We start from the raw sequence: 115343 nt of genomic DNA, 5'->3' as shown, positions 1-115343 counted from the left end.
GTTTTGCACAGGCCATGATGGCGTCGAGGTTCCCTAAGCCTTTTCCCTGAAAACCTTTGATTCTTGCCAAACCAATCAGGGTTCCCAAATATGTATCTTCACCTGATCCTTCCATCACTCTGCCCCATCGCGGATCTCTTGCAATGTCAACCATTGGTGCAAACGTCCAGTGAATTCCGTATGCAGAAGCTTCTGTAGCCGCAATTCTTTCAGATTTTTCAATTAAATTCAAATCCCAGCTTGCGGCCTGACCCAAATTCACAGGAAAAGTTGTTCTGTATCCATGAATCACATCCTGACCGAACAACATCGGAATTTTTAATCTTGATTTTAAAGCCAGTTCCTGAAATTTCCTGGTTTCTTCCGCTCCGGCTACATTGAGCATCGAGCCTACCTTTCCTTGTTTTATTTCATTTAATACGTTTGCAGAATTAGAATTCTGAGGGCCTGTTGCATATTCAAAACCGCTATATTGAACAAGCTGTCCTACTTTTTCTTCTAGGGTCATTGTAGACAATAGTTCAGAAACTTTCTGGTCATTTGTTTTTTGTCCGAAGGCATAGAATCCAAATGCTGTAAATGATAATATAAAACAGAGTTTTTTCATTTTTAATTAGTTTTAAACCGTAAGGTAATGTGATGAAAATTTGAGCATAAAGTGCACATTTTTTTTAAAATGTTTACTATTTTTAAGTTCCACAAAGCCATTTCGCTTCGTAAAATCTTCGATTTACTTATCAAAGATCACAACGTCTTTATCTCATTAGAATTGTAAAATTAATTTAAAAAATATAAGTTGCGACTGAGCTTGCCGTAATATTTGCAGAAGCTGTTTTATTTTTATATTTAATATTGAAATTTTCATCTTTTTTACTGTAATTCTGAACGATCAATACTGTTTTTCCAGAGGGAGTTTTAAAAGCCACTGTTGAAAGATTATCTGTTTGCGTTGATGAAATTCTCTGAGAATTGGCAGGAACAAATTTCGAAGCATGAGCAATGATATAATATCCTACATTTCTTGTAAAGTTTTCTTTATCTGAAACAGTGATAGCACCTTTGCATTCTGTACAACCTCCGGGAGTGTGGGGTTTAAATTCAGTGTCGTTTGCTAAATTCCATTCCAAAGCGATTTTGCTCCAGTTTCTCATCGAACCGATGACAACGTTTTTTGTATGCCAATTTAAATCTTCAATAAAGGTTCCTTTTGCACCCGTCCATTGCTCTGTGAAATATAAATTTTTATTTGGATGTGCATCGTGAACCGTATTCAATGCTGAAATATCACCTTCGTATAAATGAAAAGCTGAACCGTCGATATATTGATTTGCTTCAGTATCATTTAAAATGTTTATGGAATATTCGGGTTTGTTGCAATTGTGATCGTAAACGACAATTTTAGTTTTAATGTTGTTTGACTTAAAAATTGGACCTAAACTTTGTTTAATAAAATCTCTCTGTTGATCTGAAACCATCAGCAAACTGGGATTATTTCCCGGATGTAGGGGCTCATTTTGAGGAGTGATTGCATCAATGGTAATTCCTTCCTTTTGCATTCCCTGAATATATTTTACAAAGTATTTTGCATAAACATCATAAAATTCAGGTTTCAAGCTTCCTCCAATTGATTTCCCATTATCCTTCATCCAAACGGGAGGCGACCAAGGAGCTGCAATGATTTTAATTTTAGGATTGATGGCTAAAATTTCTTTTAACATCAAAATAAGATCTTTATCCCTCGCCAAATTAAATTTAGATAAAGTGGGATCAGTTTGTCCCTGAGGTAAATCATCATAAGAAAAAACTTCGCTATCCAAATCAGAGGCGCCAATGCTTAATCTTAAATAACTGATAGAAATAGAATTCTCATCTTTCCCGAAAAGTTCCTGTAGCAAAGCTTTTCTTTTAGACGGAGACAGACGGTTGATTACTTCAACACTTCCGCCAGTCAATGTAAATCCGAAACCGTCAACATATTGAAACTTTTGAGTATCGTCAATTTCAATATTCTGAAAGTTGTTGGATGTGTTCACAAAAACCAAGGGTAACTGCTGTTTTAATTTTATACTTTCATCACCTTTTGTAAGCCATGACTGAACCTGATCTTTCGTAGTAATTGTTGATGTACATGCGCCTAAAGATAAAAGTACCACACCGCTGAAAAGCAGTGCAGTACTCTTTGAAAAGAAACTATATGAATTGTGAAACTTCATCTTAATAATTAGGATTTTGTATCAAAGCTGTGTTTGTAAGCTCGTTAAAAGGAATTGGTAAAATTTCATTTTTACCAGCAGTAAACCCTCTTGCACCTAATTTTGCAGGAGCGTCACCCCATCTTACTAAATCAAAGAATCGATGACCTTCACCAGCTAATTCTCTTCTTCTTTCATCTTTGATTGCCTGCAGAGAAACTGGTACAGATGCTAAGCCAACTCTTGCTCTGACAGCATCTAACAATGCCTGAGCTCTTACTCCCGATCCGTTTAATGCTTCTGCTTCCATCAAATATGTGTCTGCTAATCTTATAGCCATGTAGTTCTGACGGAAATTAAGTTCTGTAGCTCCTGGTAAAGGACTGGTATCTGTAGTACGAGGTAAAAATTTATTTAGAAAATACCCAGTGTCCTTGTAACCTCCAGAATATGTTATTTTTCCCTCTTGCTTAAATTTCTTACCATTAAAAATAGTCGCGTTTAAACGTGGATCACCCTGCATAAAATTAAATAAATCTTCAGTAATTGGATTAAAACCCCATCCTGAATAAATACTTGGAGCGTCATTGTTAGGCACCGTTGAAACTTTACCGTAAGAAATAATTCCCAACATCACATTGATAGAATTTCCTTCATCTTTTCCTGAACCCCAAAATCCCCAGTCAGAATTTCCTTTATTAGTGTGCATTACTTCCAGTACAGATTCTGTGGTGAATTTATTATCTATAACCCAAAGATCTGCAAAATTATTCACCAGTTTATAACCATATATGCTCGTTCCTCCCGGAGTTCCGTTGACCTGCTCAAATTGTGCAGCGGCATTTGCATATTTTTTATTGTATAAATAAATTTTACCTAAAATAGCCCGGGCGGTTCCCTGTGTAATTCTGCCTTTCTCAGCTCCCGCAGTAGTGACTGGAAGGTCTGCCAGTGAAGATTCGAGATCACTTTCTATCAGTGCGTAGATATCTGCAGTTGAAACCTGAGGAATATTGTAGTAATCATCACTCACTTTAATTGGCTTTAAAATCAAAGGAATTCTGCCAAACATTCTTACCAATTCGAAATAATAGAGCGATCTCAAAGTTTTAGCTTCTGCAACAAATCTTTTTCTGGTTTGCTCATTCATTGTTGCATTAGGAATTCTGTCTATAAGAAGATTTGCTCTTGCGATGCCCTGATAATAATCTTTCCAATAACTTGGAGGCATGATGATTGGATTAATAGTGAAATTAGACATTCCCTGAATACCAGCGCCATCGGTAGAACTTCCTCCGCCGGAGAAAAAATCGTCTGAAGCGGCATTGAAGAAAGTCACATTGTTTTCAAAGCCTCCAGAGTATTTTCTCAACAAATCATATACTCCTACAAGAGCACTGAAAGACTGCTCTTCATTTTGAAAATAATTTTGTGTATCGAAAGTTCCTGTGTTTTCTACATCTTCAAGATTGCTGTCATTACATGATACTGATCCGAAACCTATACCTGCTAAAAATAAAACAGATAATCCTTTATATAAAAATCTTTTATTTTTCATTTCTTCTTAAATTAAAATTGAACATTAGCACCAAACATAAAAGTTCTGGCTTGTGGATAATAAGCTCTATCTATTCCAAATGAGTCACCTCCTGCAATTTCAGGATCATATCCTGTATACTTTGTAAAAGTTACAAGATTTTCACCTGTTATATAAAATCTTACTTTACTGGCTCCTATAGCTTCAGAAATATTTTTTGGAAGAGAATATCCTACCTGCACCAATTTCAGACGTAAATAATCTCCCTTTTGAAGATAATAATCTGAAGGTCTTGTATAGTTTTGGTTATCATCATTTCTGCTTAATCTTGCAATAGTGTTAGAAGTTCCTTCACCTGTCCAACGATCTAAGATTGATGTTTGATAATTAGACTCCAAAATATCCAGTCTTCGTAAACCCTGAAAAATTTTGTTCCCTGCCTGCCCTTGTGCAAACAACATGAAATCGAAGTTTTTATAATTCATGTTTAAAGTAAATCCAAAAGTATACTTTGGTACTGAATTTCCTAAGTTCACATAGTCTGCTTCAGTAATCCTTCCGTCTCCATTCACATCAATTCTCTTAAAATCTCCCGGTTTTGCAGAAGCCTGGATTAAACCACCAGATGAATTTCTGTAAGCATCAATTTCTGCTTGGTTTTGGAAAATCCCAGCATTCTGATAGCCGAAAAACGACCCATACGATGACCCTACTTGCAATCTACCAACTTGTCCCATCGACTGAAACCCAACAAAGTCAACATAATCTTTATCGTCTTCTAAACGGGTGATCTCATTTTTAAGATAACCAAAGTTTCCATTCATGGAAATTCCAAAATCTTCCCAGTTTTTCTTGTATCCTAGGCTTACTTCAATACCGTCGTTTTTCATATCTCCGATATTTCTGAATGGGTTATTGGTGACACCAACATATCCAGGAATATTAACCTGTCTTAAAATATCTGTTGTTTTTTTTCTGTAAACATCAACAGAAAGATCGAAATTTTTAAGAATCTTAAGATCCACAGCGACATTCGTTTGTGTAGTTCTTTCCCATTTTAAGTCTGGATTTTCTAAGGTGTCGGGAGCATATCCGATGTTTATACTATTATTACCAAAAGAATAATTACTTCCCGGAATCAAATAGCTGGAAAATCTGAAATTGTCGATTGCATCGTTCCCTAAAACACCATATCCACCTCTGATTTTCACACTGTTTACAATGTCATTTTCTTTCCAAAAGTTTTCGTTAGACAGATTCCAGCCTACTGACATTGCTGGGAAATTTCCCCAGTGATTATTTCTTCCAAATCTGGATGAACCATCTCTACGCATCGTACCTGTGAAAAGATATTTGTTCTTATAATCATATACAACCCTTCCAAAATAGGAAGCTTTATGAGTTTCTTTTCCGTCCCAAGCATTTCCAATTCTATTTTCCGGAGAAATATCGAAATTAAATGATGCATCTTGCCAACTGTTTACAGGAAGATTTGTATATGTGGTATTTTGACCGGATGCAATATTATACTCGTAATATCCCTGTCCTAATAATACACTGAAACTGTGATCACCCAGTTTATTTTCATAATTAACTGTATTTTCTATGTTCCACTCAAATTTCTTCTGTGTTTCTCTGAAAATACTGTTAAAAGTATCATTTTTATAAGATGGACTTAAATAAAATTTTGGTGTAAAACCTTGATTTCCCCAATAGGAAAGTTTTCCATTTACACTTGATTTGATAGTGAAATGTTTTACGGGTTTTATTTCTGCAAAGATATTGGCAACCATATCATCAGACCAATTGTATCTCCCAAGTTGAGTCTGTTGGAAAGCCATCGGATTAGACATTTCTTTATTAACATAATGCGAAATACCATACGGATTACCAAAATCATCTCTTACAATGAATGGATTGTTGTAATCACTAGGAAAGGGCTGTTGAGATACACCGTTAGTAACAGTAAGAGGAGTTATAGGATCTAAATTGATGGCAGAACTTAAAGGTCCTCCAAATTCACCATTTGAATTAATACCCTGAGATTTAGTGTGTGTAAATGCAAATGTTTGTCCTAAGGTTAACCAATCAAGAACTTTGTGGGTAGAGTTAATTCTCGCATTCAATCTTTTGTAGTTTGAGATATCTCTCAAAACAATACCTTGCTGCTCAAATAAACCGAATGACGTGTAAAATGTAGACTTATCACTACCACCGCTAATGCTGAAGTCATGAGAAGAGCGTTGTGCACTATTAAATATTACATCCTGCCAATCGGTTCCCTTTCCGTACGAGGACGGATCTGCAAATAGTGGAGCCCCACCATCATTTGTACTAGCTTCATTCATGATTGTTGCATATTGAGAAGCATCAAGCAAATCTAATTTTTTCGCTGCACTTCCAACACCGAAAGAACCATTGTACGAAAAATTCAATCTCCCTTTTCTTCCCTTCTTTGTTGTTATTAAAACGACACCTCGAGCTGCAGAAACTCCATAAATCGCCGCTGAAGCTCCATCTTTAAGAATTTCCATTCCTTCAATATCGGCTTGGTTAAGCCAGGCAATATTGTCTACCACAATACCATCAACAACCCAAAGCGGATCGTTACTTCCTGCTCCGAAACTAGTTATCCCACGCACTCTCACAGTTGCTGGAGATCCTGGTTGCCCAGAGTTAGATATTACTGATACTCCAGCTGCACGACCTTGCAAAACCTGCTCTGGTCTGCCGGCAGGAATATCTTCAATATCTGAAGCCTTTAAGCTTGATATCGCTCCTGTCACATTACTCTTCTTCTGAGTACCGTAACCAATCATTACTACTTCTTCAATTTTCTGTTCCTTTTGAATTGTGTCGGTAGGTGTGTTTTGGGCATTAAAATTTGCCGTAAAATATAGTACAGCAACAAACCCTAAACTTCTTGATATTTTTACATTCATATACAGTTAGTTTTTTTTAATTCTCAAATTGAGACAATAAAAATATATTTTTTTTTGATTAATTAACATTTATTTAATAATTATTTTAATATTTCCACTATTTTTGGGGTCTCAAAGGCATAAACAGATGGTAATAATTAGTTAATATTAATTAAAAAACATTAAAAACAATCCCCAAATGAGCGACAAGCAACCTAATATTTCTCATCCATTGAAGCTAACCTTCCTTATTTTTTCAATGGTTTTGAATTGTATGGGTATTGTAATACTGCAGCTTTCAGAGCAAAATATCACCTATGACAAACTGGGGTTTTTAGAATCTTTCAAAGATATACCTGTGGCTGTTTTCTCACTTTTCGCAGTTAATTTTATAAGCCGATTCGGGACAAAAAAGTCATTGATATTTGCGTTAATGTTGGTAGGTACTTGCTCTTTATTTTTACCTTTTGTTGAAGTATTTTGGTTTTTCAAATTGTGGTTTGCTATTATCGGGACTTGTTTTGCAATCGGAAAAATATGCGTTTATAGTATTATCCGAAATAATATGAGCGGAGAAAAATCTTTAGCGAAAACCATGAACAGCGTAGAAGCTTCGTTTATGATTGGTATTTTTGTTGTCAACACAGGTTTTGGATGGTTGATTTCCAGTCAGTTCGGCGAATATTGGAAATTCGGATTTATATCAATTTCCCTCATTTCATTTTTCACTGTTTATCTTTTTATGAAAGCGGATATCATTGAACCACAAAATAAAGACACAAAAGTTCTTCCTGACTTATCAGGATTTGGAAAACTTCCGATCATTCTATTTTTTGCCGTAAGCTTTTTCATTATCTTTATCGAACAGAGCTTTAATTCCTGGCTGCCTTCATTTTACAAAGTTCATTTGAAAGTCAATTCTTTTTTTGCACTTCAAGCCTCCTCTTTCCTGGCTCTTTTTTCATATACAGGAAGAACAATCACTTCAAAAATTATACACCGGTTTTCATTATCAAGATATTTCATGATGTGTTTGTTCATGATCATTTCTTTGCTATTAATTATCTCAGTCATTCAGTTCAGTTTTACAGAAAATTCTAAGATATTATTATTCCTTTTTCCCATCATTGGTCTGTTTCTCGCACCTCTCTATCCGGTGATTAACTCAAAGATGATTGCGAAAATAAGTAAAGATAAAATCAATACATTTACCTCTTTAATTGTAATTGTCTCTTCAGTCAGTAGTTCTATCAACTCGATCTCAATTTCATTATTATTTAAAAATCAGATACTTACCTATTATTCACTGTACATATTGGGGGCAGTAATACTCGTGTCTGTTTTAGCATATTCTTATTTTAAGATTAGCATGAATAAAATTTAAAAAATAATTTTATTTTTACTGCATGAAAACTGACCATAATAGAAACATTGAAACTCTTAAAGAACTTGTAGAGAGCAAAGACTTTATTCCCAATCTATCCGTAGACTGTACGATATTTGGTTTTCATGATAACATTCTGAAAGTTTTGCTGCTTAAGTATCATGATCTCGATTTATGGTCGCTTCCCGGCGGTTTTGTTTTTATAGATGAAGATCTCAGAGAAGCTGCAGATAGAGTTTTATATGAACGAACGCATCTTAAAGGATTATTTTTGGAGCAGTTTCATACGTTTGGAAGGTTGGATCGTACAGAAAATAATGTCCACCGAACATTGATACAAAATAAAGGACTTGACGTTCCCAAAGATCATTGGATTTTACAGCGTTTTATTACCGTGGGCTACTGCAGCCTGATAGATTTTTCTTTAACCAACACTTTTCCTGATGCATTTAACGAAACCTGCGCTTGGTTTGAAGTGAGCAAACTTCCAGCTATGGCCTTTGATCACGACAGAGTAATTGCTGAAGGCTTGGAATATTTGCGTAAAAACATTGATACTCAAGTAGCTGCAAGCAATCTTTTGCCGGAGAAATTCACAATGAAAGATCTGCAATCACTGTACGAAACGATTTTGGGTGAAAAATTCAGACGAAATAATTTCCAACGCAAAATACTGAGTATGAATTCATTAGAAAGAATGGAGAAACTATTCGATGGTTCAGCTAATAAGGCACCTTTCCTTTACAAATTTATCAAAAAGTAGTTTTTATATTTTTCTTAAAAAATTTTCGCAGACCAAGTGAAAAGTATTATTTTTAGGAAAATTAAATTACATGTCATATTATCCTCTTACAAGCATTCCCGATTATTTTGGAATTGATGCTTTACTTACCGAAGAACATAAGCTTATCCGTCAGTCTGTAAGAGATTGGGTTGAAAGCTTTGTCATGCCGAATATCGATCAGGCTGCCCAAGATCACACAGATTTACCTGGTTTAATGAAAGAATTGGGAAAGATAGGTGCTTTGGGACCTTACATTCCGGAGGAATATGGCGGTTCCGGCCTTGATCAGATTTCTTATGGTTTGATTATGCAGGAATTGGAAAGAGGAGATTCAGCGGTTCGCTCTGCCGCATCTGTTCAAAGTTCATTAGTGATGTTTCCTATAAACGAATTTGGTTCTGAGGAGCAGAAAAGAAAATACTTGCCCAAATTAGCTACCGGCGAAATGATCGGCTCATTCGGGTTAACTGAGCCTAATCATGGATCAGACCCCAGCTCTATGGAGTCTCAATTCAAAGATATGGGAGATCATTATCTTTTAAATGGTGCTAAAATGTGGATTACCAACTCGCCTCTATGCGATATTGCTGTGATTTGGGCTAAAAATGAAGACGGAAAAGTACAGGGATTGATTGTGGAAAGAGGTATGGAAGGTTTTACAACTCCTGAAACTCATAACAAATGGAGTTTAAGAGCTTCGAAAACCGGGGAATTAGTTTTTAATAATGTGAAAGTTCCTAAAGAAAATCTACTGCCGGGTGTTACAGGATTAAAAGGTCCTTTATCTTGTTTAAATTCTGCAAGATATGGTATTTCATGGGGAGTTATCGGAGCTGCAATTGACTGTTATTGTACCGCAGTTCAGTATTCTAAAGAAAGAAAACAGTTCGGGAAACCAATCGGAGCGTTTCAGCTGCAGCAGAAGAAATTAGCTGAGTTTCTAACTGAAATTACTAAAGCTCAGTTACTTTGCTTACAATTAGGAATGTTGAAAAATGACCATAAAGCAACGCCTGCTCAAATTTCTATGGCTAAAAGAAATAATGTAAAAATGGCCATTGACATAGCCAGAGAATCTCGTCAGATTCTTGGCGGAATGGGAATCATGGGTGAATTCCCAATGATGAGACATGCTGCGAATCTAGAATCAGTGATTACGTATGAAGGCACTCATGATGTTCATTTACTCATTACAGGCTTAGATATCACAGGCTTTAATGCTTTTTAAATAAAAAAAGTCCGGTAAAAACCGGACTTTTTTTTAATGATTAGTATCTGTTGTTCGGACGGTAATCCTTTTTAGTAATTATAAACTTTTGTTCTCTCAACAAAACTAATATCACGATTCAGAATTTCCATAATAAGGCTCTTTACAGACTGCATCGCATCATCAAGATTTCCTTCAGCAAATTCAAGAGAAGTGACTCCTTTCTTCGCATCTGCAAAACTCCAGATTCCCGTCTCAATCGGGAAACCCCAAAATTCTGGTAAATTCTGTACAACATACTGATAAATACATAGCTGTAACGCCTGTTTACGGTCATCTCGATGAAAATAATGATCCCTATTTTCAGAATCTATTTTTACACTTAAATTTTTGATTTTTGCCGTCTTGTAATCAATAATACGTACAGTTCCATTTAGTCGGTCAATCCTGTCAATAAACCCAAAGAAAGAAACTTTGTCCTTTTTAGTTTCATCAAGATAAAAATCAATATTCTCAAAACGTCTTTCAATATCGATAATTTCCAAAGCATGTCCCTGCTTTATCAACTCCAAATCATGATTCAGAATATTCTCAATTACTTTTCTAGCAATTGCTTTGTGAATAAAATTCATTCCTTTATTATAAAATTCAGGCTGATGTTTGAGCTTCTCAATGGCAATATTGATATATTCATCTATCTGATGAATTGAACTTTCTAAATCTTTTATTTTTAATACTCTACCCTTGATAACTTCATAGATTTCTTGAAGCGTATAATGTACAAGATTTCCATAATTCCTTATGGATAGTTCCTCCTCAATTTCATCAGTTTCTGAAGTATTTAAAATTTTCGACAGGTAAAAATCAATAGGACTATAAAGATAACTTGTGAGATGCGAAGCAGAAACTTTTGCTTTCCATTTTTCAAGTTGCTCCATTACAATGTCAGTTTTCTGTATTTCGATAGGCTGACTTGAAATGGGGTCAGAAGTATTTTCAACAATTAAATGCTCAATGACATGATTACTTTCCATCTCAATTTGTGTAATGAAACGGCTTTTTTCCCCTGTGTTGACACCAGAACTTAAAGCGTTGAACATTAAGTGAACATTTTTTGCATCTTGAATCAATCTGTAAAAGTGATAGGCGTAAATACTGTCGTTTTCAAGAAAAGTATGGAGGTCAAAATGTCTCCTTATATCAAAAGGAATATAGGTGTTCTGGGAATTCCCAAGTGGCAGCTTACCCTCATTCACTGAAAGTAAAATTACATTTTCAAAATTGAGTAATCTGGTTTCTAAGAGTCCCATAACCTGCAGTCCCTTCAATGGCTCTCCTTGAAAATCAATACTTTCTGAATTGATATGATGATTAAGCAAAACCTCTAGAGTATCCATTGTTATTTCAAAGTTATATGGAGTAATTTGATTTTTTATAATCCTAAATGAATTCTCGAAGTGCGATACGTTTTCATACTGTATATCATCAAGTTCTGTCCATTTTATTTTCTGGCAGAATTCAATGAGCAAGTCTAAAAACTGATATCCCGAATCGGCTTTTTGAAGAAGATTGAAATAAGACAGCGCGCTGAGTAATTCAGATAGCAGACCCGAGGGAATGTAGACTATATTTCTTTCTTCGATTTTAGATTTAAAATTATTTACCAACTTCTCATCATCACCCGTTTTGGGCAGTTCTTCCAGAATGGGAAAAACATCTCTGTAATAATATGACGATTTATTTTTCTCCAATTGTTTCTGTAGATAAAAAAGCTGCTTAACCGCATTGGAGAACGATAAATTTTTCAACGGAAACCCCATCGTTATATTGAGATTTTCAACGTCATGCATTACATCTAGACTCGCAGGCAGAAGATTTTCATCCAATAAAACCACAGCTGTATTGGTGAAGGTTTTATTGTCGATATCTTTAAATAAATCGGGAAGAACTTTAGTTTGCGTTACATTTCCTGAAACTTCATAGATTTTTATGTTCTTAGGCTGATTGAAGTCATTTTCGATCCAGCTGAATGCTCTGCTGTCATTAAATTCTTTCCATAATCTATGCCTTCTAAGAAATTTTCCTGCCTCCTGTCTTTCATCATCAAAATAATAATGATCTGCCTGAAAAAAGCATTGTGCTTTATTCCACTGCAAAAGATTTCTTACCAATTTTTCCTCAACCGGAGTAAAGGCATTGAATCCGCAGAACACATATTTTTCATCTGTATTTTTTGCAAAATCTGTGATTTTTTCTTTAGCCAACTCATGAATCATTCCCGGAGTTGCCCAGTTCTTTTCCTTTAATGACTGCTTCAAAACCGGCAGAAAAACATTCATATTTCTCCAGAAATTCAGGAACTTCTTTCTCGGGATTTCTTCATCGTCACCCAAATCCTGCGCCCATTCTTTAATACGCTCTTCATCAAACATATACTGCAGAACTGCAGCATCACTTTCTGTGAATTTTAAAATATCATCCCAGTCTTTCTGTAGCGTTGGAAACCACTTTAGAAAGTCTGCAAAATTATCTTTGGGAGTAAGGTTTAAACTTTTATATACGTCGAATGCAAAAAGCCATAGTGAAATCCCCTGAATAGACTGTTGATCGACAACGGCGCCAATCAATTCTTCAATGGTATAAAAGTTAGGGAGAAATCCTGAATAATGATGTTCTTCTAAAATCTGCCTGATAAAAACAATCGGTCGTTTACCAGGTAAAACGATATTGAACTGTGACAAATCTGTATTTTGCGCCAGCAATTCGTCTATGATTTTGTTAAGAAATTTCAAGGTTTTCTGAAGTTTTTTAGTTGTTCAAGCTCTTTGCTGATCAGTGTATCGTATTCGGCTTGCTTTTCTTTGTTCATGCCGTGTTCTGTTACGCCATCGTATAAAGCCTGAAAATTTTTATAATCTTTAATAATCCTATTATAAATGGTCTGAAAATATTTATCGTAATCGCCTGTCGTTTTTATTTTGTCAACGGTTTCTTTTCTGATTTTTCTTGCAAATATTTCTGCAATATCAAAATGCTTCTGTTCATGGTTCAAGACATAATCATTGATTCGTTTTTCGTCTTTCCAGGATTTATCTTCGTTGAAAATTGTTTCTATACTGACCTTTGCGATGCCTTTCGGATTAGATGATTTAGTGACAGAGTACACCCAACCACAATGCGTGTATGCTACAATATCTTTGCCGCGCTGATTATTAATTTTACTTTTGAAATTACTCCAAACCAACTTACTGCCTTCCTTCCACTCTATCCGCTGACTCCTTAAGAAACTGGAAATCAAAATAAAAACTAACAATATTCCTTTCATTATTCTACTACAATTGTTTTGGTGATCCAATTATTATCACCTTTCCAAAATTTAAAAGTATAAGTACCTACCTTCTGCGGGCTGAAATTAAATTGATTTGCTGATTTATGAATAGTCTGAGAGCACAATCCGTTCGTTTTAAACTGATAGGCAGTAACATCTCTGCCAAAATCCCCGTTATGAATATAATCATACCCATAAAATCCCTGACATCCTGATGCGTAACTGGAGTACGTTCTAATGCTCTGCACAGAAAAAACATCCATCGTATCATTCACCACTGCAACGCTGTCAATTTTGACTTTTTCAACGGACTGTATCGTTTCGTAATCATCATCTTTACAGGATACAAGTGAAATTCCTGTAACAATTACAGCAAAACTTATATTTAGAAATGATTTCATAGTATTGTAATGATTTATTATTATTAAACGTAATTTATCGCAATTTATTCCTTCCGGATACTAAATTACGAATTAAAATTACCTTTTGATAAATAAACCACTTTCTTGGTATCAAAAAATTCTTCTTCAAAATAATTTTTAAGGTTAAAAAGCTCGCATCTTAATCCAGCAAGCTCTTCAGCAAGATCACCTCCTTTCAAGTAAAGAACTCCGTTATGCTTATTATTGAACTGTTCTTTTTCAAATTTCCCCTTCAGCCACCTTAAAAATTCAGGCATCTGCGTAACGGCACGACTCACTACAAAATGAAATTTTTCTTTCACCTTTTCAGCTCTACCGTGAATTGCAGTTACATTTGTTAACCCAACGCCTTCTGCTACTGCATTTACGACTGTAATTTTCTTTCCAATAGAATCAATCAAAGTAAATTTAGTTTCAGGAAAAAGAATCGCCAGGGGAATTCCAGGAAAACCACCGCCGGTTCCAATATCTAATACTTTAGTTCCTGGAGCAAATTCCATAATTTTGGCAACACCTAAAGAATGAAGAATATGCTTCTCATAAAGTGATTCCATATCTTTTCTGGAAATCACGTTGATTTTCTCATTCCATTCACCATAAAGGCTTTCTAATTTTGCAAATTGCTCGATCTGTTTTTCGGAAAGCTCCGGGAAATATTTTTGGATTAACGCTACTGACATACGATTGAATATAAAAAGCAAAAATAAGTTTTATTTCATATTTTGTTCTGTTTTTTGAAGCGAATATGTCAAATTAATCAATTTTTCAAGCTGATTTTTTTTAAAAATATGAACTGACATTTCATTAACATTTAGTTTTTATATATATTTGTTATAAACGACAACAAGAATACATGAATAAACTTTCAGACAGAGTAAACAGACTAGGATACTCTCAGACTTTCGTAATGTCAAATAAAGCCAGAGAAATGAAGGCTAATGGGATTGACGTCATTTCTTTAACTTTGGGCGAACCGGATTTTGATGTTCCGGACAATATCAAGCAGGCCGCGTTTGATGCAATCAACGAAAACTACAGCCACTACTCGCCTGTCCCGGGATTTTTGGAACTTCGCCAGGCAATTTCAGATAAATTAAAAAGAGACAATCAGTTAGATTATAAACCGACACAAATTTGTGTCTCAAACGGTGCAAAACAGGCAATCATTAATGTTTTGGCAGCGATCATCAATGATGGTGATGAAGTCATTCTTCCGACTCCTTATTGGGTAAGCTATGATGAGATGGTAAAGATGATGGGAGGAGAATCTGTAATGCTTCCCACTTCATATGTTACTGATTTTAAAATAACTGCAGAACAGCTGGAAGAAGCCATTAATGAAAAAACAAAAGCTATTCTTTTCAGTTCGCCATGTAATCCCTCAGGTGGATATTACACATTTGATGAATTAAAATCTCTGGCAAAAGTTATTGCTAAATACCCTCATGTAACGGTAATTTCTGATGAGATTTACGAATACATCAATTACGAAACAAAAACCACCTCTATTGCTCAATTTCCTGAAGTGTACGAGCAAACCGCAGTAATCAACGGAATGTCTAAAGCTTTCGCAATGACAGGTTGGAGAATCGGCTACTCTGCTTGCCCGGATTGGTTGGCAAAAGCGTGCGAAAAAGTTCAGGGACAAATGACAAGTGGTGCAAACACAGTTGCTCAAAGAGCTTCGATTGTCGCTTTAAAAACAGATCCATCGGAATACAAATATATGATTGACGCTTTTGAGCAGAGAAGAAACGTAATGTTTGACTTAATGAAAGAGATTCCAGGATTTAAAGTTCTTTTACCAAAAGCAGCATTCTATTTCTTCCCGGATATTTCTTACTACATTGGAAAGACTTTGAACGGAACCGAAATAAAAGATGCAGATGACTTTGCCATGTTCCTGTTAGAGCACGCACACGTAGGTTGTGTTGGCGGAGTTTCTTTCGGAAGTCCAGAATGTATTAGATTCTCTTATGCGGCTTCTGAAGAAGAATTAAGAGAAGCCATGAGAAGAATAAAAGACGTTTTAGAAAAAGCGGTTTAAAATTCAAATATTTTTAAAATATAATTTCAGATTTAGGTTAAACTTAAATCTGATTTTTTTTAATAGATAAAAACTTTTTCTAAATATAAAATAAAATTATAACATACTGTAATCTATGTATTTCATAATTTTATTTAGAAATACCCCTAGAAAACAATTATAGATTTTATTTATCAGATATGTGTTTTTCAATAGATAAAACAATGTATATTTGCATCGTTAAATTAATCAAAAAAAATTAGAAAATTATGTCTTTAGTAGGTAAAAAATTTCCAAACGTAACGATTGACGCAATGTCTGAAATGGGTGATGATCTTAGAATCAACATCTTTGAAGAAACTACAAAAAACCAACAAAAAGTGATTTTATTCTGGTACCCAAAAGATTTTACTTTTGTTTGCCCGACTGAGCTTCACGCTTTCCAAGAGGCTTTAGGTGAATTCGAAAAGAGAAACACTAAAGTAATCGGTGCTTCTTGCGATACAAACGAAGTACACTTTGCTTGGTTAAATGTTTCTAAAGACAATGGTGGTATTGAAGGAGTTACTTATCCGCTTTTAGCTGACACTCACAGACAATTGGCAAATTTATTAGATATTGTTGATCAGGATCTTGAATTTGACGAAGAAGGAAATGAGTATTTCACAGGTTCAAATGTAACTTACAGAGCAACATATTTAATTGACGAAACTGGAAAAGTATTCCACGAGTCTGTAAATGATATGCCGTTGGGAAGAAATGTGAAAGAATATTTAAGATTAATTGATGCTTACACGCACGTTCAGAAGCACGGTGAAGTTTGTCCTGCAAACTGGGAAGAAGGAAAAGATGCGATGAAAGCTGACAGAACTTCTACTGCTGAATACTTAGCAAAGAACTAAGATAATGTGTTAATTTGAAAATGGGATAATTTTAAAATTAGTCACATGATTAGTTGAAAATTATCTCATTTTCTATTAAATAGCATTTCATATTAATATATTTCCAAACTTTCAAATTAAAATTATGTATACAGAATTGACAGAAGATACACTTCAAAATATTGTAAGTGACAATGAAAAAGTGGTTGTACAGTACGGAGCAACATGGTGTGGGAACTGCAGAATCATGAAACCAAAATTCAAAAAATTAGCTTCAGAAAATGACACAATTCCATTTTTATATGTAGATGCAGAAAAACTTCCTGAAAGCAGAAAATTAGCTAAAGTTGATAACTTACCTACGTTTGCTATTTTCAAAAATGGTGAATTGGTGAATCAGGTTCAGTCTAATCAGGCAGAAAGTTTAATTAATTTATTCAACGAATTATCGTAATACATTGGCGTTAAAGCGAATTTTTATACATTAAAAAATCACACATGAAATTACCAGTAATCAGACAGTTTTACCAAAACCAAACTCCTGAGAATCTTGAAAAAACTTTAGAAGTTTTGGAAAGTTTCAGCGAATTCAGAGGAACTAGCGAAGAAGATTTAAATGTTGCCGGAGAGTTGATTACCAATATCTGCGGAGCTTTAGAAGTTCACGCCAATGTACAAAACGGCATGAGCGAGAAAGATGCTTTGAATTCATTTGCTCAAAAGGTGTTAGGATCAATTGACAAATAACATTCAAAGTCAGCTAAGATTCAAAACTAAATATTTAAGAATTTTTATTCTTAAAACTAAAAATCCCGATGAAATAACATCAGGATTTTTTTTATAACTGTTAAAAAAACTCACGTTCTGAATTAACTTCTTCTGCTCATCAAAATTCTTAGGATATACCAGAACAGTAGCATTATTGAAGCAAATAGCTGCAAAGAAGCTCCCACATATTGGTTGGTTGCGTATGAATCTTTCAGCTTACTGGTCTGATACAAGATTGTTGCCGAAGCTAAAATAACCATCCCAACAGAGAACCAAAGTCCTAAATTAAAACCGAAAATCATTCCCGCAACAATTAATCCAATAGCAATAAAACCACCGATGGTGATGATGTTTCTAAGAAATGAAAAATCTCTTTTAGAAGTGAAGGCTACTGCAGAAATTCCTGCAAACATAGCAATTGTTAGCGTCGCTGCCTGAAAAATCACATTGTAATCAGAATTAGCTATTGCTATATAGATTAGTGGAAGAAAAATAACAGCTTCCAGCAAAATATAAAACCCTAACCCGAAATACTGTGTCGATTTACTCTGAGACATCGACCATTTTGATGCTAAAAAAGAAGCCAGCCAAAAAACACCCAAAACCAACAACCAAGTGTATTTCTGAGCGAACATTAAACCGATTACTTCAGCAGGCACAACATTAAGTAAAACGGTTTCAACACCAATGAACGCAAGAATTGCAAAAGCAACGTGTAAATAGGTTTTCTTGTAAAAACTTGCCTTTTCAACATCGGTTGAATGCGCAACTAAAACATCTGTCATCATATTATATTTTAATATTTAATAAAATTTATTTTGTTTGTTTATAAGGTTTGATACCCATAATTTTTCCGTTCTCTTCAAAAATAGCGGTAATAATTTCTTTCGGATCAGGTTTTGTCTGATCGTCCGCATATTTATATTGAATCATAGGAAAGTTCTCACCGGTCATGAATGACTGATAACCTGTTTTATAGATTACTATTTTTCTCTTAAAATCAATATCTCTGGAAAGATTCTGATAAACCTTATCAGTCACTTTTGATTTTGTTTTATCAGATATCAGACCTTCCATTGTTTCTTTATCAGATACTTTCAATGCAGTGATAAACTGTTCAAATTTACCGTTGAAAAGCTCTTTCTGTTTTTTATCAAGCTCTAATTTCTGCTCAGTCGTTCGGTTATCTTTTACTATTTCTGCTTTTTTCACCTTTTGAGCAAAGCTTATTTGGAATACGGCAAAAGACAGAATAATTGCTATTTTTTTCATTAAATATTTTTTGGTTGATAAGTAAATTTAGGAATAAAAATTAAGAGACTGCTAATTTTTAACTTCATTTGTTTCAGACCTGTATCAAGTTTTTGTTGAAATTAAGATCTGCGAGATGAAAATTTAGATAACCTCCAAAAACTTCATCGTATCTACATTATCCGCATATGTATCTAAACCTGGATTTTGTGCTTCTCCGAAATAAATTGTATCAAATCCTAACTCATCCTTACCAACTACACATTGAATATTTTCTTCATTCTCATTAATGAAATCCTTTACATCATCCAAAGAAGAATACCTGCTGAAATGAATCACAGACAGCGGGCTAAAAAGCTTCTCATCTTCCTTCAGCATCACAAAATTATTATCCCAGAATTGATCCTGATTCAAGAGATAGACCGCACGGTTATAATCATAATTATTGGCATATTTGTTATGATTGATAATTTCTTTAAAATCAATAAAACTTTCAAAAACTCTGTCAATAACAAAATCATCAGGAATGAAAATCCTTGTCACATTCCTGCAACCCAAACCAAAATACTGGAAAATATCCTGAGCCAGTAGCTTCAGTTCTTCTTCCGTTTCCTCGCCTTTTATCACAGCAACCGACGTTCTATTTTTTCTGATAATACTTAAATGATTTTTAAAATAATACTCTAAGTATCTCGCAGTATTATTACTTCCTGTAGCGATTACAGCATCAAAATCCGTAAGTCTGTCAACAAACTCATATTCAATCTCATTCTCAGAAAATTCTTTCCATTTTTTCAATAAAAAAGGAATCATCTGTTTGTCTTTTGAAGATAATTTTATCAAAGGAATATGATTGCTTAAAACTACTGAAATCACATCGTGCCAACCCACCAGAGGAATATTTCCAGCAAGAATCAACCCCACTTTTTTGATGGTTTTTGATGGTGTATAATTGCTGAGCCAAGGCTTCAAATTATCCTCTGTCAACAAATCCAACCATTGCTTCAAAGCAAATTTTTGATTCTCTATGGTAAACCAAGGATTTTCTATTTCAGACTTTTTAATGACCGATTCAAATTCAAAATCAGTTTCATTAAAATCTTCATTTTTTTTCGCTAAATAGCTCTTTATGTATTCACTTAATTTAATAAGTCCTAAAACTTGTTTTTCGATATTCATAATTACTGTAAAAGTGGGGAATATTTTGTAATTTTGTGCAAATTTAAAAAAAATTAGCGATGGCTATTAAAATAACTGACGAATGCATTAATTGCGGCGCCTGCGAACCAGAATGTCCAAACAATGCAATATATGAAGGAGCAGTTGACTGGAAAGCTTCAGAAGGTACAGAATTGAGCGGTACCGTAACCTTACCTTCGGGTTTAACGGTGGATGCAGATTCTCCGCAGGAACCCGTAAGTGATGATGTATACTTCATTGTTACAGACAAATGTACAGAGTGTAAAGGTTTCCATGAGGAGCCACAATGTGCAGCGGTTTGCCCTGTTGACTGCTGCGTGCCAGATGAAGACCATGTAGAATCTGAAGAAGCACTGCTAAATAAAAAAGCATTTTTACACGGTGAATAAAAATACACCGTCTCATACATCATGAGACGGTTTTTTTTACTTTAAATTTTAATAAATCAATTTAGAAATAGCAGATTAATCAATCAGCAAATCTCAAAAAACAAAAATAAAATTATGAGCAAAAAGCACAATTTCAGCGCAGGACCATGTATTTTACCTCAGGAAGTATTCGAAAAATCGGCGGAAGCTATTTTAGATTTTAACGGAATCGGTTTGTCACTTCTTGAAATTTCGCACAGAAGCAAAGATTTTGTTGCGGTAATGGATGAAGCTCGTGCCATCGTAAAAAGACTGATGAATCTGGGTGATGATTATGAAGTTTTGTATTTGGGAGGTGGCGCAAGCCTGCAGTTTGCAATGGTACCTTACAATCTGATGAAGGTTGGCGGTAAAGCTGCTTATTTAGATACTGGCACTTGGGCTGCAGGAGCTGTGAAGGAAGCTAAAAAAGTAGGAACAGTAGATGTGGTAGGTTCTTCAAAAGAAGAAAACTATTCATTCATTCCTAAAGATTATACAGTAGGTTCAGAATATGATTATTTCCACTGTACTTCAAACAATACAATCTACGGAACTCAGATGAAGTCATTCCCTGAAGTGGATACTTTGATGGTTTGCGATATGAGTTCTGATATTTTCTCAAGACAGTTAGATTTCTCTAAATTTGATTTAATCTACGCCGGAGCTCAGAAAAACATGGGTCCTGCCGGAGTTACTTTAGTGGTGATTAAAAAAGAAATTTTAGGTAAAACAGGTAGAGAAAACATGTTCTCAATCTTAGATTACTCTCAGCACATTTCTAAAGAATCAATGTACAATACGCCACCGGTTTTTCCTGTGTATGCATCGTTATTGACTTTGCAACATTTAGAAAATAACGGTGGAATAGCAGCTGCTGAAGCAAGAAACGAAGCAAAAGCAAAACTTTTATATACGGAAATCGACAGTAATCCATTATTTGAAACATTCTGTGTTGAAGAAGACCGTTCTTTGATGAATGTTTCTTTTAAATTAGTTGACGAAAGCAAAAAAGAAGAATTTGATGCTGCATGGAAAGCCGCAGGAATCAGTGGACTTAACGGCCACAGAAGTTTAGGGGGATACAGAGCAAGTCTCTATAACGCCTTACCTATTGAAAGCGTGCAGGTTTTAGTAGATGTGATGAAGTCAATAAAATAACTTAAATTAGGCAACGAAAAAAAATTAAAAAGATTATAAGATTTCAGGCATGAGATAACAGGCTAAAAAAGTCTGAAATCTGAAGTCTAAGATCAAAATATCTAAAACAATTATATGAAAGTCTTAGCTAACGACGGTATTTCAAAAGCAGGAGAGCTTGCTCTAAAAAAAGCAGGAATCGAAGTACTCGATAACAGAGTTGCGCAGGATCACGTTATTAATTTCATTAATGAAAATAATGTGGATGTTCTTTTGGTGAGAAGTGCCACCAAGGTAAGACAAGATTTGATTGACGCTTGTCCAAACCTGAAAATTGTAGGAAGAGGTGGAATTGGCATGGATAATATTGATGTAGAATATGCCATTGAGAAAGGTTTGTATGTTATAAACACACCCAATGCATCTTCGAGATCAGTAGCTGAGCTGGTTATTGCCCATTTCTTTTCTTTAGCAAGATTCTTGCATGAATCCAACAGATTAATGCCGTTGGAAGGAGATACACATTTCAATGCTTTAAAAAAATCTTTCAACAATGCATATGAACTTTCAGGTAAAACTTTGGGCGTTATTGGATTTGGAAGTATTGGTCAGGAAGTGGTTAAGATGGGAATTTCTTTAGGAATGAAAGTGAAAGTTCTGACAAGAAAACCAAAAACTAAAACCATCAGTTTAAGTTTTTTTGACGGACAGACGGTTGATTTTGAAATTACATCAAGCAACGATACTGATGCTTTCTATAAGGATACAGATTTTATCAGCATCAACACTCCTAAAACCAATGAATATGTGATAGACACTCCAGAATTTGAAAAAATGGAAGATGGTGTATTTATTGTAAATACGGCAAGAGGAGGTGTCCTTAATGAAGTAACTCTTGTAAATTATATCGAATCCGGGAAAGTGGCCGGAGCAGCATTAGATGTTTTTGAAACCGAGCCAACGCCCGAACTGATTTTATTAATGAATCCTAACCTGTCTCTCACACCCCATCTTGGTGGAAACACCATTGACGCACAGGAAAAAATAGGTGTAGAGCTTGCCGAACAGATTATTGAGATTAAAAAGAAACTATAAAAAATATATGCCAGTTTTTAAACCTTTCCGCGGAATTAGACCTCATAAAGATCATGAGGCTACATTTCCTACTCATCCTTTAGATAATTTCACTCAGGCTGAAATTGCAGAAAAAGCGCAAAAAGAAAAAACTTACATCAATATGATCAAACCATACGTTGTAAGTAAATCTAAAGATGTAGACCGGAATTTAAGGAAAATACGTTCAACTTTTGAGGAACTTTTGGATGATAAAACACTCGTTCAAGACAGTTCGTCTTATTATTTGTATGAACAAATTTACCCTAATAAACAGGTTTTCAGAGGCCTTTTAGGCCTTGCGAGTATTGAAGATTTCTGGAACGGAAAAATAAAAAGACACGAAAGTACCATTCCACAGAGGAAAGAGAAATTGGCTCATTATTTAGATAAAGTGAACCTTCAGGCAGAACCTGTCTTATTGACTTATCCATCCAATTCAAAGATTGAATTATTGATGAATCATGAGGAGAAAAACGTTCCTATCTTCAATCATGTAGATACTGTAGGCATCAGGCATAAAATATGGAGAATAGATAACCGTCTGAAACTTCAGCAGTTCAAAGAAGTTATCGATCAGATTGATTCTTTCTACATTGCCGACGGCCATCATAGAATTGGTTCTACTGCCCTTCACGCAAAGCGTCTTAAAGACAAAAACAAAAAGCATAACGGAACTGAAGCATATAATTTCGTTTATAGTTTCATCGTTTCTAACCAATCCATAAAAATTCACGATTACAACAGAATTGTGAGCAGTATAGGAGATTTGACGACGGAAGAATTTTTGAAAAGCCTTGAGAAATATTTCTTAATTCACGAAAAGGAAGAGATTCCTTATTATCCGTCGCAGAAATTCCACATTTCTATGTACATCGATGGGAAGTTCTACTCTCTTCACGTGAAGCACGATTTACGTTCCCAGGAGATGTCTTTGGATAATCTAGATCATCATCTTTTAGATAAATATATTATTCAAGATATTCTGAAAATTGAAGATTCAGACAGTTCTGATCAGATTTCTTACGTCAAAGGAAGTTCCAACATCGAAGGCATTAAGCTTTTAAAAGAAAAAGTTGACAACGGTGAAGGAAAAGTAGGTTTTGGAATCTATCCAGTAAGCTTTAATGATATGATCAAAATCTCTGACTTGAAACTTCGTATGCCTCCAAAATGTACATTTATCGAACCAAAATTGGTCACTGCATTGTTGATGTACGACATGAAATAATTGGCTGCTGGTGATTAGCTTATCGTATACTATTCACAGCGAAAGTTTAAATATAATATTTCCTCAAAATTATAAATAGTTTTGAGGATTTTTTTATCGTCACACTTTTATTTAAATTAAAAGCTTCTTGGTTTTTACTCATTGGAGCACCTTCCTTAATCTTTGGAGCACCTTCCTTAATCTTAAAACAATAATTAATCAAAAAATCGGTGCGCTCTTTGCGTTAAAGAAAAGAAGCACAATCTAAATCTACCATACTTACTGAATTTTTCTTTATTTTTATGCACCGAAAAGAAAAAGGTCAGTACAATGAAAAAAATTCTGCTCATCATATTTCCACTCTTTTTGAGTGGATTTATATTTTCTCAAAAAAAGCCCGTTAAAAAGCTGAAGCCGATTCCGAAATTTAATTATATCGATGAGTTTAAGAAAATTTCAGATGAAATAATGACCAACGGAACTGCTTATAATAATCTAAACGAACTTACAAAAGGCGTGGGACCACGTTTCAGCGCAAGTCCTGGTTATGCAAAAGCGGCCGACTGGGCGGAGAAAAACCTCAAAGAAGCCGGTGCAGAAAATATCTGGAGACAGGAAGTTAGAGTTCCTATCTGGATTCGAGGCAGAGAATCTTTACAGATTAAAGCAGGAAATGGTGAGTGGAAAAGCATCCGTATGATGTCTTTTGGGAATTCTGAAGGGACTGGAGGGAAAGATATGATTTATGATCTTCTTCTGGTGAATGATGTTCAGGAATTGGTTAATCTCACGAGCGCACAGGTAAAGGATAAGATCATTTTTGTGAACTACCCTATCGACCAAAAATTAATCAGTACAGTAGATTCTTACCTTATTGCTGCTAAGTCTAAACTACTTTCCGCATCTGTAATCGGTAAAAAAGGAGCAAGAGGTTTAATTATAAGATCGCTTACTACCGCTTCAGACGATATCCCACATGCAAAACAAATCTATTATGAACCGGAGGATAAAATAAAAATTCCAGCAGTAACGATTGGAGTAAAATCTGCTGACGAGTTGGAAAAACTTTTGAAAAAACAAAACGTCAAAGCAAAATTGAATATGACTGCCGAATCAAAAGGTGAAACTATTAATCATAATATCATCGGAGAAATTCCCGGAAAAAAAGATGCTAAGGTGATTGTTTTGGGCGCTCAGCTTGACTCGTGGGATTTTGCGGAAGGTGCTCATGATGACGGCGCCGGCGTAGTTCAGTGTCTGGAAGTTTTACGAACTTTTAAAGCATTAGGCTACGATAATAATCATACGATCAGAGTTGTTTTGTATGCTAACAGTGAAAATGGTGGACAAGGCCGGGAAACGTACGCAGCTCAGGTTAAAAAGAAAGATGAAAAACATATTATCGCTCTGGGTTCAGATTCCGGAGGGTATTCACCTAGAGGTTTCTCCCTTGATATGTCACCCCAGAGACGCCGTTTGGTTTTTCCTTGGAAAGAGTATTTTCTTCCGTATGGCGTTTACGATTTCGACCAGACTTATGCGATTCAGGATATAGCACCATTAAAAAAACTGGATATTCCCTTAATGGAATTGGTAGTCGATACCCAAAGATATTTTGATTATCACCACTCGGAAAAAGATACTTTCGACAAAGTCAACAAAAGAGAATTGCTTTTGGGAGCGGTTGTGATGACGCAGATGGTTTTTATGATTGATAAGAATTGGTAGTTTGGTAAAATGATAAATTTCCGCAAATATTAATAAAATTGAAGAAAGAAAAATTTTTGTTTCGAAGAATTATTGCTGGTTTAATAGATTACACGCTAATATTTTGTGCAACATTCGCATATATCCAATATTTTGGTGAGGTAAATTCAGAGGGCGAATTTTATGTGAGTGGCGTAAAAGCACTTCCAGTTTTTATTTTTTGGTTTGTGTATAATTGCGTCATTGAAGTTAATCTGCAATCAACATTTGGAAATTATTTAGTAAAACTAAAACCAGTAGACGAAAAAACTGAGCTGGATATAACTATAAAACAATCATTTTTAAGGCACATTGTTGATCCCATTGACATGTTCTTTTTCGGTTTAGTTGCAATAATCCTCATTACAAACTCACAAGAAAGTAAAAGATTAGGTGATTTGTTAGCCAAGACTAAAGTTGTAAAAATTTAATGATCATTTTAAATTAATATTTCAATAAAAAAATCATTTCTTGCCATCAATATCATGAAAAAACTAGTAGCAACAATCACTCTACTCATAAGCTTAAATATATTTGCTCAAACCAAAGAAGACTCCATCCAGTTCAACAGAATTTCAACAGAAATTTTAAATAAAGGAAAAGCCTATAATGAGCTTAGAGATTTAACGAAAAACATCGGTCACCGTTTAAGCGGATCCGAGGCTTATGAAAAATCGGTGAAATGGGCTGAACAAAAACTGAAGGAAGCAGGCGCTGATAAAGTGTGGCTTCAGGAGGTGATGATTCCGGTTTGGGAAAGAGGAAAGGAATCTTTGCAAGTTAAAATGAATGATGGAAAATGGAAATCTTTAAAAATGCTGTCATTAGGAAATTCCGAAGGCACTCAAGGAAAAGATGTTTCAGGAGAAATCATTATGGTAAAATCTTTTGCTGAATACGAAAAGCTTCCTGCCGAGAAAGTAAAAGACAAAATTGTGTTCTTCAACTACCCTTTCAGTCAGTCTTACATTGAGACTTTCAAAGCCTATGGTGATGCATCAGCTTATCGCTCGACAGCCGCAATGTTAACCGCTGAGAAAGGTGGCAAGTTTGCTATTGTGAGGTCGCTGTCATCAGCTTTTGACGATGTACCGCATACCGGAGCAATGAGATACAAAGACGATGTTGCGAAAATTCCAGCAGTGGCAATTGGAAATACAACAGCTGACGAACTTGAAAGGCTTTTAAAATCAAATAAGATCACCGCAAAACTCAATTCCAACTGTGGAATGAAAGGCGAAAAACTTTCTCATTCTGTCATCGGTGAGATCACGGGTAAAAAAGATCAGAGCGTTATTGTCGTGGGCGGACATTTAGATTCGTGGGACGTGGGCGAAGGTGCGCATGATGACGGAGCAGGAATTGTTCAGAGCATTGAAGTTTTAAGAACATTTAAAAATTTAAACATAAAAAATAATCATACCATAAGAGTGGTGTGTTTTGCCAATGAAGAAAATGGCGTAAAAGGCGGACAGCAATATGGAAAATACGTCAAAGAAAAAGGAGAAAAGCACATTTTTGCTTTAGAATCAGACGCAGGCGGATTTTCTCCACGAGGGGTGGCTCTTGAAATGGATGATGCCAAAAGAAATCAAATCAAAAGCTGGTCACCTCTCTTTCTGCCCTATGGAGCCTACGACTTTGAAGGCAGATATTCCGGGACAGATATTTATCCTTTGAAAGATATGGGGATTCCTACGGCAGAACTAGTTCCGGATTCTCAAAGATATTTTGACATTCATCACACCGAAGAAGATACTTTTGAGAAAGTGAACCGAAGAGAATTGCTGTTGGGTGCCACGGTGATGACGCAGATGATTTATATGATTGATAAGAACTGGTAACAGATAATTACGATCCGATGAGAGCTTTATATTTTTTAATCTTTATTCTATCCATCCATTATTTTAATGCTCAGGAGAAAATTTTTGGTGAATATAACAATGATTTTGGCGAAAAAATAATTTTGAAATCAAATTACACATTTGAATACTATTGGAAATTTGATCTTGCATCAAGCTGGAATATTGGAACTTGGGAAATTGAGGGAGGTAAGAACATTTATTTAAAGGTTAATGAAATAAAAGATACTTTAAAATCTGATAGTAAAATTGAAATGGTTTTGTCTTCAGATAAAATATCAAATGAGATAACCAGTAATGAATATGCATTAAATTTAATTTCTGGTGGAGGTCAAAGTAGAAAGTTATCTCCAAAAAAGCTTTTCTTTAAAAACAATAAACTATTTACTTTCTCTAAAACAGGAAAAATTCAAAATAAAAAAATCAAATCATTAATGAACCCAATGGTTAATTCAAAACCTTGGTTCGAGAAATAAATAGTAAATAATCACAAAGATTCTCGATACGGTTTTCTTCAAAAACCTACTCGAATAACGGAGTTTATAGAATCATCTTAATTCAAATACTCCTTCTTGGCCAGCATAAAATCCAGAATCCTCCCTTCTCTTTTTACTTTAACCGTAATAGAATTGGTGCTTTTTTCAACACGGTTCAATAAATACTGACAAGATGACTCCTGATTCAAATTCTCAAAGCTTATACCATTGATGCTCAAAATCTCATCATCAATCTTCAGAGGAACATCATTCCCTTGAAAAACCAGCACTACTTTGGCTTTAAGATCAATAAATCGGTATGCAAAACCGAAAGACTCGAGCTTTGCCGGAACACTCTTGATACGATGTAAATAAACTTTATTGTTGCCCCAATCGATAATGAATTGAAATTTCTTCAGAAACTCATTTCCGAGAAGATTTGAGCTTCCCGTCATTACGATTTCATTTTCAAATTTTTGTGTGGTAACTATCACTTCATCTGGTCTGAAATGATAAGACGACACAGGTTTTCCGGTACCAAACGCACCTACAGAATTGACGCCGTAAGTTTCTACAAATTTTACTTTTCCATTTTTGGGATCGTAATTATTTTCGGCAATTTTGATGCTTCCGGTAAATCCGGTATCAAAAGTGAGATTCATTTTTTTATCTAAAATCTGAGATTCTAGAATGGGGGTTTTCTGAGGTTTTGGTTTAAAAGAGAAAATCGTTTCATAGCCCTCTGTAGAAAATTGCTTCAAATCTTTTGTGGCTTCAAGTAGGTTTTCAGAATAATTTATTCTCCAAAAAAGCTTAGCCATCTGATTGGCTCCAATAATACCATCAATCTTTAAGCATCCGAATTCATGACCTTCGAGGTCAACTACCACAGCACCGATATTCTTGAAAACAATTTGATCTACAGTCATTTCTGGAAGTATTGTAAACACCTGTTTCTGCTTATTTTTCTGAGAATCTCCTACTTTTCTTTTATGCTTTTCTTTAAGATTTAGTTCACTGTACACTGCATTGGAAATAACGGTAGGAGCACCGGTGTCGAAAAGAAACTGATAAGGTTTTCCGTTAATGCTTACTTTAATTAAAGGAAGTTCGTTGGCAAATGTAAGATTGATCTTCTCAACAGGGTTTTTCAGTATTGCGTCCCCGCTTTCAAAAAACCTCTTTCCCTGTGCTGAAACAATCGTCAAATAGAATATAAAAAAGAGCAACAAACTTTTATTCATGATGTTATTTTGCACTAAAGTAGGGAAATTTTATAAGATTTATTTGATAATTTGTTTACTGATACTTATGATAAAGATGCGTCCTCTCCATCTTCAACAATGGCAGAAGCTATTTCTCTCATGTAATCTTAGTAAGAAGAACCGCAAATAGAAACAATGTGAAAAAACCTTAATGAAAACTACAAGTCAACGGTCGTTCTGCTTGAAAATTATTAGACACATCGCAAGCCGTATATGCTTTAACTTGTAAATTTCAATAAAGATTTGAATATGAAAACCTCTGAATTAAAGATAAAAGTACATCTAATCAACGAGGATTGTACTCCTCAGAAATTATTTAATTTTAACAATCACGAAATCAATATTCAATCTATTTGGGATGGAAAATGTGATGATCAATAAAAAATCCGATTGTCATTAATCAGCTTTATTTGTTTCTAAATTATATCTTATTCAAAATCTTCTTTGGCAAGATCTTTACTAATTGTGGTTTATATTGTTTCTCCAGAATTAAGAACTTCCAACTTTTTTTATCCTTTGAAATTGCACATGCTCTCATATTTGCATTTATGATATAGGATCCTTCGTTCTGCAAATATTTAACATTCTGTTTTCCATATTTCGAAATCATTGCCTCTCCTATCTTGGTCTTCATATTTTCATTCATTGCACTTACGTTGCATTTCAGTTTAGGAAAATAATTTACGATAGAATAATATTCACCGTCGATGAGCTCAGGCTTTTCAATGTTTCCAAATTTCATATCCTGCACATCAACCTTCAATAAAGGATTATTATAGGTCATATTTAGCAGTTGAGTCATTTGTTCTTTAGAAATAATTGTAAAGTATTTTGGATAAATACATTCAACTGCCTGATCTATTTTTTTATATTTAATACTGTTTACAAAATAAACAAGTGACTTTCTGATTGCCTGATCATCAGTGTTCACCTTTGTCTGAGCAAAAGAAATGAATGAGAGGAGAATAAATAGTAAAGCGAAAAACCTGGTTTTAAACATGATGATTGTGAAGATTTGTGGGTGAATTTTGTCTTGTTCTTAGTCATTCAAATATATGTAATTTCAAACCTAAAATTCTCATAATTCTTATGCTCTAAATCTATATTTATACCCTTCTCTATCCGATTTATATCTGTAATTTTGCAGGCAGTTATTTTACGAATGAAAACATTATTACGTTATTTAAAACCACATAAATGGTTGATGATCCTGTCATTAGTTTTGGCGACAATCAATCAGGTTTTTTCCTTGTTCAGTCCGGCAATTACAGGAAATATTCTGGATCAGCTGGTGACACATCCAAATCATTTTGACAAGGAAAAGATCGCCCCCAGAACTTTAGACGAATACTTGTATGGAACAGATATTTACCACGGAGCATTTTACTTTCTGGCACTTTTGATAGGAACTGCGATGATCAGCAGAATTGCCAAAGCATTTCAGGATTATGTAGTGAATGTAATTACACAAAAGTTCGGTGCTAACATTTTCACAGATGGGTTGCAGCATTCAATGGCATTGCCTTATCAGGAATTTGAAGATCAGCGAAGCGGCGAGACCCTTTCTATCTTAACGAAAGTGAGAGAAGACTCTGTGAAATTCATCACCAATTTCATCAATATTTTCTTCGGGATTTTGGTGAGTATTATCTTCGTGTCCGTATATGCCATTCGTCTGCACTGGTCAATTATGCCGGTGTATGTAGTTGGAATTTTCCTGATCGCTTTTATTACCAATTTATTAAGCAAAAGAATTAAAAATATTCAAAAAACAATCGTTACCGAAACGACAGGTTTAGCAGGAAGCACTACCGAAAGTCTCCGCAATATTGAGATTGTTAAAAGTTTAGGTTTAACCAAGCAGGAAGTAAAACGTCTTAATAACAACACGTATAAAATTCTCGGACTTGAACTTAAAAAAGTGAAAAGCATTCGTTCTTTAAGTTTTATTCAAGGAACCATGGTGAACTTCCTTCAGCAACTGATTACGCTTACCCTTTTGTTTTTAATTTTCAGAAATATTGTAACTCCCGGTCAATATTTATCATTGATGTTTTACGGCTTCTTTATTTTCGGACCAATGCAGGAGATCGGGAATATTATTATCTCCTATCGTGAAGCTGAAGCATCACTGCATAATTTTGATACATTGATGAAAAAGGAGGTTGAAGAAAAGCCACATACTCCAAAACAGATTGGAGCTGTTGAAAAATTAGAATTTAATCATGTATCTTTTAAACATCAGAGCGCTTCATATAAAGCTTTAAATGATATTTCTTTTGAAGTGAAAAACGGCGAAACCATTGCGTTTGTGGGACCCAGTGGTTCAGGAAAAAGCACGTTGGTGAAATTACTAGTCGGATTATACAGACCCAAAGAAGGTTCTATCTTTTATAATGAAATCAACGGTAAAGAATTTGATTTTGACGAATTAAGGAATCAAATAGGTTTTGTAACACAGGACACCCAGCTTTTCGCAGGAACTATTAAAGAAAACTTACTTTTTGTAAATCCTAATGCTACAGATGAAGATTTGGATCTGGCTTTAAAAAAATCCAGCGCAACAGCATTAATTGAAAGAGCAGAAAATGGAATTGACACCGTCATCGGCGAGGGCGGACTGAAACTGAGCGGCGGCGAAAAGCAAAGAATTGCCATTGCAAGAGCTTTACTGAGAAAACCTAATTTATTAATTTTTGATGAAGCAACTTCTGCTTTAGACAGTATTACTGAGGAGGAAATCACATCCACCATCAAAGAAATTTCTGAAGAAAAAGAACAGATTACCGTATTGATTGCCCATCGATTAAGCACCATTATGCACGCAGATAGAATCTATGTTCTGGAACGTGGTAAGGTGATTGAGACGGGTTCGCACGAGAATCTTTTAGATTTAAAAGGATTGTACTATGCGATGTGGAGACAACAAATCGGGGAAAGAAAAGTAATCACACCGGCTCCTTAAATCTGATTCAAATTGAATAGTATTAAAGTGAAAAAGCGTTCTCAGGAACGCTTTTTTTGTGTTCATCAACTACAAAAATTTGTTCTCAGGGTAAAGGAAATTAATCCGATGCTGGAATCAACAATTGAATATATACAATTGGTATTTAAAAATGATTTGCAGTATAAAATAAATATCGAAACTGAACTTCTTGGGAGTTGATAACATAATATGATTGTTATGCTAAAACTTCCCAATAAAAAAGCCGTCTCATAAGAGACGGCTTTCATTATTTATACAATTCGATTAAGGAACTTTTACCAATTCCACATCGAAGATTAACCATGCATTTGGTGGAATTACTCCTCCTGCACCTCTCTCACCGTAACCCATTGCTGGCGGAATCAATAGTGTAGCCGTTTCTCCTTCTTTCAACAAAAGAATTCCTTCGTCCCATCCTTTGATTACTCTTCCGGTTCCTACAGGAAACTCAAGAGGCTCATTTCTTTTGAATGAAGAATCGAACTCAGTTCCGTTGGTTAGTTTTCCTGCATAGTGTACAGATACATTGTCACCTGCTTTTGGAGCCTTACCTTCAGTTTTCTTAGTAATTTTATAGTAAAGACCAGATTCAGTTACCTGCATTCCTGCTTTAAGATCTTCAATTGCTTTTTTTGCATCAGCTTCTGCTTTTTCAGCCATTGCCTTATTGTTGGCAGCAATCTTAGATTTTCCTTCATTGAAAGTTTTTGCAGCATCATATCCTTTATACTCATCTCCTTTGCTGAAAATGCTTACTTTTTCAAGAACGATATCCGTTTTAGGTTTATCCTGAGCTCCTTTCTCTACATTAGCAATGGCATCAATCACATCATCACCCTTTACCACTTCTCCGAAAATGGTATGTTTTCCATCTAACCAGGGAGTAGCGATTTCTGTGATGAAGAACTGAGAACCATTGGTGTTCGGTCCAGAATTAGCCATTGACAAAATACCTTTTCCAGTGTGTTTCAGATCATTTTTCTCGTCTTCGAATTTATATCCGGGATCTCCCATTCCTGTTCCCTGAGGATCACCTCCCTGGATCATGAAATCTTTGATTACTCTGTGAAAAATTGTTCCGTCATAAAAAGGAACACCTTTCGCTTTCGCTTTGTTATCAATTTTACCTTCTGCAAGACCAACAAAGTTAGCCACAGTAACCGGTGATTTTTTGTCTTCAAACTTTACAATCAAGTTACCTTTTGTAGTCTGAAGATTAGCATAAAGTCCGTCTTTAAGCCCTTCGTAAGTTTCTTTGTCTACGTTCATTTTCTTATAAATTGGTGTACAACTTAGCAGCGAAACACTTGCTGCTGCCAGAATTATATTTTTGTTAAACAATTTCATTTTATAGAACTTTTAATTTTATAATTAAAGGAATATCGTTATCTATTTTATTTTCGTCTCCGAAAGTTCCGTAAGCAAGAGATGATGGAACGAGCAATGTCACTTCTTCCCCTTCTCCCATATATCTCAAAGCATTTTCTACAGCTTTCAATTCATCAAAATGCCCAAATCTAGCATCATTTCTCTGAATAGATTTGTCATAAATTTTGGTTTGATCAAAATCATAGAGATCATAAGAATAAGAAATCGAAGATTCATCCGGTCTTCGTTGTCTTTGATCAAAACCTTCTACAGTCGTCCAATAATTAAGCTGAGTAGGATAAAATTTAATATCCTGACCGTTCACCCAATCCTGAATCTGCTGTCTCTCCAAACTATTGAGATTTTTCATACGGTTCCGCGAAACATCGAGATCACTCTTACTTAATACACCTCCTACCGGTGGATGCACCTGCGGAGTAGTTCTTTTACAGCTTATAAGCCCTAGTACTGATATGAGAAGTATTTTTTTCATAAAAACTTTTGCGAAAATACGCATTTCGGGAATCATTAACAAAACTTGGTGAATTTATTAAAATAAAGTTTGGATTTTTTTTCATCATCAACATTATCCAGCACTCATATTTTAGACTCTCACTGAATTTTCAGGTAAAAGTATTTTATATAAATCTTATCATACTTATACTAAACTTAGATTGACAAAAAAAGCCAAGAAAAATCTTGGCTTTATATGCTATTAAATTTACTTAAAATTAAGCTGTTTCTAGAACATCTTTTTCAACTAATACTCTCCATCCGAATGGATCTTCTGATTGGTTGGTCTGTAAATTAACTAAGTCATTTTTAAGGGTTACTGCAAAGCTTTCGTCATCTGAAAGTCTTGGTAATTCCAATTTAACACCGTTGTAACCTAACGCTTGGAAAACTGTGGTAACAACTGCTGTTCCTACTCCCCAAACTTCTTTTAATGTTCCGTTTTTCTGAGCTTCTACAACATCTTTTACTTTAATAGGTTCAATTTTTATTTCAAAACCTCTTTTCTTAGCCAATTGGATGAAACTGTCTCTGGTAACTCCATCTAAAATTTTCTCAGATGTTGGTGGCGTATAAATAGTATCATTGATTCTTACGAAAACATTCATCGTTCCGCTTTCTTCGAAATATTCGTGAGTAGCATCATCAGTCCAGATAATTTGATCATACCCTTCTTCAATCGCCAACTGAGTTGGGTAGAACGATGCTGCGTAATTACCTGCTGCTTTAGCTGAACCTACTCCACCACTTGCCGCTCTAGAATAATGATCAGAAATTTTAACAGATACTGGTTCTGTATAATACATTTTTGCAGGTGTCGTCACAATGGCGAACATATATTTATTGGCAACTCTTGCTTTTAAAGCTTCTTCGGTAGCAAAAATTAACGGTCTAATATATAAAGAAGTACCTTCACCTTGAGGAATCCACTCTCTATCGATATTTACCAAAGCTTTTAGACCTTCCAAGAATATTTCTTCTGTAACTTCCGGCATTGCAAGTCTCTTTGCAGACTTATTGATACGCTCAAAATTCTTTTCGGGCCTGAAAAGGAAAACCTGTCCGTCGTTGTCTTTGTAAGCTTTCATACCTTCAAAACAAGCCTGTCCGTAATTCACTCCCATCATTGCAGGCGTAAATAATAACGGACCGTAAGGAACCAATTTCACATCGCCCCATTTACCGTCCTCATATTCACAGATGATCATGTGATCACTGAAAGTATTTCCAAACGAAAAATTATTGGGATCGAAAGTAGAAATTCTAGAGTTTTCTGTTTTTTGAATTATCATTTCTTAAAATTTTTATGATGTTCCACAAATTTAACATAATTTTTCAAATATAAAAATTTTACATTAAATTTGAAAAAAAATACTTTGAAAAGAGAAATCAGAACTACAAACGACGGAAGCAAAACACTGTTTATCAGTGAATTAAATGAAAATTACCATTCACACCATGGTGCGTTACAAGAAGCGGAACACGTCTTTATCAAAAATGGATTAAATCTTATAAATGATTGCGAAATTAACATTTTAGAACTCGGTTTTGGAACAGGTTTAAATGTTTTAGTGACAATTAATGAATATTTAAAAACTGATAAAAATCATATTATTAATTATTTTACACTTGAAAAATACCCAATAACCCAATCTGAAATAGAAAATCTCTCCTATTTCGATCATTTTGGTAACCCAGAATTAAAAAATATTTATCAGAAAATTCATCAAACGGAGTGGGAAAAATCCGAAGAAATCATTAGTGGTTTCAATTTAAAGAAAATCCAATGTGACTTTTTCGATCTGAAAAACATTGATTTACCGAATATTAATCTCGTTTATTATGATTGTTTTGGGGCAAGAGTACAACCTGATCTTTGGGAAAAACCTTTGTTTGAAATGGTTTCTGCTAAAATGAGTGTAAACGGACTGTTAACAACTTATTCCTCAAAAGGTAGTGTGAGAAGAATTTTAACCGAACTTAATTTTAAAGTAGAAAAAAAACAGGGACCTCCGGGAAAAAGAGAAATGATCAACGCAATAAAGCTGTAACCTCTTATCTGTTAAAATCGAAATCAAAGATCGATCTTCCTACTTCAGGTGTCAAACAAAAAATTCTTTAAATTAGCCATACAAATTATTATATATGATAGACAAAATTAATGTGAGGGTTTATGCTTGTGCCGTAAAAGACAATAAAGTTCTTACACTGTTTGAAGAATATGCAGGCCAGCCGTTGTTAAAATTCCCTGGTGGAGGATTGGAATTTGGAGAGGGGCTTACAGAATGTCTTCATCGCGAATTTGATGAGGAACTCAACGTGAAAATAGATATTGTAGAACACCTTTACACTCAGGAGGATTTTTTAGTTTCCCGATTTAGAGAAAATGAACAACTTCTTACTATATATTATGTAGTAAAAATTGTCAATGAAGAAGATTTCCTGATTCTCGATCCATGTATAGAAAAAACTGAATGGCTCCCGATTGATAGTGATGTGAACCCATTTACCCTTCCTGTAGACATTATTGTTTTTGAAAAATTAAAAGAAAAATTCCTGTAAATGGTTTACAGGAATTTTTCTTTTATTTAGAAGCTCTGAAGTCTTTTGCTCCGGGATAAGGCTGCAAATAACCAGAATTCCAATTGGACTGTAATAAAGATTCCAAAAACTCATCAGTTCTGTTTTTGCGGGGATTATATTCATCTTTTAAATCAATATCTGCCATCTTACCTTTAACGTTCCACCAAAAAGCACTCCATCCACCACGCATTTCTTTGATGATTTCAAAAACGTTTTTTCCAGTAGCTCTGTTCATTAATTTTGCAAAAACCTGACCTTCCGTAGTCGTTAAATCTCTCAACTGTTTTTCATATTGATCTGCCAGCATATTTTGCCTGTCCTTGATGTACTTTCTCTTGGCAGCAGTATCCATTACAGTCATTTCTTTCTGAATGTCTCTGTATTGCTGTAGCGCTGTTAAAAATAAAGGATATACCCTGTATAATTTTTTATTAAGGAAGAAATAATAATTCTTATCTAGCTGATTATTGAACTTCGGTTTATTAAGTAGCACCAACTCGTCCATCACCACTACCGTCTCACCATTCATTTCATAAATTTTAGCTTTCTGCCTTTCATCATAATAATATTTGTTTCCAAATTCATCAGTTCTCAACTGATCTTGCGGATATTGACTGAGGGGTTTCGCGATGACAGAATCCCTTTGCTGACTAAATATAGTAGCGCTAAAAAAGAAAAGAAAAAGAAAGGTGATTTTATGAAATTTCATTATTTTTACACGTATTATAACGAAATTTAACTACAAAAATCATTCCTTAAATATGAAATTCGAAAAGAAATCTTTGAAATTTTTAGAGAAATATTTAAACACTTCATCACCAACCGGATACGAACACAAAGGCCAGGAAGTTTGGATGAATTACATCACTCCATACGTTGATAAAATAGAAGTTGACCACTACGGAACTTGTTATGGAATCATCAATCCGGAAGCAGAATTCAAAGTTGTCATCGAAGCTCATGCAGATGAAATCTCATGGTACGTTAATTACATTACCGATGACGGATTAATTTACGTGATTAGAAATGGGGGTTCAGATCAAACTATTGCACCATCTAAAATAGTTCATATTCACGGTGAAAAGGGAATTATAAAAGGAGTTTTCGGATGGCCTGCTATTCACACGAGAGGTGCTAATCAAGACGAGCCAACTCCCAAAATTGAAAATATTTTCATTGATTGCGGCGCAACGAGTAAACAAGAAGTTGAAGATCTAGGAATTTTTGTTGGATGCATGATTACGTATCCTGATGAGTTTTTTGAAATGAACGACCGTTATTTTGTGTGCAGAGCTTTAGATAACAGAATCGGTGGGTTTATGATTGCAGAAGTGGCAAGACTTTTAAAAGAAAACAAAAAAGAGCTTCCATTCGGATTATACATTACTAATTCTGTACAAGAAGAAGTTGGATTATACGGAGCAGACATGATTGCTGACACAATAAAACCCAATATTGCCATTGTGACAGATGTAACACACGACACAACTACCCCAATGATCGAAAAGAAAAAAGAAGGCGATCAGAAATGTGGTAACGGACCAGTGGTTTTCTTTGCTCCAAGTGTTCACCACATCATCAGAGAATTGATTATCGATACTGCAAAAAAGAAAGAAATTCCTTATCAGAGAGCCGCCGCAAGCAGAGCAACAGGAACTGACACCGATGCTTTTGCTCATTCAAACGGAGGTGTTCCAAGTGCATTGATTTCTTTACCTTTAAGATATATGCACACTACAGTGGAGATGGTGTCAAAAGAAGATGTAGGAAATGTGATTCAGTTGATATACGAAACACTTTTAAACATAAAGCCTGAAATGAAACTGAAATATCATTAAAGTGATTTAGCAAAACGTCCAACCATTATATCGATTTTTGGTCTGTTTGCATCCTCAATACTTATCCTTTTATCATCTATCAATTATTATTTAGTGATCTTAATGATGGGGCAAGTGTTGGTATAGTGAAAGAAATTATGGTAATACTGTCATTAATTTTTTAAGTTGTAATAGATAGTATAATACTATCTGTATTTAAAGATCTATTTTGGCTTTCAGTTTTTGAAGGCATCATAATTATATCTAGCCTAATCAATTATTATATAACTCACGACAACAGCTTTTCTGTAGGTTAATGAAAATATAAAAAGTAAAAATGAAAACTAAACTTATCGCTCCTTCCCTATTATCCGCAGACTTCGGGAATCTGCAAAGAGATATTGAAATGCTGAATAATTCTCAAGCTGACTGGTTACATATTGATGTAATGGACGGAAGATTTGTTCCTAATATTTCTTTCGGTTTCCCTGTCATGAAAACAATTCAGCAGCATGCTAAAAAATTTGTGGATGTACATTTAATGATCGTAGAGCCTGAAAAATACGTAGAAGAATTCATAGAATATGGAGCTGATCTTGTTTCTATACATTATGAAGCTTGTACGCATCTTCACAGAACGATCAATTTAATTCAAAGCAAAGGTGCTAAAGCAGGAGTTGTTTTAAATCCTTCAACACCAGTACTGATGCTTGAAGATATTATTGCTGATGTTGATTTAGTTTTACTAATGAGTGTAAATCCAGGATTTGGCGGTCAGAAATTTATTGAAAACACCTACAAGAAAATAGCTGAAACAAAAGATTTGATTTTAAGCAATAATTCTACAGCGTTGATTGAAGTTGACGGAGGTGTAAATTTAGAAAACGCTGCTAAACTTTTCGAAGCTGGAGCAGATGTTTTAGTCGCCGGTAATGCAGTGTTCTCAGCAGAAAATCCTGAAAGAACAATTGAACTATTAAAAGTATAAACAAAAAAAGCAGCTCAATAAAGCTGCTTTTTGTTCTCAAGTTAAAGTATAATGGTTATAGTTTTCTTAGTTAATAATGCTCAGTTAACGATGCCTAGTTGTTAATTTGATATTGATTTTAACTGACGCAAAGATGGATTTTTTCATGATACAAAAACATCCGTAAAAACACGGAATTTTTGCATTATAAGAAAATTTAAACTAAAATCAATTTGATCTATAACATGCTATAAATTAGAGAAAACAAGTCAACAATACCTATTTAAAACTTATATAACTTAATGTCACAAACAGATAAGCTTGGGCTAAAAACAAAAAAATCCGGAAAAATCCGGATTTTTTTATGTAAAAAAGATTTATTAGAAAATCTCTCTTCCTGAAAAATGGAATTGAGCTTCAATAAGTGCATTTTCATCAGAATCAGATCCGTGAACAGCATTTTCTCCGATGCTTCTAGCAAACATTTTTCTGATTGTTCCTTCAGCTGCATCTGCAGGATTTGTAGAACCAATTAAAGTTCTGAAATCTTCCACCGCATTATCTTTTTCCAAAACCGCAGCAACGATTGGCCCTGAACTCATAAATTCAACCAATTCTCCATAAAATGGTCTTTCAGCATGTACTTCGTAGAATTTTTTTGCGTCAGCAACGGTAAGCTGAGTTAATTTCAATGCTTTAATCGTAAAACCTCCTTCTGAAATTTTCCCTAAAATAGCTCCGATGTGCCCATCTGCAACAGCATCAGGCTTAATCATAGTGAATGTAATATTAGACATAAATGTATATATTTTTTGATGGTGCAAAATTACGAAAAATATCTAAATATAATTTTAATTTAATTTTAACAATAAATAACATTTTTTAAGAAATAGAGGATTCTTATTGGCATATTAATTGCAACTATAGATTCGATTCTCATGTTTAATTTGAGTTTTCATGGTTATTAGTTTTTACCCAGCTTCGGCTGGGTTTTTTATTTGTAAAATGTTATCGAATTTTCACAATACCATGACAGTTCTATTATAATTTAAATAAATTATAACTTCAGATTAAATTGACTACGCAACAGTTAAGATTTTTATTACAGAAAGAAATTTAATTTTGAGAGTTTTCTTCAGCTTCTTCCATGAGTTTGATATAGGTAGAATATCTTGAATGCTGAATTTCACCTGTCTCCAAAGAGTCCAGAACGGCACACTTAGGTTCATTAATGTGCATACAATTATGAAATTTGCATTCCTTTCTTTTTCTGAATATCTCCGGAAAATAATGTTGAACCTCTTCTTTTTCAATATCAATCATAGCAAATTCCCGCACACCAGGAGTATCAATCACATTTCCTCCAAAATGCCACAAATGCATTTGTGCAAAAGTTGTCGTATGTTTCCCTTTGAGATGAGTATCAGAAATTTCAGATGTACGGAGATTCAGATCAGGTTGCAATGCATTAACCAAAGTCGATTTCCCGCAACCCGAATGGCCGAAAAACACAGACGTCTGGTCTTTCAGGAGACTTTGTAAGTCATCCAAATTCAGCTTAGAATATGAAGAAATTTCCAAACTGTCGTAACCAATTTCTTGATATAAAAACTGAATATCTTTTACCACCTCTATTTCTTCCTCATTCAAAACATCAATTTTATTGAAAAGAATAAGTGGTTTAATGTTATAAGCTTCACAACAAGCAAGAAAACGGTCTAAGAAACCGAAAGATGTCTCAGGATGCTTTAGTGTAAACATAAAACAGGCTATATCAATATTTGAAGCAATGATATGGGCTTCTTTTGAAAGATTGACAGCTTTTCTGATCAGATAGTTTCTGCGGGGTTCGATTTTTGTAATCCACGCAATATCATCCTGTTCTAACTGAAATTCTACAAAATCACCTACAGCAAGAGGATTGGTAAGTCTCGTTTTGATCAACTTGAATTTCCCACGAATTCTCGCCTCAAAAATTTTTCCGGTTTCCATTTCCAAAACCTGATACCAACTACCTGTAGATTTAATGATTTTTCCTTTCATATATATGAATGCAAATATATGAAATTAGGATTTAGATAATAGGATTTAGTTTAGCCTATTGATAAGCATTTCAATTCCAAATCCTATTATCGTCTCCTGGATTACTTTCTGTCAATCATAATGTTATTTTGTTTTTCTATCGACTCTTCGTGAATCGCTTTAAAAACTTTTTCAATAAAATCCTGAGACATTCCTGTTTCTTTAGCTTTCTGAACAGCATATTCTGTGATTACTTTCCAACGTTCCGGCTGAAAGATGGCAATATCATTTTCTTTCTTCAGTTTCCCTATCTGTTCTGAGATTTTCATTCTTTGAGAAAGCAGTTCTATCATTTGAAAATCCAGATCAGAAATCAATGTTCTGTGTCTACCCATTTCATTATCAAAACCAGCTATTCCTGAATTTCTTATTTTTAAGTTCGAAATCAATTCTGCTAAAACCTCAGGTGTAATCTGCTGAGAGGCATCACTCCAAGCTTCATCAGGATTAGAATGCGATTCAATGATTGCTCCCTGGTATCCTACATTTAAAGCTTCCTGAGTAATATCTGCCAAACCGGTTCTGTTTCCACAAATATGAGAAGGATCAATCAACATTGGAATATTGGGGAATTGACTTTTAAAATCCAAAGCAATCTGCCAATTTGGATTATTTCTGTATTTTGTTTTTTGGTACGTAGAAAAACCACGGTGGATCACTCCCAAATTCTTAATATCCTGTCCTAAAAGTCTCTCTAAAGCACCAATCCACAACGCTAAATCCGGATTTACAGGATTTTTGACCAAGATCGTTTTCTGAGTTCCTTTCAAAGCTTCAGCAATTTCCTGAACAGTGAAAGGATTTACTGTTGATCTGGCACCAATCCAAAGAATATCAACATCAGCTTCCAATGCTGCAGCAACGTGATGAGCATTGGCAACCTCTGTGGCGGTTTTAAATCCGTATTCCTGCTTTACTTTTTTTAGCCAATTCAAACCAATCACTCCTACTCCTTCAAAACCATTAGGTTTCGTGCGTGGCTTCCAAATTCCAGCCCGGAAAATAGGCACCTGAGCATTGGTATCTTTAATTCTTTTTGCTGTTTCAAGCATTTGAGCTTCACTTTCAGCACTGCAAGGTCCTGCAATCAGCATCGGTTGGGGAAACTCGTTGATCCAGTCATTTTTTAAATCTGTTAAATTCATATTGTAAGTATTATTTTATTTAAAATTGAGTATTCAATGACAAAGCCTTATAAATTTAATTTATAATTCTTTTCAAAAAATGCGTACAAAAATGTAATGAAATTAGGATGGGAAATGATAGATTTTCCCGAATTTTTTGAGAAAGAAATTTAATTAGCTATACCAATAAAATCGATAATAGTTTATGAAATTTCTATAATAAACAGTTGCAAAACTAAAATAACTGCTAAAGTAATCAGCAGGTGTAAAAGTAGACAGATATGGGAATAATAGTTTTTCCACTTTGATCTAAAGAATTGTCTATTTTTAGTTTTTTAAATTTTACTAATTGTGGAGAAAAAAAATATTTTCAACTCAATTATTTGACAAATATATAAAATTATGTCAAATCAAACTTCATTAAATCATCAAGATCTTTTAACAAAGGATTGATTTCAACAAATCTCTCGAACTTCTTCTTGGTTGTAAGTACCTCAATCTTAAGATTTTGAACATCCTGTTTGTAATCGATTTTGATTGCGTAATTATTTACTTTTCTTTTAAAATGATTGAAAAATTCGCCACTTATCTTATCAAATTCTGCTTTTGCAGACTCAGAGGGGTAGAGAACCTGAACCGTTTTCTCATCCACCTTCTCAAGTTTAAAAGATTTTATAGCATTAAATACAAATGGATCTTTGGCGCGAAGTTGCATGAGCATAAGATTCCATTCAGCCTGGAGATCTGTTTCTGTGAAATGATGCTCCTGTAAATTTTCATTTATTTCAGCGACGGTTTCTTCCTGTTCTTGTTTATCCTCTTTATTTATTAAAGAATTAATACTGAAACCTGAAGATATTTTTGGTCTTGACAGAGGTTTTGAAGCCGTTTTTACAGTAATTTCAGGTGATGTTTCCTGAATAATCTGAGGTTTCACAACCACCTCTTCTTTCTTTTCTGGAACTTCAATTTTTGAAGGCAAAATTACCTCCTGTTTTTCATGAAGAAAGGGAGCTAATATTATAAACTTTTTTTTTTAGCAACATCTCCAACAGCCGTTAGAGAGGCCAATTGCATTAATGCAATTTCTACAGTAAGTCTAGGGTTTTTAGAATTTTTGTAATTAATATCTGCATGATTGCAAATTTCAATTCCGTCAATCAGTTGCTGAGCATTCCATTTTTGAGCCTGCTCGACAAATTTTGTTTTTGTCTGCTCTCCTACTTCGATCAAATCGATTGTTGAAGTATTCTGAGCCATCATTAAATCTCTGAAATGATTTCCTAAACCTGCAATGAAAATATGCGAATCAAAACCTCTTTTTACAATGTCGTTAAAAGCAGAAAGAACTTCCGGTATTTTGTTTTCTTTGGCAAAATCTACAATTTTCAGATACTGATCGTAATCTAAAATATTCAGAACTTCAGCAGCTTTGGCAAGCGTGATATTCTTTTGCGAAAATGTAGAAAGTCTGTCAAAAATTGAAAGTGCATCTCTTAATGCTCCGTCAGCTTTCTGTGAAATTAAATACAAAGCATCATCTTCATATTTAATATTTTCTTTCTCAGCTATTCCTTTTAAATGGTCCTGAATATCAAGAATGGTGATTCTTTTGAAATCATAAATTTGGCAACGGGATAAAATAGTAGGAATAATCTTATGCTTTTCAGTCGTTGCGAGAATGAAAATTGCGTGAGCAGGAGGTTCTTCCAAAGTTTTCAGAAAAGCATTGAAAGCCGCAGATGACAACATATGTACCTCGTCGATGATATAGACCTTGTACTGACCAACCTGTGGTGCAAAACGCACTTGATCAATCAATTCACGAATATCATCAACCGAATTGTTGGAGGCTGCATCCAGTTCATAAATATTATACGCAAAACCATCTTCCGAAACAGAACCATCTTTTTCGTTAATTTTTCTTGCTAAAATTCTTGCACACGTTGTTTTTCCTACCCCACGAGGGCCACAGAAAAGAAGAGCCTGCGCCAACTGATTTTCATCAATGGCATGCTCTAGAGTATCTGTAATATGCGACTGTCCGACAACTGTATCAAACTGTTGGGGGCGATATTTTCTTGCAGATACTATAAAGTTTTCCATAGCCCAAAAGTAAGAAATATTGTTCTAATTTGAAAATATAAATTTTCAAATCTAGGTAGATGCGAATTCAAATTTTAGAATATAATTATTTTTTTTGATAAGCGAAATCTATGATATCTACGATAGCTTTTTCTATTTTCTTTCTACCGTCTTCAGATTTTGTATCTATGCCACAGAAGGTTGTTCCGTTGTATGCAGTATACAAATTAAGATGGTAAATTCCTGCCACAAGCAGTGCTGTGATCGCTCTGTACTCATCAGATTTTTCGCCAAAATGCGGATCAGTAATGTTTGTGAACAAACCTTCACCAACTTCTTCACGTTGTTCGAATATTTTTTTAAGGATTGCTCGACTTTCTGAAAGTTCCCAAACAATTATTTTTTGGAGTTCTTTGTTTTTTCTCAAACTTTCAAACTGATTGAGCAAAGCCATTTTTGAAAGCTCTTTTCCACCGTCAGACAGATCGACATTCATCTCCTTTTCGTCAACTTTACTCCAATAATCCTGAGATCTGATATACTCGTCAATCAACTTATCAGTACTTCCGAAGTATTCGTATATTAATTTTTTATCGAAACCTGCAACGGCAGCGATTTTACTCACCATTAATCCTGAATAACCTTTAGTTTTCAAAATTTTACCAACTGCGTTAAGCAATTTTTGTTTGGTTTTTTCCTTATCCCTGATAGGACCTTGTACAACTTTTCTAGGCATCGTCTATTATTTAAGATTGCAGTAAGCAATCAATTATTTTAATTTAAAATAAAAAGCAAAATTTAAGATCAAAACCTTAAATAAATAGCTGTTCATTTTCTTTTTTAAACATTAGTCTTTTCATAAAAAAGTGAAACAAATTTCACAGTTTTACCTTTTTACAGAAAAGATTTATAATAAGTACGATATTAATATTGTTTTGGATTTGGCGTAATTTTAAAATATTTATTTCATAAAAAAATGTAATCTACGGTGTTATATCGACAAATTTATCAAAAAATAGTTATCATTAAAATTAACATAATTCTGATTCACTGTGATGAGAAAATCTGTTAAGTAAATTTACATATTAATCTCATATGTGCAAATATTTTTTTTGAGCAACTAAAATTATACCAATCAAAGAGAATCGTTCTTGAGACTTTTTCTAAAATCTCAAGAAATATTCACAAATCTAAAAAATGATAATACTTTATCGTGATTTTTAAATTTAATTTACACTTAAAGCTTACTTAAGTTGCGAAATCTACTAAATTAAATTTCTATCGATAAAAATTATCTCATTGATTCACAGAAGACCTCGATTATTAGATCAGTAGAATTACGAATCAACCAACTTCAAACCCATCCTAAATTAAGTAATGTTATATTGCTTACAGCTCACGAATTACAATTTTCGAAATCACTATTTCACTTTCATTTAGTTGCATTTTCAATTTTTTACTGTCTTTTTTAAAGTATGTCGTTTGCCCGAAAAGTTCATAATAATATTGAACCCCATCAAGAAGATTGGCTTTAAAGGTTAGCCATTTTTTAATTTGAGCAGTGGATATATTCCCGGAAAAGTCTGCGATTTCCTTTTTTAAGTATTCAATATACATTCTGAGCTCACTGATAAACATATTGGGACGTTCATTATCTGAAATTATATTTAAGTTTCCATAAATATGCTGTACCATTTCTGAAAGTGAAACTTCTTTATCAAAATAAGCAAGATTAGGTCCCGGGCAAACTACAACGCCCTGTTTTTCTCCCTTTATCGGAAGATCGTTTTCCATATAAGCTGCATTTACCAAACCAACACAGAGACAAGCTTTATCTGTAATCTCTTCAGTTTTATTTTCAAATTCGACATTGGTAAACTCGTGCTTTTTTAAAGCGAGTTCTTTCAGTTTTATATCCTGATATTTTTTAGAAGCCGTACAAATTCCCTGCACTGAATATTCTTTACTTAAAGCCAATAATTTTTTCGGACAAGAACTTCCAAATTTATATTTCACAGCTTTTTGCTTTTTAATAATTTCGTTAGATGTACCTTTAACAGTATTAAAGGGTACTCCCAAAGGCGAAATATTACTACGGTAAAAATCCTTACTTTTTGATTGCGCCAATAAATTTCTGGTTTCTAAATCTACTGAAGTCGCTTCGGGAACGAGAAGGAATGGAGATCCCCAACCCACACTGTCGACCTGATAATTTTCTAATAAAAACTCATGTTCTTCGGAAGTTCCTACTCCACCCTGTACAGTAATATTCAAGTCTAAAGGTTCCAAAGGAACAAGTTTACCTTTCTGCTTTAAGGCCTGAACCATTAAAGAATGGGTAGAGTTAATCAATTCGGTCTTCTTAAGCTTAAATTCTTCCATGATTGGGCCCAACAATAATCCTTCGGTTGCAAAAGCGTGACCACCGCAATTCAGCCCAGATTCTATCCTGTATTCTGAAACCCATAATCCTTTTTTTGCCAAAAAATTCCCCTGAATCATTGCCGACCGGAAGTCACTTACCTTTAAAATGATTTTCTTTTTCAGAATGCCTTCCGAATTCAGAAAGAAATCGTCAAATGCTTCAATATAAGAATACAATCTCGGGTTCATACCCGCAGAAAGAATCATTGAAGAGTTGAGTTTACTTTGAGCAAAACCTCTCAGTGAGGCGTGAGCATCATTATAGATTATGGGAAGCTGTACATCTTTTACAAAATTATCTTTATCAACTTTTGTCATGATGTTAACATCAATACTTCCTGGCTTTAGATTTCTCTCAACGTAATTTTTAATCTGGCAGCCGAAGTGATCTTCGTTTTCAAATAGATTTTGAAGTCCGTTTTTAATACTAGATGTATTGGGAAGAATGCCGACGAAATTCTTTAATGATTCTCTGTTTTTTACCAATTCTTGTTTGAAATTTTCAAATTTCTCGGAAACAATATCATCCACTAAATTAAGATAATCGGTAATTCTCTTCGCACGGAAATCTTCAGTTTTTATGGAAATATCAGGGTAATTAAGATTAAATTTTTTGTTATAAAATCCCTTCATCCTTTCTATGATATCATCATCGATTATTGATATTACTGAAGAAATTCCATATTGTGCAACGCGTATCGGGCTATCGATGGTATAAGCAAGCCCCATAACAGGAATGTGAAAGTTGTGTACTGGTTTTTTAATCATTTTAAAATACTTATAAATAAATTATCTTTCATCACCACGAATGAAAGTTTAAATGATCTGAAACCTAAACACCTCACTAAATCTTTTAATGAGATCTTACAAAATTAGAATATTTTAAGAAATATATGCCGGATACTAACTGAAAATCGTAAAATATGTCATTTATCATTTTTTAGATTGACTATCTAATTATTATAATATTCTTAAAAATTTAATTAAATTAGCACCACACTTCACAAAAATCTACTATAATTACAATCTTATCTATTAGAATGAGAAGGCTTTTGCTGAAATCTACAATTTTTTATTTTTTATTGCTGAGTACTTTTTTTAACGCTCAGAATTCTCAATATGTTGAAAAATTGAGACAAAAACTATCTTCGAATTCAAAACTATTCATAAGTAATATTGACAAAGCTTATCTGCAGATAAATCCGTTACTGGCTGAATCGCGCAAGCTGAAAGATTCATTTTCTGAAATGAAACTACTCGATCGCAAATGCCGTTATTTTTATAGTAAAAATTTGATGGACAGCCTTATCGTATCGTCAGAAACTCTTGAAATAAAATCAAAAGAATATCAGGATGTATATTACGAAGCGATGGCAAATGTGTATCTTGCTGAAACCTACTCTATCAATAAATTTCACGATCGAGCGATTCTTTATCTTAACACTGCTTATGATATTTTACAAAAGGATCAGTCGAAGTCAAAAAAAATATTTTACGCTAAGGCAAATATTTTGAATAGCTATTCTAATATTTATTTAGATATCAATCAGCCAAGAAATGCAGCAAAAAAAATTCTAGAGGAAATATCGAGCGGAAAAGAGCTTAAAAATCCGGAAGAATATGCTAATTTCCAATATCTAAATTATTCAAATCTTGCCAACGTCTATATTCAGTACAACGTAGATTCTGCTGATTATTATGTAAAAAAATCGATAGATCTGAGACCCAAAGATCTTCCTTATGAGAAAGCGATGGTATCCAATCATATTGTATTGGGCGAAGTACTTAAATCCAGAGGTGACTTTAAGAATTCAATATCAAATTTTCATAAGGCGCTTTTTTTCAGTCATAAAAATGGGATTGACCTTAATAAAAATCTTATTTACAGCGCTTTACAAGAGATTTACGCTAAAACAGGAAATAAAGACAGCTCAGATTATTACCAGCAAAAACTAAAGCAGTTAGATCTTAATATGCTTGAAAGTAAATATAATTCACTTCAAAAAGTGATAGAAAAAGAAAAAATTGAAGACAAGCGAAAAAATTCTTATAAAATAATATTATGGGTCTTTTCTCTTATAATTCTATTGGGAGTCTTCGGGTATTTCATTTCTAAGTATAAACGAAAAAGTAAAACATTTGAAGATTTCAATTTACACGAAACGTACAGTCAGCTTATTAATCTTGTAAAAAACAAAGACGATTCGTTCTTATTTTCATTCGAAAACATATTCCCTCAATTTTCTTCCAACTTACTCAAAATTAATCCCGATTTACAACAGTCGGAAATTGAGTTTTGTGCACTTTTGAAACTAAAACTGACCACTAAAGAAATTGCTCAATACACTTTCATCGAAACCCGTACTGTTCAGAATAAAAAGTACAGATTAAGAAAGAAATTGGACATCCCACAAAATGAAGATATTTATCAATTTATTGATAATATTTAATAAGATCACAGTCTTTCCACCTTAAAAATCCATTATCATCTATTAAATGATAATGGATTTACTTTATTAATAAATCAATACAAAACAATTAAATCTTCAATGTAATTATTGAAATTAAAGGCTTATCTGCAATTTCAAAATCCGCACAATTTACATAGTAAATTAACTATCAATCCTCATTATAGTTCATGGAGTATCTAATGAGTATGTATTTTCATTTAAAATCCTTCAACATTCTACTGATTCATCTGGCGACATCATACATTTGTTAACGAGTCTTTAATCAAGGTTTGTTGGAAAAGTTCCGTTTTCTAAAAATTAAAAAAACAATACAATAATTATAAAATCTTAAATTTTGTTATCATGAAAAAAAACGCTTTTTTTACATTTAGAAAAACGCTGTTAATAGCAGCTGTTACTCTACATTTTATTTCTATACAAGCTCAGCAATGGCAAAACGTAGGAGCAAACCCTATTGTTTCAGCAGGAAATTCGAGTTACAATAACTTAACAATTGATGGATCAGGAAATTATTATCTATCCTACTATGATACTTCAGTTACTAAAGGTTCTGTGCAGAAATTTGACGGGTCAACTTGGTCATATGTCGGCGGAACTGCGGGTATCACTACCGGAACTGCTCTTTATAATTCTCTTTGTGTAGATGCTATCGGTAATGTATTTTATACTAATCAGGGAACAGGATTAGAAGTTCGTAAATTCAGTGGTAGTGCATGGTCTTCATTGGCAAGTGCTACAACCAATACCGTAAACTATCATGCATCTGCCGTGTCACTAAACAACACTTTATTCACTTATGCCTCTGATGGCTCAGGAACTGTAAGACGATTCGTAAATAATGCGTGGGAACAGGTTGGAAATGCAGGATTTTCTGGTGGTGCTGCTTTTGCAGAAATGGTTATCGGAACAAATAACAAGGTTTACACTTGTAATGTCCTGAGCGGAGTAAGAGTGTACGAAAACACAACTACTGCAACATCTGCAGATAACTGGACCATGTTGGGAGGTGGAATTGTAGATGCATCATCTTCCGGCGAGCAATACACTTCCGATATTGCGATTGATGGCAGTAATAATGTATACGTAGCCTATATATCTACTTCAACACTTGGAAGAAAAATTAATGTAAAAAAATGGAATGGTAGTGCTTGGTCTCAAGTGGGTAATGCCAATTTTTCAGCAAAAGCTGTGCAGCATCTCGCAATTGCTGTAACGTCAGGCGGTAATCCTTATGTTGTGGCAAGTCAATGGGACAGTAGCGATGGAAACCACTTAAGAAATACTGTGTACAAATTCGACAGTACATCAAATTTATGGTCTACATTGGGAGGAGATTTTGTTTCAGACGGCCAGGTAACGTACAATGACTTATTAATAGATTCTACTAACAATTACTTGGTTCTAGCATACTCACAAGGTTCTACCAGAGTGAAAAGAATTTCGTTATCTGCCTTATCAGTTAGTGATACTAAGAAAGAGAATTCCGCCATGTACCCGAATCCTACTAGAGGAATTATATACTTTAAAGGTGACGACAAAATAAAATCTGTTGAAGTTACTAATACCGTTGGAAGAATAGTTAAATCTCAGAACGATGTACAAAAAGTCGATATTTCAGACTTAACAGCGGGAATTTACTTTGTAACTATCAAAACATCAACAGGAAAGACTACAACAAAAAAGATCATCAAAGAATAATTTTCATAGTATAGTTTAGAATTAGAGAGAATAAGACTTTGCCTGCAGAGTCTTATTTTTTTTAATAATGAGTTTACAGTCATTTTATGGAATCATTTTTGATATGAATTAATTTATAAATAAACTTTTTAAAATTAAAATAGTATATTTATAAACAATAAATTATATAAGATGAATTTTGATTTGGTAAAAGATACCGTTGCTCTTTTGGAAGAATTTGATCTGAATAATAAAAATTCAGAATATCCTTCAACAGTTGAAGGATTTAAATTATGGATTTTCAATAATGAATCCAAGAGAGAATCAATGGTAGAAAACGAAATAGATTGGGAGGGAAAGGAGAACGGCAGAAGTGCAGAAAGTGCAATCAGTACGTTATTTGTACATCTCAACCGATATGCTAAAACATATTCAAAGGCTGCCATTACAGATTCTGACTTTTCTACGCAGGAAGATTTCATTTATCTCATTACTCTGAAATCCTTTGGAACCATGTCTAAAATTGATTTAATTAAAAAAAATATTCACGATAAACCTGTAGGAAATTTGGTAATTAATAGACTTCTGAAACAAGGATGGATTTCACAACATGATTCACTTCAGGATAAAAGAATAAAGCTCATTCAAATCACTGAAAAAGGTTTAGTTGCTCTTGATCATCAGATGGGTAAAATTCGTCAAGCGACACAAATTGTTTCAGGAAACCTTACTCATTCAGAAAAAATGGATTTAATCCGTATTCTGAAAAAACTCAATCAGTTTCATCATCCTATTTACAATAAAAATATTGACAGCAGGGATCTTATAAAAACTGTTTATAAAGATTTTTCATTCGAAAATAATTAACATGAGTAAAATAGCAATCATTGGTTCAGGATTTTCAGGATTGTCGGCTGCTGCTTACTCTGCACAGAAAGGTCATGAGGTTCATGTATTTGAAAAGAACAGCAGTTTAGGAGGAAGGGCTAGAAAATTTATCACAGATAATGGCTACACTTTTGACATGGGGCCAAGCTGGTACTGGATGCCCGATATTATTGAAAACTTTTTCACAGATTTTAATAAAAAAACGTCTGATTTTTTTCAATTGGTACCGCTAAATCCTCAATTTGAGATGGTTTTTTCAGATGGAAATATGCAGATTCCCCATGATTATGACGAGATGAAAAAACTTTTTGAAACCACTGAAAAAGGTGCAGGAAAAAAGCTTGATGACTTCATGCAAGATGCAAAGTATAAATATGAAGTGGGTATGAAAGATTTCGTCAACAAGCCCTGTCATTCGTGGTTCGAATTTGTATCTCCAAAAATTGCTAAAAGCGCTTTAAAACTTGATTTATTGTCCAATTTTCACAAATTTGTTAGAAAATATTTTAAAGATCCAAAGCTCATTATGCTGATGGAATTTCCCGTAATTTTTTTGGGTGCCGCTCCAAAAGATATCCCTGCTTTATATAGCTTAATGAACTATGGTGGTTATAAACTTGGAACGTGGTACCCGATGGGTGGATTTTCAAAAATTATCGATGCGATGGCAGATATTGCCCAGGGTCAAGGTGTTCAGTTTCACCTTAGTTCGAACATTGACTCCATAAAAATAAATAATAATAAAGCAACTTCAGTATCCGTAAATGGAACAGATATTGAATTTGACAGCGTGATTGCTTCATCTGATTATCATCACACAGAAAATAAATTGCTTCCTAAAGAATACCGGAATTACAGTGAAGAATATTGGAAAAAAAGAACTTTTGCCCCCTCATGTTTAATTTATTATTTAGGATTTAAAGAAAAAATTCCAAATCTGAAACATCATACTCTGTTTTTTGAAAATGATTTGGATTTGCATACCACGGAAATTTATGATGACAAAAAATGGCCTACAAAACCATTATTTTATGTGTGCTGTCCGTCTAAGACCGACCCAAATGTAGCTCCTGAAAATTGTGAAAATGTATTTTTACTCATGCCTGTTGCAACCGGATTGGAAGATAGTGAAGAGGTAAGAGAACAGTATTTCAACCAAATGATTCTAAGACTCGAAAAACATACGGAGACTTCTGATCTTAATTCTAAGCTGGAATATAAAAAGAGCTACTGTATCAAAGATTTTAAGGAAGATTATAACGCCTATGAAGGAAATGCTTACGGTTTGGCCAATACACTTTCCCAAACCGCAGTTTTAAAACCTTCATTAAAAAATAAAAAAGTAAGTAATTTATTTTATACAGGACAACTGACGGTGCCTGGACCGGGTGTTCCACCATCAATTATTTCAGGTAAAATAGCAGCCATCGAAGCCACCAAATAACCAAGAATACTATGAAAACATTATTTGACGACCTCTCGTACAAAATCAGTAAACAGACCACGAAACAGTACAGCACCAGTTTTTCATTGGGAATCTTGGCTTTGTCACCTAAAATCAGAAATTCAATCTATGCCATTTATGGTTATGTTCGGTTAGCAGATGAAATTGTTGACAGCTTTCAAGATTTTGACCGTGCTACTCTACTCGCACGCTTTAGAGAGCAGACTAATCAGGCATTGGAAGAGAAAATTTCACTAAATCCTATTTTACAATGTTTTCAGGAGACCGTTCACAGATATAAGATTGATGTGCAGTTGATTGACCAGTTTCTGGATAGTATGGAAATGGATTTGCAAAAAATTGATTATAATTCTGATCTCTACAAACAATACATCTTGGGCTCGGCAGAAGTTGTAGGTTTAATGTGTCTTCATATTTTTGTGGATGGAAACAAAGAGCAATATGAAATGCTTAAACCTTCAGCGATGAAGTTAGGTTCTGCTTTTCAAAAAGTGAATTTTCTGAGAGATTTGAAAGATGACTATCAGGTTTTGGGGCGCACGTATTTCCCAAATGTTGATATTACCGACTTTGATAATTCGGTGAAAGAACATATCGAACAGGATATTCAGCAAGAGTTTAAAGATGCACTGGAAGGGATTAAAAACCTTCCCAATTCAGCGAGGTTTGGCGTTTATCTGGCATATAGATATTATATTTCTTTATTCAGAAAAATTAAAAGAACTCCAGCTAAAACAATAATCAATCAGAGAATAAGAATTTCAAACGGAAGAAAATTTTCGCTGATGATGAGCAGTTACGTGCAATACAAAATGTCATACCTATAGAGTTTAAAATTTACATTACACCAACATAATGATACACCAACTTAAAAGGGAACAACAAATAAACTGTGATATAGAAACTGCGTGGATTTTTTTTTCTGCAGCGAATAATCTTTCTAAAATTACCCCTAAAGATATGAACTTCATCGTGCGTACAAAAATGGAGAGTGACGAAATCTACGAAGGAATGATTATCGATTATTATGTTTCTCCACTTTTTGGTATTAAGATGGATTGGCAGACAGAAATTACACAAGTCAGTCATCACAGAAGTTTTACCGATTTTCAAAATAAAGGGCCCTACAAATTGTGGAATCATTTTCATGAATTTATTCCCAACGAAAAAGGTGTGTTGATAAAAGATACTGTAGACTATGAGCTTCCATTGGGATTTTTAGGCGAGATCGCACATCAACTCTTTGTTAAAAGAAAAGTTGAACATATTTTCAGCTACCGTTTTAATATTTTAGAAAAAATGTTTAACCAGAAACAAAACTGATATGAATTTTTTGATTGTAGTTGCTACATTTTTTATCATGGAAGGAATAACGTGGATGGTGCATAAATACATCATGCATGGATTCCTGTGGACATTGCACCGAGATCATCATGATCATAGCAACGAAGGGCATATGGAGAGAAATGATTACTTCTTTGCTATTTTTGCACTACCTACCATCGCTATGATGTATTATGGAACTATCAATAATTTTAATGCCTATTTTTATATTTCCATCGGAATTACCCTTTACGGAATGGCTTATTTTTTCGTTCATGATATTTTCATTCATCAGCGTTTTAAGTTTCTTAGAGATACACAAAATCCCTATTTGCTGGCCATAAGACGCGCTCACAAGCAACATCACAAACACACCGGAAAAGAAATGGGAGAATGTTTCGGATTTTTGTGGGTTCCTGTAAAATATTTTAAAATGTATTTTAACAAAAACAAGATGTAAGGACATGTGGCAGTATACTTATCTCGCAATCAACTTTTTTACCGTGATCATCTGTTTTCTATTTTCATTTCACCCGAAAATAAAGTTTCACAGACATTTCATAGCATTTATTACAGCTTCGGCTTTGGTTGCAGTGGTTTTTATTGCATGGGATGTATGGTTTACAGAATCGGGAGTTTGGTGGTTTAATGACAGGTATTTGATTGGCAAAAGGCTTTTTGGACTTCCTGTTGAGGAACTGATGTTTTTCATTTGCATTCCTTTTTCGTGTGTTTTTACGTATTTCTGTTTAGATAAATTTTTCAGGCTCGACTGGAAAGAGGATACCGAAAGAATATTCGTAATCCTCTCCATAACTGTTTTAATTTGCTTATCCATTTATTTTAAGCTAAAGATCTATCCCTTTTTCACTTTTTTAACTAGTGCCATAAGTCTCTTTATTCTATACTTTATTTTAAAGGCACGATGGATCGGCAAAGCATCCTTTATTTATCTCATTCTAGTGCCGGGATTTCTCGCAGTCAATGGAATTCTAACAGGTAGCGGCCTAGACTCCCCCATCGTCAATTATAATCCTGAAAAGATTATAGGAATAAGAATTTTCACTATTCCCATTGAAGACACCGTGTATGGTTACGAAATGATTTTATGGAATATTTTCTTATTCAAGAAATTTAAAGCAAAGGAAGTTGAGCCTTGGGACAACAATAAAAAAACAGCTTGATAAAATATTTTTCAATTTGTGTTGATTTACGTACCACACGAACAATGCGAGGCATAGTATTTGCAACCTCAGTACTGAAACCACTTATACCACAAATATTATGAACGTTACAGATTTAAAAATCAAAAATCTGGTAGACTATAGAGGCCAGATTTTCACTATTACAGAGATTTTTCAGAATGAAAACAATAATTATTCTGTGAAGATTGAGAATGACTATCAGTGTTTGGCAGTACCTGCAGACTCTATTAACCCTATCACGATAAATGAAGATTGGCTTGTGAAATTCGGATTTCTAAGAACATACAGTTCAGACCACAGAATTCGCTATGAAAGACCAGAAACATTTATTAAATACGATATTGATCTAAGTTCTAAAAAAATTGTTGAAGGCTTGAAAATTTACGGAAATACAATAAAATGTAAATACATTCACGAATTTCAGAATATTTTCTCCAGCCTTTTTGGCAAGGACACAGGAGTTTCTATGAAAAATATTTTCAAGAACGAAGCGATCGCTTAGAATCTGAGACCAAATCTAAACTATATACTTTCATTACAAAAATCCTCAGCTTCGGTTGAGGATTTTTATGTTGATATTATGTAATTCGTTTTTTATTGACTGCTACAACCCAGTTTTGTTTTCCACAGTTTTTGCATTTCCCAGCTTCTCCGGCAGTTTTTCCTTCAGTGTAACCGCAGAAAGTGCATGAGTAATGGCTTTCCTTTTCAATATGTCTTAAAGGGTGATCAAGAGAATTCGGCATAACGGGCAATCCATATCTGATACTTTCTTCATCAAAGAAAAAGACACTGATATCACCGGAAGTTTCTTCGATTGCCATTTCTACCTGCCCAAGATGAGAAACTCCTTTTAATCTCAATTCTGAAAAAAATTCATCACTTCCCAAATTTTCTTTTTTAAAATTGTCGATTGAAAAAACTCCGTCCTGAATGAGACAGATTGCCTTTCCTTCCAGCAAATTTTCAATTTTTTTAAACCTCCCTATTAGATAGGTCAGAAGGCTATAAAACAAGATGATAACTACAAAAACAATAATAGACGACATAATTCCCACATCCTTATAGAACATAGGATCACCAGCCGCCGAGCCCAGACCTATGATGACAACCAGTTCAAAAACTGACAACTGCTTAACTCCTCTTTTTCCAAGTACACGCAGACTTATGATAATCGTTAGAAACATAATCAGGGTACGCAATACAATTTCAAAAAGAAATATCCATTCTTCGCCACCAAGAAAAAATTCTTTCCAACTGAAATTTAAGAAAATCGTGAGATACATAGTTTATTATTTTAAACAGTATTGTCAAAAAATACGCCAATAGAAAACTATATTTTAGAAAAAAGCCTTCAAATCTGAAATTCCAGATTTGAAGGCTCCCACTTTTAATATAAATTTTTAAAACTATTTATATTCTTAAAAAATTATTTTAAGCTTAGTTTAAGTCAAAATATCTTCCGTATTTGCTTTGCTGAATTTTAGCCATAAAATCATCAAATGCAGGATAACGTATTCCTGTTGCAAAATCTATTACAATTTTATTGAGATTAGGTTTTAGTCTTAGCCGTATCTGATCGAAGCTATAGTTATCTGCCTCCGATAAAAAATCTTTAATCTCCTTAAAATTAATACCGTTTTCCACAAAAGCTTTTTGAGGGTTCTGAAACGGCATCTCGTCTGAAAAAAATTTAATTCGTTCCATAAATTTTTGATTTGGTAGTGATTGCTAATATACGAAAATTAATTGACATAATTATGATTACAGTCACATTATCAGAATACTATGAAATCAAATTAAAGTAAAACAGTAAGGAAAATTTATCTTCAAATTATCACAAAAAATTCCCGAGTGGTCTGGATTTTGACTCATATCTTCCTTAAATCACTATTATGAATACCAAAAACATCTCAAGAATAGCACTCGGCACCATGCTGATCACAGCAGGCATTGCACACCTTACTTTTGCAAGAAAAGATTTCCAGGCGCAGGTTCCAGACTGGGTTCCTATGAAAAAAGATGATACAGTCGTTTATTCGGGGATTGTAGAAATTGCTTTGGGAGCAAGTATTCTTGCCACACCTAAAAAACACCGAAGCTTATTGGGTAAAATCACTGCCGCATTTTTTACTGCTGTATTTCCTGGAAATATTTCTCAATACAAAAACAGAAAAGATGCATTCGTTCTAAACACTGATAAAAGAAGACTTGGAAGATTATTTATGCAGCCATTACTTGTAGCTTGGGCTTTACAATCCATGAAAGAGTAATTTTTTGCTTTAACTACAGTAACAATGCTCTCAAATAAAGATATTTAAATTTTTTCTGGGAACTTTAAGTACTCTAGTGACAGGATCTTTTCTATCTAGACGTTTGTAGTGATTAATCATTTTATTGTTAAAATCGATAACCTACTGTTTTGTGAAATTTATTTAAATTAGATCAAAAAAAAATGGACTACCAAGCAATATCAACGAACTCTTTATACTTTGAAATATCAAATAAAGAGCAAGTTATCGGTCAGCTTATTTATAAAAACTGGTTTAAATTTAATGCTGAAATCAATATTTTAAATTCTAAATATCAAATCGAGCCGAAGGGATTTTGGGGAACAACGGTCGAAGTCAAAGACGGAGAAAATGTGATTTTAAAATTTACCATGAACTGGGATGGAAATATTTTGCTGCAAACTTATTTTAATAAAATCGAGAAAGATTACATTTTTAAGCACTCAGGCTTTTTCAAAGAATCATTTATTTTGACAGATCAAAAAAACAATGAATTATTAGTAATGAAGCCTAAGTTTAAATGGAACAGCCTGAAATACGAATACGAAATCACAACGTCAGTAATTTTTGAGACCTTTGAGGAAAAAGATATTTTACTCCTCAATTCTCTTCACTATGCCAATTACTTCATGGCAATGATGATGGGAATGTAGAGAACTTAATTCAAATTATCGTGGCTGCATTATTTTGAATTCTATCTGGTTTAGTAAAAACACTTTAACAAATTTTATCAATATCAAAAACCAATTTCTGACATGCATTTCGTAATTTTAGCAAAATTTAAAAAAGTGAAAAAGTTATTATTTGCAGTTTGTATATCAGCCTCGGCCTTAAGTTTTGCACAAGATTATTCCGTACCGGCAGCCAGTCCGCGTCAGAAGGTTGAGCAACAGTTTTCTATGTCTAAAATCAGCATCGATTATGGCAGACCCGGAGTGAAAGGAAGAAAAATCTTCGGAGAACTCGTTCCTTACGGACAGGTTTGGAGAGCAGGTGCCAACTCATCGACAAAAATTACCTTTGGACAGTCTGTGAATTTTGGTGGGAAAGTAGTTCCTGCAGGAACTTATGGTTTGTTTATCGTGCCTACCGAAAAAGAATGGAAAGTAATTTTAAATAAAGATTTCCAGCAATGGGGAGCTTATACCTACGATCCAAAACAAGATGTTGTAGACGTTATGGTTCCAGTTAATAAATTGACTGATAAACAAGAATGGTTTGAAATTACATTAAACCCAACTGATGAAAATTCAGGAAATTTGGTAATCAAATGGGACATGGCTCAGGCCGAAGTTGCATTAAGACCTGCAAAACCTGAAGCAGTCACCAAAATTGCTGAGAAACTGAAAGAAATCAAAAAGATAGAATCAGACGCTGCAAAAGCAAAAATCTAAGACTTAAATTGATAAAGATGAATTTTTCTATTCAACCTTTTTTAGAAAACGAAAAATATCAGCTAATCCCCTTACAGCAAGGGGATTTTGAATTATTATATCATCTAGCATCCAATCCCAAAGTCTGGGAACAACATCCGAATAAAGACCGCTACAAAAGAGAAGTTTTTGAAAACTTTTTTAAAGGAGCGATGGAAAGCAAAGGTGCTTTCAAAATTGTAGAAAAATCCAGCGGAGACGTATTGGGAAGTACCCGTTTTTACGACTTCGATGAATCGAGAAATAGTATTTTCATCGGCTACACTTTCTACGGAACAAATTCTTGGGGTAAAGGCATCAATCCGCAGATTAAAAAACTGATGATGGATTATATTTTTGAATTCGTAGATACAGTATATTTCCATATTGGAAAAGAAAATTTCCGTTCACAGATTGCCTTAGAAAGATTGGGTGGACAGAAAATCGCTGAAGAGGAAATTGCTTATTTTGGCGAACCTACAATAACCAATTTTATGTACGAGATCAAAAAAGAAAATCATTTTAATGTTAACTAAAATCAGGCAGATTTTGATGATCGAGCATCTTTAAGATAAATAAGTATACTCGTACAATCAGATCGATTGAATGCTTCGCAATCAAAATATTATGAAAAAATATAAAATTCAGAAATCACCTTTTGTGGTTCCTACAACTGATGGGAAATTAATAGAGGAACACTGGGGAAACTCAACGCAAAATCCAAATATTTCTATTGCACATATGGTTGCTCCGCCAAATTGGAGCGAACCCCATCAGACGCCGGAATTTGATGAATTCACCATCATTATTTCAGGTAAAAAGCAATTTGAAATTGACGGTGATTATGTTGTATTAGACAAAGGACAGAGCATTTTGATTGAAAAGGGAGCTAGAGTTCGTTACAGCAATCCCTTCCCGGAACCTTTTGAATATATCGCCATCTGCCACCCTGCATTTTCGATGGAATTAGTAAATAGAGAACAATAAATAGTTTAAAATATGGCTTTAAAAACTTGCCCTAAATGTAAAGAAAACGCATTCACATGGTTTGTCAATGGCAAAACTCATTTAGCGAGCTGGAGTTGCTTTAACTGCGATTACGAAGCGAAGCAGACTGACAATGATGATCAAATATGTGAAAATTGTGATGAGAAATCAAAAATAAAGTTGAAAGATAGAGAAAATGAATATTGGTGGTGCTCTAATTGCAATACAACCAGTGAAATATAAAAAAATAACCTCAGATAAATGAGGTTATTTTTTTGAAATTTACTTTAATATTTCTTTGAGAAATATCAATGTATGATCCCAGGCTCTTTTTGCCATCACTGGATTGTAATCTGCAGATTTTGGGTCAGTAAAGGTATGTTTTGAGTTGGCATACGTGATGATTTGCCAATCTGCTTTACCATCGTTCATTTCCTTTACCAAATTATTGTAGTCTTCAGGTGTCACTCCTTTATCATCTGCAGGATTTTCTACTAAAATCTTAGTTGAAATAGCTTCATTAGGTCTTGCCTGATCCTTACCGATGCTTCCATGAATAGAAACAACTCCTACCACAGGCAATTTTCCTCTTGCAGATTCTAAAGCTCCTGTTCCCCCGAAACAATATCCGATAACCGCAATTTTTTCAGGGATTGCACCGTTTTTTTTCAGTTGTTCCAATGCCAGAGAAATTCTCTTTTGGTAAGCAGCAAAATTCTGCTTGTAAAATCCTGAAGCTTTTCCGGCAGCAGCATTGTCTGCGGGAATATTTCCTTCGCCATAGATGTCTGCAATAAATGCCACATAGCCTTCTTTTTCTAAATCTGCAGCAGCTGTTTTTGCTTCATCATCAATTCCTTTCCAAGCGGGAAGAATCAAAACTCCGGGAAGTTTTTTTCCGGCATTTGAAGTGACTAACCCGTTAAGTTTCTGCGAACCGTCCTGATAAGAAACTTTTTTTAAATTTTGACTGAAAGCTGTTGCCGATGCTAATAGAAATGTGGATAATAAAATTGAACGTATCATATTCTGTAATTTAATTAATATCATAAAACACAAATCGCACCAACAGATTGATAATTATGAAAATTTAATGCTGGTAACCTTTCTGAAAAAAAAATTGCTAACAGTATCTAGCTAAAACTATTAGTAAACCTACTAAATAGAAGAGACAATATTAGTTATTTTTAATTATTCTGCTCTGTAAAACTGATATTCTCCATTCTCATAATATGCATTAATATGTTGCAAACCATTCGTTAAGATAATCTCAGAAGCACCTATAATTAAATTGTAACGTGCTGTTTGTTCGAAAGTTTTTTCAGTAAGTTTTATTTGCGGTGCTTTGCATTCAATCAGAATTTTCGGCTGCGCTTTCTCTGTTACTAAAAGATCAATTCTCTTGGTTAGACCATTTAGTACGATCTTTTTTTCAGTAATTAAAGCGGAAACAGAATACGATTTCACCGTAAGATAATAATGAATCCAATGCTGCCTCACCCACTCTTCCGGCGTCAGCAAAAGGTAAGTTTTACGAACTAAATCATAGATAAAAAACTTATCTTTGTCTTTCTTGAATTTAAAATCAAAAGTTTCCTGAAAATTGAGTTTGGGAAGTTCCATTTAATAAGATGAAAGAATTAGATTTAATCCTCAAAAATATTAAAAATAAAGAAGTTTTACCGATTTATTTTTTCCATGGAGAAGAGCCTTACTTTATTGACGTTGCTGTAAAAGCCCTTGAACACGACTTTCTGGAGGAAGATGAAAAAGCGTTCAACCAAACTGTGACCTATGGAAAAGACACCACCTACCAGGAAGTGCTTTCTCTGGCTCGACAGTTTCCGATGATGGGTGATAAGCAGGTTATTATTGTAAAAGAAGCGCAGGATTTAAAATTTAATGATGAGGAAAGCAGAGCTCTGGAAACCTATGTTGAAAATCCGGTTCCGTCCACAGTGTTGGTCTTCGCCCATAAACATAAAAAGTTAGACAGCCGAAAAAAAGTCACTAAAACTTTAGCAAAGATCAATGCACTTTTTCTAAGCGAATCTTTCAAGGATCACAATCTTCCCAAATGGATTGCTGATGAATGCATAAGATTAAACATAAAAACGGCTCCCAATATCTCTCATCTTTTAGCAGAGTATCTGGGTAATGATCTTTCCAGAATCTCAAATGAGTTAGGAAAATTAAAGATAATCCTTAAAGAAGATCAGATTTTAGACGGAACCATCGTAGAAAACCATATCGGGATCAGTAAAGAGTTCAATGTATTTGAACTGCAGAAAGCTTTAGGTACAAAAAATGCAAACGCCGCATTCAAAATCGCTCATTTCATGGGCAAAAACCCTAAGAATAATCCTTTTGTGATGTTGCTTTCAAGCTTATATAATTATTTTTCCAATGTCATCATGTACAACACAATGATTGGGCAATCACCACAAACCATTGCTTCACAAATGGGTGTGAACCCTTACTTTTTGAAAGATTATGCCGAGGCAGCAAGATTGTATCCTTTAAAACATTCCACCCGAGTGATTTCTATTTTGAGAGAATTTGATATGAAAGGAAAAGGTTTGGGCGCAGTGAATATGAGTGAAGCTGAATTAATTAAAGAATTGGTTTATAAAATCATCAATGTGGATAAAATCAAAATGAAAGTATGAAAATTGAAAAGTGAAAACATTAAATAATTTTAAAACGATGCTTACAATAAAGGCTCTATTTTTCGTTTTTATTCTGCTCTTTCAATTATCCTATTCACAATATAAGATAAAATCAATTTCTCCGACCATCAACAAACAAGATCCTGTTAACCTTAAAATAATCGAAACTCTCGGAGAATTTTTAGAAACAAAAGATCCTAAATTCTGGCTTGAATCTGACTTTAAAAGATTCAAATCTCCATACTATGAAATTATTGGGATCGAGAGTGGAAAAAATGGCGAAAACTTTTATCAGCCTTCATTAATGGAGATTATCCCAACTAATGAAGACGATAAGAGAATTATTAAAGTGGCTTATGTAGGCTATAATAAAGAGACACAATCAAGTCTTATTAAAGCAATTTACAATTTGGTTGCTGTGAAAAAGGGTGATAAAATTGTCTTCAGCAAATATCTTGATTATACTACGAAAAACTGGAGATCCAAAAAAGAAGACAATATCACATACTGCATTTCGCCCTCTAAGAATTACAGCATTGAAGAAGCTGAAAGACAAAAGAAAGATATAAAACTTCTGTCTGAGTTTTTTAATACCGAAAAGTTTCCAATATTTTATTATTCAACAATTTCACCTGAAGAAGTTTTCAAATTAAAAGGATTTGATTATCATCCTATGATGTATGCAGATACGTCTGGTGGTTTTGCTGAGAATTTCAATATCATCATTTCCGGAAACAACTCAGAATATTATACTCACGAAGTTACCCATTTATATACTTCAAAACTTTTCCCAGGAATAGACCCCTTTTTTAATGAGGGAATGGCTACTTATTTTGGAGGAAGCGGTAAGTTCGATTTCTTGTGGCACAAAGAAAAACTAAAAAAGTTTCTGTATGAAAATCCCAATTTTGACATTTCGCAGCATTTAAATATCTATGAGAGATTCTACTATGAAAAAGAAACTCCGATTCCCTATGTAGTTTCAGCTGTGCTTTGCCAAATGATTATTTCCAAATATGGTAAAGAAAAACTTTTTCATCTTTTTAGAAAAGGAAACTCCGTGGATGAGGGATTAGAAATTTTTAATCTGAATACAAGTAATATCAATTCTGAATTTAGATTATTTTTAAAAAAATAAAAAATTCACATTTGACTCATTGACTTTTGACATATTTATTATTGAAAACTATCATTAATTTTACTTTAATAAAACATTAAAAATTCCGAACTTTGTGGTCTTAAAATTTAAATCTTTTTGAATAGCTAATTATGGAGCAAAATATTTTAGATTGTATCATCGTTGGATCTGGACCTTCTGGTTTTACAGCAGCAATTTATGCAGCAAGAGCAGACTTAAAACCCGAATTATATACAGGTTTGGAGCCGGGCGGACAATTGACAACAACAACTGAAGTTGATAATTTCCCAGGTTATCCTGCAGGAATTACAGGTCCTGAAATGATGATGGATCTGCAGAAGCAAGCAGAAAGATTTGATACAAAAGTGCATTATGAAATGATAACCAAAGCCGAATTCTCTCAAGAAGTTGGTGGTGTTCATAAATTATATGCAGGAAACAAGGAGCTTTTTGCCAAAACGGTAATTATTTCTACCGGTGCCACTGCAAAATATTTAGGTTTAGACGACGAAAAAAAATACAATGGCGGTGGAGTTTCTGCCTGTGCAACTTGTGACGGTTTCTTTTACAGAGGAAAAGATGTGGTGGTAGTCGGAGCTGGTGATACAGCTGCAGAGGAGGCAACCTACCTTGCAAAATTGGTGAATAAAGTAACGATGTTGGTGAGAAAAGGTGAATTCAGAGCATCAAAAGCAATGATTCACAGAGTAGAAAATACACCTAATATTGAAGTAAAATTTCATCATGAATTAATCGGAATTGAGGGCGAAAACAATTTGGTTGAAAGAGCAGTTGTTATCAATAACCAAACTCAGGAAAAATCTACAGTAGACGTTCACGGCATTTTTATCGCTATCGGTCACAAGCCTAATACTGATATTTTTGTAGGACAAATTGACTTAGACGAAAACGGATATATTGCAACTGAAAAAGGCTCTACAAGAACTAATTTACCTGGAGTTTTTGCAGCAGGTGATGTTCAGGATCACATCTACAGACAGGCAATTACGGCAGCAGGAAGCGGTTGTATGGCAGCTATGGATGCAGAGAAATATCTTGCAGAGTTACACTAGTTTTTAGAGTAAACATAAAAAAACGCACCTTATCGGGTGCGTTTCTTTGTTAGTGATAAGGATAGAAAACTTGTTTAGAAACAGTCATTTTCCATCTTAGTTTATTGAATTAAAATAGTATACATAACGAATGAGAAACATTGTATTTATCTTTTTAGGAGGCGGACTTGGAAGTATCGCCCGTCATCTCATGTCTTTTTACACACAAAAACTTTGGACCATCAACACTTTTCCTATGGGAACTTTTTTGGTTAATATTTTGGGCTGTTTTATGATAGGATTTCTCACCTCATACTTTTTGAAAGCTGATCATTATTTAAAGTATCTTTTAATTACCGGATTTTGTGGTGGCTTTACAACTTTTTCAACTTTTTCAGTAGAGAACTATTCTCTTTGGGAAAATCAAGATTATCTTACATTATTCATGTATGTGATTCTAAGTATTGTTGCTGGTTTTGGTGCTGTGATTTTGGGAATAAAACTCCATACTTTAAGCTAAAAGATTTCAATATTAAAAATAATAAACTGATTTTTAGCAAATTAATAAATGATATGAAATTATATGTAAATAATATTTTGCCAGAATTTAAAAACATTCTATATTTGCACCACTGAAAACGACAATCTTGTTGAAATTCAGGAGAGATGGCAGAGTGGTCGATTGCGATAGTCTTGAAAACTATTGACTGTAACAGGTCCGGGGGTTCGAATCCCTCTCTCTCCGCAGAGTAGGAAAACCAAAATTTTCAAAAATGCTCAAAAACCTTCTAAAAAGCTGTAATTTAACGAATTACAGCTTTTTTTGTGTTTTTGTGATATTCGCAAAATTTACATAAATACTTCTTTTTAAGTGGTGATTATCATGGCAAATCGAAATTAGTGATTTTTTGGCGCCACATATTACAAAACTTTCTACACAAGATGTTAATGAGATTAACATCTTGTGTAGAAAGCAATTTAATTCGATATTTATTAACGTAAAATTTTGAATTATGATTGAGAACAGTTTTAGCAAGATGTTCTTTTTAAAAACTCCAAGAAATAATAACTAATGAACGCTACATTTGTTTACGTATCACTAAATTTTAAGAAATGACTACCATCGCATTTCGAAATGATAGTGATCACTTTTTTCCCCATTGGTCGAGTATCTCAATAGTGCGTGCGGCTGCTGCTTTGGAATCTGTTATTTTAATTTTAATATATTCAAAGTCTGAATCGTTACTCATCGAACCGTCAACAATAAGATCTTGCAGACACCATGATATGATCAACTTGATACCGATCAACTGAAGTTTTTGGATCAGAATAGCAGACACGCAATAATCTCTACTAATGATAATTACAGCGTCTTTATGATGTGCGAAATCAGCATTAAGTTCAGTCAAAGAATCTTTGATCGCAGTAATCTTATGTTTTTTGTGATTGATGAGCGCCAGATTTTCTTTGTCTTCCTGGCTCATATTGTAAACAATGACCTTCATGATTTCTATTCAATAGGCAAATGTATGGCACAGAATAGAGAAATAAAATGCTGATGCGCATTTAAATATGTGATATTAGTTTTTAAGTCTTCGCAGACTAGTGATATCGAGGATGGTGATTTTTCCCGCAGTTTTATCGATAAGATTTTCATTTTTAAAATCGGTCAGGATTCTACTCACTGTTTCACTAGCCATGCCGGCCATTGAAGCAAGGTTCTCTCGGGAAATTTCAAAGGAATCTTTAGAAGAGTGAGTCGATTGTAGCTTTAATAGAACTTCTGCCATCCTTTTTCTAACCGAACAGTAGGCCAGCTGAAGCAATTGTTCTTCATGATCATTGACGTTTTGTGCCAGAATATTGATGAATTTTCTTGCAATATCAGGATGTTTGTACACGAGCATATTAACTGAGTCTCTAGGAAGAAAACACAATTCTGCATCTTCCAGTACTTCCGCGGTTTCCTGATATTCGCTGCCTGAAAAAAGCGATGTAATTCCAAAATAAGATTCAGGATGATAAATCCCGGTCATCAGCTCTTTTCCGCCTTCATGCATCTTTGTGGTTTTTACCGAGCCTGAAATTACAAGATATGCAGTATGAGCCGCATCGCCTTCGTAGTAAATGACCTGTTTCTTTTTAAATGATTTTACTTTACTTTCATCAAAAGTTTTTTTCAGTTCATCAAGACCTTGAGAACCCTCAAGTAAATTCGTCATCTTATTGAGATTAACACTGTAAATTTTCTTTTGGCGTTCCTTTTTTTTTAGCCTGCTTTCTATAGCTCCCAAAAGTTCAATATCATCAAAAGGTTTGGTAAGATAATCATCCGCACCCATTTCTATTCCCTTTCTGATCTCCATACGTTCAGTTTTTGCCGTTATAAAAATAAAAGGAATCAATTCGGTATCCTCACGTTTACTTAAAAGATACAATACACCATATCCGTCAAGCTCAGGCATCATGATGTCACATAGAATAACATCTGGTACATGTTTAATAGCCAGTTCAATCCCTTTTTTTCCGTTCACTGCCTGAAAGACCTCATAGTTGGCCAATTCCAGAATTTCTGAAGTGCTTTCACGTATATCGTCATTATCTTCAATGATTAGAATTCGTTTTTTTTCCATTGCCTAAAAAGAATAGTTTTAATGTGAATTAGTTTTTTATTTTTGAAATGAAAGCGTAAACAGAGTTCCTTCTCCCGATCTACTTTCATATTTAATATTTCCATTCATCAGATCGACATATCTGAGCACAATATTAAGACCCAATCCCGTTCCCGGGATATTTCCGGTATTGTGAGCTCTGAAAAACGGCTGAAAAAGAAAAGGCTGATCTTCCTCCGGTATCCCCAGTCCATTATCTTTTATGGAAAAGACATATTGTTCTTCATTTACTTCGGAAAAAAACTCAATAAGCGTATGCTCACCTGAATATTTAATCGCATTACTTATTAAGTTAATCAAACAGTTTCTTAATAAATTCTGATCTAAGCGGACGATTTTTTCAGAGCCTGAATGCTGGTAAATAATAATCTGGTCTTCTTTGCTGATGAGCTGCATTTCTTCAGCAATTTCTTCACAAAACTCAAGGATATCAAATGACTCATATTGAGCCTCTACAACTCCCGAATCCAATTTTTCCAACGAGAGAAAATCATTCAGAATAGAATTTAATCCGGTTATCGAATGTTTAACTTTATGAAGATGTTTTAAGATCTGCTCATCATCGGAAATTTGAAGATACTTTTCTATTAATACCACTGAAAGCTGCATAGAACTTAGGGGAGTTCTGAATTCGTGAGAGGCCATCGATACAAATCGGCTTTTCATACGGCTGAGCTCCTTTTCTTTTTCAAGAGAATTGTTGGCCTCTTCCTTCGCCTCTTCTAACTCACAGAGCATCTGCTTCAGGGTTTTGGTTCTGTTTTCCACCAGTTCCTCTAACTCAAAAGTGTACTTTTTTAAATTTTCTTCAGCTTCCTTTTCTTTGGAAAGATCATGGATAAAGCCAGCATAAATTACTCTGTCTTCGTATTGGACCTCACTTACCGCAAGCCTAAAGGGAAACTGGCTACCATCTTTTCTTAAACCTCTAACCTCCCTACCCTTACCGATAATTTTTTTCTCACCGGTATTATGATAATGAGATAAATAACCGTCGTGTCTGCTTTGATCGGGCTCCGGCATTAGTACCGAAATGTTCTTACCTTTAAGTTCTTCCTCGGTATAGCCAAATATTTTGAGTGCAGAAGGATTCATACTTTCTATTCTTCCCCTGCTGTCAATGGTAATGATTCCATCAATAGCAGTGTCTACAATGGCATATAACAGCTTTGCGCTTTCCATAATTTACAAATATCTGAATCTTATAAATTTACAGCTTTATATCCAGTAAACATGATCAATGAAGTTTTTTTTAAAAAAAACAGTAGCTTGTTATTAAAAAACTACATAAAATCCTGTACGTTAACAATAAATAACCATAGAAAATTTCTTTTCATTTGTTGCTAAAAAGATACAGTCTGACCTTCCGGAATAATTAATAGAGGTATTTCCAGATGGTTGGCCTGCTCAACTGCTTGGCTGAGGACTACTAACTTATCGAAAAAACCTCTATGCTGATGTCCCATAATTAACATATCGATATCTTTATTTTTCAATATATCTAAACCGTAATCAATGTCTTCGTTATAAATACAGTTATAACATATTTTGCCGTCAAGTTTCTTTAAAAAAAACTCTTTTCTTTGCTCATAATCTGTATTTTCAAAAACTTCATTGCTGCTCTGAAGAATGTGCGTAATCAAAAGCTCAGCGTCAAAGTATTTCGCAAAATTTATTAGAGCTTGGGCGGTCTTTATATCTTTCTTATCAAGATCTGTTGCAAACGCAATTTTTCTTAACCCTTTAAACTTGTGTTTTTGAGGGATTAAAAGGAGAGGATGTTTTGTATTCTCAATCATTTTCAGACTGTTGCTTCCAAAAAGGAAACGGGTAAGCATTCCGGCTCCCTGCATCCCCATCACAATAAAAAGGGTTGTATTTTTGGCCGCAGTCTCATTAACTAGCTGGATGACATCTGTCTCTTCACAGGTTTGATAAATCTTAGGATGAAAAGGAAAAGCTTCATAGCCCCATAATATTTTTGCCTTATCCTGTAAGGTTTTCGCAAACTTGTTAAGTTCTTCGCGCTTGTCCTTTTGCAGGGCAGGATATTGATAAACCGCCCACGCAGTCTGCCCAAGCATGGGGCTTTCAACAGGAATTTCAAAAGAATGGGAAAGATGAATATCGGATTTCATAGCATGAGCTAAATGAAGTGCATAAATTGCTGCATTTCTTGCCGGCTTTGAAAAATCGGTTGGTACTACAATTGTTCTCATATCAGGATTATTTGTTTTTAATTACATGGATTTACAGAAGTACATATCATGGATTGATGTTTTTCTTTTTTAATCTTTCGCTTTTAAATAAATCACTAAGTTTTTGAAACACTAATGGATGTATTGGCTTCCATAAGATCTTAGGTGGCTCAATCTATATATCATCCGCTCTTCTCTTCACATATTTAAAAAATTCAAACCATAACACCGAGACTGTCGCTATAAAAACTGAAATCCCCAACTCATATAAAGTAAGAGCGTCCACTTTAAAAAATACCGAGATTGGCTTCACATAAAGTATGACTAAAAGCAGCCCTAATGCAAAAGAAGAAATACCAATAAGTAAAGGATTGCGGTTTTTTAAACTTTCAATTACACTGTAATAAAATGAACGATTAACGAAACTAAGCAGTATATTGGCAAATATAAGTGTGCTGAATACCATAGCTCTTGTTTTTTCTTCATTCCCACCAAGATGAACGGTGTACTGATATGCAAAAAGAATCCCGGCACTGATGACCAATCCCTGCAAAACACTGATTCCCAACTCACTAAAATTCAAGAAAGTTTCTCCCAATGATCTCGGAGGCTGCATCATTGTATTTTTTTCCATCGGCTCATTTTCATAGACAATAGAACAGGTCGGCCCCATGACGAGCTCAAGAAAAATAACATGAACCGGAGTCAATATGTGAGGGAATATCCAGCCTAGAAATAACGGTAAAGAAACTGTCATTATAATAGGAATATGAATAGAAATAATATACTGAACTGCCTTTTTAATATTCGCATAAATTCTTCTTCCTGCAGCAATTCCAACAAGAAGTTTTGCTAAGTCATCATTCGTGATCACCAATGCGGCGGCAGATTTGGCAATTTCTGTTCCTTTGCTGCCCATGGCTACGCCGATATGCGCAGCTTTCAGCGCAGGACCATCGTTCACACCATCGCCAAGCATCGCCACTACTTCCCCTTTCTTTTTTAAAGCATTAATGACCGTTAATTTTGCATCAGGAAACATCCTTGTGAATAAATTACTGCGTTCTGAAATAGTGATTAAATCTTCTTCGGAACTATTGATAATTTCATTTCCATTGACAGCAGGAGAGGAATTTACAATCCCAGCCTGTACTGCAATAGCTTGAGTGGTATCTTCATTGTCTCCTGTAATTACTTTAACTTTAATACCTGCATTATAGATATTTTGAAACACCTCTCGAATTCCTTTTTTAGGAGGATCATAAAATACCGTCAAACCTAAAAAATCAAAAACAAAATTCTGTTGTCTTACAGGAAAATTATTTCCCTCAAAATGTGACTTGGCAACGCCCAAAACCCGGTATCCCTGCTGTCCGAATCTTTGGATAACAGTTCGCAAATTGTCTTTTTCGATTTGAGAAAGCCTAGAAACCTGCAGAATGGCTTCTGCAGCTCCTTTCGCTGCAATGATTCTTTCTTTATGCAAGTTTTCAAAAAGATGGGTCATCATCGGCGGCTTGCCTTCAAGAGGATATTCATGAAACATTTGAAAATCCTTCCGGTGATCATTTTTTTGGGTCTGCTCATAGATTTTGTGAAGTGTGATTTCCATAGGATCAAAAGGCAGCGGTTCACTACTCCACATGGCGTAAGAAATCAATTCTTTTACTCCTTCATCACAAAAATCGGCCTCATCATAAACTTTTCCAGATCCGAAAACATACAGATGCTTCAGATGCATTGAATTTTCAGTAATGGTTCCGGTTTTATCAGTGCAAATCACGGTGGTACTTCCTAAAGTCTCCACAATGCTGCTGCGTTTTATAATAATTCCCTGACGCATCAGCTTCCATGCTCCCAAAGCCATAAATGTCGTAAATGCCACAGGAATTTCCTCGGGTAACACCGACATTGCTAATGTGAGGCCAGTGAGAAGACTGCTTACCCAATCTCCTGTTGTTATATAACTAAAAATGCAAACTGTTAGAAAAATAATCAAACCGATAACGGCCATTCCTTTGACAAATTTCCTTATTTGAATCTGCAGCGGAGAAATTTCCTCTTTAATAGTTAGAATTGATTCACTGATCTGTCCGATCTTTGTCAATCTGCCTATTTTCTGCACCTCAAAAACAGCTAATCCAGAAACAGTTACAGTTCCACTGTACACCAGATTATTTTCTGTACTGCTGTCTTTAAAGACCGAAAAACTTTCTCCGGTAAGCGAAGATTCATTCACCGAAAAATCATTACTGTGCACAATCTTGCCATCTGCGTTGATAATACGCCCCTCGTCAGTGATACATAAATCACCTACAACAATCTCATGAGTAGGTATTTTTATTACCTCCGAGTTTCTGATGACTCTACTTAAAGGTTCGTTGAGTTTTTCAAGTTCTTCTAAAGCTTTTTTACTCCGATTATCCTGATAAAAAGATGTGGCAGTCACCGCAATGATCGCCACCAGCATAAAAACAGCCTCACCATAATCACCAACCACCACATATATAATTGAAATAATGATAAGCATGATTAGCATCGGTTCTTTCAAAATACTCACCAGCAGATCCAGACCAGTATTCTTATGTACATTTTCAAACCTGTTATATCCATATTTCTGCCTCGAAATGAGGACTTCATCCTTTGTAAGACCTTTAAATTCTGTGGAGAAATGGTAAGACATAACGTATAAATTGGTTGTATAAAATTACAACTTGGTACTTTTGCTGTGTCTGATTAAGATCAAATTTAATAATGATGCAAATCACATATTTTTCGAAAATTTTTCAGAGTTTTGAATGGGAAAAAAGATTACAAGAACTTATAAATTAAAATATACGTTCATTTCTTAACCAATAAAAAATTATCGAACTTAAAATAATTTAAAATCATTCTAACCAAAACATTTCTTAATTTTGATCAGTGAAAAAGTTGATTTCCATACTGTTGATGACTTTATATTTGGTTTCTACAACCGAACTGTATCAGCTGTTGAAAATCCCTGACCTGATAGAACATTATTGTGAGCATAAAGCTTTAAATCCCGAAATGTCTCTCACTTCTTTTTTGAAAACACATTACGATCATCCCGTTAAAGACCGAGACTACAAGAAAGATCAGAAGTTACCATTTGTGGTTCACTCTACTCCATTGATTCTGTTTTTCACATTGGAAAAAGGATTTACATTTGAAATTAAAAACGAACATCTACCTGCAGTACATTCCCAAAAGATTCCTTTCAGTGATATAGATTTTTGCTACAAAGGTTTTCTGAATTCTGTCTGGGAACCTCCTAGATTGTTATATTCATAACATTACTTACAATACAATTTGGTCAAAAGTCTGACCAAATTAAACAACGCTATAGATCTATATAAAAGGTTTATAAATATTTCGTATCAATACATAAAATCATTATAAAATTCTAAATAATGAGAACATTACTCTTAGGTATAACAATCGTTATGCTTTCTTTCTCAGCTAAGGCTCAAAATCGTTTTGAGGATGCAAAAAAAACTGCGGCCGATAAAAAGGAGCTTATCTTACTCAATTTTTCGGGGTCAGACTGGTGCATTCCGTGCATTAAACTTCATAAAAATATTATTGAAACTGAAGATTTTAAGAAACTGGAAACAGAAAATGTGATTGTCTACCTCAACGCAGATTTTCCGAGAAATAAGAAGAATCAGCTTTCTCCCGAATTAAAAAAAGAAAATGCTTCACTTGCTGATCATTATAATCAAAAAGGACTGTTTCCATATACGCTTTTATTAGACACTGAAGGAAAAGTACTGAAAAGCTGGGAAGGTCTTCCTTCAGAAAATGCTTTGGCTTTCAGTAAGGAAATAAGAGAAATTAAAGAAAATCAAAAGCAGTAGACAATGATGCTCAGAGAATTCAAAAGACCTCAGAAACTAATGGGCAATGCTTTTGAAATTACCGTTGTTAATGATGATGAAAAGACAGCACAACAACACATTGACGCTGCTATAGAAGAAATACGGAGAATCGAAAAGCTACTGACCACCTTCAGTGAAGAAAGCCAGACCAACCTTATCAATCAAAATGCAGGAATACAACCTGTAAAAGTTGACAGTGAGGTTTTTGAACTGATTGAAAGAAGTCTGAGAATCAGCCAAATTACCGATGGTTATTTTGATATATCGTATGGCGGGATCGATAAAAGTTTCTGGAATTTCGACCGGGAGATGAAGCAGCTTCCTTATCCAGAATTAATCAAAGATCATTTGAAGTTAGTCAATTACCAAAACATTATCCTGAATCGTGATAATCAAACTGTATTTCTGAAAGAAAAAGGAATGAGAATCAGTTTCGGAGGAATCGGAAAAGGATATGCAGCGGAAATGGCAAAAAGACTTCTTCAGAAAAGAGGTGTTGTATCAGGAATTGTAAATGCTTCCGGTGATTTGACGACCTGGGGAAATCAGGCAGACGGAAAACCCTGGACCGTTGGAATTGCCGATCCCGAAAATGCGCAGCAGCCGTTCTCCTATATGAACATCACCGATATGGCGATCGCTACCTCAGGAAATTATGAAAAGTTTGTGATCATTAACGGTAAAAAATATTCTCATACCATCAATCCGAAAACAGGAATGCCAGTCTCGGGTGTGAAAAGTGTAACTATTTTTTGTCCAAACGCTGAAATTGCCGATGCTATGGCAACTCCCGTAAGCATTATGGGAATTGATTCTGCCCTCAATATGGTGAATCAAATCAACCACCTGGAATGCATCATCATCGATGATCAGGACAAAATTTATTCATCTCAAAACATTAATTTAAAATGAATCCATAACTGGATTTTAAATTTTAAAAACAAATTTAATTCAAATGAAAAATTTCATAAAAATAACAACAGCAATTTGCTTTTTAGTAACCATCGCTTCTGTACAATCCTGTACAACCGTAAAAGAATACGAAAAAAACAAATTAAACGATGCTGAAATGGTTCTTGGAAACAGAACTATAGAAAAAACCGAGTTGAGCTTTCAGTCTTACAGAGAAGGTTCCTCAGGCGCTAATGCCGGAAAAGTGGGCGGAGGTTGCGGGTGTAATTAAAAAGAAGAGTAATTGTAAAATTTAATTGTGATTTAAAATGAGAAAAATTATCATAAGTATCATTGCTCTTTTCGGAATTTTCAATGCAAAAGCGCAGGAAAATACCAATACTGAGCCTTCAAAAAAACTAAGTCTGGATGAGATTAATCTTGTATCGAGCTATTATAAACAAGACGGAAATAATTCAGCGGTAACAGGAGGAATCGGAAATGAGAAACTAACCGACGTCTCCAATACCATCGACGTAACAATGGTTAAATACGATAAAAAATTGAGAAAGAACAAATTTGATTTCAGTGTCGGAATCGATCATTATACTTCCGCATCTTCCGATATGGTCGATTTGAAAGCCAATTCTTCAGCATCCCGTTCAGATAACAGAATTTATCCAACATTAAACTGGAGTAGAGAAAATGAAAATAAAGGAACGACTTTAGTGGCTGGAGTTTCATTTTCTTCTGAATATGATTACCAGTCTTACGGTGCCGACATTGGCTTTGCAAAGAAAACGCCGAATAAAATGGGTGAATTTACTGCAAAACTTCAGGCTTATCTGGATCAGGTAAAGATGATAGCTCCCATAGAATTGCGAACTGCAGATAATAATGGAACGAGCGCAAGAAATACTTTTGCATTATCGCTCTCTTATTCTCAGATCATCAATCAGAATTTTCAGGTGGAATTTTTAGCAGACGGAATACAGCAGACCGGATATTTGAGTTTACCTTTTCACAGGGTTTATTTTACGGACAATTCTGTTCATCAAGAAGCATTACCGGATAAACGTTTTAAAATACCTTTAGGAGTAAGAGCGAATTATTTCTTAGGCGATAAGTTCATTGTGAGAGCTTATTACAGATATTACACAGATGATTGGGGTTTAAAATCAAATACATTCAGTCTGGAAACCCCTGTGAAAATTTCACCTTTTGTTTCGGTAAGTCCTTTTTACAGATATTACTCACAGACTTCTGCGAAATATTTTGCACCTTATCAGCAGCATACAGCTTTTGATGATTTTTACACCAGTAATTATGACCTTTCAAAATTTGACAGTCATTTTTACGGAGCCGGAATCCGATTCAATCCGAAGAATGGTTTGTTTGGTATCGAAAGGCTCAATATGCTTGAAATCAGATACGGCCATTATACAAAATCTGTAGGGATGCAGTCTGATATTATTTCGCTGAATATAAGGTTTAAATAAAAATTTAATTGACTTGTCATTAGTGACAAGTCAATTTTTTTAAAAAAACTAAGCACAATTATTTGCAAATATGCAAAGCGAACGAAAAATATCCGTATCAAATCTTAAAACTTATAAACACCAAGTGATATCTTATGAGAGGAATTTCACATGGTATTTATGCTAAAAAAAAAATCAAATCTCCTCAACCTGTTTCCTGAATATCAACAAGGGAACCTTTGTATGAAATGAATATTCAGCAGAATGCCCTGCGTAAAATATCTTTTCAAACCAATTTTTGTTCTGCTCTGTAAACATGACCAATACTGATGGTTGTATTTTTTTAACAACAGATTCTATATCTTTAAGCAAGTCATCATCTCCATCCCTTTCTTCGACGTGTACGCTCACAGGATATTGTGTGATCTTTTCTATTCTGTTCTTCAAAATCTCCCTGTTCTCTTCATCAAAAGGTTCTGTCGTAAAATTCAATAATTCTATAGATGCTCCGATTGGTTTGGCAAATGACAAGACTTTAATTATCTCTTTTTCATAATCATCAAGATCTGATGCATATAAAACACTTTTTACTTGATTTACTTTATAATCATGAGGAACTATAATTAAAGGCACTTTTGATAGACTAATCAAGTTCGATGTCACACTTCCTAAAATCTTTTTTAATGCACCTGTACCTCTGGTACTCATACAGATATAATCATATTCATTTTCTTCAGCATAATATTTGATACTTTCATCGGGTAAAGCAGATATTTCTACCGCATATTGAATATGTTGAGGTTCTTTGTGTAGCGTAGCATATATTTTCTCTATAAAATGAATGAGCTTCGCATGTATAAGCTGTTTCTGTTCATCCTGATATTCATCCAGTCGTACAGTATCCCAGGCAGAGGGAGTTTGCAGATGATGGATGTTGAGAAAAGTAAGATGATAGTCATTTTGGGCTGCTAACTGAATCGCAAACCGCAATCCGGATTTTGAATGATCCGAAAAATCTGTGGTAACAAGAATTTTTTCCACTTTTTTTTAATGTTTAGGTTAGTTTTTATTTATTCTATTTTTTTAGAATTAAATAGGATTGTGTTTATTTCTTTTTAAGAACATTCATGAGGTCTTCCAGATAATCCGTCTGTAATTCCTGAATTTCCAGTAGTTTTTTATTTTGATTAACCAACAGATGATCTATTTTCTCGCTCAGCAGTTTTATTTCCAGCTCAGCTTTTAGATTGATTTTGTAATCGTGTTCAGCTCTGATTCGGTCTTTCTGTTCCTGTCTATTTTGGCTCATCATAATAATGGGCGCCTGAATCGCGGCAAGGCAGGACAAAATCAAGTTCAATAAAATAAATGGATAAGGATCAAACGGACTGATTGATAAAAACCAGATATTAACGCATATCCATACGACAATAAAAGAGAAGAAAACGAGAATGAAAGTCCAGCTTCCTCCAAAAGAGGCCACTTGGTCGGCAAGCTTTTCACCAATACTAACGTCAGACTCTATCTCATCCTGTATATTTTCTGAAAGGATAGAATTATTTTTTATAGCATCCATGACATCAAGATCTATAATTTCCAATTCTCCCTTTCCCTGTGATATAAAAGAGGTTAAATATAAACGTCGATACTGGTTCAGTTCATTCAGAGATATAAAATGCTCCTGATTAAATCCCGGAAAACCTTCTTGGATTAAATTAAAAATACCCGCTCTGATATCATGACCACAAACCTCCTCGCCTTCTCGTATTTCCTTACTGCTGATATAACTCGTTTTCATTACTCTTGATTCAGGTAAGATTAAGTAAGTGTATTTTATCGAGTATTTTCATCCCATTCTTCTCAAAAAAACTTAAAAGCACGAACAGTGCTTTCAAGTTTTTTTTTTGAGAAAAATGGACTAAAAAGCATATTCATAATCAACTTCCAGCTCATTGTTAACATGCCAAATACCGGGTGTTTTCCATGCTATACGACCTGCCTCTTCTCTTGCATAAAATGAATTTACCAGTCCTTTTAGAGTGACAGTTGTTCCTGAAACTTCAACAACAATATCTTTGTCATCAATCGAACTTCTTTTAAGAGCATCTTTTACCGCTTTCTGTTCTATGACATCATGAAGCTCGGATTTAATTTTAATATTATTAAAAACCCCTTTCACTCCTTTAAGATATTTGACGACTCTTTTAGCCGCTTCTTTCTGATGGTTCCATGGCAATACTCCTTCTAAAGTAACCCATCCATCTTCTACCTTTACCGAAACCTTATCGTCAGGTACGTCCCATGCAGCTTTCAAAGCATCCAATACTTCTTTTGCAACTTCCGGATCTATTTTTGTAAAAGAATTGGGAAATTTCACCTCGATGTTTTCCACCAAAGCTTTTACACCGCTTACTCTTTTAGCAGCCTCTTCCGCCTCCATTTTTTTCGCATAGCTGTCGACAATACCTGTTAAAGATACTATACCATCTTTAGCAATGACTCCAATTTCTGCTGAGTTAAGCAGTGGTTCCCATTTAATGGCATCCTGAACGTCCTTCTGTAATTCTGAATTTGTTTTCATATTTTTTAATTTTAATGTTGAATTAGGCTTGTTGCTGTTTACTATTTCAAAGTTCCACAAAGTTCTGATTGAATAAAGTGATGCTCATCACGCTGTTATTTGATACTGGTCAACTTAAATTAAGTAGGTAAGTCAATAGGGATGGCCAGATATTATTATTAAATCAAACTGTATTTATTTCGATTCAAGGCGATGTATATCACATCTTAAGTGCTGAAACCAACAAACTGAAAATTACATGGTCATTCTTAACAGTCACTATTGGAAAATACAGCTTCGAATACGTTACTTCTACAAGTTCATGTGAACCTGAGAGAAAATCTGCATAAATATGCGTTTCAATGATATGGATGATTGTCAGATTATTTTTCCTTCGCAATCTGAAGATAGGTATCGAAATCTCTTTTGGGATCAATAACGATTGCTTCTACAACTGCCTAACAGCAGATTAAATAAATCCTCTATGCAAGGCTCTTATCATAAGTATGCTGAAAAAATAAATTAATTATTTACTATTTAATTCAAAGCCTACTTTAGAAGCAAAACCATATTGGTATCATTAATAGGATTTAAATAAATTGTAGCAACGAATATTATGGTTTTGCGATTTCTAAAACCATTCTGCCGCTAATATCTCCTTTTTTCATTTCATCAAAAACAGTATTAATATCTTCGAGTCTGGCTGTTTTTACGGTAGCTTTCACCTTTCCTTCAACGGCAAAAGCGATGGCTTCTTCCATATCTTTCCGAGTTCCGACAATCGAACCTTTAATAGTGGTTCCATTAATTACCGTATCGAAAATCGACAGGTCAAAGGTACCAGAGGGAAGGCCGTTTAAGGAAAGTACTCCTTTACGTCGAAGGGCGCCGAGCGCCTGATTGAATGCCGTTGTTGATGGTGCCGTCACTAGCATGCCGTGCATCCCGCCGGTCTCTTTCTTAAGGGACAATCCCGGATCAATTTCTTTAGCATTTACAGTCACATCTGCCCCTAATTCTTTTGCCAGTTTTAGTTTATCCTCGGTAATATCAATAGCTGCCACATGCAGACCCATCGCCTTGGCATACTGAATGGCAAGATGTCCCAATCCCCCGATCCCAGAAATGCCTACCCATTCCCCAGGTTTAGCACCGGTTTCCTTCAGACCTTTGTAAACCGTAACCCCTGCGCAAATAATGGGAGCCATTTCCGTAAAATTGATTCCTGAAGGAAAGCGAGCTACATATCTAGCATCAGCGACCACATATTCAGCAAAACCTCCGTCTACACTATAGCCTCCGTTTTTCTGACTTTCACAAAGGGTTTCCCAGCCCGTGTAACAATAGTCACAACATCCGCAGGCACTGTATAACCATGGTACACCGACAATATCACCTTCTTGCACGTTTTTCACACTTTGACCTAACGCAACGACATATCCTATCGCCTCGTGCCCGGGAACCAAAGGCATATTTGGTTTGGCTGGCCAATCTCCCTCACAGGCATGAAGATCCGTATGGCATACGCCACAGGCAATCACTTTTACTAATACTTCATTTTCTCCAGGTTCTCTCACCGGCAATTCTTCGATTTGTAACGGCTCTCCAAAAGCGTGGATCACCGCTGCTTTCATTTTTTTTGGTATCATAATTTATAGATTTCTGGAGCAATTGGCTTTATTGTATAGTAAAGCCAATTGCTGATTTAAAGGTTCAATGGAAAAAATAAGTAAGAACGATGTCTAGCAGCAACCCTCTGTAAACAGCCTAGTCCGGAAATATTTTACTGATCGGATTTGTTGTACGTGATGACCGCAATTTGTTATCATTAGTACGACCGCTTAGGTTTTACTAATTTCTTGCAGCTTATAAAAGTTTGATTCGCAAGTGGGATTTTTTGACTCAAGCTGTTCCTCTGTCGTCTCATAACATTACTTCACAAGTTTATTAATGAACGGATCCACTGTTTTGATAGTTGATGCCATGCTTACTGTTTCCATGTGGTTATTTTTAAAAGGTTCAACAAAGCTAGAAACAGAACCAGATAGGGAAAATGACTTCCATCATTAAACTTTGTGATCTTCAGCAAAGAACTTAGTATCCCAAATAAATCTAGTCCCAGAATAATATCTGATGAATCTAATCAACACAAAACATTCATACTTAATCAATTACCACTTTTCAAACAATGAAGTAACATATCAATATCAAGAATTTCAGACTTACAGAAATTTAAGATTATAGTAAATATGATGCTTGAGAAGCTGATGGAGTGAAGTGATGAGGATCATTTCAAAATGAAAGTTTCATCATCATCTGGACATTACTTCTAAAATACCTTTGTCCTATGAATTTAAAGCAATCAACAGATTGCAATCATTATTAATCTGGATCGTGAAGACAAACAAAATTTACTTGATCTTATTATATGACTACACAAATGACATCAACTTCATTGTCACATAAAATCTAAAGAACATAATTATAAATAAAATAGTATCAAATGAAAACTACGAAACATCTAATGACACTCGGTTTAATATTAGGAAGTATGTTATTACCCCAAGTGGCAAACGCTCAAAGATTAGCCTCAAAAAGTACAACGATCACTATTTTCGGAACATCTCCGATGCATGACTGGGAAATGACCGGCTCGGGTTCGTCCTTTTCCGGAATTGTTTCAGGAAACGCACTCACAAATGTGACCTTCAGCGTCCCTGTCCGAAACTTAAAGGCAGAAAAGGGAAAGACAATGGAAAAGAAGGCCTATGATGCATTGAAGGCCGAGAAGGCTCCCAATATACTCTTCACTGCTACTTCCATCAATCTCGGCAAGAGCAATGCTACAGGGAAACTGACAATCGCAGGAGCTACCAAAACCGTTTCATTTCCCATATCCATTGTAAAAAAAGGAAACACCTACGTCATCGACGGTTCAGAAACGATCAAATTGTCAGAATTCGGAATGGAACGCCCAGGGTTTATGGGGATCAAAACAGGTGATATTGTCACTGTAAAAGTAAATATAGTCGCAGACTAACTCAAATCAATTAACTGAATAATATTTACATCATGAAAAGAAATATATTTAAAATCAGCTTCATCTTCGCTTTATTAACAGTAACAACTGCGATCGCTCAAGAAGGAAAATTGGACAATTTGAAACCAAGAGACCAGCGAGGATTAACAGTTTTTGAAAATCCAAAAGATTCTGTTTCCACTTTTGATCACTTAAGAGTAAAAGTGGGAGGTGCTTTTGCATTGCAATTCCAGGGAATCAAACATGAGAATAATGCGACACCCGTTATTGTTAACGGTGTCAATACCAATCAATTATACAACATAGGAAATAACATCAACCTCCCAACCGCCAACTTAGACCTGGACGTCGCTTTATATGATGGTGTTAATCTTCACTTGAGAACATTCCTGTCTTCAAGACACCATAACGAAACTTATGTAAAAGGTGGATACTTACAGATTGATAAATTGGACTTCATCCAAAAAGGTTTTGCAGAAGAACTGATGAAATATACAACTATTAAAGTAGGTCAGGATCAAATAAACTATGGTGATGCGCAACTGAGAAGAACAGATAATGCTTACGCTGTTTTGAATCCGTTTGTCGGAAATTACCTGATGGATGCTTATGCCACATTTCCTTTTGCAGAACTATACTATCGAAGAAACGGCATTATCATAATGGGGGGTGTGACTAACGGAAAACTTAATCAAACCGCTACTGGAGGAACAAGTCCCGGCATTTATGGAAAACTAGGCTATGATAAGCAGATTACACAAGACCTAAGAGTGAGACTAACAGGATCTGTCTACAATATTGCAAGAGCGCCAAGACTTGACTTTTACAATGGAGACAGAGCCGGTTCCAGATACTATTTTGTGATGGAAAATACAGCAGCCACTTCTTCTGCTCAAATGAGATCCGGCATGGTAGATCCTGACTTTTCAAATACGATGACTTCAGTCATGATTAACCCATTTCTTAAATACAAAGGCTTGGAATTCTTCGGAATCTTTGAATCTGCTTCCGGACGTAATCTTGTAGAAACTGACAGAAGAACATACAATCAATACGCTGCAGAACTTATTTACAGATTCGGAAATACTGAAAACCTTTACTTCGGCGGACGGTACAACAAAGTGAACGGAAAACTAATCAGCGGAGACGACATTAGTGTAGACCGATATAATATTGGCGGAGGCTGGTTTATGACCAAAAACATCCTTGCAAAATTAGAATATGTCAACCAGAAATACGACGGATATCCAACAACCAACATCCGCAGAGATGGTAAGTTCAACGGATTTATGCTGGAAGCTGTAATATCTTTTTAAGTCTTCATTTAACAGAAGCAGAGGAAACTAGTAGTTTCTCTGTTTCTTAAAACTAAAGCTATGAAACCTCTCTATATGGTACTACTTTTCTTATTTTCCACAACAATGATCAATGCTCAGGAAAATTTTGTAAAAATTAATGGCAGTACAAATGTCAGCAGTTTTCAATTTTTCAATACCACATTTAAAAATGACCGTGATTCTTATTCTCTCTCAGAGAAAAATCTACCTAATATCATTTTAAAAGTGAGTGATTTCGACTGCGGCAATAAGATGATGATCAGGGATTTCCGAAAAATGCTGAATGTGGAAAAATACCCTGAGATGACCATCCGATTTCTCAGCCTTACCAAGGATCAGAAAAATCTCCTTGCAGTAATAGAAGTAAAGATTATGAATCAAACTAAGAAATATCACGTAGATTTCATTATACAGAATAACAAACTGATTGGTCGCAAGAGTCTCAAATTCAGTGATTTCAACATCACACCACCAAAAAAGATGGGCGGAATGATCGTTGTAAAAGACGACCTAGACCTGATACTAAGCCTAGTAACTAGAATTTAGATAAACTTTTTCAGATCATTAAATTTTTTATCCGCAACATCACAAGACCAAACTGGTGATGTTGCTTTTTTATTTGACTTCGCGGCTAATGACATGTATATCCCTAAATAGTGAATCTTTAATAACAGGAAGCTCGCATCGAATTAAACCCAAACAGATAAAAAAAATAGGTCAAGATGAGTTAAATTCACTATAAAATAAAATTTACTTTAAAGTGGCCACCTAAAAAAAGTTAGTTACAATAATATATTGCATAAATTAATGTATTATAAATTGTATTTATTCAGACAAAATAATCTCTATAAAATTTCATTCAATACCTTCAAAATATTATCTATATCTACTAATAAATGGTTTGAGTATAGTCCTGTCAAGTTCTAAAGACAAGACTATATATTAACTAAAATTTGAGAAATTCTTGTTAAATCTTCAACCGGATACTTCGATATTTCTTCGGTTATGGGTACAAGAAAGGAAAGAATTGATAATTCACTTTATTTCCGCTTTTTTCTTTGCATAAACCACTGTTAATCTATATCGACTCAAAAAAATAACATTTTTATGCGTAGATTTTTCGAAATTGAATTGCCCAGAAATAAGTTTTCTATATAAAGTTATTTTTGTTTAACCTAAAGTGGCGAGATGAAGAATGTAACAGATAAACTACTTTAATAATTTCACAATATTCATCTAATAAATTTTGCTAATTGGAATTTAGTAATTCGAAATAAATTTAATGTTTCCTTCTATACTGTTAATCTGCTTTGGAGCAACGGCAAATGATTTATTATTGCCAAAAATAAGATTAAACAAATTGAGGATAATAGGATTTTAATTGATGTGCACAAAATACCAATTGGACAAACCTATAAAGAGAACATCAATCAACTGTTAAGTTGAATCTTCAATCAAAATTAATATTCGTTTTAAAGGCAATATCAGTGCTGTACGCTAAAGAAACCATTATAATATTTCATTTATAAAATTTTCCACTTAATGATATTACAAAATTTTTTAAATGGCATTCTAAAAATCAATGTGGCAGCTTGTCTCTGAAATATCCATAAACCCAGGTTCCTAAAATAGCACTCACTAAAGTAATAATCACTGCAAAAGCTCCTGTTCCAATTTGTGCGAATAGAGGTCCCGGACAAGCACCCGTAATTGCCCAGCCAAATCCAAAGATTAAACCTCCGTAAATTTGCCCTTTATTAAAAGTTTTAGGAGCAATTGAAATGTTTTCCCCATAAATGGTTTTTATTTTGAATTTTTTAATCAGCCAGACAGAAATCATTCCTGTTAAAACTGCGCTTCCAATTACGCCGTACATATGAAATGACTGCAAACGGAACATTTCTTGAATTCTGAACCAACTGATGATCTCAGCTTTCACAAACACGATTCCGAATAAAATTCCTACCAAAAGGTATTTCAAATTGTGATACCATTTGTGCTGAAGATGGCTTTCGTTGGTACAAATGGTATCTTGGTGACGTCTATCTGTTTCTTTTTTCATTATTAAATAAGTTTAGAGTGAAAGAATGATTGGCAAAATCACATTTGCCATTAAAAAACCGCCGATCATGAAGCAGATTGTTGCTACTAAAGATGGCCATTGAAGATTGGAAAGTCCCATTATGGCGTGTCCGCTTGTACAACCTCCGGCATACCTTGTTCCGAAACCAACCAAAAATCCGCCGACAACCATCATAATGAATCCTTTTAGCGTCAATAAACTTTCAAAATTCATCAATTGGGTCGGAACAAGATTTCTATAATCCGTGATCCCATAGGTTGCCAATTCTGCTTTAAGGTTTGGATTGACTTTAATTTCTTCAGGAATCATCAGTAAATGAGCGGCGATCATTCCTCCGAAGAAAATTCCTAATACAAAGAATAGATTCCATGATTCTTTTTTCCAGTCGTATTTGAAAAAACTTAAATTAGCCGGAATACAGGCTGCGCAAATATGTCGCAATGACGAACTGATCCCGAAAGATTTATTGCCTAAAATCAGCAAAGCCGGAACGGTAAAACCAATCAACGGGCCAGCAATATACCACGGCCAAGGTTCTTTTATGATATCTAACATTAATTTACTTATTTAATTCAAAATTACTTCAAAACTTTACTTTGACAAACGAAATCACTTTTGGGAACACCAGTTTGTGCGATTGCATTAAATCCACCTTCAATTTCGGTAAAATTTCTATAACCTCTTGCCAGAAGAATGCTCGCCGCCATCATACTTCGATAACCACCTGCGCAGTGAAGATAAAAATGCTCAGTCGGTTCAAGATGATTAATCCATTCATTGATGTAAGCTAAAGGCTTACTGTAAGCTTTATCAACGTGTTCTGCTTCGTACTCAGTTTCTTTTCGTACATCAATAATTTTCACCTCTTTATTCTCAATTTCCTTTTCAAAATCTGTAGCAAAAATTCGATGAACTCTGTCAATTTCTTTTCCGCTGTTTTTCCAGGCTTCAAAACTACCTTTCAGAAAACCTAAAACGTTGTCAAATCCTACTCTGCTGAGTCTTGTCACCGTTTCCTCTTCATTATTTTCATCGGTAATTAATAAAATCGGTTGTTTTACATCTACAATCAAAGCACCAACCCAGGGTGCAAAATCTCCTTCTAAACCGATATTAATCGATTGAGGGACAAAACCTTTTGCAAAATCATCATTATTTCTGACATCCAAAATCAAAGCTCCTGAATGTTCTGCCATTTCTTCAAATTCTTCAGGAGAAAGAGCGTGAAGCCCTTTTGACAAAACCTCATCAAAACTGTCGTAGCCTTTTTTATTCATCGCTACATTCATCCCGAAATAGGCATGGGGTGGAAGAAGCCCTTCTGTAACAGCTTTTATGAAGCTTTCTTTATCTTTTTGATTGAGTGCATAATTGGTCTTCTTTTGATTCCCCAATGTATCAACCGTCTCTTTTTGCATATTTTTCCCGCAGGCAGAACCAGCTCCGTGCGCAGGATAAACGATAATTTCATCGCTCAAAGGCAGAATTTTTTGGTATAAACTTTCGTAAAGAAGTCCAGCCAGTTCTTCCTGAGTCATATTCGCGGCTTTCTGAGCCAGATCCGGACGACCAACATCGCCAAGAAACAAAGTATCTCCACTGAAAAGTGCTTTTTCCTTACCGTTTTCATCGATTAATAAAAAAGAAGAGCTTTCCATTGTATGTCCCGGTGTGTGCAGAACTCTTATTTTGATTTTTCCGATTTCAAAGATATGTCCGTCTTCAGCAATAATCGCATTAAACTCAGGATTTGCAGTAGGTCCGTACACGATTGGTGCATTTGTTTTTTTACTTAAATCAATGTGGCCACTCACAAAATCTGCGTGAAAATGGGTTTCAAAAATATATTTCAATTTTATATTGTATTTTTCCAGTCTGTCAATGTAAGGTTGAGTTTCTCTTAAAGGATCAATGATTGCCGCTTCACCGTTTGAAACAATGTAATAAGCTCCTTGAGCGAGACATCCTGTATAAATCTGTTCTATTTTCATTTTGATAATTTTAATTTCATTTTAATTTGATACAAATTTCCAGGTTTGAATTCTGTTGTACAGCTACTTTTGTTACATAAGATTTTTAAAAGAAAAGTTCTTTAATAACAATGTAAATTCCCATCACCAAAATAAACCATCCGAATGCAGGTCTCAGTTTCTTGCCATCAATTTTCTTTGATAGTTGCGAGCCAATGATAATTCCAACGATGGCAATTGCGGTGATGGTTGCTAATAAATTCCATTCGATTTTGATGTGATTCATTGATGAAAAAAATCCGATCAGAGAATTTAAAGAAATGATGACCAAAGAAGTTCCGATGGCGATTTTCATTGGCGTTTTCAGAAGATTAACCAAGGCAGGAATAATCATAAATCCGCCTCCCGCTCCTACCAGACCTGTCAAAATTCCGACCACAGAACCTTCAACTACTGCCAAAGGTGTATTGTTATTTTGTGAAGGGATTGTTTCCACCCTTTTCCATATCATTTTATAGGAAGAGACAATCATTAATCCAGCAAATAGTAACAGAAGAAAAATGTCTTTGGTCACCATAAAATTCCCTATTCTAAAGACTTTATCGGGAATTAAAGGAAGAATATAATTTCGGGTAAGGAAAATGGAAATGATCGAAGGAACGCCAAAAATAAAAGCCGTTTTAAAATCCACCAATCCTTTTTTGAAATAAGAAAACGAGCCAACCAAACTGCTGATTCCGACAATGAAAAGTGAATATTCTGTTGCCAGAAAAGCGTCAATTCCGAAGAGATAAACCAAAACAGGAACGGTAAGAATACTTCCGCCACCGCCTATTAAACCTAAAGAAATACCTATAAAAATCGATGCTACATATCCGAAAATTTCCATTTTTTAACTTTTAAGAAGCAAAAATGGAAATATCTGTGAAGCTGTACAGCTACTTTTGTTACATAGGGAAATTTAGATAGAATCTGAAAGGATAATTTTGTTTCTACCCAGTTTTAGTTTACTGGAATCTTCCAATTGTTTTAGAAGTCTGGATACTACTACTCTAACTGTTCCGAGTTCATTGGCAAGCTGTTCGTGAGTGATCACGATGGTTTTAGATTGGGAGATTTCTGATTTTTTATGGAGCAGATTGAGCAATCTTTCATCTACTTTTTTGAAAGCGATCGCATTGATAATATCGAGTAATTCTTCAAAACGTTTGTGATAAAGCCTGAAAATATAATCCAGCCATTCCGGATATTCTTTGATGAATAAGGTAACTTTATCCATCGGTAAAAACAAGATCTCTGAATCTTCCTCTACTTCGGCCTTTACGATACTTTTCTCATTGTGCATTCCACCAAGAAATGACATAATGCAGCTTTCGCCTGCTTTGATGTAGTAAAGTAAAATTTCTCTGCCGTCTTCTTCTGTCCTTATTACTCTTAACAATCCTTTCATTACAATCGGAATGGAACGTATGGAGGCATTTTCATCCAGAATGATATCACCTTCATGGTATTTTTTCAAGATACCGTTTTGATAAAGCTTATCAGTTAATTCCTTAGAAGAACTGAATTCGGAAAAAATTATATTTGCATTCATTGTTTGAAAATATATTACGAATTTACTGAACTTGCAACTATTTTTGAGACAAAATTTATATACTCTTTATGCTACATTTTTAAGTACCCTTCGCCAAATTCTTTTTAATCTTCATCATCAGAAAATCCGGCAAGAGACGTGGGAGATTGGATAAAAACCAATTCATCGAACCAACGATTTTTTTACCTTTTCCGTTTAGCAAAAGTTTAACACCTTCTTCAGCAACGACTTCCGGATCTACCGGCTTGTTGGTTTTCACCATTTTGGCTTTGAGCATTTCCTCGGTATAAAATCCGGTATCGATCGGCCCGGGACAGAGCGCAGTGACCACAACGCCGGTTCCCTCAAGTTCTGAAGCGAGCGTTTCCGTAAAGGCTAAAACGAAACTTTTCGTTGCAGAGTAAACCGAATAATACGGAAACGGCAGAAATGCCATTACCGAAGATACATTCATGATCCTACCAGATTTTCTTGCCACCATATCTGTGGCAAAAAGTTTGTTGAGAACAACTAGACTGGAAATGTTCAAGTCGATCATCTTCAGTTCCTCTTCCAGAGAAGTCTCTACAAATTTTCCATAAGTTCCAACACCGGCATTGTTGACCAGACCTGTAACCAGCAGATTTTTCTCCAGAACCTCACCGTAGAGCTCTATTGCATTATCCACCACAGACAGGTCTTTGACCATGCAAAACACAGAGATTTTGTATATACTGATCAGTTCTTCCTGCAACTTTCTCAGCTTATCCTCACTTCTCGCTACCAAAATCAGATTTTTGCCTTTCTCGGCCAATTGAATAGCCATTTGGTAGCCTATTCCGGATGATGCTCCGGTAATTAAAATGTATTCTTTCATTTTGTTAATTTTTAATGTTTTTCTTATTTTTCACTATCAAGACTTGGCGGTATCAGTTTGTACATTACCGGGGTCACAATTCTTGAGAGAATCGTTGAGCTTATCAAACCTCCGATCAACACAATTGCCAAAGGTGCGATCAATGGATTTGAATTTAAGGCCAAAGGAATCAATCCGCAGATTGCTGTGATGGAAGTTAAAACCACAGGAAGAAAACGTGTTTCTCCGGCAATGGCAATTGCTTCGTCGATCGACTTCCCTTCCAGTCTGAGCTGATTTGTGAAATCTACCAGTAAAAGAGAATTTTTAACCTGAATTCCCGACAGTCCGATGAATCCAATGATCGCAACCATCGACATTGGGCTTCCGTCAATCAGCAGGAAAATAACCCCACCTAAAATTCCCAACGGAATGATGGACAAAACGATTATGATCCCTTTGAATGTTTTGAACTGTAACAACAAGACCGCAATGAAAAGAAATGTGCTTAAAATAATGACCGAGATAAAGTTACCACCCAGTGCATCGCCTTCAGATTCTTTTTCACCAGCCAGTTTGTAAGAATAGCCTTGCGGCATTTTCAGTTTGTCAAGCTGAGGAACAATATCCACCAGCAAGTCATTGGCATAGTAGCCTTTGGCCGTCATTGCTGAAACTTTGGCAAATCTTGACTTATTGAAATGGTTGATCGCTGTTGGCGAAGTTTCAAAGGTAACCGTTGCGATCTGATTCAGTGCGATCGGTGCTCCCTGAACATTGTTGACATAAAGATTTTTCAAAGCATCAAGAGTGGAGAATTTTTCCCTTGGCAAAGTTAGGGTCACGGTTCTTGAATCACCCCGGTCATCGATATAGTCTCCAACAGGAAGTCCGGCAATGGCAAGGCGGATCACTTTATCAACCTCACTCGTCATCACGCCTAATGTTCTTGCTTTTTCTTTATTAATCTTTACCTTGACATCTGTTTTATAGGTATTCAACTCATTGCTGACGTAAACTGTACCTTTCTGTTTTCTCAGAATATTTTCAACCTGTGAAGAGAGTGATCGCAGCACCGCAGGATCGTCACCAAAAAGGCGAACCACAATATTTGCTTCAATCGGCGTTCCCTGTTCGAAATCTTTTACCTCAATTTTCGCGTAAGGTATTGTCTTGAATTTTTCTCTCAAGGTTTCAATCAGTTCGGTCTTTACAGCTGGTTTAGCCTCGTCATCCAACTGAACAAAGACCTGGGCAAAATCGGGTTTTCTGTCCTGTGGATGCACATTGTAATAGATCTGCGGGTTTCCTTTTCCCACATTCGAAGTATAATAGGTGATCTCCTTGTGATTTTTTAATTCAGACTCAACGATCTTCGCAACACGGTCACTTTCGGAAATGTTGGATTGAAGAGGCATTTTAATATTGATAAGAAACATCGGTTTTTCAGAAGTCGGAAATAGTTTAAATCCTGTGAAACTGAATAACACAAATGCCAAAACACTCAATGCCAATGAAATTCCGATTGTTATCTTTGGATATTTCAAAGCTCTAGGCATAATACCTTTGTAGCTGTTGGTCAGGAATTTCTGAAGGTATTGAAGAAAGATATTTCCGCCTTCGTGGTCGTGGGTCTTCAGAAACTTGCTCCCTAGAAAAGGAACTAACGTCAACGCGACCAACATCGAAGCTAAAACACTCGTAATCACTGCCATCGGAAGACTTCTCATAAATTCTCCTGCAACATCAGGAAGGAATGCCAAAGGGAGAAAAGCAATGATCAGTGTAGCGGTACAACCGACGACTGCTAAACCAATTTGTCTGGTGCCTTTCAGGACCGCATCTTTTTTGGAATGTCCTTCACGCAGCCAGCGTTCAATATTTTCAACGACCACGATACTGTCATCGACCAACAGTCCCAAAGCGACCACCAGACCAACGATACTTAACTGGTTTAATGAAAATCCCAGTGCGTTCATTGCAATTAATCCCAGTGCCAGTGACAAAGGAATGGAGATCATCACGATCACTGAGGCCCGTGTCCCCAAAGGCAATAACGTGATAATGACCAATATGATCGCCAACCCAAAGTCAAAACCTAAATGCCCGAGACGCTGCGAAACCATATTCGCCTGATCGAAGTTTTTAACCAATTTGATATTTTCGGGAAGCTCTTTTGCAGTCTGCTCAAGAATAGGTTCAAATTCTTTCTGAACATCTGTAATATTGACATTATCCTTCATCCCTGCACTGACAAGAACACATCGGTGTCCGTTGATCCTCGTGATATGATCTACCGTTTGCGATCTGTAACCCACTTCGGCAACATCTTTCATATAGACGATCTTTCCGTTAGCATTGTAGATAACAGTGTTGGCTACATCTTCCTCATTCTTGAACTTACCGCTCGTTTTAACATTGAAAACTTTAGTGTCCATATCAATACTTCCACCCGGAATGTCGGCAGCCTCGCTCTGTAAACTTCCCATCACGACATTCAGAGGGATTCTCAGTTGAGCCAATTTATCCAGTTTCAGATCTACCCTGATCTCCTGTTCCGGAATCCCTGAATAGATAACGTTTTTAAGATTGGTGATCTTCTCCAGTTTTGTTTTAAGTTTGTCGGCTTCGTCGTGCATTTTTTTCTCAGAAGCATTTTCAGACACCAAGGCTACCTGCAGAATTTTGACATCGGCAGAAGATATCTTTTCTGTTTTGATCTGATAGATGTCTTTCGGAAGCTCACTGTTTTTTAGTGCATTGATCTCTGTGGAAATTTCCTGGTACTTGTTGTCCACATCAACGCCATATTTAAATTTAACCTCAAAAGCGGCAACACCATCTTCCACAGTGGTGAGAATCTTATCGATATTCTCCAATCCATAGATCTTATTTTCAATCGGTTTAACCACCTGTTCTTCCATATCCTTTGGACTTGTCCCGGGATAGATGACCGTGATCAGATATTGCGGCGGATGCGTTGCCGGATCTTCCGATCTTGGCATTGTGAATAGTGTCAGCATACCAACTACGGCAACGAGAAGAAACATGATCAGTGTGAACTGATAGTTTTTTACAGCAAAATTTGTAATTTTCATCAGTTGTTATTTAATGATTTTAATGTTCGACTGCTCGTTCAGATAGGCACTGTTGGAGATCACTATTTTATCGCTTTTCTGAAGTCCATCCTGTACGAAAACTTTGCTGTTTTCGAATTTGGCGATCGTGATCGGTCTTTTCTTGACCTTGCTGTTATCAACAACAAAGACAAAGGCTCTGTTTCCGTCAGCTTCTAGGAGAGAATTATAGGGGATCACAATGAAGTCTTCGGAATGATCGGTTTGGATCTCTGCCTTTCCGAACATTCCCACTGCAGGTTTGCTGTCATTCATCGTCAGCTTAAGCTCCACCTGAAAAGATCCGAGTGCCATATCGGCAGCCTGCGATTTCCTGAACACAAAGGCATCGAATTTCTTTCCAGGATAACCGTCGAGTGTAACCACTGCTTTTTGCCCGATCTTTGTGGATGCCCATTCGGTATCTGTCAAACCGACTTTCAGTAAATAATTGTTGTTGTGGGAAGTTTCATTGATCATCAGAACCGGAGAGCCAGGACCAACGATCTCGCCTTTGTTGGCTATTTTCTGTGAAACAAAGCCGTCAGAGCTTGCATAGATCTTTGCATATCTGGCATTGAAAGCAACGGCATCTTTCTGTCTTCGGGCAATATCAAGGCCTGTTCTTGTGTTCTGAACCTGCTCTAATGTGTACACACTGTCTTTGTATAGACTGGTTGCACGTTTGTAATCACGCTCATTCTTCTGAACATTCAAATCAGACTGATTCAGACCGGCACGGATCTCGGTCTCATCCAGTGTCGCCAGAAGCTGACCCTTTCTGAAAAACTGACCTTCCTCCACATAAACGCCGCTCACTACTCCACCGATCTTGAAGGAATAGGTCGTTTCATTTTGTGTTGTCACCAAACCTGATGCGCTGATGTTTCCGGCAAGTGCGAGAGAACTGACCGATGCCGTTTTTACGGGAATGACCTCGGCACTTTCAAAAGGTTTAACCTCTTTTTTCTCCTCTTTGCAGGACATGATGAAGAAGAGAGAAAGCATTGATATTTTTAATGTTTTATTCATAATCTTTTAGTATTTATCTATTAAAATTAAATGTGGCATTGGCTCTTTCCAGCTCTGCAAAAGCGATCCAGGAATTGTAAAGGGAAATATTGGCATTGAGCTGAGTATTGACCACCTGATTCTGCGCATCCAGCAGCTCAATGTAAATGGCGATTCCTTCCTTATACAGTTTGGTAACATCTCCGGTGTATTTTTGTGCGGTGTCTTTTTGCTTACTATCCGACTCATACTGTTCCAATGCCGATCTCAGATTGTTTTGGGAAACATTAAACTGCAACAGCAGCTGCTGCTTAACATTGTCGATCTGAGAACTGATCTTTTTGCTGTCCTCATCCACCTGCTTTAACTTGTATCTGTTCTTGTTACCTGAGAAGATGTTCCATTCCAGACTCAGACCAGCGAAATAGTAGCGGGACGACCTATCAACTTTAAAATCAAAATCCTGCAATCCCAGATCTGCAAATCCGCTTAGTTTTGGAAACCAGTTGGATCTCGTCAATTGGTAAACATTCTCGTTGATCTCCTTTGCCTGTCCCAATTGTTTCAATTCTTCTCTGCTTGATGTGTTTTCTGTGATCATTTCGGTGGGCAATTCCAGAATCTCGTCGATTTCAATTTCTGAATCCAACTTTTGATTTAAAAGAAAATTAAAATAAGATCCTGCATTTTTACTTGTGTTTTTTGCTGTCTCAAGATTCGCTTCGATTCTCGTTACCTCGTTATCACTCCGGAGTACTGCGGTTCTGTTGATCTTGTCATTTTTAAATAGCGATCTGTTGACCCTTTGATTTTCTTTGACGATGGCCAATGCGTTTTCGTAGATCCTGATACCTTCCACAGATTGCAGATACTTGTAGTAGGCAATTTTTATTTCCTTGACCAATTCACGCTGGTAGATCTCCAGTTCGATCTTTTGCAACGTGGTTTGTTGGGCCTTGATCTTTTTATTGTAGATGATCTCATAGTTTAACAGAGGCATCGTCGTGTGAAGCTTGACATCGTAGAAATTGTTTGGATTGATCAATACCGACTGATTCTGAAGCTGTGGAAAAGCGTTGGAGTTTGTGATCTGATTCAATGTGCTGTACACCGGATTCAGCATATCCCCGATTGGAATGTCAATAGTTCTTCCGCCGTCTGCAATGGTGTAGTTGGTAACAAAGGCAACATTGGGCGAAAACAATGACTGTGCTTCCTTCAGTGCATACAGACTTTTATTGATGTCAAAGTTCTTCTGTTTGATCACTTCGTTGTTTTCAAGACCGATCTCAATGTAACGGTCGAGATGTTTTTGACCATACCCAAGAAAACCAAGGCATAGCAAAAACATTGATGATAAATTTTTAATAGATAACATTGGTTATAATTTGAACATTGTTCATAAATTTTTTAAAAAAAGTGTTGATCAAGCTGCCAATAGTCTATAAATTAGAATTGACTTTACCTGAGCATCATTAAGGGTTTCAAAAGAGATTTTTATCACCTCTTATTTACGAAATTAACTGTGATATTAGCTAAACATTTCAGCAGATAATTCCCCATTGATCTTTACTCCCGCAACAGATCCTGATGAAACCGCCAATGAAACGGACCTTAACATATTGCTATTGTCACCAACTGCATATACACTATCTACGGTAGTTTTATGAGATTCATCAATTTTGATAAGACCTGCATCTGTCAACTCACATCCCAATTCCTGTGGAATATTAGAATGTTGTCGGAATGGTACCGGTGCATACATTGCTTCAAAACTATCAGCTGTTCCATCAGAAAAAATGACCTTTTCGATATATCCGTTGTGGTGTTGTATTTCTGAGATCTTTTTCTCAATTATTTTAACGCCATTTCTTTGAAGGATTGCAATATTTTCACCATTACTGGCATTTATCTCTGATGTGATCAAGGTGACATCATCGGTCAAGTTTTTAATTAACGAGGTAAAATACACCAGACGATCTCCATCCGCTAATATTGCTGTTTTCTTGTTTCTAACCTCATATCCATGACAGTAGGGACAGTGTATGACAGATATGCCCCAACACTCTGCGAATCCTGTGATAGCATGTAGTGAATCTACAATTCCGGTAGCAAAAATCAGTTTTTTAGTTATAAATGACTTCCCATCTGAGGTTTTTATAACAAAACCCTCAGATATTTTGCTTCCACTTACTGCGAAACCTTCATAAAACTCGATGGTTGGATATTTGGCAACCTCTAGCCTGGCAATTTTCGCAATTTCTCCTGGGGGTACACCATCTCTTGTTAAGAAATTATGTGAATGAGGGGTCTGCTTATTGCAGGGATTCCCGCTGTCAATAATTAGGACATTCCTCATAGAACGTCCGAGTGTCATGGCAGCAGAGAGTCCCGCATAGCTGCCAACTACGATAATTGTATCGTACATTTTTTCATTAGTTAAGTCCATATCAATGTTTTTAAGAAAGACAGACGGGGTGCAAATCGAAAGAAAAGCGAGCGATCCTTTTTTAATAAAAAATCTTCTGTCCATGGTTGTTATAAATATTTTAGAGTTCGTTTTAGTATTATGAGTGAAAATTACATTTATATATACGGTGTTTTTATTTTGAATCATGTTCATTTTTTTTCAAAAAAATTCACATTTTTTCTAATATTAACAAATACGCTTTATAACCTTCTGAAAGAATAGTTTCAGGACTGCTGAATTTAATACCTTTGGTTCTGTGGCGGATCTCCAGACAGCACATACCGTGAACCATACTCCAGATCAGAAAAGAAAGTGCTTCTGAATCATGACCATCAAAATGCCCCCTCTTCATGCACTCTTCCACTGTTTTTTTTAAGTAACTGTATGTATTAGCTCCTTCGGGCCATAGATTATTCTTCTGTTCCTCTAGGTAATCCATAGGAGCTTTTAGATTGAACATCAAATCATACATTTCAGAATTTTCCATTGCGAATTTGATATAGGTAAATCCCATTTTTTTCAGTCTTTTCATTGGATCTTCTATACCAAAAAGCTCATTGAAGTACTGCCCTAACTCCTGAAACCCGATCGAATGCAGATCGTGGAAGATAGCATTCTTATCTTTGAAATAAACATAGACAGTACCGACACTGTAATTGATTTCATCCGCTATGCTTCTAATCGTGGTACTTTCAATCCCCCTTTCAACGAAAAGCTTTTTGGCTCCGTTCAGAATCAGCAATCTTAATGCTTCCTTCTCCTTCTGTTTTCTTTCGCTGATACTCATAAGATAATTTATAATGCAAATATATAAATATTTTTTGAACAGTGTTCATTTCTTTTTAATATTTAAAATTTCCCCCTATTGATAGGGGCTAATCACATAGTTCACAATTTTAAATTTGAAGATCTGTTATATTTGTAAAATATTTAAATTTTCACAAATCAATGCTGGAGCAATTTGCACATTTTTTTTGATGTCGAAATACAGTTATTTAATAAAAATATCTGCAAAAAGTATGTAGACAAAAATGAAATCCTCATCAAAGAAGATGAAGTCTCAAAATCTATATTTTTTATTTTAAAAGGATCATTTAGCATTTTATTACAATGTCTGAGATTTATTAATTTTCTTTTTGGGCACTTAATCAACATTTCGTAAGCTTCTGCATTTTTATGGTCTGAACTTAATTTTTATGAAAGCATTCCGGACGCTTGTCTCCGCTGTAGATTTAAATTCATCAATGATATTTTCTGAATCAATGACAGGGTTGACATTATTAACGCTTGCGGTGAATTAGAAATCAGAATGCGGGAAATTCCCACTCTTTGCTGTTGGCAACTCTTTAATTCGTTGGGAAAACGAGAAGCACATCTTCAGGAAGGTGAAGTTTGTGCAGAAGTTCTTCGATTCTGTTTTGAATTTTTTGCCTGTTCCATTTTAATAATTCCTGAACAACGGCGATGTTTTGCTTAATCGTATGCGGAAACAATCCTGAATGCTGCATCACAAAACCGATTCCCATTCTCAACTCTTCCACTTTCTGGTCACGAATATTTTTTCCATCAATCAAAATATTTCCCGAATCGGCTTCTATCAGACGATTAATCATTTTTAAAGCGGTCGTTTTTCCACAACCACTCGTCCCTAAAAGCACCAATATCTCTTTATCACTAGCTTGAAAAGAAATATCGTCAACTATTTCTTTTCCGCTGAAAATTTTTGAAACCGATTCTACTGTAATCATAAGCAGTTATTGAGCAAGCCTAATTCCTGTAAATTGCCATTTTAAGCCAGTCTGAAAGAAGTTGCGGTATGTATTTCTGCTGTGTCCGCTTGGTGTTGCATCTGAAGCGCCACGCAAAACCATTTGATTGACCATAAATTTGCCATTGTACTCTCCGACTGCGCCGGCTTCTTTTTTAAATCCGGGGTAAGGTAAATAGGCGGAGTTTGTCCACTCCCAACGGTTTCCCCAATCAAAATGGTTGGAGGCTACTTCCCATTCAGCTTCGGTTGGCAGACGCATTCCTTTCCAGGAGGCGAAGGCTGAGGCTTCGTAAAAGTTGATGTGACAAACGGCATCATTTAAATCTAATCGCTGAAGTCCATTTAAAGTATAATTCATCCATTTCCCGTCAATCAAATGCCAGTACAAAGGAGAGTTTGCTTCATTCTGTTTTACCCAATCCCAGCCTTCAGCGTGCCAATGTCTGAAGTCTTCATAGCCTCCAGCTTCCATAAATTCCAAATATTCTTGATTGGTAACCAAACGGTTGGCAATTTCAAAATCATTTAAATAAATCTTATGTCCTCCCAATTCATTATCAAAACTGAAACCTTCACCTTGAAAACCTATTTCATAAACACCTTCATCAAAGTGAATCATTTCGATAGTTTCAGAATGTTCTTTCTTCGAAATATCTACATTTTTATAGGCCGGAAAGAGTGGATTGTGACCTAAAATATATTTAATATCAGTTAAGAGCAATTCCTGATGCTGTTGTTCATGATTGAGACCAAGTTCGAGCAAAGGTTTGATTTCTTCTGTCAAATATTCACTTTGTAGAAATAAATCCATTTGCGCATCAACATATTTTCTGTATTTATAAATGTCTGAAACGGACGGACGGCTCAGGTTTCCTCTGTCGGTACGGATAACTCTTGCGCCAATTGTCTCATAATAACTGTTGAAAACGTAATTATACTGAGCATCAAAAACCTCATAACCAGGAAAATTGGGTTCCAAAATAAAAGTCTCGAAAAACCAGGTTGTGTGCCCCAAATGCCATTTTGGTGGACTTACGTCGACGATTGGTTGAACCACATAATCCTCTATTTCCAGAGGTTCGCAGATTTTAACAGAATGATTTCGAATCTGTGAATATTTGTCTGTCCAATTGGTTATAGAATTTGATATCGCAAGAATGGAATTTTCTTTCATTGGAATCTATTTTATAATTATAATACTTGCCAAATCGAATCTACAAACCAGTTTTTGGAATCGGCAATCTCATCAATAACATGAAATTTGGAATCTCGAGCGAGTTTGCTTATATCTTCAAGAGAAAATTTTTGTGAGATTTCCATATCAATCAACTCATTTTCTTCAAAGCGAAAAATTTGGCTTCCAATGTGTACGTTTTGCTCAGTCAAACTTACAAGATAACTTTTGCAAGCGCCCGAAATTGGGTCATATGTTTGGTAATGTTGAAAATTTAGAACATCGAAATCCGCTTCTAATTCTCGGTTCATTCTGATGAGAAGGTTAAGATTAAATGAAGAAGTAATTCCTGCTTCATCATTGTAGGCATCGAGAATGGTTTGCGGATTTTTCTTGAGGTCAAAACCAATCAGAAGAATGTCGCCGCGATTAAGTTTTCTTCTGAGTTCTCGGCAGAAATGATAAGACTCTTCCATATCCATATTGCCGATGTTGCCACCAAGGAATAAAACCACTTTTCTTCTTTGCGAGATGGTCATCGCCTTGTCAAGCATATCAAAATAGTCGCCTTCCAAAGTAATGACTTCCATTGCGGGCAAATCCCTGCTGAACTTTTCATTCAGCTCATCTAAAATATGTCCGGAAATATCGATTGGCATATAGGTGAAATCAATATTTTTTTTGGTCAGATGTTCTAGCAGAAAACTGGATTTTATGGCATCGCCAGCTCCCAATTCTATTAAATCGAAGGCTTCGCTATCGATTAAAATACTTTTTGCTAAGTTCTCAGTTCTATTTTTAAAGATATCCAGCTCACAATCGGTTAGATAATATTCTGGCATATCCATAATTTGCTGAAAAAGCCTGTCACCTGCTTCGTCGTAAAAATATTTTGAATGTAATTTTTTCGGACTGCTTTGTAAACCTTCAAGAACGTCTGCCAGAAAAGTATCCCTGGAGTGGTTTTGTATCTGAAACTCTGTTTCCACCTGTAAATTCATAAATCTTGTTTTTGGGTTTTTAAAGAACTACAACTATCTTGCCGCTGCCATAATTGGATTCCATAAAATTGTTAGCATCTACAATTTTTAATGGATAAGGCTCGAAATTTTGGTTGTGTTACTTAACGACGTTCGAAACAAATGTTTCCCTCCTTGCTGGGTGCAGCAAAGATGCTTGACTTGTTAATTGTTTTGATGTTGGTGCTCCATATGTTTTTATCTTAATGTTCGTGTTCTCCGGAATTACTCAGTTTCGCATTCACAAAAAATGCTCCTTTCACAACCACTTCAGCATCTTTTGAAATTTCATTGACGGTTGTAATTGCTGTGTACCCCATATCAGAAGAACCTTTTACCACTTCTATCTTTTCAAAATTAATGGTTGGGGATTCTTTTTCGGGCGCTTTCTTTTCGTCCTGATGTTCACTCTCTTCTTCGTGATGCTCTTCAGGTCTTCTATCTGTTCTAATGAATACAAAATATTTGCTGTTTGCTTCTACAATCGCCTCGTTGGGAACCGCCGGTGTTGTGCTTTTATCAAGGCTTACAATTCCTGTAATATTCATTCCGTCGATCAATCCTTCTTTGTTTCCAGTGACGGAACAGTGTACGGAGATGGTTTTGCTGTCGTTTTCAAAAGAAGAACCGATGCTATATATTTTGGCATCGTACTCAGTTTCGGGATTGTTGGTCAATTTAAAATGAACAATCTGCCCTACTTTCATCTTGGGCAAATCCTTTTCAAAAACCTGTAAATCTAGATGTAAAGAACCATTGTCAATCACTTCGGCAACAGGCGATGAAAGATCGACATAACTTCCTATCTGTGCAGAGATGGAGCTGACTGTTCCGCTGATTGGCGATGTAATTACCAACCCTGATCTTAAATTTCCATTGCTGATATTCGAAGGATTAATACCCATAATCTGAAGCTGTCTCTGCAAAGATGAACGTTGTGTTCTCAAAGTTTTCAGTTCAGCATCGGAACTTTGAAGATTTTTCTTTGCTCCTGCATCATTATCAAACAGTTCTTTTTGTCTTCTGTATTCCTGCTCGGCAAAGGTAATCCTGCTTTTCACAGTGAGATATTGCTCCTGCAACTGGATGTATTCCGGATTTGAAATAGAGGCAATGACCTGTCCTTTTTTTACAAAATCTCCAATCTGAACATTTAAAGTTTTAATTATTCCGCCATACATCGACGTGATGGTTGCTTTGTTATTGTTGGGAACGCGCAGCGCACCATTTGCTTTAATCGTGTAAGTCAATTCTTTCATTTCGATTTTTCCCAAAGTGATGCCTACTGCGTTGATTTGTTCTTCTGTAACGCTTGTAATAGTTTGTGGTGTTTCCTCGCCATGCTCTTCGGTTTGCTCCGTTTTCACTTCACTTTCAGACTCTTTAGGAGCGCCCTTTTTTCCGCAACCTACGAGAAACAAAAACGCAAAAGTTGTGTAGATAATATGTTGTTTCATTTTATTGATTGATTAAAGAATTAATGGTAATGACAGACTGATTGACCTGTTGAATGGATTCCAGATATTTCAATTGAATATTAGTTGCGGTCTGTAAAGCAAAGAGATATTCGATGTAGGAAATTTCTCCCGTTTTGTAGCCGAGTTGACCTGCCTTCACAATTTTTTCTGCATTCGGCAAAGCCTGATTGACATAATATTCATATTGCTGAACGTCCTGCTGATATTGGCTCAAAGCATTTTCCAACTGAGCAGTCAATTGTTTTTGCTGAAGCTTTGCATTGGATTCTGCGATCTGCTTTTGATAATCCAAAGACTGAATTCTGGCCTTGGTAGCTCCAAACGTCAGAGGAATCGAAATACCAATATTGGCAACATTGAACCTATTTCCGGCATTGTAGTATTTTTCCTGACCGTTCACCGTATGAAAACCGATAAGCGACTGATTCACATATCCTAAACTGAACTCCGGTAAACCTTGTGATCTTTCTACATTTTTATTTTTCTCGGCAATTTCAATTTCCTGATAAAAAGCCTTCACCGTCGGATGGTTTGCAATCGCTGTACTGTCCAGAACATATTCCACTTTAAGTGGTTGATAATTTTTTGTGAGTGGAATCTCAATTTCGTCATCTGTATTGAGTAGGGTTTTTAGATTTTTGTAGGTGGTTTTCAGATAAGTTTTGTTCTGATTTAATAAAAGATCAATCTCTCCTTTCTGAGTTTCTGCGGTGTTGATTTCAATTTTCTTGATGTCTCCGGCATTAAATCTCACCGTTGCAATCCTGATAAAATCCTGATACAGACTGTCGAGTTTCATCAGTTTTGTCTGATTGTAATGCAGATATTCAATCTGATAAAAATACGTTCTGACCTGTTTCGCGAGTTCATTGGCGTTATTTTCCTTACTAATTTGTTTGGCTTTAATTTCCTGAGCGATAAGTTCCTTTCTGGCTTTGAACAAAGTCGGAAACGGAATACTCTGCGAAATCGAAAACGACTGGTCAAATTTCGGACTGTTATATTGTCCCAACTGTGCAGTAAAATTCATTTTCGGAAGCTCATTAGCCGTTGGTTTCAAAGCTTCAGACACTTTAATATCCAAATCTTTTGACTGGATTGAATAATTATTGCTCAAAGCCATTTCTGTTGCCTGTTCAACAGAAAGTGTTTTAGAAGTTTGGGCATTCAAAGTCTGCCCAAATGATAGAATTCCCAAAAGGACAATCGTTGTCAAAGATTTCATTTTAAAATGATTTCTTCTGAATTTTTTATTAAAAATAATGTACAACATTGGTAAGACAAACAACGTGAGGAAAGTTGCGGTGATTAAACCGCCGATAACGACAGTTGCCAAAGGTTTCTGTACTTCTGCTCCGGCTCCGGTTGAAATGGCCATTGGTAAGAATCCGAAAGAAGCCACGGCTGCGGTCATCAAAACTGGTCTTAGTCTTGTTTTGGTTCCTTCAAAAACACGTTTCAGAATATCGGTTTCTCCATCTTTTTCCAATTGATTGAAGGTTCCGATGAGAACAATTCCGTTTAAAACTGCGACTCCGAACAAAGCGATAAAACCAATTCCCGCACTGATGCTGAACGGCATATCCCGTATCAGCAAGGCGAAAATTCCACCAATAGCACTCATTGGAATGGCCGTAAAAATTAATGCAGCCTGTTTGAAAGATCGGAATGTAAAATACAGTAAGAAAAATATCAAAAGTAACGAAGCAGGAACAGCTATCATCAGCCTTTTGCTCGCTGCCTGCAGATTCTCAAACTGTCCACCATAGGTGAAGTAATATCCCGAAGGCAACTTGATTTGCTTATCCAATTTTTCCTGAATATCATTCACCACACTTTCAACATCACGGTCTTTGACATTAAATCCAATCACAATCCTACGCTTACCTTCCTCACGACTTATTTGTGATGGACCGAGTTTATAACTGATATTCGCCACCTGAGAAAGCGGGATCTGGTTTCCGGTGCTGGTGGAAATCATTAAATTACTGACATCTTCAATATTGGTTCTGTGAAGGCTGTCTAACCGGACGACCAAATCAAAACGTCTTTCATTTTCAAAAACATGACCTGCGGATTTTCCTGCGAATGCAGTGCTCAGCGTATTATTAACGTCTTCGATATTCAGTCCGTAATTTGCCATTCTAGTTCGGTCATACTCTACATTGATTTGCGGAAGTCCACTGATTCGCTCGATTTGCGGCGCAGTGGTACCATCAACGGTTTTAATTACCTTATTCGCTTTTTCCGCATAGATTGCAAGAGAATCCAGATTTTCACCAAAAATTTTCACGGCAACATCCTGACGAATTCCAGTCATCAGTTCATTAAAACGCATCTGTATCGGTTGGTTTTTCTCAAAAAAAACGCCGGGAATCAGTTCCAGTTTTTCTGAAATTTCATCCGCCAGCTCATCATACGATTTCTTTGTTTTCCAATCGCTTTGTGGTTTAAGAACGATAATTAAGTCGGAAGCTTCCGGCGGCATCGGATCGGTAGGAACTTCGGCTGAACCTGTTTTTCCAACCACCATTTTCACTTCATCAAACTGTTTGATAATCCTTGAAGCCTGCATTGATGTTTCCACACTTTGGGTTAACGAACTTCCCTGTGGCAATATGCAGTGGAACGCAAAATCGCCTTCCTGCAACTGTGGGATAAACTCGCCGCCCATTCTTGAAAAAATCAAGATACAGACCGTAAACAAAACTACTGTGGCAGAAACAATAATGTATTTAAACTGTAAAGCTTTTCTTAATAACGGCTGATAAATGCTTTGTAATTGATTGATTATTTTATCCGAGAAGGTTTCTTTAGTGGAAACTGTTTTCGATAAAAACAAGGCACTCATCATTGGGACGTAGGTCAGTGAAAGGATCAACGCACCTAAAATCGCAAAACCGACCGTTTTTGCCATCGGTGTAAACATTTTTCCCTCGACACCGACTAAGGTTAAGATTGGAATATAAACGATGAGAATGATTATTTCTCCAAAAGCCGCACTGTTTCTGATTTTCGATGCAGACAGGAAAACTTCTTCATCCATCTCAGACTGCGTCAGTCTCTGAGTGGATTTTCTTAATCCCAAATGATGAAGTGTGGCTTCCACAATAATCACAGCACCGTCGACGATCAGTCCAAAATCTATGGCTCCCAAACTCATTAAATTGGCACTTACGCCAAAAACGTTCATCATTCCCAAAGCAAAAAGCAAAGCCAGAGGAATTGCAGAAGCAACAATTAACCCTGCTCTGAAATTTCCAAGAAAAATCACGAGAACGAAAATGACAATTAAAGCACCTTCGATAAGGTTTTTCTCAACCGTGTTGATGGCCCGTCCAACAAGATCAGTACGGTCAAGAAAAGGTTCGATGACCACATCATTGGGCAGAGATTTTTGAATAGTCGGGATTTTATCTTTTATTAAATTCACAACTTCATTGCTGTTGGCACCTTTCAGCATCATCACAATCCCGCCAACCGCATCCACCTGACCATTGTAAGTCATCGCACCATAACGGATTGCGCTTCCCAGACGGACATCGGCGACATCTTTTATAAAAATCGGAACACTTCCTGTTTTATTCACAATGGCTATGTTTTTAATATCATCCAGAGAAGTCACAACACCAATTCCACGGATGAAATAGGCATTGGGTTTTTTATCGATGTAGGCACCGCCTGTATTCTGATTGTTCTTTTCCAAAGCCGTGAAAAGCTCTGTAACACTGACTCCCATTGCTCTCAAGCGATTGGGGTCGACAGCTACTTCATACTGTTTCAGTTCCCCTCCAAAACTGTTGACTTCGGCAACGCCAGGCGTTCCGTTCAGCTGTCTTCTGACAATCCAATCCTGCATTGTACGCAGTTCTTTGGATGAATATTTCTTTTCGCTTCCTTTTTTCGGATGAAGGATATATTGATAGACTTCTCCCAAACCTGTACTGACCGGAGAAAGTTCAGGGGTTCCCACGCCTTTCGGGATTTCTTCGGACGCTTCTTTTAATTTTTCAGAAATCAGCTGACGTGCAAAATAAACGTCCACCTTTTCTTTAAAAACAACAGTAATTACAGATAATCCAAATCTTGAAATACTTCGGGTTTCCTCAATATCAGGAATATTGGCGATGCTTTGCTCAATAGGGAAAGTGACCAACTGTTCCACTTCCTGTCCGGCCAAAGTGGGACAGACGGTAATGATCTGAACCTGGTTATTGGTAATATCCGGTACAGCATCTATTGGTAATTTGGTGGCGCTCCAAATACCCCAAACAATCAACAACAAGGTCATGATACCAATGACAATCTTGTTCTTGATGCTAAATTTTATGATTTTATCTAACACAGAATTTGATTTAATTTTTTATTGAAATTGTTATTTAATACAATGAGAGAAATAAACTAAATCTTCATTTAGATTACTGCAAACATAAAGTTGAAGACAGTGCATCAACTGCAGAGTCTTTCAGAAAATCGATATAAAAAAATTAAATTTTGGGAGGTTGCCAGATGTGGTGGTAAACCTGATAGGCAATATTGTTCTTGTGAAAAAGAATTTTATTTGAATAATAGAATGGAATCTGAGAAGCAATCTCTAATAAGGGCTCAATCTTGAATGCCGTTACCGTAATTTGACAGCAACTGCAGAAGCAGAAAGGAGAACAGGCATCATCTTTTTTATCTGAATGAGGATGATCCTCACTCACGAAAACCTGAGGATTTTCACTTTGTGAAGACTGCGCATTGACATCACTACACGGCATTACTAATAATGCGATGAAGTAGATGGTCAATATGAGCCTTAGAACTTTCACTTAACAAAAGTATAAAAAATACTTCAGTATGAGCTTAATTCCTTCTGCAATAAATTTTCTAATGCAATCCCTTGGGTGCACCTGTAATGATGGCTTTTTTCCTTATTAATCATTCCGTAATAATCAAATATTTCAAGTATTACATAAAAGTAGAGATTGATTACCTACTATTAATAACCTGAAATTGGACAAACTTTATAATTTTGTGGCTGCTAAAATTCTAAGTATGACATTACTTGATCATTTAATTTGACTTCAGACTCACATTTTTCGTTTACCGATCAGGCGATGCTGTAAAATTTAAAAAATTGGAAACCTGAAAATTTCAGGTTTTTTATTGCTCAATTACTATTCGGTTCAGCAAAAATGAGAAATCCAAATGCAGTAGTTAACATCAGAGAATATATATATAAACCAATTTACACTTATTTGAAAATCAGACATTTACATATTTTTTTGTAGATTGCAGAAGAATTATAGATTGCTTTTTAGACAAGATTAAATCACATGAAAATTTGTTAAAAAAAACTAAAAAGTTTTGCAGCAAAATAATGACAAAAACTATTTTACAGTAAAAAAATCGAAGATTAATAAGCGTTGGAAGATATAGGTTCGACCCCCTCTCTCCGCTGGTTGAGAAACTAAAATAAGCTAAAAGTTTTAGACATTGATGTTTACAGCTCTTTAATTTTACTAATGTATCAAAGACATCAAATAGCTTAATAGTAAGATGACCGATTTCGTGACCTCTGTACAAACTTAATCACCTCACTTAATTCTATATTGCCTCTGTTAAAACATCTTTCCCGACACAAGCCCTCTGCTTAAGATCTTCGTAAAGCTTTTCGATTTTTCTAAAAATTGCTTTTATTACCATTTCCTTTTTTAGAAGATTACAAAAAATCCCATTATTTTGCTGATTGTTAGGATATATCTAATTCCTGTTTTCTTTTGTTGATAAAGTCAATGGGACGAATTCCATTGATCTTGTAAAACAATTCTGAAAATTTCTGACGTGTTGAAATACCGCAGGTGTTGGCCAAAACATCAATATTGTAACTTAGGTATTTTTTGTCGGTATTCATAAGGTTAGTAATGTAATTGATTCGGAGTTCGGCAATATAATTTGGGAAGCTCATCCCTTTATTTTCGTTGATGTATATAGACAGATAATCAGAGTTTGTGCCCAAAGAATCAGCCAAAATCTTTTGTGTCAACCCAAGTTTTCTGAAACCGCATTCCTTTTCGAATTTTTCAATTTTTTTACCGAGCCCTTCGTTAATTTCAGCTGAGAGCGATTTTTTTCTGGTCTGGTGTTTAACTGAACTGTCAGAAAAAGTAGGTGTTATCAAATTAGAGGAATTTGTGTCACCCAGTTTTTTTTTCAGCAGCTCATATTGCTTCTTAATCACTTTCTCTCTGCGATAACGCAGTATGTAAAGGAATCCCAAAATAACAAGAAAGCATAAGAGACTGTGTGAAAACCAAGATTTTATAATGCTTCTTCTTTCGAGATCCTGTCTTTCTTCCAATAAAAATGTGCGATCATAATCCTTATGAATTTTCGATGAGAGATAAGAAAAATCTTTGGTAATAAGATGGTCTGCCTTAAGAAGCTGATTGGTATAATAAAGTTCTTTCTTTAGATTATTATTGTGATAATATCTGATCAGATATTCATAATTATTCATGACTTCTGGTAAAATAAAATTTTGTTTTACAAAAACAGAATCGATTTTTTTAAAATAGATTAACGCTTTTCTCTGATCATTTTCTTCTGCGTGGATTTTGCCTAAATAATAGTAAATAACAGTTGCCCAAGCGAAATCATTTCTTTTTAATATGACCGGAAGTGCTTGCTGCAGATTGGATTTAGATGATGCTAATTGTTTTTTTTGATACTTGGAAATACCTATACATTTTAGAAAATAACTATTTTCTAAAGAAAATTCTGCATCATTGACAGTAATATCATATCCTAACCTGCTTATACTGTCGCTCTTAGAAAAATCTTTTTGATAGCGCCGAATCACCGTCATCTGATGTAGGCTGTTTAAATATGCTTTTTTATTGTTAAAGTACTCGTTGTCATGAATCTTCTGACTCATTGTAGCTTCGTAATACGATATACATTTTTGAAAGTGTTGTATAGCTTCATCATAATATCCTAAATGACTTTTTACAATTCCCAAATGATAGATGACTTTGTAATGATGAAATTCATCTTTTGTATCCTTCGCATAAGTAAAAGCTTTTAAATATTGGTCTAAAGCGAGCTTATACTTCTTTTTATAAAAATAATAGAGAATTCCTTTGCTAAGATAATCTTTGCTGATATCATCTCGCGTACCGTAAACAACGCTGAGCTGTAAAGTGCTGTCAGCGTATTTCATCTTTTCATGAAACGAAGATGTAAACTGTCGTCCGTCACGATACCCTTGGATCAGTTGTTTAAAATCGCACTCGGTTTTTGCTTTTTGAATATAAAGTTGTACTGCCGGCATTGCACTGCTGTCGTCAGTTGTTTTTTTCTCATAAGTTTTTCTGATCTCTCTGAATGTTCTGTCTTTCGTTTGTTGTGAAAATAAATATTGCGAAAACAGGAAAAACAGCATGATTAAGTAATTGTACTTTTTCATATGCTCTATTAACTAACCTCACCATTCCAAAAATAAACAATTTGCTGCAAAATAAATCACTTTTCGAGGTGTTGCTTTTGGTTAACAATCCAAATGAATGTAAATACGAACAATACTTATTTCAGAGGATTATTTTAGTGTCTCAATTTTAAAATTGAGACACCTTTATTTTAAAATCGATCCTTCCAACATTTTTTTTCCAGTATGCATCTCCTATAACTTTGACCATAGAATTCTAATCAATCCGGCCGGGATAAGTAACCAAAAAATAATTAAAATGAAAAAATTTATCCCTATTGCAAGCTTAGTAATGAGCTCGGTTTTTATTCAAAACTGTGCTGAACGAGATGAAAAGATCACACCAACTGATAATACTGTCTTAATCAGTCCGGAGAAAGATGATCAGTCAATGTCAAAAGATTCTGCAAAGTCCGCTGATGGTCATTTGTATCCAGATCCTCCTGTGAGAGATGGTGACAATTGGCGGACTGTAACTAAAAAACACAATCCATAATAAAAGATGATTCCCCAGAAATCCTTATCAGTTGTTACAGGCAAACCATGTCCTAACCGTCTGGGAAAATATGGGGAATTTTAAAACAACCATTACTCTCTGTAAAGGTAAAACCATGCCTGATTACTGCGGTTATGGAGTAAGATGGATATTGGAATGACAAAGATTTTAAATACCAATAGCATGAAAAAGATTATAACCTATTTGCCCTCTTCTACAGCCTATTTTTTTATTTTGCTTTTCTTCTACACAAGTATCAGTAAGATACTTGATTTTGAGAATTTTGAAGTCCAGATAGGACAGTCTCCATTACTGAGTGCTTATGCGGGTATCGTTTCCTATGGAGTCATCATTACTGAACTTATTATTGTCCTATTTCTAAGTATTCCTAAGACACGTCTCCTTGGGCTTTATGCATCAACAGCACTTATGTCTGCCTTTACCATCTATATTTACATCATTCTAAATTTCAGTGATTTCGTTCCTTGTTCTTGCGGTGGGATTCTTGAGAAACTTGGATGGACGGAACATCTGATTTTTAATATCGTGTGTGTTGGAATTGGAATTGTTGCCATCTATCTTGAAACTGTAATCAGAAATTTATCAACTAGGACAAACATTTCCCTTCTCTTTATCAGCAATGTATTGAGTATTGCACTGGTTATCATTTTATTCATTTCTTCAGAACATATAATTAAAAAAGAGAATAATTTTACCCGAAGGTTTTTTCCCAATGGATTGATTGAGCAAGAAAAAAGGAAACTCGATAATGACTTCTATTATTTTGCAGGTCAAGATCAAACCAGTATTTTTTTAGGAAGTATCACCCGTCCTTTAGAAGCGAAAATTCTATCCAAAAATCTTTCCAAATCCTCAAATTTTAAAATTCAATTAGACTCCTATGTTCACTTGTATAAAAACTTAAGATTACTAATCAACTCTCCTCATTATTATTTACATGATGGAAGTGTTCCTGTTATTTTCAGGGGGAAGATTAATAATCCTGCGGCTCTAACGATAAGTTATAAAGATGCTTATTTTGATCAGCTTGCTGTGGTAGACAGTACTAAGTTTGTGTTTCGCACCATCAGCGGAAAAACGAAAGCCTTTACATTGGGAATACTAAATCTGAATGATGGAAAAAAAGTAAAGCTTCATCCTGAAATACTGACAAAACAGACGGATGGAATTTTTGATTCTGATGGTTTACTGATCTCAGAATCGGATCGAAAAAAACTGATTTACACCTATACCTACAGAAATCAATTGTTGGTAATGAATCAAAATATCAATGAACATCTCAGTCAAAATACCATTGATACAACATCGATCGCCAAAATACAAACAACCACCTTATCTGATGGACGCAACAAAATGAGTGCACCATCTTACAGAGTCAATAAACTGCAGACGATTTATAAAAAATACCTGTTCAACAACTCAGATCTCATGGGAAAGAATGAATCCCGAAAGAAATGGAAATCAGCAAGTATTATTGATATATACAACATTGAGAATCGCAGCTATGTGGGCAGTGTTTATATTGCGGATCGTAATGATAAAAAAATAAGCGGTTTAATGGTTACAGAAGATCACCTGTATGCGATCATCGGTACTGAAATTATTTCTTACAGCTTCAGAGAAAGCCTTCTGAACGCCTTACAATAAAGGGAAAGCCGAAAACCTCACAGAGTAGGCACACATTAAACATTTTTATTATGAAAAAGTTCATTATGCCGGCAGTCATTATGGTAATGGCTACAGGAGCTGCTTTTGCAGCGAAAAAAGGTGACAGCAGGAAAGCTGTTGAAATTGGATACCGTTTAGGTAATACGGGCGAAGCAGCCTGCGTGGATACTCCGAAAAGCTGTGACACCAATGGAGTTGAGGTCTGTACGTTCAACGGACAAACCTTAAGACATTTGGATGAAACTTCTTGCGGTGATACGCTGTTTGAAATTCAACCTCAGTAAAAGAAGGAAGGGATGTTTTTACATCCCTTTTTCTGACAGTCATTTAAAAATCTGAATCACTGTCTATTCTTACTTTATTGTTGTTTGCTTTTCAAATTTCAGTATCAGTCTCGGATATCAAAAAAGCATTGGTACTAAAAGGAAAATTTCTGACTCCAATGAACTTTCATTTTTGGTAAGCCTTTTTACATTTCATCAGTTTCTGCTTAGAAAATATTTTATAACATTAAAATTTTCGTTTTGTGAGATTTGTAAAATGAAATTCGTTGGTGTGAAATGCTTTGGTGAAAGATTATTTTAGCGTAGTACACTATATTTTTACACAAAAACCTCTCATTATTTGAAAGGTTTTTATTTTAGCTATATTAAAATTATTATTTCTTAATAATTTTCTTTTTTACAACTTCTTTTCCGTCATCAATTAAAAGCAGATAAACTCCGTTTTGCAAATCTGAAAGATCATACTTATCTGATTTTCCATTGAAAGTCTTCATTTGCTTTCCTGACATATCAATCAAACTTATTTTAGAGATTTTCATGTCAGATTTAATAAAAAGATTATCTTTTACAGGATTGGGATATACCTTGACATTATCTGAAATCGATGACATATCAGATGTGCCCAGTAGACCTGAAGTAATAATAATATCATCAACTACTACCCCATAAGAATAATCTCCTGCATCATCATAGACAAATCTCACCTTAAAATTTGCATTTGTATATGGAGTAAGATTAATATTTTGAGCTTGGTCATAGCTTTCAAGATATTCATCAAAAGTAGCCGGATCGTAGTCCCAAGTTCCAGCTAAACCTGCAAAACTAAATACTTGTACCCATGCAGTACCATTAAAAACTTCCACTTTAAGAATTGAATCCTCAGTATCAATCATGTTTGCATAGTTGAAAGATAAATGTGGATTAGAAACAGAAGAAAGATTTATGACTGGTGAAATCAATTTGGCACTACTATTTAGGGAACTACTACCTGCAGCATCATCATCAAAAAATGCCGCACCACTTGGTAATGAGTTATAAAAAACTGATGAACCCACTTCCCAATTGTAAGTTGTATCAGGATTTTCAACTGTCCAACCTGCTGGCATAGAGCCAGAATTAAAATTTTCAGAAAATACCTGCGCATTGTTTATGCCGAAACAAAAAACTGCTAAAAGTAAATTTTTTTTCATAATTAATTATTTAAATTTATTTCCAAATTTAATGATTTATCATAATACAACAACTATGTCATAAAAAGTTATTTCCCTTACTCTTAAAGCTAAACAGTACAAGAATTGTGTCCTAACACAGTTACAACTTCAATAATTGAGGTCTGTACGTTCAACGGACAAACCTTAAGACATTTGGATGACACTTCTTGCGGTGATACGCTGTTTGAAATTCAACCTCAGTAAAAGAAGGAAGGGATGTTTTTACATCCCTTTTTCTGACAGTCATTTAAAAATCTGAATCACTGTCTATTCTTACTTTATTGTTGTTTGCTTTTCAAATTTCCGTATCAGTCTCGGATATCAAAAAAGCATTGGTACTAAAAGGAAAATTTCTGACTCCAATGAACTTTCATTTTTGGTAAGCCTTTTTACATTTCATCAGTTTCTGCTTAGAAGATTTACCTGCAGTAAAAATATCTTTTTCGAGACTGGATTCTGCTAGATGCAGATCTGCTTTTATTGTATCACCTTTAAAAATATCTCCAAAAGTTCTACTGAAGACACTGGTTGATGAACACTATTTTCACTTCACTGTTTTTATTTCTGAAGGATTTTTCCCGGCATGCTTTTTAATGAAATTGTTGAAATTGGCTTCATCACTGAATCCCATATCATAAGAGATCTGTGATATGGTAGAAGTTGAATACATTAGCTCTTTTTTAGATTCAGCAATCACTTTATCAATGATAATTTGCTTTGCCGATTTTCCGGTAACATATTCAGTCATTTCTGTTAACTTTCTAGAAGAAATATTGAGTTCATTAGAATAATAAAGAACTGTTTTCGCTGTTTTAAAGTCCCGTTGTAAAAGTACCTTAAATCTGTTGACATGATATAAATAATCTAATTTAGGGTCATTTTTAACTTCTTCAGTAGGTATATTCAGCAGAGCATCTAAAATTAGACGTTCTATTGCATTATGTGCTGCTGAAATATATAAAGCTTCATCTTTAGCTAGAAATTTACTCATACTTTCAACGAAGATTATTTTCATTTCTTTAATGTTATTTAAAGGAGAAACAAAAATGTCTGAATTGTAATTAAAAAAGACCTGGGAGTTAAGGAATAGACTGTCCTTTGTTGATCTTTCATAGAAGCTGGAAGAAAAAGCAATAACAAAAAAATCTTCACTTTTGGTCTTCTCAAAAATTATTTTTTTATGGGGTCCTAAGAAAACCGTATTTCCTCCCGGGATATCATAAGGTACATTTTCAACAATTATTCTTATATCATCAAGAAATAGATAAATACAAAAGTAATCTGAAGTGGAAAATTCTCTAATATGATTGTTTCTTTCTATGATATGATCCAGCCTATTAAGGCTGAAACCTATTTTTTTTAATTGTTGAGTAATTTTATACATTATCTTCTAAATTTGTTTTAAAAATCCTTTGTTAAGATTATTTGCTTAAATATATAAAGTACTTTTTGTGCCACAGACTGATAAATAGTACAAAAGTGGATAGTATAAATTGAGTATTGATTATATAACTTTCATAATCAGTATATTCCAATCATTATTTAATATTCTGCCTTTCAAATACTCCAAATATTCAGCAAACTAATTCATAAAATTGCAAACATGTACTGTACCGTTTTTTGAAATTTGATCACTTTAAAAAAGATATAAAACGGCTTTATCAATTTGCTGAATGTTTGGTGTGATCTATGAATGAGATTTAAATGTTCGAAAACATAAATTCTACCATACAGCCGATAGATCCGTATTCCCGGATTTTGAATTTTCTCTATATCGGTATCAATTCATACAAAATCAAAGGCTTCCTGTAAGAAGCCTTCGAAACACCAAATCACAAATATTAATATGAAAATATTTTTTTTTATAAAGCTGTTGCAGTATACGTTACTGTTTGCGTATACGTTCCGGCCGGTTTACCTAAGATATCAGAAGATGATGATTTCGACGC

At 35.1% G+C, this 115343-nt stretch carries 106 protein-coding genes, 1 tRNA gene and 1 pseudogene (1 of these 108 running past the window's edge); 50 read left to right on the top strand and 58 right to left on the bottom strand.

Annotation, left to right across the window (positions count from 1 at the left end):
- From AR685_RS00540 to AR685_RS00525, 4 genes are all read right to left on the bottom strand, one after another.
- Positions 1-607: the 5' portion of a glycoside hydrolase family 3 N-terminal domain-containing protein gene (locus tag AR685_RS00540; RefSeq protein ID WP_059123414.1), read on the bottom strand. Its footprint begins 1616 nt before the window's first position; only the first 607 of its 2223 coding nucleotides appear in the window; it begins with the start codon at positions 605-607; its stop codon lies off the left edge, out of view.
- A gap of 175 nt (positions 608-782) precedes the next feature.
- Positions 783-2213: a glycoside hydrolase family 30 protein gene (locus AR685_RS00535; protein WP_059123413.1), complete on the bottom strand. Its 1431-nt coding sequence runs from the start codon at positions 2211-2213 to the stop codon at positions 783-785.
- Position 2214: 1 nt separating this feature from the next.
- Positions 2215-3750, bottom strand: coding sequence for a RagB/SusD family nutrient uptake outer membrane protein (locus AR685_RS00530; RefSeq protein ID WP_059123412.1), 1536 nt, complete (start codon positions 3748-3750; stop codon positions 2215-2217).
- An 11-nt stretch (positions 3751-3761) separates the two neighbouring features.
- Positions 3762-6671: a SusC/RagA family TonB-linked outer membrane protein gene (locus AR685_RS00525; RefSeq protein WP_059123411.1), complete on the bottom strand. Its 2910-nt coding sequence runs from the start codon at positions 6669-6671 to the stop codon at positions 3762-3764.
- 178 nt (positions 6672-6849) lie between these two features.
- On the opposite strand from AR685_RS00525, the gene AR685_RS00520 reads away from it, so the two are divergent.
- The 3 genes from AR685_RS00520 (at position 6850) to AR685_RS00510 (ending at position 10046) form a co-directional block, all read left to right on the top strand.
- On the top strand, positions 6850-8034 hold the full coding sequence (locus AR685_RS00520) for an MFS transporter (protein WP_059123410.1): 1185 nt from the start codon (positions 6850-6852) through the stop codon (positions 8032-8034).
- A 22-nt stretch (positions 8035-8056) separates the two neighbouring features.
- A complete protein-coding gene (locus tag AR685_RS00515; protein ID WP_059123409.1) occupies positions 8057-8797 on the top strand; it encodes an NUDIX hydrolase in 741 nt (246 codons plus the stop codon).
- A 70-nt stretch (positions 8798-8867) separates the two neighbouring features.
- A complete protein-coding gene (locus AR685_RS00510; protein WP_059123408.1) occupies positions 8868-10046 on the top strand; it encodes an acyl-CoA dehydrogenase family protein in 1179 nt (392 codons plus the stop codon).
- Positions 10047-10117: 71 nt separating this feature from the next.
- Here AR685_RS00510 and AR685_RS00505 read toward each other — a convergent pair whose 3' ends face one another.
- From AR685_RS00505 to rsmG, 4 genes are all read right to left on the bottom strand, one after another.
- The gene (locus tag AR685_RS00505) at positions 10118-12817 is read right to left on the bottom strand and encodes a PD-(D/E)XK nuclease family protein (protein ID WP_059123407.1); all 2700 of its coding nucleotides are present in this window, start codon (positions 12815-12817) and stop codon (positions 10118-10120) included.
- The gene (locus AR685_RS00500; protein WP_059123406.1) at positions 12814-13350 is read right to left on the bottom strand and encodes a DUF922 domain-containing protein; all 537 of its coding nucleotides are present in this window, start codon (positions 13348-13350) and stop codon (positions 12814-12816) included. Before AR685_RS00500 ends, AR685_RS00505 begins: the two co-directional genes overlap by 4 nt.
- Positions 13350-13754, bottom strand: coding sequence for a hypothetical protein (locus AR685_RS00495; protein ID WP_047443910.1), 405 nt, complete (start codon positions 13752-13754; stop codon positions 13350-13352). Before AR685_RS00495 ends, AR685_RS00500 begins: the two co-directional genes overlap by 1 nt.
- Before the next feature lie 65 nt (positions 13755-13819).
- Positions 13820-14455 (bottom strand): 16S rRNA (guanine(527)-N(7))-methyltransferase RsmG, encoded by a 636-nt coding sequence (gene rsmG, locus AR685_RS00490; protein ID WP_059123405.1) that lies wholly within the window; start codon positions 14453-14455, stop codon positions 13820-13822.
- Positions 14456-14628: 173 nt separating this feature from the next.
- Between rsmG and AR685_RS00485 the strand changes: the two genes are divergently transcribed.
- From AR685_RS00485 to AR685_RS00470, 4 genes are all read left to right on the top strand, one after another.
- Complete coding sequence (locus tag AR685_RS00485) at positions 14629-15822, top strand: pyridoxal phosphate-dependent aminotransferase (protein ID WP_059123404.1); 1194 nt, start codon at positions 14629-14631, stop codon at positions 15820-15822.
- Between the two features lie 248 nt (positions 15823-16070).
- Positions 16071-16703, top strand: a complete 633-nt coding sequence (locus AR685_RS00480) for a peroxiredoxin (protein ID WP_047443907.1) — start codon at positions 16071-16073, stop codon at positions 16701-16703.
- Between the two features lie 124 nt (positions 16704-16827).
- Entirely contained in the window at positions 16828-17136 is a 309-nt protein-coding gene (locus tag AR685_RS00475; RefSeq protein WP_047443906.1) for a thioredoxin family protein, read from the top strand.
- A 44-nt stretch (positions 17137-17180) separates the two neighbouring features.
- On the top strand, positions 17181-17429 hold the full coding sequence (locus AR685_RS00470) for a DUF6952 family protein (RefSeq protein ID WP_027375263.1): 249 nt from the start codon (positions 17181-17183) through the stop codon (positions 17427-17429).
- A gap of 122 nt (positions 17430-17551) precedes the next feature.
- Here the strand turns inward: AR685_RS00470 and AR685_RS00465 are convergent, their stop codons facing one another.
- The 3 genes from AR685_RS00465 to AR685_RS00455 form a co-directional block, all read right to left on the bottom strand.
- Positions 17552-18238: a Bax inhibitor-1 family protein gene (locus tag AR685_RS00465; protein ID WP_059123403.1), complete on the bottom strand. Its 687-nt coding sequence runs from the start codon at positions 18236-18238 to the stop codon at positions 17552-17554.
- A 25-nt stretch (positions 18239-18263) separates the two neighbouring features.
- Positions 18264-18722 carry a hypothetical protein gene (locus AR685_RS00460; RefSeq protein ID WP_047443903.1) on the bottom strand — a complete coding sequence of 153 codons (459 nt, stop codon included), beginning with the start codon at positions 18720-18722 and terminating at the stop codon, positions 18264-18266.
- A 123-nt stretch (positions 18723-18845) separates the two neighbouring features.
- Complete coding sequence (locus AR685_RS00455) at positions 18846-19880, bottom strand: acyl-CoA reductase (protein ID WP_059123402.1); 1035 nt, start codon at positions 19878-19880, stop codon at positions 18846-18848.
- A 59-nt stretch (positions 19881-19939) separates the two neighbouring features.
- On the opposite strand from AR685_RS00455, the gene AR685_RS00450 reads away from it, so the two are divergent.
- The 8 genes from AR685_RS00450 to AR685_RS00415 all read left to right on the top strand — a co-directional run bounded on the left by AR685_RS00450 (position 19940) and on the right by AR685_RS00415 (position 27855).
- Positions 19940-20290, top strand: coding sequence for a 4Fe-4S binding protein (locus AR685_RS00450; RefSeq protein WP_047443901.1), 351 nt, complete (start codon positions 19940-19942; stop codon positions 20288-20290).
- A 114-nt stretch (positions 20291-20404) separates the two neighbouring features.
- A complete protein-coding gene (gene serC, locus AR685_RS00445; protein WP_047443900.1) occupies positions 20405-21469 on the top strand; it encodes a 3-phosphoserine/phosphohydroxythreonine transaminase in 1065 nt (354 codons plus the stop codon).
- Positions 21470-21583: 114 nt separating this feature from the next.
- Positions 21584-22543 carry a D-2-hydroxyacid dehydrogenase gene (locus AR685_RS00440; protein ID WP_059123401.1) on the top strand — a complete coding sequence of 320 codons (960 nt, stop codon included), beginning with the start codon at positions 21584-21586 and terminating at the stop codon, positions 22541-22543.
- A 7-nt stretch (positions 22544-22550) separates the two neighbouring features.
- A complete protein-coding gene (locus AR685_RS00435) occupies positions 22551-23792 on the top strand; it encodes a DUF1015 domain-containing protein (RefSeq protein ID WP_059123759.1) in 1242 nt (413 codons plus the stop codon).
- A 309-nt stretch (positions 23793-24101) separates the two neighbouring features.
- Positions 24102-25499 carry a M28 family peptidase gene (locus AR685_RS00430; protein WP_052187850.1) on the top strand — a complete coding sequence of 466 codons (1398 nt, stop codon included), beginning with the start codon at positions 24102-24104 and terminating at the stop codon, positions 25497-25499.
- A gap of 38 nt (positions 25500-25537) precedes the next feature.
- The gene (locus AR685_RS00425) at positions 25538-25948 is read left to right on the top strand and encodes an RDD family protein (protein ID WP_052187849.1); all 411 of its coding nucleotides are present in this window, start codon (positions 25538-25540) and stop codon (positions 25946-25948) included.
- A 54-nt stretch (positions 25949-26002) separates the two neighbouring features.
- A complete protein-coding gene (locus tag AR685_RS00420; RefSeq protein ID WP_047443897.1) occupies positions 26003-27361 on the top strand; it encodes a M20/M25/M40 family metallo-hydrolase in 1359 nt (452 codons plus the stop codon).
- 122 nt (positions 27362-27483) lie between these two features.
- Positions 27484-27855 (top strand): hypothetical protein, encoded by a 372-nt coding sequence (locus tag AR685_RS00415; protein ID WP_131777579.1) that lies wholly within the window; start codon positions 27484-27486, stop codon positions 27853-27855.
- Between the two features lie 77 nt (positions 27856-27932).
- Here AR685_RS00415 and AR685_RS00410 read toward each other — a convergent pair whose 3' ends face one another.
- Both AR685_RS00410 and AR685_RS00405 read right to left on the bottom strand, forming a co-directional pair.
- The gene (locus AR685_RS00410) at positions 27933-29099 is read right to left on the bottom strand and encodes an aspartyl protease family protein (RefSeq protein ID WP_082671872.1); all 1167 of its coding nucleotides are present in this window, start codon (positions 29097-29099) and stop codon (positions 27933-27935) included.
- Between the two features lie 442 nt (positions 29100-29541).
- Positions 29542-30120 carry a hypothetical protein gene (locus AR685_RS00405; RefSeq protein WP_047443894.1) on the bottom strand — a complete coding sequence of 193 codons (579 nt, stop codon included), beginning with the start codon at positions 30118-30120 and terminating at the stop codon, positions 29542-29544.
- Between the two features lie 162 nt (positions 30121-30282).
- Here AR685_RS00405 and AR685_RS00400 point away from each other — a divergent pair, with 162 nt between their 5' ends.
- Positions 30283-32085, top strand: coding sequence for an ABC transporter ATP-binding protein (locus AR685_RS00400; protein WP_047443893.1), 1803 nt, complete (start codon positions 30283-30285; stop codon positions 32083-32085).
- Between the two features lie 285 nt (positions 32086-32370).
- On the opposite strand, the gene AR685_RS00395 is transcribed toward AR685_RS00400, so the two are convergent.
- The 3 genes from AR685_RS00395 to AR685_RS00385 form a co-directional block, all read right to left on the bottom strand.
- The gene (locus AR685_RS00395; protein ID WP_185096000.1) at positions 32371-33375 is read right to left on the bottom strand and encodes a peptidylprolyl isomerase; all 1005 of its coding nucleotides are present in this window, start codon (positions 33373-33375) and stop codon (positions 32371-32373) included.
- Positions 33376-33454: 79 nt separating this feature from the next.
- On the bottom strand, positions 33455-33967 hold the full coding sequence (locus AR685_RS00390) for an FKBP-type peptidyl-prolyl cis-trans isomerase (protein ID WP_059123758.1): 513 nt from the start codon (positions 33965-33967) through the stop codon (positions 33455-33457).
- 238 nt (positions 33968-34205) lie between these two features.
- A complete protein-coding gene (locus tag AR685_RS00385; RefSeq protein ID WP_047443891.1) occupies positions 34206-35279 on the bottom strand; it encodes a branched-chain amino acid aminotransferase in 1074 nt (357 codons plus the stop codon).
- Positions 35280-35363: 84 nt separating this feature from the next.
- On the opposite strand from AR685_RS00385, the gene mnmD reads away from it, so the two are divergent.
- Complete coding sequence (gene mnmD, locus AR685_RS00380; RefSeq protein ID WP_059123757.1) at positions 35364-36038, top strand: tRNA (5-methylaminomethyl-2-thiouridine)(34)-methyltransferase MnmD; 675 nt, start codon at positions 35364-35366, stop codon at positions 36036-36038.
- Positions 36039-36132: 94 nt separating this feature from the next.
- Entirely contained in the window at positions 36133-36549 is a 417-nt protein-coding gene (locus AR685_RS00375) for an NUDIX domain-containing protein (protein ID WP_059123398.1), read from the top strand.
- Between the two features lie 22 nt (positions 36550-36571).
- On the opposite strand, the gene AR685_RS00370 is transcribed toward AR685_RS00375, so the two are convergent.
- Positions 36572-37279 carry a DUF4294 domain-containing protein gene (locus AR685_RS00370; protein WP_047443889.1) on the bottom strand — a complete coding sequence of 236 codons (708 nt, stop codon included), beginning with the start codon at positions 37277-37279 and terminating at the stop codon, positions 36572-36574.
- 52 nt (positions 37280-37331) lie between these two features.
- On the opposite strand from AR685_RS00370, the gene AR685_RS00365 reads away from it, so the two are divergent.
- A complete protein-coding gene (locus AR685_RS00365; protein ID WP_047443888.1) occupies positions 37332-38408 on the top strand; it encodes a M42 family peptidase in 1077 nt (358 codons plus the stop codon).
- 316 nt (positions 38409-38724) lie between these two features.
- Positions 38725-39375 carry a ribulose-phosphate 3-epimerase gene (rpe, locus tag AR685_RS00360; protein WP_059123397.1) on the top strand — a complete coding sequence of 217 codons (651 nt, stop codon included), beginning with the start codon at positions 38725-38727 and terminating at the stop codon, positions 39373-39375.
- Between the two features lie 359 nt (positions 39376-39734).
- On the opposite strand, the gene AR685_RS00355 is transcribed toward rpe, so the two are convergent.
- The 7 genes from AR685_RS00355 to AR685_RS00325 form a co-directional block, all read right to left on the bottom strand.
- On the bottom strand, positions 39735-40151 hold the full coding sequence (locus AR685_RS00355) for a nucleoside-diphosphate kinase (protein WP_047443886.1): 417 nt from the start codon (positions 40149-40151) through the stop codon (positions 39735-39737).
- A 319-nt stretch (positions 40152-40470) separates the two neighbouring features.
- Positions 40471-41397: a ribosome small subunit-dependent GTPase A gene (rsgA, locus tag AR685_RS00350; protein WP_047443885.1), complete on the bottom strand. Its 927-nt coding sequence runs from the start codon at positions 41395-41397 to the stop codon at positions 40471-40473.
- A 101-nt stretch (positions 41398-41498) separates the two neighbouring features.
- Complete coding sequence (locus AR685_RS00345) at positions 41499-42581, bottom strand: chorismate mutase (protein ID WP_047443884.1); 1083 nt, start codon at positions 42579-42581, stop codon at positions 41499-41501.
- A 379-nt stretch (positions 42582-42960) separates the two neighbouring features.
- Positions 42961-43542 carry a hypothetical protein gene (locus AR685_RS00340; RefSeq protein ID WP_052187847.1) on the bottom strand — a complete coding sequence of 194 codons (582 nt, stop codon included), beginning with the start codon at positions 43540-43542 and terminating at the stop codon, positions 42961-42963.
- Between the two features lie 38 nt (positions 43543-43580).
- Positions 43581-44666 (bottom strand): DNA polymerase III subunit gamma/tau, encoded by a 1086-nt coding sequence (gene dnaX / locus AR685_RS00335; RefSeq protein WP_047443883.1) that lies wholly within the window; start codon positions 44664-44666, stop codon positions 43581-43583.
- Positions 44667-44751: 85 nt separating this feature from the next.
- The gene (locus AR685_RS00330) at positions 44752-45381 is read right to left on the bottom strand and encodes a TetR/AcrR family transcriptional regulator (RefSeq protein ID WP_047443882.1); all 630 of its coding nucleotides are present in this window, start codon (positions 45379-45381) and stop codon (positions 44752-44754) included.
- Positions 45382-46034: 653 nt separating this feature from the next.
- Complete coding sequence (locus AR685_RS00325; protein ID WP_059123396.1) at positions 46035-47837, bottom strand: hypothetical protein; 1803 nt, start codon at positions 47835-47837, stop codon at positions 46035-46037.
- A gap of 527 nt (positions 47838-48364) precedes the next feature.
- Here AR685_RS00325 and AR685_RS00320 point away from each other — a divergent pair.
- The 9 genes from AR685_RS00320 (at position 48365) to AR685_RS00280 (ending at position 56600) form a co-directional block, all read left to right on the top strand.
- Positions 48365-49519, top strand: a complete 1155-nt coding sequence (locus AR685_RS00320) for a tetratricopeptide repeat protein (protein ID WP_131777578.1) — start codon at positions 48365-48367, stop codon at positions 49517-49519.
- Between the two features lie 363 nt (positions 49520-49882).
- Positions 49883-51238 carry a T9SS type A sorting domain-containing protein gene (locus AR685_RS00315; protein WP_059123394.1) on the top strand — a complete coding sequence of 452 codons (1356 nt, stop codon included), beginning with the start codon at positions 49883-49885 and terminating at the stop codon, positions 51236-51238.
- A 171-nt stretch (positions 51239-51409) separates the two neighbouring features.
- A complete protein-coding gene (locus AR685_RS00310) occupies positions 51410-52084 on the top strand; it encodes a MarR family winged helix-turn-helix transcriptional regulator (protein ID WP_059123393.1) in 675 nt (224 codons plus the stop codon).
- Between the two features lies 1 nt (position 52085).
- On the top strand, positions 52086-53549 hold the full coding sequence (locus tag AR685_RS00305; RefSeq protein ID WP_047443877.1) for a phytoene desaturase family protein: 1464 nt from the start codon (positions 52086-52088) through the stop codon (positions 53547-53549).
- A gap of 11 nt (positions 53550-53560) precedes the next feature.
- Positions 53561-54397, top strand: a complete 837-nt coding sequence (locus AR685_RS00300) for a phytoene/squalene synthase family protein (protein ID WP_059123392.1) — start codon at positions 53561-53563, stop codon at positions 54395-54397.
- A 28-nt stretch (positions 54398-54425) separates the two neighbouring features.
- Positions 54426-54893, top strand: a complete 468-nt coding sequence (locus AR685_RS00295) for an SRPBCC family protein (RefSeq protein ID WP_059123391.1) — start codon at positions 54426-54428, stop codon at positions 54891-54893.
- 1 nt (position 54894) lies between these two features.
- Positions 54895-55353: a sterol desaturase family protein gene (locus AR685_RS00290; protein ID WP_047443874.1), complete on the top strand. Its 459-nt coding sequence runs from the start codon at positions 54895-54897 to the stop codon at positions 55351-55353.
- Positions 55354-55357: 4 nt separating this feature from the next.
- Entirely contained in the window at positions 55358-56077 is a 720-nt protein-coding gene (locus AR685_RS00285) for a lycopene cyclase domain-containing protein (RefSeq protein WP_047443873.1), read from the top strand.
- A 100-nt stretch (positions 56078-56177) separates the two neighbouring features.
- On the top strand, positions 56178-56600 hold the full coding sequence (locus tag AR685_RS00280; protein ID WP_052187845.1) for a hypothetical protein: 423 nt from the start codon (positions 56178-56180) through the stop codon (positions 56598-56600).
- Positions 56601-56676: 76 nt separating this feature from the next.
- Here AR685_RS00280 and AR685_RS00275 read toward each other — a convergent pair whose 3' ends face one another.
- A complete protein-coding gene (locus tag AR685_RS00275) occupies positions 56677-57384 on the bottom strand; it encodes a YetF domain-containing protein (protein WP_047443872.1) in 708 nt (235 codons plus the stop codon).
- A 154-nt stretch (positions 57385-57538) separates the two neighbouring features.
- Entirely contained in the window at positions 57539-57805 is a 267-nt protein-coding gene (locus AR685_RS00270; protein WP_047443871.1) for a hypothetical protein, read from the bottom strand.
- Between the two features lie 188 nt (positions 57806-57993).
- On the opposite strand from AR685_RS00270, the gene AR685_RS00265 reads away from it, so the two are divergent.
- The 5 genes from AR685_RS00265 to AR685_RS00245 all read left to right on the top strand — a co-directional run bounded on the left by AR685_RS00265 (position 57994) and on the right by AR685_RS00245 (position 60788).
- The gene (locus AR685_RS00265) at positions 57994-58371 is read left to right on the top strand and encodes a membrane protein (protein ID WP_047443870.1); all 378 of its coding nucleotides are present in this window, start codon (positions 57994-57996) and stop codon (positions 58369-58371) included.
- Positions 58372-58553: 182 nt separating this feature from the next.
- Positions 58554-59042 (top strand): hypothetical protein, encoded by a 489-nt coding sequence (locus tag AR685_RS00260; protein ID WP_047443869.1) that lies wholly within the window; start codon positions 58554-58556, stop codon positions 59040-59042.
- A 135-nt stretch (positions 59043-59177) separates the two neighbouring features.
- A complete protein-coding gene (locus AR685_RS00255; protein WP_047444343.1) occupies positions 59178-59783 on the top strand; it encodes a DUF2911 domain-containing protein in 606 nt (201 codons plus the stop codon).
- Between the two features lie 17 nt (positions 59784-59800).
- On the top strand, positions 59801-60337 hold the full coding sequence (locus AR685_RS00250) for a GNAT family N-acetyltransferase (RefSeq protein WP_047443868.1): 537 nt from the start codon (positions 59801-59803) through the stop codon (positions 60335-60337).
- A 91-nt stretch (positions 60338-60428) separates the two neighbouring features.
- Positions 60429-60788 (top strand): cupin domain-containing protein, encoded by a 360-nt coding sequence (locus AR685_RS00245; RefSeq protein WP_059123390.1) that lies wholly within the window; start codon positions 60429-60431, stop codon positions 60786-60788.
- A gap of 282 nt (positions 60789-61070) precedes the next feature.
- Here the strand turns inward: AR685_RS00245 and AR685_RS00235 are convergent, their stop codons facing one another.
- A complete protein-coding gene (locus tag AR685_RS00235) occupies positions 61071-61814 on the bottom strand; it encodes a dienelactone hydrolase family protein (protein WP_059123756.1) in 744 nt (247 codons plus the stop codon).
- Positions 61815-61979: 165 nt separating this feature from the next.
- Positions 61980-62411: a type I restriction enzyme HsdR N-terminal domain-containing protein gene (locus AR685_RS00230; protein WP_059123388.1), complete on the bottom strand. Its 432-nt coding sequence runs from the start codon at positions 62409-62411 to the stop codon at positions 61980-61982.
- Positions 62412-62419: 8 nt separating this feature from the next.
- Here AR685_RS00230 and holA point away from each other — a divergent pair, with 8 nt between their 5' ends.
- The 5 genes from holA to AR685_RS00205 all read left to right on the top strand — a co-directional run bounded on the left by holA (position 62420) and on the right by AR685_RS00205 (position 66392).
- Positions 62420-63457, top strand: a complete 1038-nt coding sequence (holA, locus tag AR685_RS00225; protein WP_047443864.1) for a DNA polymerase III subunit delta — start codon at positions 62420-62422, stop codon at positions 63455-63457.
- A 37-nt stretch (positions 63458-63494) separates the two neighbouring features.
- On the top strand, positions 63495-64595 hold the full coding sequence (locus tag AR685_RS00220) for a hypothetical protein (protein ID WP_047443863.1): 1101 nt from the start codon (positions 63495-63497) through the stop codon (positions 64593-64595).
- A gap of 131 nt (positions 64596-64726) precedes the next feature.
- Positions 64727-65668: a thioredoxin-disulfide reductase gene (trxB, locus tag AR685_RS00215; protein ID WP_047443862.1), complete on the top strand. Its 942-nt coding sequence runs from the start codon at positions 64727-64729 to the stop codon at positions 65666-65668.
- A gap of 130 nt (positions 65669-65798) precedes the next feature.
- Positions 65799-66167, top strand: coding sequence for a fluoride efflux transporter CrcB (gene crcB, locus AR685_RS00210; protein ID WP_059123387.1), 369 nt, complete (start codon positions 65799-65801; stop codon positions 66165-66167).
- Between the two features lie 140 nt (positions 66168-66307).
- Positions 66308-66392: transfer RNA gene (locus AR685_RS00205), tRNA-Ser, on the top strand.
- Between the two features lie 400 nt (positions 66393-66792).
- Here AR685_RS00205 and AR685_RS00200 read toward each other — a convergent pair.
- From AR685_RS00200 to AR685_RS00180, 5 genes are all read right to left on the bottom strand, one after another.
- Positions 66793-67152: a hypothetical protein gene (locus AR685_RS00200; protein ID WP_059123386.1), complete on the bottom strand. Its 360-nt coding sequence runs from the start codon at positions 67150-67152 to the stop codon at positions 66793-66795.
- Between the two features lie 75 nt (positions 67153-67227).
- Positions 67228-68280, bottom strand: coding sequence for a response regulator (locus tag AR685_RS00195; protein ID WP_059123385.1), 1053 nt, complete (start codon positions 68278-68280; stop codon positions 67228-67230).
- 36 nt (positions 68281-68316) lie between these two features.
- Positions 68317-69501, bottom strand: a complete 1185-nt coding sequence (locus AR685_RS00190; protein WP_059123384.1) for a PAS domain-containing sensor histidine kinase — start codon at positions 69499-69501, stop codon at positions 68317-68319.
- Between the two features lie 161 nt (positions 69502-69662).
- Positions 69663-70538, bottom strand: a complete 876-nt coding sequence (locus tag AR685_RS00185) for a universal stress protein (RefSeq protein ID WP_059123383.1) — start codon at positions 70536-70538, stop codon at positions 69663-69665.
- 154 nt (positions 70539-70692) lie between these two features.
- Positions 70693-73200 carry a cation-translocating P-type ATPase gene (locus tag AR685_RS00180; protein WP_059123382.1) on the bottom strand — a complete coding sequence of 836 codons (2508 nt, stop codon included), beginning with the start codon at positions 73198-73200 and terminating at the stop codon, positions 70693-70695.
- 239 nt (positions 73201-73439) lie between these two features.
- Here AR685_RS00180 and AR685_RS00175 point away from each other — a divergent pair, with 239 nt between their 5' ends.
- The 5 genes from AR685_RS00175 (at position 73440) to AR685_RS00155 (ending at position 76806) form a co-directional block, all read left to right on the top strand.
- Positions 73440-73829: a hypothetical protein gene (locus AR685_RS00175; RefSeq protein ID WP_047443855.1), complete on the top strand. Its 390-nt coding sequence runs from the start codon at positions 73440-73442 to the stop codon at positions 73827-73829.
- Positions 73830-73948: 119 nt separating this feature from the next.
- Complete coding sequence (locus AR685_RS00170) at positions 73949-74395, top strand: thioredoxin family protein (RefSeq protein WP_059123381.1); 447 nt, start codon at positions 73949-73951, stop codon at positions 74393-74395.
- 6 nt (positions 74396-74401) lie between these two features.
- A complete protein-coding gene (locus AR685_RS00165) occupies positions 74402-75328 on the top strand; it encodes an FAD:protein FMN transferase (RefSeq protein WP_059123755.1) in 927 nt (308 codons plus the stop codon).
- A gap of 43 nt (positions 75329-75371) precedes the next feature.
- Positions 75372-75599, top strand: coding sequence for a DUF4266 domain-containing protein (locus AR685_RS00160; protein WP_047443853.1), 228 nt, complete (start codon positions 75372-75374; stop codon positions 75597-75599).
- A 37-nt stretch (positions 75600-75636) separates the two neighbouring features.
- Entirely contained in the window at positions 75637-76806 is a 1170-nt protein-coding gene (locus AR685_RS00155) for a DUF3570 domain-containing protein (protein ID WP_059123380.1), read from the top strand.
- A 174-nt stretch (positions 76807-76980) separates the two neighbouring features.
- Here AR685_RS00155 and AR685_RS00150 read toward each other — a convergent pair whose 3' ends face one another.
- The 4 genes from AR685_RS00150 to adhP form a co-directional block, all read right to left on the bottom strand.
- Positions 76981-77826 carry a universal stress protein gene (locus tag AR685_RS00150; RefSeq protein ID WP_082671871.1) on the bottom strand — a complete coding sequence of 282 codons (846 nt, stop codon included), beginning with the start codon at positions 77824-77826 and terminating at the stop codon, positions 76981-76983.
- A 64-nt stretch (positions 77827-77890) separates the two neighbouring features.
- Positions 77891-78583, bottom strand: a complete 693-nt coding sequence (locus AR685_RS00145; protein ID WP_059123378.1) for a DUF1003 domain-containing protein — start codon at positions 78581-78583, stop codon at positions 77891-77893.
- A gap of 120 nt (positions 78584-78703) precedes the next feature.
- On the bottom strand, positions 78704-79366 hold the full coding sequence (locus AR685_RS00140) for a BON domain-containing protein (protein ID WP_047444337.1): 663 nt from the start codon (positions 79364-79366) through the stop codon (positions 78704-78706).
- 593 nt (positions 79367-79959) lie between these two features.
- Positions 79960-80979: an alcohol dehydrogenase AdhP gene (gene adhP, locus AR685_RS00135; protein ID WP_228376363.1), complete on the bottom strand. Its 1020-nt coding sequence runs from the start codon at positions 80977-80979 to the stop codon at positions 79960-79962.
- 869 nt (positions 80980-81848) lie between these two features.
- Here adhP and AR685_RS00130 point away from each other — a divergent pair.
- Genes AR685_RS00130 through AR685_RS00120 form a run of 3 tightly spaced genes read left to right on the top strand, consistent with a single transcriptional unit; the run spans position 81849 to position 84268 of the window.
- The gene (locus AR685_RS00130; protein ID WP_082671870.1) at positions 81849-82385 is read left to right on the top strand and encodes a YceI family protein; all 537 of its coding nucleotides are present in this window, start codon (positions 81849-81851) and stop codon (positions 82383-82385) included.
- 32 nt (positions 82386-82417) lie between these two features.
- Complete coding sequence (locus tag AR685_RS00125) at positions 82418-83701, top strand: hypothetical protein (RefSeq protein ID WP_047443847.1); 1284 nt, start codon at positions 82418-82420, stop codon at positions 83699-83701.
- 60 nt (positions 83702-83761) lie between these two features.
- Positions 83762-84268, top strand: a complete 507-nt coding sequence (locus AR685_RS00120; protein WP_082002108.1) for a YceI family protein — start codon at positions 83762-83764, stop codon at positions 84266-84268.
- A 1033-nt stretch (positions 84269-85301) separates the two neighbouring features.
- On the opposite strand, the gene AR685_RS00115 is transcribed toward AR685_RS00120, so the two are convergent.
- The 18 genes from AR685_RS00115 to AR685_RS00030 form a co-directional block, all read right to left on the bottom strand.
- Entirely contained in the window at positions 85302-85784 is a 483-nt protein-coding gene (locus AR685_RS00115; protein WP_047443846.1) for a DUF6691 family protein, read from the bottom strand.
- 12 nt (positions 85785-85796) lie between these two features.
- Complete coding sequence (locus tag AR685_RS00110) at positions 85797-86360, bottom strand: YeeE/YedE family protein (RefSeq protein WP_047443845.1); 564 nt, start codon at positions 86358-86360, stop codon at positions 85797-85799.
- A 23-nt stretch (positions 86361-86383) separates the two neighbouring features.
- Complete coding sequence (locus AR685_RS00105) at positions 86384-87796, bottom strand: MBL fold metallo-hydrolase (protein WP_047443844.1); 1413 nt, start codon at positions 87794-87796, stop codon at positions 86384-86386.
- Positions 87797-87881: 85 nt separating this feature from the next.
- A complete protein-coding gene (locus AR685_RS00100; RefSeq protein WP_047443843.1) occupies positions 87882-88664 on the bottom strand; it encodes a sulfite exporter TauE/SafE family protein in 783 nt (260 codons plus the stop codon).
- Between the two features lie 72 nt (positions 88665-88736).
- Positions 88737-89369, bottom strand: a complete 633-nt coding sequence (locus AR685_RS00095; RefSeq protein ID WP_047443842.1) for a Crp/Fnr family transcriptional regulator — start codon at positions 89367-89369, stop codon at positions 88737-88739.
- Between the two features lie 79 nt (positions 89370-89448).
- Entirely contained in the window at positions 89449-90225 is a 777-nt protein-coding gene (locus tag AR685_RS00090; protein ID WP_047443841.1) for an SDR family NAD(P)-dependent oxidoreductase, read from the bottom strand.
- Positions 90226-90248: 23 nt separating this feature from the next.
- Complete coding sequence (locus tag AR685_RS00085; RefSeq protein ID WP_047443840.1) at positions 90249-93302, bottom strand: efflux RND transporter permease subunit; 3054 nt, start codon at positions 93300-93302, stop codon at positions 90249-90251.
- Positions 93303-93308: 6 nt separating this feature from the next.
- Positions 93309-94352, bottom strand: a complete 1044-nt coding sequence (locus AR685_RS00080; RefSeq protein ID WP_059123375.1) for an efflux RND transporter periplasmic adaptor subunit — start codon at positions 94350-94352, stop codon at positions 93309-93311.
- Between the two features lie 13 nt (positions 94353-94365).
- Positions 94366-95709 (bottom strand): TolC family protein, encoded by a 1344-nt coding sequence (locus AR685_RS00075; protein ID WP_059123374.1) that lies wholly within the window; start codon positions 95707-95709, stop codon positions 94366-94368.
- Positions 95710-95862: 153 nt separating this feature from the next.
- Positions 95863-96948 carry an NAD(P)/FAD-dependent oxidoreductase gene (locus AR685_RS00070; protein ID WP_317040550.1) on the bottom strand — a complete coding sequence of 362 codons (1086 nt, stop codon included), beginning with the start codon at positions 96946-96948 and terminating at the stop codon, positions 95863-95865.
- 22 nt (positions 96949-96970) lie between these two features.
- Entirely contained in the window at positions 96971-97588 is a 618-nt protein-coding gene (locus tag AR685_RS00065; RefSeq protein ID WP_059123373.1) for a TetR/AcrR family transcriptional regulator, read from the bottom strand.
- A gap of 559 nt (positions 97589-98147) precedes the next feature.
- Positions 98148-98549 (bottom strand): ATP-binding cassette domain-containing protein, encoded by a 402-nt coding sequence (locus AR685_RS00060; protein ID WP_059123372.1) that lies wholly within the window; start codon positions 98547-98549, stop codon positions 98148-98150.
- A gap of 6 nt (positions 98550-98555) precedes the next feature.
- Complete coding sequence (gene egtB, locus AR685_RS00055) at positions 98556-99746, bottom strand: ergothioneine biosynthesis protein EgtB (protein WP_059123371.1); 1191 nt, start codon at positions 99744-99746, stop codon at positions 98556-98558.
- Between the two features lie 17 nt (positions 99747-99763).
- Positions 99764-100747, bottom strand: a complete 984-nt coding sequence (locus tag AR685_RS00050) for an L-histidine N(alpha)-methyltransferase (RefSeq protein ID WP_059123370.1) — start codon at positions 100745-100747, stop codon at positions 99764-99766.
- A 221-nt stretch (positions 100748-100968) separates the two neighbouring features.
- A complete protein-coding gene (locus AR685_RS00045; protein ID WP_047443835.1) occupies positions 100969-102222 on the bottom strand; it encodes an efflux RND transporter periplasmic adaptor subunit in 1254 nt (417 codons plus the stop codon).
- A 1-nt stretch (position 102223) separates the two neighbouring features.
- Complete coding sequence (locus AR685_RS00040; protein ID WP_082671869.1) at positions 102224-106588, bottom strand: CusA/CzcA family heavy metal efflux RND transporter; 4365 nt, start codon at positions 106586-106588, stop codon at positions 102224-102226.
- 142 nt (positions 106589-106730) lie between these two features.
- Positions 106731-107057, bottom strand: coding sequence for a DUF6660 family protein (locus tag AR685_RS00035; protein ID WP_082002105.1), 327 nt, complete (start codon positions 107055-107057; stop codon positions 106731-106733).
- 923 nt (positions 107058-107980) lie between these two features.
- Positions 107981-109696 carry a hypothetical protein gene (locus AR685_RS00030; RefSeq protein WP_059123368.1) on the bottom strand — a complete coding sequence of 572 codons (1716 nt, stop codon included), beginning with the start codon at positions 109694-109696 and terminating at the stop codon, positions 107981-107983.
- 277 nt (positions 109697-109973) lie between these two features.
- On the opposite strand from AR685_RS00030, the gene AR685_RS00025 reads away from it, so the two are divergent.
- From AR685_RS00025 to AR685_RS00015, 3 genes are all read left to right on the top strand, one after another.
- Positions 109974-110210 carry a hypothetical protein gene (locus tag AR685_RS00025; RefSeq protein ID WP_059123753.1) on the top strand — a complete coding sequence of 79 codons (237 nt, stop codon included), beginning with the start codon at positions 109974-109976 and terminating at the stop codon, positions 110208-110210.
- Between the two features lie 183 nt (positions 110211-110393).
- Positions 110394-111878: a MauE/DoxX family redox-associated membrane protein gene (locus AR685_RS00020; RefSeq protein WP_059123752.1), complete on the top strand. Its 1485-nt coding sequence runs from the start codon at positions 110394-110396 to the stop codon at positions 111876-111878.
- 50 nt (positions 111879-111928) lie between these two features.
- Positions 111929-112183: a DUF6520 family protein gene (locus tag AR685_RS00015; protein ID WP_047443832.1), complete on the top strand. Its 255-nt coding sequence runs from the start codon at positions 111929-111931 to the stop codon at positions 112181-112183.
- Positions 112184-112557: 374 nt separating this feature from the next.
- Here the strand turns inward: AR685_RS00015 and AR685_RS00010 are convergent, their stop codons facing one another.
- The 3 genes and pseudogenes from AR685_RS00010 to AR685_RS18345 form a co-directional block, all read right to left on the bottom strand.
- A complete protein-coding gene (locus AR685_RS00010; protein WP_059123367.1) occupies positions 112558-113373 on the bottom strand; it encodes a T9SS-dependent choice-of-anchor J family protein in 816 nt (271 codons plus the stop codon).
- 565 nt (positions 113374-113938) lie between these two features.
- Positions 113939-114778 carry a helix-turn-helix domain-containing protein gene (locus tag AR685_RS00005; protein ID WP_047443830.1) on the bottom strand — a complete coding sequence of 280 codons (840 nt, stop codon included), beginning with the start codon at positions 114776-114778 and terminating at the stop codon, positions 113939-113941.
- A 478-nt stretch (positions 114779-115256) separates the two neighbouring features.
- Positions 115257-115343: pseudogene (locus AR685_RS18345) on the bottom strand (peptidoglycan-binding protein LysM); the annotation flags it as partial.

The organism is Chryseobacterium sp. JAH (genome assembly GCF_001507335.1).
GTDB lineage: Bacteria > Bacteroidota > Bacteroidia > Flavobacteriales > Weeksellaceae > Chryseobacterium.
The sequence above is the reverse complement of the archived record's forward strand: the minus strand, read 5'-3'. Positions and strand labels throughout refer to the sequence as shown.

Coding starts and splice junctions, on each gene's coding strand:
- AR685_RS00535 (WP_059123413.1), bottom strand. CDS start 2,213: ATGAAGTTTCACAATTCATATAGTTTCTTTTCAAAGAGTACTGCACTG.
- AR685_RS00530 (WP_059123412.1), bottom strand. CDS start 3,750: ATGAAAAATAAAAGATTTTTATATAAAGGATTATCTGTTTTATTTTTA.
- AR685_RS00525 (WP_059123411.1), bottom strand. CDS start 6,671: ATGAATGTAAAAATATCAAGAAGTTTAGGGTTTGTTGCTGTACTATAT.
- AR685_RS00520 (WP_059123410.1), top strand. CDS start 6,850: ATGAGCGACAAGCAACCTAATATTTCTCATCCATTGAAGCTAACCTTC.
- AR685_RS00515 (WP_059123409.1), top strand. CDS start 8,057: ATGAAAACTGACCATAATAGAAACATTGAAACTCTTAAAGAACTTGTA.
- AR685_RS00510 (WP_059123408.1), top strand. CDS start 8,868: ATGTCATATTATCCTCTTACAAGCATTCCCGATTATTTTGGAATTGAT.
- AR685_RS00500 (WP_059123406.1), bottom strand. CDS start 13,350: ATGAAAGGAATATTGTTAGTTTTTATTTTGATTTCCAGTTTCTTAAGG.
- AR685_RS00495 (WP_047443910.1), bottom strand. CDS start 13,754: ATGAAATCATTTCTAAATATAAGTTTTGCTGTAATTGTTACAGGAATT.
- rsmG (WP_059123405.1), bottom strand. CDS start 14,455: ATGTCAGTAGCGTTAATCCAAAAATATTTCCCGGAGCTTTCCGAAAAA.
- AR685_RS00485 (WP_059123404.1), top strand. CDS start 14,629: ATGAATAAACTTTCAGACAGAGTAAACAGACTAGGATACTCTCAGACT.
- AR685_RS00480 (WP_047443907.1), top strand. CDS start 16,071: ATGTCTTTAGTAGGTAAAAAATTTCCAAACGTAACGATTGACGCAATG.
- AR685_RS00475 (WP_047443906.1), top strand. CDS start 16,828: ATGTATACAGAATTGACAGAAGATACACTTCAAAATATTGTAAGTGAC.
- AR685_RS00470 (WP_027375263.1), top strand. CDS start 17,181: ATGAAATTACCAGTAATCAGACAGTTTTACCAAAACCAAACTCCTGAG.
- AR685_RS00465 (WP_059123403.1), bottom strand. CDS start 18,238: ATGATGACAGATGTTTTAGTTGCGCATTCAACCGATGTTGAAAAGGCA.
- AR685_RS00460 (WP_047443903.1), bottom strand. CDS start 18,722: ATGAAAAAAATAGCAATTATTCTGTCTTTTGCCGTATTCCAAATAAGC.
- AR685_RS00455 (WP_059123402.1), bottom strand. CDS start 19,880: ATGAATATCGAAAAACAAGTTTTAGGACTTATTAAATTAAGTGAATAC.
- AR685_RS00450 (WP_047443901.1), top strand. CDS start 19,940: ATGGCTATTAAAATAACTGACGAATGCATTAATTGCGGCGCCTGCGAA.
- serC (WP_047443900.1), top strand. CDS start 20,405: ATGAGCAAAAAGCACAATTTCAGCGCAGGACCATGTATTTTACCTCAG.
- AR685_RS00440 (WP_059123401.1), top strand. CDS start 21,584: ATGAAAGTCTTAGCTAACGACGGTATTTCAAAAGCAGGAGAGCTTGCT.
- AR685_RS00435 (WP_059123759.1), top strand. CDS start 22,551: ATGCCAGTTTTTAAACCTTTCCGCGGAATTAGACCTCATAAAGATCAT.
- AR685_RS00430 (WP_052187850.1), top strand. CDS start 24,102: ATGAAAAAAATTCTGCTCATCATATTTCCACTCTTTTTGAGTGGATTT.
- AR685_RS00420 (WP_047443897.1), top strand. CDS start 26,003: ATGAAAAAACTAGTAGCAACAATCACTCTACTCATAAGCTTAAATATA.
- AR685_RS00410 (WP_082671872.1), bottom strand. CDS start 29,099: ATGAATAAAAGTTTGTTGCTCTTTTTTATATTCTATTTGACGATTGTT.
- AR685_RS00405 (WP_047443894.1), bottom strand. CDS start 30,120: ATGTTTAAAACCAGGTTTTTCGCTTTACTATTTATTCTCCTCTCATTC.
- AR685_RS00400 (WP_047443893.1), top strand. CDS start 30,283: ATGAAAACATTATTACGTTATTTAAAACCACATAAATGGTTGATGATC.
- AR685_RS00395 (WP_185096000.1), bottom strand. CDS start 33,375: ATGAACGTAGACAAAGAAACTTACGAAGGGCTTAAAGACGGACTTTAT.
- AR685_RS00390 (WP_059123758.1), bottom strand. CDS start 33,967: ATGAAAAAAATACTTCTCATATCAGTACTAGGGCTTATAAGCTGTAAA.
- AR685_RS00385 (WP_047443891.1), bottom strand. CDS start 35,279: ATGATAATTCAAAAAACAGAAAACTCTAGAATTTCTACTTTCGATCCC.
- AR685_RS00375 (WP_059123398.1), top strand. CDS start 36,133: ATGATAGACAAAATTAATGTGAGGGTTTATGCTTGTGCCGTAAAAGAC.
- AR685_RS00370 (WP_047443889.1), bottom strand. CDS start 37,279: ATGAAATTTCATAAAATCACCTTTCTTTTTCTTTTCTTTTTTAGCGCT.
- AR685_RS00365 (WP_047443888.1), top strand. CDS start 37,332: ATGAAATTCGAAAAGAAATCTTTGAAATTTTTAGAGAAATATTTAAAC.
- rpe (WP_059123397.1), top strand. CDS start 38,725: ATGAAAACTAAACTTATCGCTCCTTCCCTATTATCCGCAGACTTCGGG.
- AR685_RS00355 (WP_047443886.1), bottom strand. CDS start 40,151: ATGTCTAATATTACATTCACTATGATTAAGCCTGATGCTGTTGCAGAT.
- rsgA (WP_047443885.1), bottom strand. CDS start 41,397: ATGAAAGGAAAAATCATTAAATCTACAGGTAGTTGGTATCAGGTTTTG.
- AR685_RS00345 (WP_047443884.1), bottom strand. CDS start 42,581: ATGAATTTAACAGATTTAAAAAATGACTGGATCAACGAGTTTCCCCAA.
- dnaX (WP_047443883.1), bottom strand. CDS start 44,666: ATGGAAAACTTTATAGTATCTGCAAGAAAATATCGCCCCCAACAGTTT.
- AR685_RS00330 (WP_047443882.1), bottom strand. CDS start 45,381: ATGCCTAGAAAAGTTGTACAAGGTCCTATCAGGGATAAGGAAAAAACC.
- AR685_RS00325 (WP_059123396.1), bottom strand. CDS start 47,837: ATGATTAAAAAACCAGTACACAACTTTCACATTCCTGTTATGGGGCTT.
- AR685_RS00320 (WP_131777578.1), top strand. CDS start 48,365: ATGGACAGCCTTATCGTATCGTCAGAAACTCTTGAAATAAAATCAAAA.
- AR685_RS00315 (WP_059123394.1), top strand. CDS start 49,883: ATGAAAAAAAACGCTTTTTTTACATTTAGAAAAACGCTGTTAATAGCA.
- AR685_RS00310 (WP_059123393.1), top strand. CDS start 51,410: ATGAATTTTGATTTGGTAAAAGATACCGTTGCTCTTTTGGAAGAATTT.
- AR685_RS00305 (WP_047443877.1), top strand. CDS start 52,086: ATGAGTAAAATAGCAATCATTGGTTCAGGATTTTCAGGATTGTCGGCT.
- AR685_RS00300 (WP_059123392.1), top strand. CDS start 53,561: ATGAAAACATTATTTGACGACCTCTCGTACAAAATCAGTAAACAGACC.
- AR685_RS00295 (WP_059123391.1), top strand. CDS start 54,426: ATGATACACCAACTTAAAAGGGAACAACAAATAAACTGTGATATAGAA.
- AR685_RS00290 (WP_047443874.1), top strand. CDS start 54,895: ATGAATTTTTTGATTGTAGTTGCTACATTTTTTATCATGGAAGGAATA.
- AR685_RS00285 (WP_047443873.1), top strand. CDS start 55,358: ATGTGGCAGTATACTTATCTCGCAATCAACTTTTTTACCGTGATCATC.
- AR685_RS00280 (WP_052187845.1), top strand. CDS start 56,178: ATGAACGTTACAGATTTAAAAATCAAAAATCTGGTAGACTATAGAGGC.
- AR685_RS00275 (WP_047443872.1), bottom strand. CDS start 57,384: ATGTATCTCACGATTTTCTTAAATTTCAGTTGGAAAGAATTTTTTCTT.
- AR685_RS00270 (WP_047443871.1), bottom strand. CDS start 57,805: ATGGAACGAATTAAATTTTTTTCAGACGAGATGCCGTTTCAGAACCCT.
- AR685_RS00265 (WP_047443870.1), top strand. CDS start 57,994: ATGAATACCAAAAACATCTCAAGAATAGCACTCGGCACCATGCTGATC.
- AR685_RS00260 (WP_047443869.1), top strand. CDS start 58,554: ATGGACTACCAAGCAATATCAACGAACTCTTTATACTTTGAAATATCA.
- AR685_RS00250 (WP_047443868.1), top strand. CDS start 59,801: ATGAATTTTTCTATTCAACCTTTTTTAGAAAACGAAAAATATCAGCTA.
- AR685_RS00245 (WP_059123390.1), top strand. CDS start 60,429: ATGAAAAAATATAAAATTCAGAAATCACCTTTTGTGGTTCCTACAACT.
- AR685_RS00235 (WP_059123756.1), bottom strand. CDS start 61,814: ATGATACGTTCAATTTTATTATCCACATTTCTATTAGCATCGGCAACA.
- AR685_RS00230 (WP_059123388.1), bottom strand. CDS start 62,411: ATGGAACTTCCCAAACTCAATTTTCAGGAAACTTTTGATTTTAAATTC.
- holA (WP_047443864.1), top strand. CDS start 62,420: ATGAAAGAATTAGATTTAATCCTCAAAAATATTAAAAATAAAGAAGTT.
- AR685_RS00220 (WP_047443863.1), top strand. CDS start 63,495: ATGCTTACAATAAAGGCTCTATTTTTCGTTTTTATTCTGCTCTTTCAA.
- trxB (WP_047443862.1), top strand. CDS start 64,727: ATGGAGCAAAATATTTTAGATTGTATCATCGTTGGATCTGGACCTTCT.
- crcB (WP_059123387.1), top strand. CDS start 65,799: ATGAGAAACATTGTATTTATCTTTTTAGGAGGCGGACTTGGAAGTATC.
- AR685_RS00200 (WP_059123386.1), bottom strand. CDS start 67,152: ATGAAGGTCATTGTTTACAATATGAGCCAGGAAGACAAAGAAAATCTG.
- AR685_RS00195 (WP_059123385.1), bottom strand. CDS start 68,280: ATGGAAAAAAAACGAATTCTAATCATTGAAGATAATGACGATATACGT.
- AR685_RS00190 (WP_059123384.1), bottom strand. CDS start 69,501: ATGGAAAGCGCAAAGCTGTTATATGCCATTGTAGACACTGCTATTGAT.
- AR685_RS00185 (WP_059123383.1), bottom strand. CDS start 70,538: ATGAGAACAATTGTAGTACCAACCGATTTTTCAAAGCCGGCAAGAAAT.
- AR685_RS00180 (WP_059123382.1), bottom strand. CDS start 73,200: ATGTCTTACCATTTCTCCACAGAATTTAAAGGTCTTACAAAGGATGAA.
- AR685_RS00170 (WP_059123381.1), top strand. CDS start 73,949: ATGAGAACATTACTCTTAGGTATAACAATCGTTATGCTTTCTTTCTCA.
- AR685_RS00165 (WP_059123755.1), top strand. CDS start 74,402: ATGCTCAGAGAATTCAAAAGACCTCAGAAACTAATGGGCAATGCTTTT.
- AR685_RS00160 (WP_047443853.1), top strand. CDS start 75,372: ATGAAAAATTTCATAAAAATAACAACAGCAATTTGCTTTTTAGTAACC.
- AR685_RS00155 (WP_059123380.1), top strand. CDS start 75,637: ATGAGAAAAATTATCATAAGTATCATTGCTCTTTTCGGAATTTTCAAT.
- AR685_RS00145 (WP_059123378.1), bottom strand. CDS start 78,583: ATGAAAACGAGTTATATCAGCAGTAAGGAAATACGAGAAGGCGAGGAG.
- AR685_RS00140 (WP_047444337.1), bottom strand. CDS start 79,366: ATGAAAACAAATTCAGAATTACAGAAGGACGTTCAGGATGCCATTAAA.
- adhP (WP_228376363.1), bottom strand. CDS start 80,979: ATGAAAGCAGCGGTGATCCACGCTTTTGGAGAGCCGTTACAAATCGAA.
- AR685_RS00130 (WP_082671870.1), top strand. CDS start 81,849: ATGAAAACTACGAAACATCTAATGACACTCGGTTTAATATTAGGAAGT.
- AR685_RS00125 (WP_047443847.1), top strand. CDS start 82,418: ATGAAAAGAAATATATTTAAAATCAGCTTCATCTTCGCTTTATTAACA.
- AR685_RS00120 (WP_082002108.1), top strand. CDS start 83,762: ATGAAACCTCTCTATATGGTACTACTTTTCTTATTTTCCACAACAATG.
- AR685_RS00115 (WP_047443846.1), bottom strand. CDS start 85,784: ATGAAAAAAGAAACAGATAGACGTCACCAAGATACCATTTGTACCAAC.
- AR685_RS00110 (WP_047443845.1), bottom strand. CDS start 86,360: ATGTTAGATATCATAAAAGAACCTTGGCCGTGGTATATTGCTGGCCCG.
- AR685_RS00105 (WP_047443844.1), bottom strand. CDS start 87,796: ATGAAAATAGAACAGATTTATACAGGATGTCTCGCTCAAGGAGCTTAT.
- AR685_RS00100 (WP_047443843.1), bottom strand. CDS start 88,664: ATGGAAATTTTCGGATATGTAGCATCGATTTTTATAGGTATTTCTTTA.
- AR685_RS00095 (WP_047443842.1), bottom strand. CDS start 89,369: ATGAATGCAAATATAATTTTTTCCGAATTCAGTTCTTCTAAGGAATTA.
- AR685_RS00090 (WP_047443841.1), bottom strand. CDS start 90,225: ATGAAAGAATACATTTTAATTACCGGAGCATCATCCGGAATAGGCTAC.
- AR685_RS00085 (WP_047443840.1), bottom strand. CDS start 93,302: ATGAAAATTACAAATTTTGCTGTAAAAAACTATCAGTTCACACTGATC.
- AR685_RS00080 (WP_059123375.1), bottom strand. CDS start 94,352: ATGAATAAAACATTAAAAATATCAATGCTTTCTCTCTTCTTCATCATG.
- AR685_RS00075 (WP_059123374.1), bottom strand. CDS start 95,709: ATGTTATCTATTAAAAATTTATCATCAATGTTTTTGCTATGCCTTGGT.
- AR685_RS00070 (WP_317040550.1), bottom strand. CDS start 96,948: ATGATTCAAAATAAAAACACCGTATATATAAATGTAATTTTCACTCAT.
- AR685_RS00065 (WP_059123373.1), bottom strand. CDS start 97,588: ATGAGTATCAGCGAAAGAAAACAGAAGGAGAAGGAAGCATTAAGATTG.
- AR685_RS00060 (WP_059123372.1), bottom strand. CDS start 98,549: ATGATTACAGTAGAATCGGTTTCAAAAATTTTCAGCGGAAAAGAAATA.
- egtB (WP_059123371.1), bottom strand. CDS start 99,746: ATGAAAGAAAATTCCATTCTTGCGATATCAAATTCTATAACCAATTGG.
- AR685_RS00050 (WP_059123370.1), bottom strand. CDS start 100,747: ATGAATTTACAGGTGGAAACAGAGTTTCAGATACAAAACCACTCCAGG.
- AR685_RS00045 (WP_047443835.1), bottom strand. CDS start 102,222: ATGAAACAACATATTATCTACACAACTTTTGCGTTTTTGTTTCTCGTA.
- AR685_RS00030 (WP_059123368.1), bottom strand. CDS start 109,696: ATGAAAAAGTACAATTACTTAATCATGCTGTTTTTCCTGTTTTCGCAA.
- AR685_RS00025 (WP_059123753.1), top strand. CDS start 109,974: ATGAAAAAATTTATCCCTATTGCAAGCTTAGTAATGAGCTCGGTTTTT.
- AR685_RS00020 (WP_059123752.1), top strand. CDS start 110,394: ATGAAAAAGATTATAACCTATTTGCCCTCTTCTACAGCCTATTTTTTT.
- AR685_RS00015 (WP_047443832.1), top strand. CDS start 111,929: ATGAAAAAGTTCATTATGCCGGCAGTCATTATGGTAATGGCTACAGGA.
- AR685_RS00010 (WP_059123367.1), bottom strand. CDS start 113,373: ATGAAAAAAAATTTACTTTTAGCAGTTTTTTGTTTCGGCATAAACAAT.
- AR685_RS00005 (WP_047443830.1), bottom strand. CDS start 114,778: ATGTATAAAATTACTCAACAATTAAAAAAAATAGGTTTCAGCCTTAAT.